This is a genomic window from Mesobacillus sp. LC4 (genome assembly GCF_053543455.1).
This window is the reverse complement of record NZ_JBGCUB010000001.1, coordinates 690,109-805,451: the sequence shown is the minus strand read 5'-3', so window position 1 is coordinate 805,451 and position 115,343 is coordinate 690,109. Positions and strand designations below refer to the sequence as shown.

The 115,343-nt window shown below is 41.5% G+C and carries 120 protein-coding genes, 2 pseudogenes and 1 other annotated feature (1 of these 123 running past the window's edge); of the genes and pseudogenes, 37 read left to right on the top strand and 85 right to left on the bottom strand.

Translation table 11 applies throughout. The features are described 5' to 3' along the window. The 4 genes from argS to AB5I83_RS04175 form a co-directional block, all read right to left on the bottom strand. A protein-coding gene (argS, locus tag AB5I83_RS04190) for an arginine--tRNA ligase (protein ID WP_448973032.1) crosses the window boundary here: on the bottom strand, positions 1 to 59 show its start. The gene continues 1,639 nt to the left of window position 1, outside the view; the window shows 59 of its 1,698 coding nt (coding positions 1-59); it begins with the start codon at positions 57 to 59; its stop codon lies off the left edge, out of view. 43 nt (positions 60 to 102) lie between these two features. Continuing rightward, positions 103 to 317: a binding site (T-box leader), on the bottom strand. A 39-nt stretch (positions 318 to 356) separates the two neighbouring features. Next, positions 357 to 833 carry a GNAT family N-acetyltransferase gene (locus tag AB5I83_RS04185; RefSeq protein WP_448973031.1) on the bottom strand — a complete coding sequence of 159 codons (477 nt, stop codon included), beginning with the start codon at positions 831 to 833 and terminating at the stop codon, positions 357 to 359. Between the two features lie 135 nt (positions 834 to 968). Beyond that, positions 969 to 1,238: an OsmC family protein gene (locus tag AB5I83_RS04180; protein ID WP_448973916.1), complete on the bottom strand. Its 270-nt coding sequence runs from the start codon at positions 1,236 to 1,238 to the stop codon at positions 969 to 971. After that, on the bottom strand, positions 1,239 to 1,439 hold the full coding sequence (locus AB5I83_RS04175; RefSeq protein WP_226641962.1) for a hypothetical protein: 201 nt from the start codon (positions 1,437 to 1,439) through the stop codon (positions 1,239 to 1,241). 203 nt (positions 1,440 to 1,642) lie between these two features. On the opposite strand from AB5I83_RS04175, the gene AB5I83_RS04170 reads away from it, so the two are divergent. Together AB5I83_RS04170 and AB5I83_RS04165 are read left to right on the top strand one after the other, a co-directional pair. Continuing rightward, on the top strand, positions 1,643 to 1,780 hold the full coding sequence (locus tag AB5I83_RS04170; protein WP_167832536.1) for a hypothetical protein: 138 nt from the start codon (positions 1,643 to 1,645) through the stop codon (positions 1,778 to 1,780). Positions 1,781 to 1,877: 97 nt separating this feature from the next. Further along, entirely contained in the window at positions 1,878 to 2,321 is a 444-nt protein-coding gene (locus AB5I83_RS04165) for a hypothetical protein (RefSeq protein WP_448973029.1), read from the top strand. A gap of 66 nt (positions 2,322 to 2,387) precedes the next feature. Here the strand turns inward: AB5I83_RS04165 and AB5I83_RS04160 are convergent, their stop codons facing one another. The 7 genes from AB5I83_RS04160 to AB5I83_RS04130 all read right to left on the bottom strand — a co-directional run bounded on the left by AB5I83_RS04160 (position 2,388) and on the right by AB5I83_RS04130 (position 6,145). Then, positions 2,388 to 2,993, bottom strand: a complete 606-nt coding sequence (locus AB5I83_RS04160; protein ID WP_448973027.1) for a LysE/ArgO family amino acid transporter — start codon at positions 2,991 to 2,993, stop codon at positions 2,388 to 2,390. Positions 2,994 to 3,111: 118 nt separating this feature from the next. Then, entirely contained in the window at positions 3,112 to 3,285 is a 174-nt protein-coding gene (locus tag AB5I83_RS04155; RefSeq protein ID WP_448973026.1) for a hypothetical protein, read from the bottom strand. Then, the gene (locus tag AB5I83_RS04150) at positions 3,285 to 3,647 is read right to left on the bottom strand and encodes an NUDIX domain-containing protein (RefSeq protein WP_448973025.1); all 363 of its coding nucleotides are present in this window, start codon (positions 3,645 to 3,647) and stop codon (positions 3,285 to 3,287) included. The genes AB5I83_RS04155 and AB5I83_RS04150 overlap by 1 nt, the downstream gene beginning before the upstream one ends. Before the next feature lie 82 nt (positions 3,648 to 3,729). Next, positions 3,730 to 4,113, bottom strand: coding sequence for an HIT family protein (locus tag AB5I83_RS04145; protein ID WP_448973023.1), 384 nt, complete (start codon positions 4,111 to 4,113; stop codon positions 3,730 to 3,732). 60 nt (positions 4,114 to 4,173) lie between these two features. Then, entirely contained in the window at positions 4,174 to 4,644 is a 471-nt protein-coding gene (locus tag AB5I83_RS04140; protein ID WP_448973021.1) for an NUDIX hydrolase, read from the bottom strand. Between the two features lie 8 nt (positions 4,645 to 4,652). Beyond that, a complete protein-coding gene (locus AB5I83_RS04135; protein WP_448973020.1) occupies positions 4,653 to 5,357 on the bottom strand; it encodes a class I SAM-dependent methyltransferase in 705 nt (234 codons plus the stop codon). Positions 5,358 to 5,548: 191 nt separating this feature from the next. Next, entirely contained in the window at positions 5,549 to 6,145 is a 597-nt protein-coding gene (locus tag AB5I83_RS04130) for a class I SAM-dependent methyltransferase (protein WP_448973018.1), read from the bottom strand. Positions 6,146 to 6,385: 240 nt separating this feature from the next. Between AB5I83_RS04130 and AB5I83_RS04125 the strand changes: the two genes are divergently transcribed. Next, complete coding sequence (locus AB5I83_RS04125) at positions 6,386 to 6,589, top strand: thioredoxin (protein WP_167832529.1); 204 nt, start codon at positions 6,386 to 6,388, stop codon at positions 6,587 to 6,589. A 28-nt stretch (positions 6,590 to 6,617) separates the two neighbouring features. Here the strand turns inward: AB5I83_RS04125 and AB5I83_RS04120 are convergent, their stop codons facing one another. Beyond that, positions 6,618 to 7,208 carry a hypothetical protein gene (locus AB5I83_RS04120; protein ID WP_448973016.1) on the bottom strand — a complete coding sequence of 197 codons (591 nt, stop codon included), beginning with the start codon at positions 7,206 to 7,208 and terminating at the stop codon, positions 6,618 to 6,620. Between the two features lie 255 nt (positions 7,209 to 7,463). Between AB5I83_RS04120 and AB5I83_RS04115 the strand changes: the two genes are divergently transcribed. Beyond that, positions 7,464 to 7,973: a DUF3231 family protein gene (locus tag AB5I83_RS04115; RefSeq protein WP_448973914.1), complete on the top strand. Its 510-nt coding sequence runs from the start codon at positions 7,464 to 7,466 to the stop codon at positions 7,971 to 7,973. Positions 7,974 to 8,919: 946 nt separating this feature from the next. Here the strand turns inward: AB5I83_RS04115 and selB are convergent. From selB to AB5I83_RS04080, 7 genes are all read right to left on the bottom strand, one after another. Beyond that, positions 8,920 to 10,776 carry a selenocysteine-specific translation elongation factor gene (gene selB, locus AB5I83_RS04110; protein WP_448973912.1) on the bottom strand — a complete coding sequence of 619 codons (1,857 nt, stop codon included), beginning with the start codon at positions 10,774 to 10,776 and terminating at the stop codon, positions 8,920 to 8,922. A 298-nt stretch (positions 10,777 to 11,074) separates the two neighbouring features. After that, positions 11,075 to 12,016 (bottom strand): formimidoylglutamase, encoded by a 942-nt coding sequence (gene hutG / locus AB5I83_RS04105; RefSeq protein WP_448973015.1) that lies wholly within the window; start codon positions 12,014 to 12,016, stop codon positions 11,075 to 11,077. Next, positions 11,985 to 13,274 carry an imidazolonepropionase gene (gene hutI / locus AB5I83_RS04100; protein WP_448973013.1) on the bottom strand — a complete coding sequence of 430 codons (1,290 nt, stop codon included), beginning with the start codon at positions 13,272 to 13,274 and terminating at the stop codon, positions 11,985 to 11,987. Before hutI ends, hutG begins: the two co-directional genes overlap by 32 nt. Before the next feature lie 71 nt (positions 13,275 to 13,345). Continuing rightward, positions 13,346 to 15,007 carry a urocanate hydratase gene (gene hutU, locus AB5I83_RS04095; RefSeq protein WP_448973011.1) on the bottom strand — a complete coding sequence of 554 codons (1,662 nt, stop codon included), beginning with the start codon at positions 15,005 to 15,007 and terminating at the stop codon, positions 13,346 to 13,348. Positions 15,008 to 15,037: 30 nt separating this feature from the next. Beyond that, entirely contained in the window at positions 15,038 to 16,558 is a 1,521-nt protein-coding gene (gene hutH / locus AB5I83_RS04090) for a histidine ammonia-lyase (protein WP_448973009.1), read from the bottom strand. A gap of 100 nt (positions 16,559 to 16,658) precedes the next feature. Then, positions 16,659 to 17,093, bottom strand: coding sequence for a hut operon transcriptional regulator HutP (hutP, locus tag AB5I83_RS04085; protein ID WP_167832522.1), 435 nt, complete (start codon positions 17,091 to 17,093; stop codon positions 16,659 to 16,661). 164 nt (positions 17,094 to 17,257) lie between these two features. Beyond that, on the bottom strand, positions 17,258 to 17,839 hold the full coding sequence (locus AB5I83_RS04080) for a branched-chain amino acid aminotransferase (RefSeq protein WP_448973007.1): 582 nt from the start codon (positions 17,837 to 17,839) through the stop codon (positions 17,258 to 17,260). Between the two features lie 195 nt (positions 17,840 to 18,034). Between AB5I83_RS04080 and AB5I83_RS04075 the strand changes: the two genes are divergently transcribed. Continuing rightward, on the top strand, positions 18,035 to 18,766 hold the full coding sequence (locus tag AB5I83_RS04075; RefSeq protein ID WP_448973005.1) for a CotY/CotZ family spore coat protein: 732 nt from the start codon (positions 18,035 to 18,037) through the stop codon (positions 18,764 to 18,766). Positions 18,767 to 19,012: 246 nt separating this feature from the next. After that, positions 19,013 to 19,846, top strand: a complete 834-nt coding sequence (locus tag AB5I83_RS04070) for a CsxC family protein (protein ID WP_448973003.1) — start codon at positions 19,013 to 19,015, stop codon at positions 19,844 to 19,846. Between the two features lie 43 nt (positions 19,847 to 19,889). Here the strand turns inward: AB5I83_RS04070 and AB5I83_RS04065 are convergent, their stop codons facing one another. The 3 genes from AB5I83_RS04065 to AB5I83_RS04055 all read right to left on the bottom strand — a co-directional run bounded on the left by AB5I83_RS04065 (position 19,890) and on the right by AB5I83_RS04055 (position 22,995). Next, positions 19,890 to 20,981: a hypothetical protein gene (locus tag AB5I83_RS04065; RefSeq protein WP_448973001.1), complete on the bottom strand. Its 1,092-nt coding sequence runs from the start codon at positions 20,979 to 20,981 to the stop codon at positions 19,890 to 19,892. Positions 20,982 to 21,168: 187 nt separating this feature from the next. Continuing rightward, positions 21,169 to 21,948, bottom strand: coding sequence for a CsxC family protein (locus tag AB5I83_RS04060; protein ID WP_448973000.1), 780 nt, complete (start codon positions 21,946 to 21,948; stop codon positions 21,169 to 21,171). Between the two features lie 297 nt (positions 21,949 to 22,245). After that, a complete protein-coding gene (locus tag AB5I83_RS04055; protein WP_448972998.1) occupies positions 22,246 to 22,995 on the bottom strand; it encodes a CsxC family protein in 750 nt (249 codons plus the stop codon). Positions 22,996 to 23,195: 200 nt separating this feature from the next. On the opposite strand from AB5I83_RS04055, the gene AB5I83_RS04050 reads away from it, so the two are divergent. Both AB5I83_RS04050 and AB5I83_RS04045 read left to right on the top strand, forming a co-directional pair. Further along, the gene (locus tag AB5I83_RS04050; protein ID WP_448972996.1) at positions 23,196 to 24,386 is read left to right on the top strand and encodes a ParM/StbA family protein; all 1,191 of its coding nucleotides are present in this window, start codon (positions 23,196 to 23,198) and stop codon (positions 24,384 to 24,386) included. A gap of 5 nt (positions 24,387 to 24,391) precedes the next feature. Beyond that, the gene (locus AB5I83_RS04045; RefSeq protein WP_167832514.1) at positions 24,392 to 24,766 is read left to right on the top strand and encodes a hypothetical protein; all 375 of its coding nucleotides are present in this window, start codon (positions 24,392 to 24,394) and stop codon (positions 24,764 to 24,766) included. Between the two features lie 81 nt (positions 24,767 to 24,847). Here the strand turns inward: AB5I83_RS04045 and glsA are convergent, their stop codons facing one another. The 9 genes from glsA to AB5I83_RS04000 form a co-directional block, all read right to left on the bottom strand. Beyond that, positions 24,848 to 25,774, bottom strand: coding sequence for a glutaminase A (glsA, locus tag AB5I83_RS04040; RefSeq protein ID WP_448972994.1), 927 nt, complete (start codon positions 25,772 to 25,774; stop codon positions 24,848 to 24,850). A gap of 92 nt (positions 25,775 to 25,866) precedes the next feature. After that, complete coding sequence (locus AB5I83_RS04035) at positions 25,867 to 27,543, bottom strand: ABC1 kinase family protein (protein WP_448972992.1); 1,677 nt, start codon at positions 27,541 to 27,543, stop codon at positions 25,867 to 25,869. Positions 27,544 to 27,557: 14 nt separating this feature from the next. Next, positions 27,558 to 27,941, bottom strand: a complete 384-nt coding sequence (locus AB5I83_RS04030; RefSeq protein WP_448972990.1) for a phasin family protein — start codon at positions 27,939 to 27,941, stop codon at positions 27,558 to 27,560. Between the two features lie 192 nt (positions 27,942 to 28,133). Continuing rightward, positions 28,134 to 29,399 (bottom strand): LysM peptidoglycan-binding domain-containing protein, encoded by a 1,266-nt coding sequence (locus tag AB5I83_RS04025; RefSeq protein ID WP_448972988.1) that lies wholly within the window; start codon positions 29,397 to 29,399, stop codon positions 28,134 to 28,136. Positions 29,400 to 29,512: 113 nt separating this feature from the next. Then, on the bottom strand, positions 29,513 to 32,089 hold the full coding sequence (locus AB5I83_RS04020) for a DEAD/DEAH box helicase (protein ID WP_448972986.1): 2,577 nt from the start codon (positions 32,087 to 32,089) through the stop codon (positions 29,513 to 29,515). A gap of 139 nt (positions 32,090 to 32,228) precedes the next feature. After that, positions 32,229 to 32,609, bottom strand: a complete 381-nt coding sequence (locus tag AB5I83_RS04015) for a hypothetical protein (protein ID WP_226641984.1) — start codon at positions 32,607 to 32,609, stop codon at positions 32,229 to 32,231. Between the two features lie 181 nt (positions 32,610 to 32,790). After that, a complete protein-coding gene (gene ppdK, locus AB5I83_RS04010) occupies positions 32,791 to 35,463 on the bottom strand; it encodes a pyruvate, phosphate dikinase (protein ID WP_448972985.1) in 2,673 nt (890 codons plus the stop codon). Continuing rightward, the gene (locus AB5I83_RS04005; RefSeq protein ID WP_448972983.1) at positions 35,463 to 36,281 is read right to left on the bottom strand and encodes a pyruvate, water dikinase regulatory protein; all 819 of its coding nucleotides are present in this window, start codon (positions 36,279 to 36,281) and stop codon (positions 35,463 to 35,465) included. Before AB5I83_RS04005 ends, ppdK begins: the two co-directional genes overlap by 1 nt. A 14-nt stretch (positions 36,282 to 36,295) precedes the next feature. Further along, the gene (locus tag AB5I83_RS04000; RefSeq protein ID WP_167832665.1) at positions 36,296 to 36,943 is read right to left on the bottom strand and encodes a helix-turn-helix transcriptional regulator; all 648 of its coding nucleotides are present in this window, start codon (positions 36,941 to 36,943) and stop codon (positions 36,296 to 36,298) included. Between the two features lie 1,217 nt (positions 36,944 to 38,160). Between AB5I83_RS04000 and AB5I83_RS03995 the strand changes: the two genes are divergently transcribed. Further along, entirely contained in the window at positions 38,161 to 38,367 is a 207-nt protein-coding gene (locus AB5I83_RS03995) for a hypothetical protein (protein WP_448972981.1), read from the top strand. A 309-nt stretch (positions 38,368 to 38,676) separates the two neighbouring features. Here the strand turns inward: AB5I83_RS03995 and AB5I83_RS03990 are convergent, their stop codons facing one another. Both AB5I83_RS03990 and pdxR read right to left on the bottom strand, forming a co-directional pair. Next, the gene (locus AB5I83_RS03990) at positions 38,677 to 39,432 is read right to left on the bottom strand and encodes an exodeoxyribonuclease III (RefSeq protein WP_448972979.1); all 756 of its coding nucleotides are present in this window, start codon (positions 39,430 to 39,432) and stop codon (positions 38,677 to 38,679) included. A 44-nt stretch (positions 39,433 to 39,476) separates the two neighbouring features. Then, positions 39,477 to 40,883, bottom strand: coding sequence for a MocR-like pyridoxine biosynthesis transcription factor PdxR (pdxR, locus tag AB5I83_RS03985; protein ID WP_448972977.1), 1,407 nt, complete (start codon positions 40,881 to 40,883; stop codon positions 39,477 to 39,479). 136 nt (positions 40,884 to 41,019) lie between these two features. Here pdxR and AB5I83_RS03980 point away from each other — a divergent pair, with 136 nt between their 5' ends. Next, positions 41,020 to 41,907, top strand: coding sequence for a DMT family transporter (locus AB5I83_RS03980; RefSeq protein WP_448972975.1), 888 nt, complete (start codon positions 41,020 to 41,022; stop codon positions 41,905 to 41,907). Here AB5I83_RS03980 and AB5I83_RS03975 read toward each other — a convergent pair. From AB5I83_RS03975 to AB5I83_RS03960, 4 genes are all read right to left on the bottom strand, one after another. Further along, entirely contained in the window at positions 41,890 to 43,278 is a 1,389-nt protein-coding gene (locus tag AB5I83_RS03975; RefSeq protein WP_448972973.1) for an FAD-binding domain-containing protein, read from the bottom strand. The genes AB5I83_RS03980 and AB5I83_RS03975 overlap by 18 nt on opposite strands. A 94-nt stretch (positions 43,279 to 43,372) precedes the next feature. Then, positions 43,373 to 44,245, bottom strand: coding sequence for a DUF3307 domain-containing protein (locus AB5I83_RS03970; protein ID WP_448972971.1), 873 nt, complete (start codon positions 44,243 to 44,245; stop codon positions 43,373 to 43,375). 21 nt (positions 44,246 to 44,266) lie between these two features. Further along, the gene (locus AB5I83_RS03965) at positions 44,267 to 45,013 is read right to left on the bottom strand and encodes a hypothetical protein (RefSeq protein WP_448972970.1); all 747 of its coding nucleotides are present in this window, start codon (positions 45,011 to 45,013) and stop codon (positions 44,267 to 44,269) included. A 204-nt stretch (positions 45,014 to 45,217) separates the two neighbouring features. Next, positions 45,218 to 45,655 (bottom strand): peptidylprolyl isomerase, encoded by a 438-nt coding sequence (locus AB5I83_RS03960; protein WP_167832499.1) that lies wholly within the window; start codon positions 45,653 to 45,655, stop codon positions 45,218 to 45,220. A 366-nt stretch (positions 45,656 to 46,021) separates the two neighbouring features. On the opposite strand from AB5I83_RS03960, the gene AB5I83_RS03955 reads away from it, so the two are divergent. Together AB5I83_RS03955 and AB5I83_RS03950 are read left to right on the top strand one after the other, a co-directional pair. After that, the gene (locus tag AB5I83_RS03955) at positions 46,022 to 46,513 is read left to right on the top strand and encodes a VanZ family protein (protein ID WP_448972968.1); all 492 of its coding nucleotides are present in this window, start codon (positions 46,022 to 46,024) and stop codon (positions 46,511 to 46,513) included. Further along, entirely contained in the window at positions 46,503 to 46,964 is a 462-nt protein-coding gene (locus tag AB5I83_RS03950) for a GNAT family N-acetyltransferase (protein WP_448972966.1), read from the top strand. Before AB5I83_RS03955 ends, AB5I83_RS03950 begins: the two co-directional genes overlap by 11 nt. Positions 46,965 to 47,316: 352 nt before the next feature. Here AB5I83_RS03950 and mug read toward each other — a convergent pair whose 3' ends face one another. The 6 genes from mug to AB5I83_RS03920 form a co-directional block, all read right to left on the bottom strand. Further along, positions 47,317 to 47,835: a G/U mismatch-specific DNA glycosylase gene (gene mug, locus AB5I83_RS03945; RefSeq protein ID WP_448972964.1), complete on the bottom strand. Its 519-nt coding sequence runs from the start codon at positions 47,833 to 47,835 to the stop codon at positions 47,317 to 47,319. Between the two features lie 39 nt (positions 47,836 to 47,874). Further along, positions 47,875 to 48,120 (bottom strand): hypothetical protein, encoded by a 246-nt coding sequence (locus AB5I83_RS03940; RefSeq protein WP_448972962.1) that lies wholly within the window; start codon positions 48,118 to 48,120, stop codon positions 47,875 to 47,877. 132 nt (positions 48,121 to 48,252) lie between these two features. Beyond that, on the bottom strand, positions 48,253 to 49,077 hold the full coding sequence (gene fdhD / locus AB5I83_RS03935; RefSeq protein WP_448972960.1) for a formate dehydrogenase accessory sulfurtransferase FdhD: 825 nt from the start codon (positions 49,075 to 49,077) through the stop codon (positions 48,253 to 48,255). Between the two features lie 123 nt (positions 49,078 to 49,200). Further along, on the bottom strand, positions 49,201 to 49,758 hold the full coding sequence (locus tag AB5I83_RS03930) for a DUF1641 domain-containing protein (protein ID WP_448972958.1): 558 nt from the start codon (positions 49,756 to 49,758) through the stop codon (positions 49,201 to 49,203). Further along, positions 49,751 to 52,708, bottom strand: a complete 2,958-nt coding sequence (gene fdhF / locus AB5I83_RS03925) for a formate dehydrogenase subunit alpha (protein WP_448972956.1) — start codon at positions 52,706 to 52,708, stop codon at positions 49,751 to 49,753. The genes AB5I83_RS03930 and fdhF (AB5I83_RS03925) overlap by 8 nt, the downstream gene beginning before the upstream one ends. Before the next feature lie 265 nt (positions 52,709 to 52,973). After that, positions 52,974 to 53,405 (bottom strand): hypothetical protein, encoded by a 432-nt coding sequence (locus AB5I83_RS03920; protein ID WP_448972954.1) that lies wholly within the window; start codon positions 53,403 to 53,405, stop codon positions 52,974 to 52,976. Positions 53,406 to 53,586: 181 nt separating this feature from the next. On the opposite strand from AB5I83_RS03920, the gene AB5I83_RS03915 reads away from it, so the two are divergent. Beyond that, on the top strand, positions 53,587 to 53,742 hold the full coding sequence (locus AB5I83_RS03915) for a hypothetical protein (protein WP_448972952.1): 156 nt from the start codon (positions 53,587 to 53,589) through the stop codon (positions 53,740 to 53,742). Positions 53,743 to 53,812: 70 nt separating this feature from the next. Here the strand turns inward: AB5I83_RS03915 and AB5I83_RS03910 are convergent, their stop codons facing one another. Together AB5I83_RS03910 and AB5I83_RS03905 are read right to left on the bottom strand one after the other, a co-directional pair. Beyond that, entirely contained in the window at positions 53,813 to 54,055 is a 243-nt protein-coding gene (locus AB5I83_RS03910) for a hypothetical protein (protein WP_167832490.1), read from the bottom strand. A 268-nt stretch (positions 54,056 to 54,323) separates the two neighbouring features. After that, on the bottom strand, positions 54,324 to 54,512 hold the full coding sequence (locus AB5I83_RS03905; RefSeq protein ID WP_448972950.1) for a hypothetical protein: 189 nt from the start codon (positions 54,510 to 54,512) through the stop codon (positions 54,324 to 54,326). A gap of 282 nt (positions 54,513 to 54,794) precedes the next feature. Between AB5I83_RS03905 and AB5I83_RS03900 the strand changes: the two genes are divergently transcribed. Next, the gene (locus tag AB5I83_RS03900; protein WP_448972949.1) at positions 54,795 to 55,043 is read left to right on the top strand and encodes a hypothetical protein; all 249 of its coding nucleotides are present in this window, start codon (positions 54,795 to 54,797) and stop codon (positions 55,041 to 55,043) included. A gap of 241 nt (positions 55,044 to 55,284) precedes the next feature. On the opposite strand, the gene AB5I83_RS03895 is transcribed toward AB5I83_RS03900, so the two are convergent. The 4 genes from AB5I83_RS03895 to AB5I83_RS03880 form a co-directional block, all read right to left on the bottom strand. Beyond that, the gene (locus tag AB5I83_RS03895; RefSeq protein ID WP_448972947.1) at positions 55,285 to 56,217 is read right to left on the bottom strand and encodes a c-type cytochrome; all 933 of its coding nucleotides are present in this window, start codon (positions 56,215 to 56,217) and stop codon (positions 55,285 to 55,287) included. 143 nt (positions 56,218 to 56,360) lie between these two features. Then, positions 56,361 to 56,789, bottom strand: coding sequence for a ferritin-like domain-containing protein (locus tag AB5I83_RS03890; RefSeq protein ID WP_448972945.1), 429 nt, complete (start codon positions 56,787 to 56,789; stop codon positions 56,361 to 56,363). A 64-nt stretch (positions 56,790 to 56,853) separates the two neighbouring features. Continuing rightward, the gene (locus tag AB5I83_RS03885) at positions 56,854 to 57,444 is read right to left on the bottom strand and encodes a class I SAM-dependent methyltransferase (RefSeq protein WP_448973910.1); all 591 of its coding nucleotides are present in this window, start codon (positions 57,442 to 57,444) and stop codon (positions 56,854 to 56,856) included. A 151-nt stretch (positions 57,445 to 57,595) separates the two neighbouring features. Continuing rightward, positions 57,596 to 58,729, bottom strand: coding sequence for a zinc-dependent alcohol dehydrogenase (locus AB5I83_RS03880; RefSeq protein ID WP_448972943.1), 1,134 nt, complete (start codon positions 58,727 to 58,729; stop codon positions 57,596 to 57,598). Between the two features lie 146 nt (positions 58,730 to 58,875). Between AB5I83_RS03880 and AB5I83_RS03875 the strand changes: the two genes are divergently transcribed. After that, positions 58,876 to 59,076, top strand: a complete 201-nt coding sequence (locus tag AB5I83_RS03875) for a hypothetical protein (RefSeq protein ID WP_448972941.1) — start codon at positions 58,876 to 58,878, stop codon at positions 59,074 to 59,076. Between the two features lie 3 nt (positions 59,077 to 59,079). Beyond that, positions 59,080 to 59,331 (top strand): sigma-G-dependent sporulation-specific acid-soluble spore protein CsgA, encoded by a 252-nt coding sequence (locus AB5I83_RS03870; RefSeq protein WP_448972940.1) that lies wholly within the window; start codon positions 59,080 to 59,082, stop codon positions 59,329 to 59,331. Positions 59,332 to 59,429: 98 nt separating this feature from the next. On the opposite strand, the gene AB5I83_RS03865 is transcribed toward AB5I83_RS03870, so the two are convergent. Both AB5I83_RS03865 and AB5I83_RS03860 read right to left on the bottom strand, forming a co-directional pair. Further along, complete coding sequence (locus AB5I83_RS03865; protein WP_280847148.1) at positions 59,430 to 60,290, bottom strand: YihY/virulence factor BrkB family protein; 861 nt, start codon at positions 60,288 to 60,290, stop codon at positions 59,430 to 59,432. Positions 60,291 to 60,636: 346 nt separating this feature from the next. Then, positions 60,637 to 61,392, bottom strand: a complete 756-nt coding sequence (locus AB5I83_RS03860) for a TraR/DksA C4-type zinc finger protein (RefSeq protein ID WP_226642007.1) — start codon at positions 61,390 to 61,392, stop codon at positions 60,637 to 60,639. Positions 61,393 to 61,543: 151 nt separating this feature from the next. Between AB5I83_RS03860 and AB5I83_RS03855 the strand changes: the two genes are divergently transcribed. After that, positions 61,544 to 62,323, top strand: coding sequence for a hypothetical protein (locus AB5I83_RS03855; protein WP_448972938.1), 780 nt, complete (start codon positions 61,544 to 61,546; stop codon positions 62,321 to 62,323). Between the two features lie 86 nt (positions 62,324 to 62,409). Here the strand turns inward: AB5I83_RS03855 and AB5I83_RS03850 are convergent, their stop codons facing one another. The 4 genes and pseudogenes from AB5I83_RS03850 to AB5I83_RS03835 form a co-directional block, all read right to left on the bottom strand. Then, positions 62,410 to 63,189 (bottom strand): LysM peptidoglycan-binding domain-containing protein, encoded by a 780-nt coding sequence (locus AB5I83_RS03850; RefSeq protein WP_448972936.1) that lies wholly within the window; start codon positions 63,187 to 63,189, stop codon positions 62,410 to 62,412. Positions 63,190 to 63,554: 365 nt separating this feature from the next. Beyond that, complete coding sequence (fdhF, locus tag AB5I83_RS03845; RefSeq protein WP_448973908.1) at positions 63,555 to 65,432, bottom strand: formate dehydrogenase subunit alpha; 1,878 nt, start codon at positions 65,430 to 65,432, stop codon at positions 63,555 to 63,557. Between the two features lie 24 nt (positions 65,433 to 65,456). Continuing rightward, a pseudogene (locus AB5I83_RS03840) lies at positions 65,457 to 65,615 on the bottom strand (hypothetical protein); the annotation flags it as partial. Positions 65,616 to 65,814: 199 nt separating this feature from the next. Then, the gene (locus AB5I83_RS03835) at positions 65,815 to 67,974 is read right to left on the bottom strand and encodes a PAS domain S-box protein (protein ID WP_448972934.1); all 2,160 of its coding nucleotides are present in this window, start codon (positions 67,972 to 67,974) and stop codon (positions 65,815 to 65,817) included. 338 nt (positions 67,975 to 68,312) lie between these two features. Here AB5I83_RS03835 and yhfH point away from each other — a divergent pair, with 338 nt between their 5' ends. Then, the gene (gene yhfH, locus AB5I83_RS03830) at positions 68,313 to 68,444 is read left to right on the top strand and encodes a protein YhfH (protein ID WP_167832475.1); all 132 of its coding nucleotides are present in this window, start codon (positions 68,313 to 68,315) and stop codon (positions 68,442 to 68,444) included. 380 nt (positions 68,445 to 68,824) lie between these two features. On the opposite strand, the gene AB5I83_RS03825 is transcribed toward yhfH, so the two are convergent. Then, complete coding sequence (locus tag AB5I83_RS03825) at positions 68,825 to 69,091, bottom strand: hypothetical protein (protein ID WP_448972933.1); 267 nt, start codon at positions 69,089 to 69,091, stop codon at positions 68,825 to 68,827. A 198-nt stretch (positions 69,092 to 69,289) separates the two neighbouring features. Between AB5I83_RS03825 and AB5I83_RS03820 the strand changes: the two genes are divergently transcribed. From AB5I83_RS03820 to AB5I83_RS03810, 3 genes are all read left to right on the top strand, one after another. Continuing rightward, a complete protein-coding gene (locus tag AB5I83_RS03820; protein ID WP_448972931.1) occupies positions 69,290 to 69,460 on the top strand; it encodes a hypothetical protein in 171 nt (56 codons plus the stop codon). Between the two features lie 97 nt (positions 69,461 to 69,557). Then, entirely contained in the window at positions 69,558 to 69,806 is a 249-nt protein-coding gene (locus AB5I83_RS03815) for a transcriptional regulator SplA domain-containing protein (RefSeq protein ID WP_167832472.1), read from the top strand. A gap of 337 nt (positions 69,807 to 70,143) precedes the next feature. After that, entirely contained in the window at positions 70,144 to 71,175 is a 1,032-nt protein-coding gene (locus AB5I83_RS03810) for a class I SAM-dependent methyltransferase (RefSeq protein ID WP_448972929.1), read from the top strand. Positions 71,176 to 71,206: 31 nt separating this feature from the next. Here the strand turns inward: AB5I83_RS03810 and AB5I83_RS03805 are convergent, their stop codons facing one another. The 3 genes from AB5I83_RS03805 to AB5I83_RS03795 form a co-directional block, all read right to left on the bottom strand. Then, positions 71,207 to 71,365, bottom strand: coding sequence for a hypothetical protein (locus AB5I83_RS03805; protein WP_448972927.1), 159 nt, complete (start codon positions 71,363 to 71,365; stop codon positions 71,207 to 71,209). Positions 71,366 to 71,385: 20 nt separating this feature from the next. Then, complete coding sequence (locus tag AB5I83_RS03800; RefSeq protein WP_167832471.1) at positions 71,386 to 71,589, bottom strand: YozQ family protein; 204 nt, start codon at positions 71,587 to 71,589, stop codon at positions 71,386 to 71,388. Between the two features lie 160 nt (positions 71,590 to 71,749). Next, positions 71,750 to 72,928 carry an MFS transporter gene (locus AB5I83_RS03795; RefSeq protein ID WP_448972925.1) on the bottom strand — a complete coding sequence of 393 codons (1,179 nt, stop codon included), beginning with the start codon at positions 72,926 to 72,928 and terminating at the stop codon, positions 71,750 to 71,752. Positions 72,929 to 73,131: 203 nt separating this feature from the next. On the opposite strand from AB5I83_RS03795, the gene AB5I83_RS03790 reads away from it, so the two are divergent. Further along, complete coding sequence (locus AB5I83_RS03790) at positions 73,132 to 73,302, top strand: XapX domain-containing protein (protein WP_102263141.1); 171 nt, start codon at positions 73,132 to 73,134, stop codon at positions 73,300 to 73,302. Positions 73,303 to 73,476: 174 nt separating this feature from the next. Here the strand turns inward: AB5I83_RS03790 and AB5I83_RS03785 are convergent, their stop codons facing one another. Then, entirely contained in the window at positions 73,477 to 74,301 is an 825-nt protein-coding gene (locus AB5I83_RS03785) for a formate/nitrite transporter family protein (protein ID WP_448973906.1), read from the bottom strand. 368 nt (positions 74,302 to 74,669) lie between these two features. Next, positions 74,670 to 76,598 (bottom strand): endonuclease MutS2, encoded by a 1,929-nt coding sequence (locus AB5I83_RS03780; RefSeq protein ID WP_448972924.1) that lies wholly within the window; start codon positions 76,596 to 76,598, stop codon positions 74,670 to 74,672. Positions 76,599 to 77,112: 514 nt separating this feature from the next. Between AB5I83_RS03780 and AB5I83_RS03775 the strand changes: the two genes are divergently transcribed. Beyond that, positions 77,113 to 77,775: a Crp/Fnr family transcriptional regulator gene (locus tag AB5I83_RS03775; RefSeq protein WP_448973904.1), complete on the top strand. Its 663-nt coding sequence runs from the start codon at positions 77,113 to 77,115 to the stop codon at positions 77,773 to 77,775. Between the two features lie 46 nt (positions 77,776 to 77,821). On the opposite strand, the gene AB5I83_RS03770 is transcribed toward AB5I83_RS03775, so the two are convergent. Beyond that, on the bottom strand, positions 77,822 to 78,469 hold the full coding sequence (locus AB5I83_RS03770; RefSeq protein WP_448973902.1) for an LrgB family protein: 648 nt from the start codon (positions 78,467 to 78,469) through the stop codon (positions 77,822 to 77,824). A gap of 13 nt (positions 78,470 to 78,482) precedes the next feature. Beyond that, entirely contained in the window at positions 78,483 to 78,881 is a 399-nt protein-coding gene (locus AB5I83_RS03765; RefSeq protein WP_448972922.1) for a CidA/LrgA family protein, read from the bottom strand. 189 nt (positions 78,882 to 79,070) lie between these two features. Here AB5I83_RS03765 and AB5I83_RS03760 point away from each other — a divergent pair, with 189 nt between their 5' ends. After that, the gene (locus AB5I83_RS03760; protein WP_448972920.1) at positions 79,071 to 79,670 is read left to right on the top strand and encodes an SCO family protein; all 600 of its coding nucleotides are present in this window, start codon (positions 79,071 to 79,073) and stop codon (positions 79,668 to 79,670) included. A gap of 123 nt (positions 79,671 to 79,793) precedes the next feature. On the opposite strand, the gene AB5I83_RS03755 is transcribed toward AB5I83_RS03760, so the two are convergent. Next, on the bottom strand, positions 79,794 to 79,931 hold the full coding sequence (locus AB5I83_RS03755) for a hypothetical protein (protein WP_167832465.1): 138 nt from the start codon (positions 79,929 to 79,931) through the stop codon (positions 79,794 to 79,796). A gap of 302 nt (positions 79,932 to 80,233) precedes the next feature. Between AB5I83_RS03755 and AB5I83_RS03750 the strand changes: the two genes are divergently transcribed. Then, positions 80,234 to 81,853: an ABC-F family ATP-binding cassette domain-containing protein gene (locus AB5I83_RS03750; protein ID WP_448972918.1), complete on the top strand. Its 1,620-nt coding sequence runs from the start codon at positions 80,234 to 80,236 to the stop codon at positions 81,851 to 81,853. Between the two features lie 49 nt (positions 81,854 to 81,902). Here the strand turns inward: AB5I83_RS03750 and AB5I83_RS03745 are convergent, their stop codons facing one another. Beyond that, positions 81,903 to 82,037, bottom strand: coding sequence for a YuzL family protein (locus AB5I83_RS03745; protein WP_226085147.1), 135 nt, complete (start codon positions 82,035 to 82,037; stop codon positions 81,903 to 81,905). A 95-nt stretch (positions 82,038 to 82,132) separates the two neighbouring features. Here AB5I83_RS03745 and AB5I83_RS03740 point away from each other — a divergent pair, with 95 nt between their 5' ends. From AB5I83_RS03740 to modB, 3 genes are all read left to right on the top strand, one after another. Further along, the gene (locus AB5I83_RS03740) at positions 82,133 to 82,384 is read left to right on the top strand and encodes a YkuS family protein (RefSeq protein WP_448972916.1); all 252 of its coding nucleotides are present in this window, start codon (positions 82,133 to 82,135) and stop codon (positions 82,382 to 82,384) included. A gap of 184 nt (positions 82,385 to 82,568) precedes the next feature. Beyond that, positions 82,569 to 83,342 carry a molybdate ABC transporter substrate-binding protein gene (gene modA, locus AB5I83_RS03735; RefSeq protein ID WP_448972914.1) on the top strand — a complete coding sequence of 258 codons (774 nt, stop codon included), beginning with the start codon at positions 82,569 to 82,571 and terminating at the stop codon, positions 83,340 to 83,342. Positions 83,343 to 83,348: 6 nt separating this feature from the next. Continuing rightward, positions 83,349 to 84,005, top strand: a complete 657-nt coding sequence (gene modB / locus AB5I83_RS03730) for a molybdate ABC transporter permease subunit (RefSeq protein ID WP_448972913.1) — start codon at positions 83,349 to 83,351, stop codon at positions 84,003 to 84,005. 142 nt (positions 84,006 to 84,147) lie between these two features. Here modB and AB5I83_RS03725 read toward each other — a convergent pair whose 3' ends face one another. The 4 genes from AB5I83_RS03725 to AB5I83_RS03710 form a co-directional block, all read right to left on the bottom strand. Next, positions 84,148 to 84,801: a DUF4352 domain-containing protein gene (locus AB5I83_RS03725; protein WP_448972911.1), complete on the bottom strand. Its 654-nt coding sequence runs from the start codon at positions 84,799 to 84,801 to the stop codon at positions 84,148 to 84,150. 64 nt (positions 84,802 to 84,865) lie between these two features. Then, positions 84,866 to 86,251: an alkaline phosphatase gene (locus tag AB5I83_RS03720; RefSeq protein WP_448972909.1), complete on the bottom strand. Its 1,386-nt coding sequence runs from the start codon at positions 86,249 to 86,251 to the stop codon at positions 84,866 to 84,868. A gap of 163 nt (positions 86,252 to 86,414) precedes the next feature. Then, entirely contained in the window at positions 86,415 to 87,587 is a 1,173-nt protein-coding gene (locus AB5I83_RS03715) for a D-alanyl-D-alanine carboxypeptidase family protein (RefSeq protein ID WP_448972907.1), read from the bottom strand. A 270-nt stretch (positions 87,588 to 87,857) separates the two neighbouring features. Then, positions 87,858 to 89,051 carry a DHH family phosphoesterase gene (locus tag AB5I83_RS03710; RefSeq protein WP_448972906.1) on the bottom strand — a complete coding sequence of 398 codons (1,194 nt, stop codon included), beginning with the start codon at positions 89,049 to 89,051 and terminating at the stop codon, positions 87,858 to 87,860. 142 nt (positions 89,052 to 89,193) lie between these two features. Here AB5I83_RS03710 and AB5I83_RS03705 point away from each other — a divergent pair, with 142 nt between their 5' ends. The 4 genes from AB5I83_RS03705 to AB5I83_RS03690 all read left to right on the top strand — a co-directional run bounded on the left by AB5I83_RS03705 (position 89,194) and on the right by AB5I83_RS03690 (position 93,827). Further along, on the top strand, positions 89,194 to 89,643 hold the full coding sequence (locus AB5I83_RS03705; RefSeq protein WP_448972904.1) for a hypothetical protein: 450 nt from the start codon (positions 89,194 to 89,196) through the stop codon (positions 89,641 to 89,643). A 318-nt stretch (positions 89,644 to 89,961) separates the two neighbouring features. Continuing rightward, positions 89,962 to 92,187 carry a formate C-acetyltransferase gene (pflB, locus tag AB5I83_RS03700; RefSeq protein ID WP_448972903.1) on the top strand — a complete coding sequence of 742 codons (2,226 nt, stop codon included), beginning with the start codon at positions 89,962 to 89,964 and terminating at the stop codon, positions 92,185 to 92,187. A gap of 76 nt (positions 92,188 to 92,263) precedes the next feature. Next, positions 92,264 to 93,004 (top strand): pyruvate formate-lyase-activating protein, encoded by a 741-nt coding sequence (gene pflA, locus AB5I83_RS03695; RefSeq protein ID WP_448972901.1) that lies wholly within the window; start codon positions 92,264 to 92,266, stop codon positions 93,002 to 93,004. Positions 93,005 to 93,095: 91 nt separating this feature from the next. Beyond that, positions 93,096 to 93,827: an urease accessory protein UreH domain-containing protein gene (locus AB5I83_RS03690; RefSeq protein WP_448972899.1), complete on the top strand. Its 732-nt coding sequence runs from the start codon at positions 93,096 to 93,098 to the stop codon at positions 93,825 to 93,827. Between the two features lie 23 nt (positions 93,828 to 93,850). On the opposite strand, the gene AB5I83_RS03685 is transcribed toward AB5I83_RS03690, so the two are convergent. Further along, complete coding sequence (locus tag AB5I83_RS03685) at positions 93,851 to 95,434, bottom strand: cation:proton antiporter (RefSeq protein ID WP_448972898.1); 1,584 nt, start codon at positions 95,432 to 95,434, stop codon at positions 93,851 to 93,853. 178 nt (positions 95,435 to 95,612) lie between these two features. Continuing rightward, the gene (locus AB5I83_RS03680; RefSeq protein WP_448972896.1) at positions 95,613 to 95,930 is read right to left on the bottom strand and encodes a hypothetical protein; all 318 of its coding nucleotides are present in this window, start codon (positions 95,928 to 95,930) and stop codon (positions 95,613 to 95,615) included. A 202-nt stretch (positions 95,931 to 96,132) separates the two neighbouring features. Here AB5I83_RS03680 and AB5I83_RS03675 point away from each other — a divergent pair, with 202 nt between their 5' ends. The 3 genes from AB5I83_RS03675 (at position 96,133) to abc-f (ending at position 99,324) form a co-directional block, all read left to right on the top strand. Beyond that, a complete protein-coding gene (locus AB5I83_RS03675; protein WP_448972894.1) occupies positions 96,133 to 96,420 on the top strand; it encodes a hypothetical protein in 288 nt (95 codons plus the stop codon). A 22-nt stretch (positions 96,421 to 96,442) separates the two neighbouring features. Then, positions 96,443 to 97,213 (top strand): membrane protein insertase YidC, encoded by a 771-nt coding sequence (gene yidC, locus AB5I83_RS03670; protein ID WP_448972893.1) that lies wholly within the window; start codon positions 96,443 to 96,445, stop codon positions 97,211 to 97,213. 389 nt (positions 97,214 to 97,602) lie between these two features. After that, on the top strand, positions 97,603 to 99,324 hold the full coding sequence (abc-f, locus tag AB5I83_RS03665) for a ribosomal protection-like ABC-F family protein (RefSeq protein ID WP_448972891.1): 1,722 nt from the start codon (positions 97,603 to 97,605) through the stop codon (positions 99,322 to 99,324). A gap of 93 nt (positions 99,325 to 99,417) precedes the next feature. Here abc-f and crcB (AB5I83_RS03660) read toward each other — a convergent pair whose 3' ends face one another. The 12 genes and pseudogenes from crcB (AB5I83_RS03660) to AB5I83_RS03605 form a co-directional block, all read right to left on the bottom strand. Next, a complete protein-coding gene (gene crcB, locus AB5I83_RS03660) occupies positions 99,418 to 99,768 on the bottom strand; it encodes a fluoride efflux transporter CrcB (RefSeq protein WP_448972889.1) in 351 nt (116 codons plus the stop codon). Further along, a complete protein-coding gene (crcB, locus tag AB5I83_RS03655; RefSeq protein WP_448972887.1) occupies positions 99,765 to 100,157 on the bottom strand; it encodes a fluoride efflux transporter CrcB in 393 nt (130 codons plus the stop codon). Before crcB (AB5I83_RS03655) ends, crcB (AB5I83_RS03660) begins: the two co-directional genes overlap by 4 nt. Before the next feature lie 28 nt (positions 100,158 to 100,185). Next, positions 100,186 to 100,764 (bottom strand): GNAT family N-acetyltransferase, encoded by a 579-nt coding sequence (locus tag AB5I83_RS03650; RefSeq protein ID WP_448972885.1) that lies wholly within the window; start codon positions 100,762 to 100,764, stop codon positions 100,186 to 100,188. 117 nt (positions 100,765 to 100,881) lie between these two features. Further along, entirely contained in the window at positions 100,882 to 101,088 is a 207-nt protein-coding gene (locus tag AB5I83_RS03645; protein WP_448972883.1) for a DUF6501 family protein, read from the bottom strand. A 68-nt stretch (positions 101,089 to 101,156) separates the two neighbouring features. After that, positions 101,157 to 101,360 carry a hypothetical protein gene (locus AB5I83_RS03640; protein WP_448972881.1) on the bottom strand — a complete coding sequence of 68 codons (204 nt, stop codon included), beginning with the start codon at positions 101,358 to 101,360 and terminating at the stop codon, positions 101,157 to 101,159. A gap of 105 nt (positions 101,361 to 101,465) precedes the next feature. Continuing rightward, positions 101,466 to 102,134: an SOS response-associated peptidase gene (locus AB5I83_RS03635; RefSeq protein WP_448972879.1), complete on the bottom strand. Its 669-nt coding sequence runs from the start codon at positions 102,132 to 102,134 to the stop codon at positions 101,466 to 101,468. 106 nt (positions 102,135 to 102,240) lie between these two features. Then, positions 102,241 to 102,510, bottom strand: a complete 270-nt coding sequence (locus AB5I83_RS03630; protein ID WP_448972877.1) for a hypothetical protein — start codon at positions 102,508 to 102,510, stop codon at positions 102,241 to 102,243. Positions 102,511 to 102,679: 169 nt separating this feature from the next. Beyond that, positions 102,680 to 103,773 (bottom strand): annotated as a pseudogene (locus tag AB5I83_RS03625) (threonine aldolase family protein). Next, complete coding sequence (locus tag AB5I83_RS03620; protein WP_448972875.1) at positions 103,766 to 104,335, bottom strand: N-acetyltransferase family protein; 570 nt, start codon at positions 104,333 to 104,335, stop codon at positions 103,766 to 103,768. Before AB5I83_RS03620 ends, AB5I83_RS03625 begins: the two are co-directional and overlap by 8 nt. A gap of 103 nt (positions 104,336 to 104,438) precedes the next feature. After that, on the bottom strand, positions 104,439 to 106,079 hold the full coding sequence (locus tag AB5I83_RS03615; protein WP_448973900.1) for an AMP-binding protein: 1,641 nt from the start codon (positions 106,077 to 106,079) through the stop codon (positions 104,439 to 104,441). 159 nt (positions 106,080 to 106,238) lie between these two features. Next, a complete protein-coding gene (locus AB5I83_RS03610) occupies positions 106,239 to 106,808 on the bottom strand; it encodes an NAD(P)/FAD-dependent oxidoreductase (RefSeq protein WP_448972873.1) in 570 nt (189 codons plus the stop codon). 363 nt (positions 106,809 to 107,171) lie between these two features. Beyond that, positions 107,172 to 108,305 (bottom strand): MBL fold metallo-hydrolase, encoded by a 1,134-nt coding sequence (locus AB5I83_RS03605; RefSeq protein ID WP_448972871.1) that lies wholly within the window; start codon positions 108,303 to 108,305, stop codon positions 107,172 to 107,174. A 326-nt stretch (positions 108,306 to 108,631) separates the two neighbouring features. Here AB5I83_RS03605 and sda point away from each other — a divergent pair, with 326 nt between their 5' ends. Beyond that, positions 108,632 to 108,766 carry a sporulation histidine kinase inhibitor Sda gene (gene sda, locus AB5I83_RS03600; RefSeq protein WP_226085172.1) on the top strand — a complete coding sequence of 45 codons (135 nt, stop codon included), beginning with the start codon at positions 108,632 to 108,634 and terminating at the stop codon, positions 108,764 to 108,766. 377 nt (positions 108,767 to 109,143) lie between these two features. After that, a complete protein-coding gene (locus tag AB5I83_RS03595) occupies positions 109,144 to 110,052 on the top strand; it encodes an NERD domain-containing protein (RefSeq protein WP_448972869.1) in 909 nt (302 codons plus the stop codon). Positions 110,053 to 110,977: 925 nt separating this feature from the next. On the opposite strand, the gene odhB is transcribed toward AB5I83_RS03595, so the two are convergent. Both odhB and sucA read right to left on the bottom strand, forming a co-directional pair. After that, positions 110,978 to 112,288 carry a 2-oxoglutarate dehydrogenase complex dihydrolipoyllysine-residue succinyltransferase gene (odhB, locus tag AB5I83_RS03590; protein WP_448972868.1) on the bottom strand — a complete coding sequence of 437 codons (1,311 nt, stop codon included), beginning with the start codon at positions 112,286 to 112,288 and terminating at the stop codon, positions 110,978 to 110,980. Further along, positions 112,275 to 115,133, bottom strand: a complete 2,859-nt coding sequence (gene sucA / locus AB5I83_RS03585; protein ID WP_448972866.1) for a 2-oxoglutarate dehydrogenase E1 component — start codon at positions 115,131 to 115,133, stop codon at positions 112,275 to 112,277. The genes odhB and sucA overlap by 14 nt, the downstream gene beginning before the upstream one ends. Positions 115,134 to 115,343: the final 210 nt, after the last annotated feature.

Sequence of the window (115,343 nt, the reverse complement as noted above, 5' to 3'; positions counted from 1 at the left end):
GGGAGAGCCCCTTCTAGCTCAGCGGCAAGCAACTCAGCATACAGTTTTACATAATCCATTAAATTACCCCCTTATATAAAATAAAAAAACTCCCGTCTCTAAATAAGAGACGAGAGTTTATCCCGCGGTACCACTCCAATTGTTCCGAGTTTCGGAACCTTCTTCCAATTGATAACGGGTAAATCCCGGCTATCCCTACTTAGTTTCAGGACAGCATCTCAAAAGTGCGCTTCATTATTCTGATGCACCAGGCTTCCACTGTCCCTGGCTCGCTGTAGCAAAGATAGAATAATTACTCTCTTTTTCATCGATTTGATATTTTTACCATTATAAACAACTCTTCAGACCTTTTGCAATCATTTTTTTGCATATAATCCGGTATTAAATTCTTGTATTGACCGATTGTGATCATCGAACTTTTCAATATAGTTTCCGCCAGTATAATCGCCAATCACTTTTCGCCAAAAGTTCCTTGCCGGCTCATTTTTCTCTACCTGAGTAATGCTCCAATTTCCAGGGAATAGGTCAAATAGCTTGTCCGCCGCTGCTTTCCCAAACCCTCTTCGGTAGAATTTCCTCATGATAAAAAACTCCAGGATAACATTGGGATCTCCACTTTCAACCATGGCAAAACCCGCCAGTTCTCCTTCATGCTTGATAAAAAAAGCATATAAATCGGCTTCATTCCAATACGGTTTTAAATCAAAGGGTGCAAAAAATCCAGATTGCTCAAGCTTGATATCCTGAAAGACAGTAAATTCGTAAATATAAAATTGTATTACATTTTGGAGTATTGCTTCATCCTCCTGTTTTACACGCACTAATTCAATCACATGGACTCCCCTTTTTCAAAAAGATATAAATAAGAATTCGAGGATAGAACTAAAAATCCTTTACATAATAAAAAATCCTCTTGTTTAAAAAGTGAAAATGAGCCCTCATCTTATTAGGATAAGGACTCATTTTTACTAGTATTCTTCGATTTCCCAAGTATGATTGAACTGAATACAGCCCTTTAATGTTTGTGCGACTGGACATCCCCGTTCGAAAACATTTAATGCTCTTTCGGCAGCTTCCCTATTTCCTGAAGGAACCTTCAATTCATAGTGGCAGTTGATTTTTGTAATTTTCAGGACTCCTTCAGGTGCTTCAATTGTTCCTTGGATGTTCGCTTTGACTTTATCAGGTGAAGATGGTATTTTACGCGCCTCCAGCGCGCCAGATAGGGTTCCAACCAGTCAGCCGCCTGCTGCAGCAACGATATGATCTAGTGTAGACGGATATTCTACCTCTGGATTCACACCATAGAACTGCTTTACACCACCATGTACCCCAAAAAGCAAAGGCTCACTAAAACCATCAATGTAAGCCTCCCTGATTTTATTGGGAGTATCTTTCTGGATTACTGTTATCTTCGTTAACGCGATTGGCTCGGACAATTAAACGACCCCCTCCTTGAATTTCTAACTCCACCATATTAGAAACTGTGCCATTTTTCAAATAATAACCTATTTCTTATAAAATAGGCAGCCCGTCTTTAAGATTCCATGATACAAGCTGATGCTCGTCCGTTATTTTTTCATAAGATGTTGTTGTAAGGTTCGAATCTTACCTATCTTCTATGAAGGAAGGGGGTGGAGAGATGTTAATCACTGCGATTGTCGTTCTTTTGCTGGCACTTGCTTTGGTAGTTGCCATTTTGTTGAACCAAGACGCACTTGCTGATGTCCTTTACACTTGCATCGGCGAAGTAATTGCTGTAGACAATGGTGCTGCTTAATCTCTGTAAGATTTGCGACCTACAGTTCCTTACAATCTCCCTGGCTATACCGGTATTAGCCGGGGAGATTCTATAATAAAAGAAAGGATGATAGTAGATGAATGAAAAAGATATAAAGCCACATATTGATTCTTTGAAAAAAGAGCCGTCATTAGATGGAATACTTAATTTCACCCAGGCGATTTTTAATCAGTTGCCAGAAGAAAATGACGATGAGGTTAGCCAGCCTCAGAAAAACCAACTTAATGCTGACAACCTTAATTCCCTAATGGCAGCTGTACAGGGAATTGTCAATCCAACTACTTTATCATTGCTATCCAAGACATTGAATAAATCAGACTCAAAAAAAGAAGACGCAAACACTACTAGCCTAGAAAATGAGACCGAAAAACTTTCTTATGAGAACGAACAACTTCCTGTGGAGTTGAACGAAGTAAAAGAGCAATTGAATGTAATGAAGTGCGAGCTAGCAGAAAACAATAAGCGGCTGCAAGAACTTGAATCAGAAGTTCAATATCTTCGACGTCGCAGAAGACAATAAGAAAAAAGAGTCCTTCATGATTTTTATGAAGAACTCTTTTTCTGGCCTCTTTTCAGTATCCTTAAGTTAAAAAGTCAACACCAAGTAAATGGCTGTCCCCCACATGATCAAAGCGGATATTTTATTCAAGATCATGTGAAAACTATTTAATTCCCCTAACCTTCCCACTTGCCGTCCAACATAAGCAAGAACGAAAAACCAGATCCAGGAAGTCAAAATACAGGCAACTGCAAAGGTGAATTTCGCTGGACCTGCATAATTCATTGAACTCGTTCCTATCACTCCGATTGTGTCCATGATTGCATGAGGATTAAGCAAAGAAACCGATGCGGCAAAGGTTATCTGTTTTTTCGGGGAAAAGGCTACTGCCTCCTCAGTTACATCAGTTGGCCTGCTTCTCCAAGTTAAATATCCCATATAGATTAAAAAAAGAATGCCGGCTGATAATAACAACGTACTTAACCAGGTAACCTTTAGAACCATAACTGATATACCGAGAACTGCAAGAGTGATTAAGACTGTATCACTGATTGAAGCTGTCAAAATCACTGGCAAAACTCTACTATATTGTTTGTGCATAGATCCCTGGTTAAAAACAAACACGTTTTGGACTCCTAACGGAAGAATCAGTCCAAAGGCGAGGATAAATCCATGAACTCCCGCAGCTAGCATAGTTCCTCTTCCCCTTTTTCTATCCAACTATATTTACTATTAATTCCACTCCACCCTACCAATCTTTTAAACAGCTCCTATATAACAGAAAAGGACTTAGGCCTAAGTCCTTTTCCAATTAATTCTTAAATATATTCTCTGAGATACTGAAAACAGCGAAACTGACAATAAACGCAAAAATGCCAGAGTGAATTTTATTTTCCCAATCAATCATATTATTCGCAAACGTTAGAACTGTAGCAATAAAAAAGCTTGCGATAAGTACCTGTTTTAAATTTAATTTTCTTTTCATTATAACTCCTTATGCTCTAACAGATGAATGTATTCTAATATTGCCAAATCAACCTGGTCAATGTGTACAGCTTCTTTAAGGTCCCAGAGTCTTATTTTAGACATTTCTTTGTTTTGTTGAAAGGGGCACAGAAAGGAAGTTGTCGAGTAGTATAATGGGTTGAACTTTTCGGCACCGTTAAGATGATTTTTTACCCTTGCCAGGCCAACAAATTTAAGATTCATGACGAATTGTCCAGTTTCTTCAAGAAGTTCTTCTAGAGCGCAATTCAAAGGTGTTTCATCATATTCTCTTTTTCCGGCCGGTAGTTCCCGTTGTTGCCTTAAGGTGTTGTATCCAATTAGATAGTTTCCTCTCACCATGAATGGCGTATGATCCTGCCAGCGGCTGATATTGCTCCATGTCCATTACGCTTATTTCAAGAATGTCTACTAACCAAAACCATTATTTTGTTTCGTGATCATGAAGCAACCTTCCTTGCTCGTCGCGTATCCTCGGACCAAAATGGACATGCCAGTGCAAATGCTTGTTGCTTTGATAAGTTCCAATGTTAGTAGATATTGTGCATGCTCCAAAGTCCTTATCAAGCATTGAGGCAACCCGCTTTACTATCTTGAGAACATCATTCAATATCTCCGTTTCCTCTTCCGATACTGTTAAAAATGATAAAATATGTTTCTTGGGAATGACAATGATATGTAGCTTATAATATGGCCGAGTATGATAAAATGCTAGAGACTGCTCCGTTTCAAACACCTTTTCCACAGGTGTTTTACCTGATAATACTTCATCACAATAGAAATCTTGCCATTTTTGTTCAACCGTCATTTGTACACTCCTGTATAAAATTTTTTCTACCGGGCGTTTTCAACATATATTCAGCTTCTCTTAACCACAGTCTATGGCGTTATGTTGAATATAATGTTGTATAAAATCAAGATAGCTTTTTTGCAAGTTTTTAGGCATTTGATGCAAATCGAAGAATTGCAAGTCGATTGACTCTAGTTCATCCAACACAATCTCACCACTATAATCCTTTGTTGAATAGACGGTAGTTACTGAGTAGAGTTCATCACCGTTTGCGACTTTTAAGTAATATTCTCCACCTGAAAACACGCCTTCTAACTTCAATTTTCCCAAGTCGAGTCCCGTTTCTTCCTTTACTTCCCTTCTTGCAGTTTCTTCAAGGCTCTCTCCTAATTCCATCAAACCGCCTGGAAGCCCCCATCCGCCATCACTTCGATGCTGGAGCAGTAATTGGCCTTCATCATTAAAAATAAGCACGACTGCTCCTGGTAAAATCAGTGGCCTGTGGCCTACCAGCTTTCTTAGCTCACGTATATATCCCAATGTGTTCACTCCATTATTTATTTTTTGAAAAGGGCAGCTAAAAGAGCAGATGTTCCGAATTTTCCGGTATCAGAGTTTAAATCTTTCATTTTCCGGATTTCAACTGCTGTGAATTCTTGAAAAATCCACTTAAGCTTTTCATCAGTGAAACCCAAACCGCCTCGCATGCTTTTACCTCTATACACTTCCCAATCGGAAATGTCCGCCCCGCCAAGCTCTCCTCCCTGTACAAAGCAGGTTAGAGCAAATGAACCTCCAGGCTTTAAAGCTCTCTGTACGAGATCAATATAACTCATTCTTCTATGCGGCGGGATATGGTGGAAACAGCCAGAATCATAGACAAGATCATAGGCTCCCTCTTCAATTTCGAAATCAAAAATATTACGTTGAACAAAATTCACTTTAACTTCTTGTTCTTTTGCCCTTTCTTTAGCCCATTCCAGACCTTCTGCAGATTGGTCGACGGCATCTACGTTAAAACCATTCCTGGCCAAATAAATGGCATTCCTCCCTGGTCCACAGCCTAATTCCAAGGCCTTTCCCGCTGTTATCCTGCCCTTTTCCATATATTCAACTAAATTCTCATCTGGATGGTTTTCAAAAAAAGGAATTTTTCTTTCCCGGTCAGAATAAAAATGATCCCAGTTAAACTCACTTTCTTCTTTCAGAAAGTAATCTAGCATTCTTAATAAGTCCTCATAGCTATTTATTGTTTCTTTCATAATCTACCTCCCTAGATTTCCCCCTGTTTACCCTTTCAAAAGTGAGATAAGGTACAGTTGACACTTGTTGATGTCTTGATTTGCCCTATCATTACTTCTTTGTATAAAATTCGACAAACCTATTGGAAAATCCTTGTAAATACGCAAAAAAGCGACCTTCTTTTAAGAAGATTCGCCTTATCAATCTTGCCTTATTTTTGGATTACAATCTGTATTACATGCCCAACGCCGGTATGTAATTGGCCTTCAACTCGCTCCTCTTCTCCATAGTAGAAATGTAATGTATTATATCCTTTCACCCACTGGAGCAGGTCCGATGGATCATAAAGCATTTCTTTTGTTTTTGGCCCGCCTGTTCCATATTTGACCTGGTCCTCTGAATATACTTCCAGCATGACAATGCCACCAGGTTTTACAGCAGATAAGAGTTTGTCAAATACTGTTTTTTGGTCCTGTTTGGAAAAATGGCCAAAAACCATTATGGCTGCGTCAAATTCCTCTACTTGTACCTGTTCTTGAATTAAATCCTTTTGTTTTGTCGAGATCTTGACTCCAAACCGTTGGGCCAGTGCTTCCGTCTTTTTTAGGCCATTAAGCGCATAGTCATAAGCTGTAACCTCATGACCTTGTCTCGCAAGGTAAACAGCATTCCTTCCTTCACCTTCAGCAAAGCATACAACTTTTTTGCCGTTCTCCAGCCTTGTTGATTGTTTTTTTATAAAAAGGTTTGGCTCTTCACCATACACATATTCTTCCGAACCAAAACGCTCATGCCATAGATTTCCCATACTCTCTCACTCCTTCCTGATTATTATACCCTTTACCCTTTTTTTAGTATGATTAAAGAACTGAAGGCTAACCTAATTTTTAATGGGTAAAAAAAGATAGGAGGTGGATTAATGATGAAAGAATTAATGTCGATGGACGAAGTAAAAAGCTTGATAAGCGATAATGAATTAAGCTTCATATATGTCTTGACTGACAGTTGAAGCGTCTGCCATGGATTGCTTCCTCAGGTTGAGGAAGTTATGGAGGACTTCCCTAAAATCAAAACAGGTTTGGTAAACGCAGGAAAGGTTGAAGAGATCGCTGGATTTCTTATGGCTTTTACCGTGCCAGTCCTCGTACTCTATGCAGATGGGCGAGAATATTTGAGGGAAGCCAGAATCGTACAAGTTGAGAAGTTGAGAGATGATATCAGCAAAATATACGAAGGATTTTTCGGAGAATGAGTGTAGAGCTTGGGATATACCAAGCTCCTTATCTTTCGTTAAAATTTAATTTTTTTTCATAAATCAATTTTCCAGTTGAAGTATACCCGGAGATTTTAGTCACAAGACTCTGTGCATTTTCGGTACCTGATTGATGGTACCAGAACTTCCTGCTATTGCGGGTTATGATTTTTGCAGGATACTTACCATTCTCTATCTCCAAAATGATCTCCGTAATTTCCGTTTGATGGATTTCACCAATGAACACGGTATTATATCTGTTGTTCCCCTCAAGAGAATAGTCTCCCAGCAACCATGTTGCCGCTCCAAATGATAGAGGATCAGGCTTTCCTTCAGGATGCCCAAACTCTGATCCCCCTCTGTATTGCCACCCTTTATCTGACTTAACTAAGTGAATGACGCCAAATCCATCAACTTGTTCATATAGAGAAAATGCATTTTGCCCCTTTATCTTTTCAGTAAAGATTATGCCATCGGTCTCGATCCCACTGTCCAACATTGCCTGTTCAATCGTTTTTTGGTTTGGTTCAGTGACATTTACCTGATCCTTAGTGCAACCTGCAAACAAAATGCTAGTTGTTAAAAAGAATGTTAAAACTTTTTCATTCAAAAATATCACCCTCTCCTCCTTTACTGTAACATACGTATTTCACTCAATGAATGATGGAATTTAGAGCCCATTAATTAGTTCAAAGTAACCATTATACATATAACTTCTTATTTCTGTTAGTAGTCCTTGCTTAATCGCGAATGTATTTATTTCCCAATTATAAGCAGGTATGATTATCACTTCAGAATGCAAAATAATCAATGGACCAACTTCCTTTCATAAGGGGCAAAAACAATGAATTTAGAAACGATAAGGAGTGCGATCATGGGAGTATTAAGCGGAAACCCCAAAGATGAACCTTTGCATTATGGTGAAGTATATGGAACATGGACTCATCTGTCAGTCAATCATGGATTGATTGCAGCATACCAGACGTTTATCAATCATATTGGTGATGAAGATTTAAAGAAACTTGTTCAAGAAGCTATTGAAGCAATGCAGGAAGAAAACAAACAGGTAGAAGTGTTGCTAAAATCAAATGGAATTGGTCTTCCTCCTGCACCCCCAGAACGCCCAGTTGCTCATCTGGAGGATATACCTCCAGGAGCAAAATTCAGTGACCCTGAAATTGCAGCTGCCGTTTCGAAGGATGTTGCTGAAGGGTTAGTCGCAGCCAGCACCATGATCGGTCAGGCAATCAGAGAAGATATAGGCTTAATGTATGGTCAATTCCATATGGCTAAAGCACAATTCGGTGCCAAGATGTTGAAATTGAATAAAACAAAAGGCTGGTTGATTCCTCCTCCTTTGCAAGTGAAATCTACTGAGAGTTAAATAATATTGTTATGTAAACTACAAGCGAGAAAAACAGCAGGCCAAATTATATGGTCTGCTGTTTTAAATTGGCTATTTATTGATCATCGTGATTTGCCCTGAAAATGTTCGGGCTCCCGAAATTCTTCGATTTTGTGCGCTATATACCCTGCTTCAGAAAAAACCTGATGATTTCCTTCTACTTTATCCGAAGTTAATCTTGGTTCAGACAGAATCACGCGGGGCTCCTTTAATTTTGTCCGAAGGTGACCTCTGTTCGGACAAAATCCTAGTGAATCCCTTCTACTTTGTCTGAAGTTGATCCGGGTTCAGACATAACCACGCGGGGCTCCTTTAATTTTGTCCGAAGTTGACCCTGGTTCAGACATAACCACGCGGAGCTCCTTTAATTTTGTCCGAAGTTGACCTCTGTTCGGACAAAATCCCAGTGAATCCTCCTACTTTGTCTGAAGTTGATCCAGGTTCAGACATAATCACCGGATCTCTTTCAATTTTGTCTGAAGTTGACCTCTGTTCGGACAAAATCCTGGTGAATCCCTTCTACTTTGTCTGAAGGTGACCCTGCTTGAGACATAATCATGCGGACCTCTATCAATTTTGTCTGAAGTTGACCTCTGTTCGGACAAAATCCTGGTAAATCCATTCTACTTTGTCCGAAGGTGACCCTGGTTCAGACATAACCACGCGGAGCTCCTTTAATTTTGTCCGAAGTTGACCTCTGTTCGGACAAAATCCCAGTGAATCCTTCTACTTTGTCTGAAGTTGATCCAGGTTCAGACAGAATCACGCAAATCTCCTTCAATTTTGTCCGAAGGTGACCGTGGTTCAGACAGAAACACGTGGATTTCCTTCAAATTTATCAAGGTTGACCATTGTTCGAACAAGATTTTCAAATGGTGAGTGGAAGAACCTGCTCCGTGTATATTAGAGGTGAAACCCCTTTGGATTATTTCCGCCAAACCCTTTTGTTTTCAACTCTTCGTGTATACCCCAGTGCATCGAGTCGCTCGAGAAAAGGAATCATGTATTTTCGCGATAACTCCACGGCTTCCTTTGCTTGGGGTACTTCAAACTCATCGCCAGTATGTTTTCTTAGCTTCTCCACTGCCTCAGCAAAATGAGCGCCATACCAGGCATATTGATCATCGAGCATGACAATCTCTCCTTGATCTTCAAGGAATCGTTTCAACTCAGCTGCAAGAGACTCAGGGATTCCGGCATTTTTTATATAATCATTCAGATATGCAACCTTCAGGCCATCCTTCTTGAGTTCGTCTAGCATATTCTCTGTTCGCTTCACCCAGTTGTTCGGAACGTGAGGAGCAAAGCTTACCAAAGAAATATACTGTTCTTTCCTGTTCAGCACCCCCTCGGTAATGGCGTGATCGATCACAAACTCAAGCAGGGTTTTTGAAAAAGATTTTTGCAAGGATTGAAGCAGTTCGGCCTTATTCATCCCGATTCGCATTGGGTTTTCAGCAAGGAAGTCTTCTAACCGGTCGCTGATCTCTTCTTCGATGACTTCGACAACCGATACTAGAGCGTATTCCTTATTGGAAATTTGGATGAACTGGTCATCTTTCAGATTGGCCAGAATTGCCCCTTCATCAAGAGCAGTCCGTTTGATTAGTTCTTCAATAGATAAACTTTTTGCTTCGTATAAAGAAGCATTTATTCGTTCAATTGGCGTTCCGGCCTTCTTTTTCTCAAGTTCTTCAATCGTCTGCTTGCCAAATCGGTATTTATTTCCGCGTGGGTCAATTACCCATCCGCCGCCAATCGTTTCCTGCGGACTTGGACGGCGGACGATGAACCGGTCTCCACGCTTCGTAACGATTTTTTCATCAAGACGGAGCTGACAAAGGACTTCTCCGTTGTCTTCTTTTAGTTCATTCCGGTCAAAAAAGACAATCCTCCCCATTACTTCAGCAGTCCCGATATGGCACTTAATAGGGGTTCTTTGTTTTACCAAATGCTCAAGATCCTCAACGACTCTGATTGCTACATCAATCGTATTCGTTACAATAAAGTGCTCGGATGACACAAGGACTTCGCCACGTTCAAGATCATCCCGCGAGACACCCGATAGATTGATGGCTGCCCTTTGACCTGCATAAGCCATCTTTGCTGGCTGATGATGAACTTGCAGCTGGCGAGCTCTGACCTCTAATCCGCTCGGCAGGATTTTTAATGACTGGCCCTCTTCAACCGTCCCTTCGTAAACAGTACCTCTCACAACGGTCCCTTGCCCCTTCACTGTAAATACCTGGTCAATCGGCAGGCGGAACGCTCCTTTGGCATCCCGCATTTCTTGCTCCTTCAGTGTTTCAATGACCATTTCTTTTAATTCCGGGATTCCTTTTTTTGATAGACTATCGACCAACATAAATGGAGCGTTCTCAAAAACTGTGCCATCAAGCTCGCTTAATATATCGTCTTTCACAAGCTCTATGAATTCCTCTTCTACTCTGTCGGTCTTTGTAATTGCGATAATACCAGAGCGGATTCCGAGAAACCCCAGAATATCAAGGTGCTCCCTCGTTTGCGGCATGACGCCTTCATCCGCAGCAACCACCAGAACGACGAGGTCGATCCCAGCAACTCCGGCAATCATCTGGCGGATAAAGCGCTCATGTCCTGGAACATCGACAACGGAAATTTGCAGTTCTTCATCCTCATATAATGGCGCAAAGCCAAGTTCAATTGAAATTTGGCGTTCTTTTTCTTCTTTCAGGCGGTCCGTATCGACATTCGTCAACGCTTTGGTCAGCGATGTTTTTCCATGGTCAATATGACCTGCCATCCCAATGGTAAAATACCTCTTGCTCAAATGCTTACACCCTCTTTAGATATGTATAAAATAACTCTAACTTTAAAAGCAAAATAGTTCAAGCAACGAAAATTAGACAATTAAAATACAATTATTTAAGGCTCGAAAAATGTTGAAGTCAAGACAATTGATACTGCTATCAATGCTGTTCAAATTCTGGTTTCACTGATCGCTAGGTTGTATATTTTCTACTAACTAAGCATCTTCAACACCTTTTCCTTAAAAAGATCAGCCTGCAGACAATGATTGGTCTGCAGGCTGATTAATTTTTTTAGTTGTACATAAAACGAAGCATGGCAGCAGCGGCCAGCCTGCTTGTCATATCCCGGAAGTCTTTTGATGGATCTATTTCCACGATATCCATCGCTTTTACTTTTTCATGGGAGGCAGCAGCTGAAATACTCGCAAGCAATTCCCTGCTGGTGATCCCACCCGGTCCAATAGCCGGGCACCCGGGCGCGAATGCCTGGTCGACGACGTCCATATCAACAGATAAGTATATTTTATCTACTAATTCAGACAGCCTTTCCAGTTCCTTTTTAATGATAGGAATGATCCCTGAAATCTCTATATCTTCCATTGTATAGACAGAAATCCCTTTTTCTTTTGTATATTCATGATATTCTTTCGCATTTGCATAATCACGAATCCCTATCTGGACAAGATGCGCACCCTTTAAATGTCCCCCTTCAATAAGGCTCCGGAATGGTGTGCCGTTTGTCCGTCCGCCATCATCAAGATTCCTGACATCATGATGTGCATCCCATTGGATAACTCCTATTTCCCCGTAGTGCTCCTTGAAGGCCCGAATGGAAGGATAGCTGACACCATGGTCTCCGCCAAGCATGATATACCTTTGGCAGGCATTCTTCTCAAGCATTTCCTTGACACTTACATAAAGTCTTTCAATGGATTCCTCCATCTCAGTTGGATGTGTTTGCACATCGCCAAAGTCAAGGATCTTTACATTCTCGTAATCTTTGGCTCTTTCTCCAGAAAAAGTTGAAAATGAGCTTAAGCTTGCCCTCATCGTTTTAGGCGCATCCGATGCCTGTGATAAAGAAATGGATGTTTTAGAGTATGGAAGACCGATTAAGCCGATATTGCCAGTTTCGCCCTCTGAATAAGGTATTACCCGTTCATTGACCTTCGTGACGAACCGGTCCTTGAAAACCGCTGGCTTACCTGGCTGAAGATAACTGAATTTCACCATAAGCGGTCCTTTCCCAAAGTTTATTACCAGAATGGTAGACACTTTGTGCATGATTTACACCAAAGTGATACGGGATATATTGATAATTAGGTACATCCCAGATGACGAAATCTGCAGAACGTCCTATTTCCAATGATCCTGCGTGAGACGCTCTTCCAATTGCATGGGCTGCATTTACCGTGGCTGCATTCCAAATTTCTTCTGCGGACATTTTCAGCTTTAATGCAGCGAGTGACATAATCATTTGAAGGTTTTCAGTCACACAGCTTCCGGGATTGAAATCTGTCGCCAAAGCCACTGCCGCACCCTCATCAATCATCTTTCTCGCACGGGCATAATGGTCCTTGCCAAGGTAAAACGTCGTTCCTGGCAACAGAACTGCTACTGTATCGCCTTCCGCGAGCTGTCTGATTCCTTCATCTGAGGCGGCAACCAGATGGTCAGCACTTGCCGCCCCTAATGATACGGCCATTTCCGTGCCTCCAAGCGGGTCAATTTCATCAGCATGGATTTTCAGACCAAACCCTTTTTCTTTTGCCTGTTGTAAAAACTTCCTTGACTGTTCGATTGTAAAAACACCTGTTTCACAAAAAATATCCACGAACTCTGCAAGTTCTTCTTCATTGATAACCTCGAACAACCTGGCCATTTCGTCCAGGAACTCATCCTCTTTCCCTTTGAATCCAGGCGGCACAGCGTGCGCACCAAGGAATGTTGAAACGACAGATATTGGGTACTTTTCCTTTAAACGTTTGACCACCCTCAGCTGCTTAAGTTCTGTATCAGCATCCAGACCATAGCCACTCTTTGCTTCCAAGGTTGTAACTCCGTAGGAAATCATTCTTTCAAGATGGAAAGAAGCCTTTTTATACAAATCTTCCTCTGTCGCTTTTTTAGTGGAACCTACCGTTGATAAAATCCCGCCCCCCTGAGCGAGGATTTCTAAATAAGGTACTCCAGCCTGCTTCAGTGAAAGTTCATGTTCTCGGGAACCGCCAAATACTAAATGTGTATGCGGATCAACAAGCCCTGGAGACACAACCTTACCCTCGGCATCAATTCTCTCGGTAGATTTAAGTGACCCTGCTTCAGCATCGCTGCCAATCCAGGCAATTTTCCCATCCTGTATTCCTATTGCTGCCTCTTCACTTATGTTGAGTTCTTTCATATCCTGCCCCTTCAACGGATAATCGGAAGCTTTGGGCAAAATGAGCTGACCTATATTGTGAACGATTACATCATATGTCAATATTCTCATCCTTTCTTTCAAAATTTTCCTAGAACAGAAGTGACAATGCTTCATTTTTATTTAACATTGCCTCCTCCAAATTAGGGAAGCATCGGGATGTCGACCCCTTTTTCTTTCGCTGTTTCGATCGCTTTTTCGTAGCCAGCGTCAGCGTGGCGGGCAACACCCATTCCAGGATCTGTAGTCAGGACCCTCCTAAGCCTCTCTTCAGCAAGGTCAGTACCGTCCGCCACCACGACCATTCCTGCGTGCAGGGAATATCCCATGCCTACGCCCCCGCCATGATGGACAGAGATCCATGAGCCGCCTGCAGCAACATTGACTAGTGCATTAAGAATCGCCCAGTCACCAACTGCATCACTGCCATCCTTCATTGCTTCTGTTTCACGATTGGGAGAAGCGACCGACCCGCTGTCTAAATGATCTCGACCAATGACAATCGGTGCTTTCAATTCACCTTTACGCACCAGTTCATTAATTGCCAATCCCATCTTCACTCGCTCACCATAGCCAAGCCAGCAAATTCTTGACGGCAGACCCTGAAATTCCACTTTTTCCTGTGCCATGTCAATCCAGCGCTGAAGTGCTTTATTTTCTGGAAAAAGCTCCTTGATCAGTTCGTCTGTCCGATGAATATCTGCTGGGTCTCCAGATAATGCAGCCCAACGGAAAGGCCCTTTACCTTCACAGAAAAGCGGTCTGATATAGGCAGGAACAAATCCAGGGAAATCGAACGCATGCTGCTCACCATGATCCTTGGCAACCTGGCGGATGTTATTGCCGTAATCAAATGTGACAGCACCTCTCCTCTGGTATTCAAGCATGGAAGCGACATGCTTTGCCATTGAGAAGGAAGATTGCTTTACATATTCTTCAGGATCTTCGTCACGAAGTTTGGAAGCTTCTTCCAAATTAAAACCAACCGGGATATACCCATTCAATGGATCATGAGCAGAAGTCTGGTCCGTTACAATATCCACCTTAAAATTCCTGGACAGTAATTCCAGATGGACCTCTGCAGCATTCCCGACCAGACCAATTGAGAGAGGTATTCCCTTATGCTTTGCTTCATTTGCCCAATCAATTGCCTCATCGATTGAATGGGTCATTTTGTCGCAATAACGAGTATCGATTCGCTTTTTGATCCGTTCTGGATCGATCTCCACAGCTAAGCAGACGCCATCATTCATCGTAACGGCTAGAGGCTGGGCTCCACCCATGCCGCCGAGCCCTGCAGTCAGCGTAATGGTGTTTCTAAGCGTTCCGTTGAAGTGCTGTCTCGCTACCTCTGCGAATGTTTCATATGTGCCCTGGAGGATTCCCTGGGAACCGATGTAAATCCAGCTTCCAGCAGTCATTTGTCCGTACATCATCAATCCTTTTTTATCTAATTCGTGAAAGTGATCCCAATTTGCCCATTTAGGTACCAAAACAGAGTTGGAAATTAACACTCTTGGTGCAGCCTCGTGCGTTTTGAATACAGCGACAGGTTTACCAGATTGAACGAGCATTGTTTCGTCATTTTCCAGCCTGCGCAGCGTTTCAACGATAGCGTCGAATGCCTCCCAATTACGTGCTGCTTTGCCAATTCCCCCGTAAACAACAAGATCCTCAGGCTTTTCAGCCACCTCTGGATCAAGATTGTTATAGAGCATCCTTAATGCTGCTTCTTGTTCCCATCCTTTACACTCCAGTTCAAGGCCCTTTTTTGCTTTAATATTGCGCTTTGCTTCAATTGCCATTTTTTCCACTCTCCTCAATTTTTTATAGTATTAAGCCAGACTCTCCTGCTGTTTTACAGCTGTCCACTGATGTCTATTTTTTTTTAGCCAGTCTCCAAGCCTCTCGATATCCTCAGAAAAAATCCGGTCCTCTGTGATGGATGGAACGATCTTTCTTACCTCTTGATAGAAGCTCCAGGTTTTAGGTGCCATTTTATCAACACCTCGATATTGGACTGCCTGAAGAGCACAGATACATTCAATTGCTAGTACACGCCTGACGTTTTGGATGATACTGTGTGCATGGCGGGCAGCAATGGTTCCCATGCTCACATGATCCTCCTGGTTGGCAGAGGATGGGATCGAATCTACACTTGCAGGATGAGCAAGGGTCTTATTTTCTGAAACGAGTGATGCTGCACTGTATTGCATGATCATCGCACCTGACTGAAGTCCAGGTTGCGGACTCAAGAAAGGCGGGAGGTCATTTAATTGCGGATTGACCAATCTTTCAATCCGTCTTTCAGAAATACTGGCAAATTCTGCAACAGCTATTTTCATAAAATCCATTGCAATCGCAATCGGCTGGCCATGGAAGTTCCCTCCCGAAATGACGGTTTCCCCCCCGTCAAAAATGAGCGGATTGTCTGTAGCTGCATTCATTTCAATCTCCAACTTTTCTTTTACATAGTCGAGCGCCTGCCATGATGCTCCATGCACTTGGGGAATGCATCTTAATGAGTACGCGTCCTGTACTCTTTTTTCACCTTGTCGTGTCGTCAGTTTGCTGCCTGCCAGTAAATCTCTCATGCGCTCCGCTACCTCTATTTGCTGTCTGTAACCGCGAGCTTCATGAATAGCAGGGTGGAATGCATCTATGACCCCTTCCAATCCTTCCATTGTTAGGGCAGCAATCCATTCTGATTGATGTGCCAGATCTTTTGCTTCGATCCAGTTCACCACACCCATTGCCGTCATTGCCTGCGTTCCATTAATCAGCGCCAGGCCTTCTTTAGCCTGTAAAACGATTGGCTCAAGACCTTCTTTTTTATATGCTTCTTCTGTCAGGCATACCCTTCCCTGATAGAAAACCTTCCCCTCGCCTAACAATACTAATGCCAGATGGGACAGCGGCGCTAAATCCCCCGACGCACCAAGGGATCCTTGCTGCGGGACAACCGGATGGATTCTGAGGTTGAGCAATTCTTTCAACCTTTCAGCAATAACCGGCCTGATCCCTGAAAAACCTTTAATCAACGCATTCAGCCTAAGTAAGATCATCGCACGTGAAACGACCTCGGGGAATGGCTCCCCTACGCCGCAGGCATGAGACCTGATCAGGTTTAACTGCAATGCATTGACATCTTGTTCATCAATGATGACATCACTGAATTTCCCGAATCCTGTATTGATTCCGTAGATCGTACGCTTGTCGGCTACGATTTTCTCTACCGCTTCCCTGCTCTCGGTAACCTTCTTCATGCTTTCTGGACTGATGGCGACTGCCTCGTCGAGATAGCAGACCTGCTTGATTTGCTTCAAAGTTAACGTTTCTCCCGTTAAAACAACCATACAAGTAACCTCCTGATCGGATAAAATAAAAAGGAGACGATAATGGCATACTTAACCATCATCGCCTCCTACTGACTAGTGGACTATAGGCAATGCAACTTTATATATGATTGATTCCTAAACCGACCGTTTCGTGTTCAGACCCTTTTACAGGAGCGCCAATCGTTCCATAAAACGCGACGGCAATCCATTCTCCTTCTTCTTCATCGGAAAAGGGTGTACCACGGACAACGGCAAATCGAAGGCCGACAGTACGGCTCATTTCACCAATGGACAGATGGCCCCGTGTCACCCCTTCCATGCCTTCCATGATTGCATGGTATAAAGCATGGGTTTCACGATACAAATTGGGATGTATGAGACCATGACGTTTGGCAGCTGTCTCCACTGCTGAAATAACTTTTTGCATATTCATCGAGCCTACTTTGCCAAGGCAATAGCTTACACCTTTAAGGGTATCCTGAAAAAAAGCCATTTCTTCTTCTGTGAATGACGCCAGCAGGATCGCTGTTTTCCCAATCGCTAATTTACTCATGACCGACCCCGTTTTCTGAATTTTACCTATTGACTAATAACTTATATTAATTTTATGGTTCCTAGCAGTGAATGTCAACAGATATGGGAAATTTTAGTATTCTAATATAGTAGTATGATACCATGTTAAAGCATTGAAAAAAGCGCCCATCAGGCGCTTTTCGGTTACCTATTCTCTATTGACTCTGCGAGACTAAAAAGAAAACCATAGATCAGATTATAAGCCTCTCCGATGGATAGATCCTCTATGTATCCTTTAAGTCCATTCAATGCGAAGTTCAGGCTCCATACTCCTTCATTGGCATCGAACATCAGGTCAAACCTGGACCCCTCTCCTTGCAGGTTTTCTTCGAGGAATTTCTTGATGTCAGCCTCATACTTCTTCTGAAGCTTCAGTCCAAGCATGACATCATATGTTCCGAACACATCATCTTTTTCAAAACTGACGGCATCGACTCCAATCAGTTCAAACCACCTGGATTCCAAGTACATGAATTCATTATTCCGTTCTTTGAAATAACCAATTGGCTGACTAAGAAAATGCGATGATTCTTCACCTAGGAACTCTTCAGTCTCTTTGTTGCCTCTCTCAATATAAGCATCCTTGAAACGGGCGCCGGGCTCAGATAATTTTACCTGGACACCATTAAGTAATCCTTGACGTTCTGCATATTCCTTTTCTTCATTATGTAATTCAACCGTACCCTTTTGAGATCCTATAAACTTCTCTATCTGTTTTTTCAACATTATGATGGCCTCCATAATCGTTTTGCTGATATTTATATTGAATGGAAAATAGGCAAATAGCAAATTTTCTAGTCCAGTTTCCCAAAAATTTCTTGAAGAATTTCTTTTGTATAGTCACATCCCCATACAAACCACTGCTTTTCCCCATATCTTGTAAGTATAACACCACTCTATAAGAAAGGAGAGGCACGTTTTATGAATTATTATTACAAAGATGATCATCGACCTGACTATGATTACGATCATAAAAAAGAAAAGTCCAGGGACCGCGATATGGGGAAACGCAAAAAATATGATGACCATAGGGATCGGGATGATCACAAGCATAGGGATTGGGATGATCATAAAAAATGGGATGATCATAAGGATTGGGAGAAGCAAAAAGATAAAGATAAGCATAAAGATTGGGATGATGACGATTGTGGCTGCCAAAAAGGCCACCATGATGATAAACACTCCGATCATTGTGTGTGCAAAAAGGTCAGGGACATTAATGATGCACAGCACAAAGTAAAGCATAAGAAAGATGGTTGTGATGTCAGCTGTGAAAGATCAATCAGAGAACTCTTAAATCAGTGCAAACAGTCGAACTACGATACAATCCCATTCAAATTATTATGCGGATGCAGCAAAGGCGACTGTGAGACCTTCGTGGGTACAGGCGTTGTTAAAATCAATGGATGCTTTTATGATATCAAGTCTAGTTTTTTCCGTGTAGTTGATTTTACTAAGGGTTCCAAATGCTGTGCGATCCTTGAGCTGCTCTGTCCGGAACGTTGTGAAGGGAAACAACATGGAATTGAAGGCTTCGTAAGAACGGGGGCTTGTTTTGAAGTCGATTTGAAAGATTTTGTCGGCATTACCTGCTTCCCTCCAGTAAAAGCGAAAAAAATGGATCCTAAGAAGCTATTATGCTCTGGACGCTGATTTCCTGAATAGTCACACAAAACAGCCACCCCACTTCTATGTGGGGTTCCATTTTGCCTCTAAAACTCAGCACTTGTCCCGAATCCTATTAACTCCACTTCCCTGACGTAAAAAATATGTGATTGCCCTCTATCATTCGTCTATTCATTTACTGTAGTACTGGCATATAAAATAGTAAGTCAAAAGAAAGGAGCAGACTTATACTGTTTCTTACTGCTTTTGATTAAAAAAAAAGGAGTGAAAGATATGAAGAGAAATACAGGTTGCAATTCAAACCATGGCTGCCCGCCACAGCTTTCATGCGATGAAGCAAAAACGCTTCGGGTTGAATGCGATAATGATTCTTACTATCCTTATGGCAATTACCTTAAGTATCCAGTTGCTGACATTGATGTCGCGCTAGCTGAAGTTGAGCTGCAAGTAGAAGTCGAAAGTGATATTAAACTCCCTACAGCAGCACGCGAGATCAAGCACATGCGCAGGAATGTATCGCTTACGCAATGTAAGGCAATCCGTTCAGCAATGGACTATGACAAGGTTAAACTCTATATATCCGGTGTTGTCCACAAGAATATCCAATATGTAGAGCAGTGCAGCGGTGTATTGAAGGACTACAGCGTCGATGTACCATTTACTTGCAGCCAGGCTGTCAAAGTCTACAATTACCCAGATTACGAAAACTTAAGCCAAAAGAACACCGTGTACGAAAGAAGATTCATCGACAAGAAAGGCCATGGTGCTGATAACTGTACTTCTGGTGCATTTACGTATGAGTACTATAATGAGCCGATTGACTGCAAACTGCTTGCATCTTTTGTCAATGACCTTGACCTTTACAAGGATTTTGACAACTGGGGCCGATTCAGCCGCATCACAGAAAAGATGGAAGTTGGCTTATTCTTCAAATTGATTCAGAAGCAGCAGGTTGACTTAGACCATTCCTATGGACACAAACATGAAGAAGAGTCATCTTCATCTTCATCATCATCCTATTTGGAATCAGGCGATAAAATTGTCCAACAGCAGCCCAAAAACATGAAGCACAGAATGGCTGAATTAATGAAACGCCATGATGGCTAATATTAATGCAAGGGTGCCTCGCTTGAGGCACCCTGTTTATATATTATTTTGAGAGTAACCTATTTAAATCCAAACATTGCTTTTGAAATAGATCTATTTTCATCTTTGCAGTGCCTTGGACCATCACTCTGCCATTATCAATGAATTGTTCATTCCAAACACAATGCAAATCTGATAGGCTAAACTCCACTTTTTCTACTAAACTCTCACGATACTCGCGAGTATATCCTTCTTCCATGCCAAGATTTGAAGTAAATAAATATTCCTTGCTGTTCTTGGAAGAAAGCTCGGGCTGATGGATCCATTTTACCGGAATGATTTTTTTCCACGGGATGTGAATCATAAGAGAGTGCATGGTCCCAGATTTATCAGTACAAGCATAATCGATATTCAACAGAAGTGTGCCTTTAGTGAATAAGCTCGCTGAAGGCAGCAATACCTCCGCATCAATCGAATGTAGTGAACATTCGACATTAGACACATCCGAAATAGGCCTTGCGAGTGTGAAAGTGTCAAAGATGTCAATTTCGAGCTCAACATCTGCCAGGTGCAATGGCAGCCTTACTTTCGTCAGTTCCGTCATTGAATTCTTTCCACTATATGCGGCTGTTGCTAATTTCATTGGTTTCGAGGACGATTCAGAGGATTCATAGGCAAGATCATTGGATTCATAGGCATGATCATCGGATTCATAGGCATGATCATCGGATCCATATTGATATTCAACTGATTCATCACGGTCTTCATAGTAAAAAGGTTCGTCTGCGGATTCATCTACAGCGAATAACTGACTTGCTTCTTCATCTGAAAGATTGCTGGATTCATCAAATAATATTCCACTAGAGGATTCCTCGTACTCTTCCTGAGTTTCCTCCTCTATATACTCGTCGCTTCCGCCAACAACCTCTAATAAGTCACTTGATTCTTCCTCGACTTCTTCTATTGTAAACTGTCTCCTTGAGGAAGGTTTTTCTTCGACACTTCGAATCACAGGAGGAGCGAGAATCAATGGCTTCCCTGAACTTTTTCCCTTAGGCCGGAATCCAGTTTCATAGAATTCTCGGGCTCGACTCTTATCGATTTCATCGAATACTTCACCCATTTCTGAGTCAACCTCTGATTCCTCACGACCCACTGAATGATTTCGCCAATTGCCCTGGAACAAATTCATCTCGTGAAATGTTCTATTTCTGTTTTCCATCTTCTATGGAAGGGTCTGCTTATATTGCAACCTATCCCTACCCTCCTTCTCTAAAGAGGTAAAAACATAAAGGGGCATATACTAATGTTGCCTAGTATAATACCCCGCTTTTTTCTGTTATTTACTCTGATTCATCATAGCAATCTGGATCATTTGTTGCTGAAGAAACGCGGATTTGTTGATTTTGAAGAACACGTACAGTAAAATCAATGACCATTTTCTCTTCTATTGTCTGGAAATATCCTTCATCGATCGGTGAAGATGTCGGAAGCGGCTGACGGTCAATCGCTTCATCCCATTCGATGATTTGGCTGGATACTAATTCACAGAATGGCAATTCATTATAATGTTGAGAGCTTTCCTGGTGGAATTGGCTCAAGTCACTTGTCAGCAATTCATCTTTTTCCGGGAATCCAGTTGACAAAGGTTTAGAGACGAAGAAATCAAATTCCTTCCTGTTATTCACTTGCGGCATGACAGGATGGGATAGGAAGTGCTTTACCTCTGTTACTACTTGGAAAGGAATGTCGACTGTATAAGAGTGCAGGTCAGAAGCTACTGATGAGGATGAAGAAGCTTCAATTTCCTGGCTCGGACTTGCATATTGGATGTTCTTCCTTACAAACCCTTTGATGAATAATTTATTCGTTGGCAATAGCAATCTGCATTGGGTCAGTTTGATCCTCTTTTTAATATCCTTAATCTCTAGCACCGGCTCTGGGAAATTAATCATTGTATCCAGATTCACGTGAAGAGTCAGCTCCGCCAGAACGACTGGAACTTTCGTTACGACCTTTCCTAGGCTTACATGTGGATGATGATGCTTTGGTGAGCATTCAAAGTGATCGGTTGAAGGCTTACACTCAAAATCAGGCTTTTTATTTTTATCTAGTTCAAACATACATGGCTCCTCCTTAAAACTCCTTAGAGTGAAGATGCTCTATCCTATGCGCTTCGACTTTTTGGGTCTAGGCGTATGCCCCTATGCCTTCTGAAATTTCAAGGCAGATACGCGGTATAAATCCTTTATTTATTTGTGATGTACTGGCCAAATACCTTCGCAAAAATTTTTTTGCCACTTTTTTTGCTCCTATTCTAATAGCGATAAGACATTGTCTTGAATATGTATAATAAAAATGGCGATGACAGCTGCCATCGCCATTTGTGGAATCTTATCTATCCTACTTAATAATTAGGGTTAGCCATTGCCATTAAGTGCAATTTGCTGGTTCTGGTAAACTCTTACACGGAATTGCAAGAATGTTTTTTCCACAATATTGTGGAATGTTCCTTCTTCGAATGGTCCATTATTAGGTAAAGGATATCGATCTACTGCTTCATCCCATTGAACAATGCTGCTTGATACCAGTTCACAAAATGGAATTTGATTGTAGAATTGAGTGCTTACCTGATGGAATTGTGATAGGTCGCTGGATAGCATCTGATCTTTTTCCGGATATCCATGGCCCAGGCTTTGTGCCCTGAAGAAGTCAAACTCTTCACGAGTGTTGGAAATCGGGAGAATTGGATCAGTCAAGAAATCAGTTACAACAGTTACACACTCAAACGGCACATCTACAGTCAACGAGCGCATTTCTGAAGATACACAGTCACTTTTAGCATGCGGACATGGCGTTGCATATTGGATATTTTTGCGGATGAAACCTTTAATAAATAGTGGGATTCCTGTAACAGGGTCTGATGTAGGACCTAGGAGCAATCTGCACTGGACGATTTTCACCCTTTTTTTGATATCCTTGATTTCAAGTACCGGATCTGGGAAATGAATGTCGGCAACTAGATGGTCTGTTATGGTTATATCTGCAAGAGTAACAGGAAGATTAGCAGATGGGAGCAATCCTGGGGTTGGGACGTTCACACATTCATTCCTGGACGCAGACTTGTTGACACTAACGCATCCACGCTTCCCTGTATGGTCATTAGTCATTATATTTCCTCCTTTTAATTTTCTTGTACAATTTATCCTATTCCTTCCAGATATTTTGGACTAGATGAATGCATCAGTACATATGCGGATTTTTCATACTTCTTGATTTTTTATGAATGTAATTCTTTCATTCCATAAAAATTAGGTACTTGCACAATTGAACATGCGTTTTGCATAGGATTCAAAAGGAGGAGGATAAAATGAACAATTATAATTATTTCGCTGTCGACATAGGGAACAGCTGGTATAAAGTCCTGGCCTCTGATCATGGAGAGCTCAGGGAATACCAAATGCCAAACGCCATCGCATTGTATGATGATGAGTTTTATGAAAAGCCCTATGACGAGGAAGATATCATTCTCGAGGAAAATTTGATCGTAGAGATAAAAAGCCCGGCGATCACAAACAAAAGAGAAATTTTTTATGCTGGGAAGGCTGCTGCCAAGCAAAGAAATGTCAGCCTGACCGCAAGCAATAACCAAAAAGCTGACGAAGACCGCACATATATCCTTCTGTTCGCCGCTGCAGCCTACCATGCTTCTGTCATAAATTCAACCGATATTGAATTGAACTATTGCATCGACCAATTAGCTGTATCTCTTCCAACCACACAATATAAGGAGAGAAAAGAGTTACTGAAGCAAAAGTTAATTGGCACCCATACCATTACTCTCCATAAGGTGCCGGGAATTCCTGAGCCAAAAGAACTGATTGTCAAACTCGAAATCAAGGATGTCATTGTCGGTGCCGAGGGAGCATGTGCCTATTTAGGTTTAATTCGGGACATTGACACATTGACAATTAAGGACGACGCCCTCGTGAAGGATTCCAAGAAAGGAATCATCATTGGTGACCTTGGCGGGGATTCAGTTGACTTTGTTGGAATCAAGAACAGCAAACCTGTTGCCTCAGTTGAAGGTGATCATTTTGGAATCAATCTGTTTTTGGATACGATCATAAAAAAGGTAAGCAAGAATGAATTATATACTTTTGATTCAAGGTCAGAGCTTGAAGAAAAGCTGTTTGCAGGGCAATCAGAATGGTATGTCGAACCCTTTGCCGGTGTCAGGAAAGACATCAGCAAGTATGTAATTCCCCAATTAAGAATCATGGCTATAAAGTATCTTGAGCACTTTGACCGTGCGAGAAGCAGTTCCAGCGAAATCAAAGGGGCATCCCGCTACATCGCCGTGGGCGGGGCAGCAAAATTGGCCCAAAAACAAATTCAGGAAGCTGCAGTAAGATGGGCTGATAAGGGGCGCCCGATTGAGCTGACTTTTCCGGAAAACCTGGAAAAACTGAACGTCTTCGGACTCATGATTTTAGCCAAAATGAACCAGCTTAAAAAACAACATGAGAATACCGAGGAACTAATTTCCATTGAAGGATGATCGGTATGTCAAACACCTATACGGATTACGTTAATAAAATCGCGATAACTGTCCCTGAACGATATATTGATGTCAAAACCGGTGAGTCTTATTCGGTTTCACAAAAAATCGTTGACCAGATCGAATACCATGCCGAAAACAGTTCGCTGGGTCATCTTGTTCTATCCGCTCTCCATCATTACCTTACGCCAAAACCCGTATTGAATGGAGGGTCTGCCGAAATCCTCCAGCAACTGGCTGACATACGATCGATGCTGGAAAATGGCAGCTATCTTATCCAGCCAACTGTTAAGGCTAGAACCATGAATGAACAAACAGATGCTGCAAAATTACTCAACATGAAAGAAGTTGAAGATATCCTTGAAGCATTCGGGGGCTAATATTGTTAAAAAAACAAGGACGGTACTCATGTACTCGTCCTTTACTTTTGGTTCCGACCAATTGATTCTTCCAAATCCGCATCAAAACATGCTCATATTATACTTGGCAGACATGCTTTCCAGCAGCTTGATTCCTCCAATGCTATTTCCCTTTTCGTCCAGGGCAGGCCCTAAAATGCCAATTCCAAACCGGTTTGGCACTGACCCCATAATCCCTCCAGATACCCCACTTTTAGCAGGAATCCCTACCCTGACTGCAAACTCTCCTGACGCGTTGTACATCCCGCATGTAACCATGAACGTTTTGCAAAGGCGTGCGACATGGGCCGGTATCAAACGGCGATTTGTTACCGGCTCCAAACCATCCATTGCGAACACGCATCCAATACGGGCAAGATCAAGACAGTCCATTTCGATTGCACATTGCTTCGTATAGACATGAAGCAATTCTTCGACATTCTCAGCAATCACCCCATGTTGCCTCAAAAAGTAGCATAAAGCTCTATTTAGATCAGAAGTTTCATATTCTGACTCTGCAACCTCCTGTGAATAACCAATTGAAGAATTTCCAGCCAGCTCCTGAATGAAAGAGAGGATCCGTTCGAATCGTTCCTCTGCGTCCTGCCCTTTGATCATATGTGTAACGGCTAATGCACCTGCGTTAATCATAGGATTCAACGGTTTCGAAGGGCTGAACTCCAGTTTGACAATTGAATTGAAGGGATCGCCAGTTGGTTCATAACCCACTTTGTTGAACACAGCTTCTTCCCCGTAATCAATCAGGGCAAGCGCAAGCGTCAACACTTTTGATACACTTTGCAATGTCAATTTTTGATGGATGTCTCCAGCAGAAACACAAGTTCCATCATCATGAAAAATCGCGACAGACAACTCTTCAGGATTCGCTTTCGCCAATGCAGGAATATAGTCTGCTACCTTTCCGCCCTCAGTGTACTTTTTTGCTTCATCTACCAGTTCGTTCAGTTCATCAGTCGTTCTGCAAGGCATAATAAACTCCTCCGAAAAAATTATTGAACACACCTATCGATTGACATAAAAAATAGGCAATGGGGTCGACATTGCCTATTCTAAAAGTCTTATCAAAAGCGACCCGACTTTAATATAGAATAAATAATCCATAAAAACATTCCAAATGCAATGATAAACCCTACTTCAATCGCAGGTACGCTTGTCAATATTGTATTATTGCCAAATGTTGCCCCGACAATTAGCCCTAGGACAACAATACTGAAAGCAAGCAGTGTCAAACCGAAGGAAACCTGGTTGCTGATTCTGTCAAACTTATGGAGAATCCGATTTATTTCCGATAAGCTTATTTCAAATTTCAGATCCCCCTTGGAAGCCTGATCTAGAACATTTTCAACTTGATTCGGAATATTGGAGAATGTATCCGTTAAGTCCTCCGCCTTATTCCAAAGACGTTTGCCCATTTTTATCGGATCATATCGCTCCCTCATGATCTGCTCTCCATAGGGCCTTGCCAGCTCAATCATGTCAAGACTTGGATCGATTTCAGAAATGATGCCCTCAATCGTCATCAGCGCTTTTCCCATCATCGTCATTTCCTTAGGTAGGATAATTCGATGTTCCTGAGCAGCCGCAAACAATTCCCTGACCGTAATTCCTAAGCTCAATCCCTCTTTTGATGACCTTTCAACCGTTTTCCTGATTCCATCTACCCGATCATAAAAATGCTGTTCATCAATGTCTGAAGGGACATAAGCCATTTTGAATATCGACCTGACGATTCGGTGGGTATCCTCTTGCATAATGCCCATCATCATCGAGGCAGTATCATGTCTTAACCTTGCTGACAGCCGGCCTACTTGTCCAAAATCTATGAATATCAGCTGTTGAGCTTCAGGATTATATAGGATATTGCCAGGATGTGGATCACCATGAAAAAAACCTTCCCTTAAAATTTGAGTTATGAATGCACTTACCAATAGATCGGCAATCCTTCGTCTTTCCTCACCTTGAATCATAGTCCTATTTAATTCGTTGAGTTTGATTCCTTCAACTTTTTCCATGGTCAGAATCTGTGGCGTCGAAAAGTCATGGAAAACGACAGGAATTTTGATAGAGTCGCAATCTTCAAACTGCATCTGTACCATATCCGTATTTCGTGCTTCTTCGGTATAATCGAGTTCCCTGCGAATAGACTCAGACAGCTCTTCTACCATGTCGGTAATATTGTAGTATTGAGCCCAATCATATCTCTGTTCGATCAATCTTGCTATATCCCTTAGAATTTCAAGGTCGGTATGGACAGTCTGGATAATGCCAGGCCGCTGGACCTTGACCATGACAGATTCCCCAGTTATCAGTACAGCTTCATGAACCTGTCCAATCGACGCGGCTGCAACGTAATTCTCGTTAAAGTTTTGGAACACATCCTCAACAGGCCTGCCAAATTCATGATGAAGTTTCCCCTTTATTTCATCAACTGGCACAGGGGGAACTTGATCTTGAAGCAATTCCAATTCCTTAACAATCTCTTCTGGTAGCATATCGCTCCTGATGCTTAGGAGCTGGCCGAGCTTTATAAAAGCTGGCCCCAATTCCTCCAGCATGCATCTCATACGGTAACCGGCTTCTTTTGTGTTTCCGCTCTTCACATCAGCAGCAATCCGATCCTTCAAAGAAAGGACATGGAAGAGCCCGACCTCTTCAAGCACATAGCCAAATCCGTACTTAACAAAGGCTGATGCGATCTCCCTGTATCTATTTAAACGTCTCAATCGGTCCGTCAACATTCCATCACCCGCTGCTAATCAATGTCTTTTGAAAATCCAGGAGGAACATTCTCCATTCCATTTTCAACCTGGTCAATATCTTTATTCAATCCGGTGTTTCGCAGTTGTGCAATTTCCTTTTGCAATACCACAAGCTGTGTCTTGACAGTGTCTAACTCTTCCCTTGTTGCGAATCCAAGATCTGATAGCTGCTTCCTCGCCATCTCTCTGAATTCTCCATTCCATTCCTCACTCTTCGATTCACCTTTTTTAAAAAAGTCGTCGAAGATCGTGTCAGCTTCAGCCTGAGTCATATTCCCCTTCTCCACCAGCCTCATGATGGTTTCATCTACTTTTTCCTTGCCGGCAACTGCAGCTCCCAGCCCGAGTAAAAAGCCGCTCTTCAAAAAATTATTCATTTCTTGTACCTCCTTTTATTTGAATCAATTTACTTATTAATACCCCAAAAAAGCAGACAATTACCCTATTAAGTAAAAAAGCACCTGTTTCAATTAGAAACAGATGCTTACTATGAATTATTAAATACCTGCTCACCCCACTCTACTCAGGCTTTGAATTTAGCTACAAGTTAGAAGGATTAGTGTAATAATTCATCGTTTGATGACATCCACCTTATCCAAGTAAGCCCAATTTTGAGGAGCCTTCAAACTAAGCTGCCAATATGTTGCGCCATAAAGCTCATATAAATCAATCAATCTATATTTTTCAACATAGCTCCGAATATCCTCAAACCAGACAATATGCTCTTCATCACCTTTCCAGTACCTGAACCATGGTGACCTGGCTGCAGGATCATACTGGATGACCGCACCGGTAGAAATAGCAAGATTCTGTGCGTCAAGTACGGAGAGAGCACGATATTGATTGGTCGAGACTACTTTATCATGACCATAAAGCGGGAGACCGATTTGCAACTTTTCACGAGGAATCAAGGTCAATGAATATCTTACTACGAGTGCGATCCACCATAAAGGAGAAACAGGATCAGGCGGACCTCCAGGATAACCGTAGTCAATTGTCATGACGGCCACAATGTCAGCAATCTCGCCAATTGATTGATAATCATAAGCTCCGATGATCGGATTGGTTGGGATATCTTCTGTCTTTGCATGGACGTTCACATGTAATATCAGGTTGCCCATGGCCTCTTTCAGTTCACGAAGGAAGCTATTGAAATCTTCTCTCTGAGGCGGAGGAATAAATTCCAAGTCCACACTTATGCCAGCATATCCTCTTTGGTTCGCTAAATTGACTAAACTGGCAACCAGGTTTCTGCGGTATATCGGTGATGCCAGGACATTGCCTGCCAGCTCTTTGCTGAAACCGGCCGAAGTAGTGTTTTGGATCAATAATAAGGGGATGATGTTCAATTCTCGGCTTCTGCGGACAATAGGTCCATCATCTCCTAAAACATAGGCATACCCTTCTTTTGTGAAGGAAAAAGCCGCAACAGCAATGAAAGTTAAATGAGGGGCCATTTTCTCCAAATCGGCTAGGAAGGTTGGGGAGGAGCCAGGTACGATAAATCCAAGAGTTGAGAACTGTGGTGGAACAGGTGAGGGAATATTGATGTTCTGGCCAATATACAAATTATTTGGATCCAGTCCCGGATTCGCATTCACGATGCTGGTGACACTCGTCCTGAACTGTAAAGAAATTCTCCACAATGTATCGCCAGCCTTAATTTTATAATAGCGAATAATAGGCTGCTGATCTGGAATATATAGTGCCAGCCCAGGAATGATTAAGCTGGTGGAAGGAAGTCCATTGACATCGGCAATACTTTGGATCGATACACCATATGTCCTGGCAATTGCCCAAAGGGTTTCGCCTGACCTAACTACGTGGACAGTCATCTGATCACACCTTTTTATTTTTTCCTTCTATAATCATATGGCGGTTGAGCTATTATATACTACCCTACCTAAAAGAAGCAGGGCTTCATTTTCGAAACCCTGCTTACAGATGACTATCTCCAGCGATCCCTGTTATCTGCCCTTTTCCTGTTCCTTGCTGAGTAGCAAGAGTCACAAATTTGATATGGGGAATCGACATGAATTCCCTTTCCACAATGCCTGCATTTCTTTTTGTAATTCTTGACTTCTGACTTTAGGAATTCATGGACATCGTCGCTTAACTCCGTACGAACCCTTTCCCAGTAAACAGCCTCTGTTTTCCTTCCGAGCTTATATAAAAACAACAGATGGAGGCCAATCGCTTTATAAGATAGCTCAAGCTCCTCCAGAGAAGAAGTTTTGACAGGCGGCTCGGGCAATTCTTCATCTGCGACAATTGCTTTGATCGTTTCGAGCCATTGTTCATTGAGGGCGGGTTCTCTGGACGAAAAAGGTAAATGAAGAAATCCATACAGCTCCATCATCGGCAGCCTGGCTTCGATTTCAGTATCCCTGACATACTCATACAACTCCCTTTCTTCCGAAAGTGAAGCTTTATTCGTCCCTTTAGGGCTCTCGAATTTATCCCATAGTTCAAAAAATACCGCAAGAGACCGGTGATATTTTTGGAATCTCTCAAAGATCCCCGAGGTGGGAGCAATCGAAAATGTTTCTACTGGTTTATCTTCTTTTTCAAGCAGCTTTGTCATCAAGCCTATATCTGAGGTAAAAGCAACCCGTCCGACATTGTAAATGCCCTTTCTGCCGGCACGGCCGGCTATTTGCTTTACTTCCTGGGAAGTCAACCTTCTGCGTCTCGTACCATCGAATTTTTCATTTTCCAAAAAGACGATTCTCCTGATCGGCAGATTCAGCCCCATTCCAATCGCGTCGGTTGCAACCACTACACTTGTTTCTCCCTTGATGAAACGCTCCATTTGCTTTTTCCTTGTTTCTGGCGGCATACTTCCATAAATCATACTCACCTGGCGGCCACTGTTCTGGAGTTTCGACGCATTTTCAAGCACCTGTTTTCTAGAAAAACAAACAAGAGCATCGCCTTTCTTGGTATACTTTAGGCTAAACTCTTTATTCTCAACCTGGAGCGGGATATCCCGGGTATATTCGTAAATCTCTGCCACTCCATCATCCAGCAGGTCCATCATCATGGACTTGATATTTTTGCTGCCGATGATGTGGACTTCTTCTGCATTTGCATTTGTAATGGCTTTGAACCAGGAAAATCCTCTATCCTTATCAGCGATCATCTGAGACTCATCAATGACGACTACTTCATAAAAGTCCTTTTCGTGGAACATTTCCACTGTGCAGGATATATGGTTGGCACCTTCCACAGGCTTTTCTTCTTCTCCCGTTTTAAGGGAACATGGAACACCCTCAGAGTTGAGTTTTTCAAAAACCTCAAGGGCAAGCAGACGAAGCGGAGCCAAATACAAACCAGTTCTTGCTTCCTTCATCCTTTCGAGAGCGTGATGGGTCTTACCTGTATTCGTTTCACCGATATGAAGTATATATCGGACATTTCTCCTCAGTGAAGGATTGTATTCACGGCCGAATATGTCCTCCAGCATGCGAGCTTCTTCTTCCCTTTTCCGCTCAAGCTCTGCCCGCTCTTCTTCTTTCCTGCGTATCCTCTCTCCAAGGTCACTTTCGTATATTGCTCGATGTTCCGTTACATCGAATTCTGTATCAGCCAGGTTCATTAAATCCGTTATATATTCTTCCTGCAGCTTGAAAAGAAAACCGTCTAAATAAACTTCAGTGAGGTCTTTAGTGATTCTTTTCACCTCTCCAGCTGAAAGTTTATCCTCGAACACTTCCTCATACTCGCTGAGCAGCTGCTGATTCAGACTCCCCAATATCTTTTCTGCAGCTATCTGGGTAAAATACTCTAAAACTTTTTTTTCGAAATGAAACTCATAGGTCTCATATTCAAAATAAAAACGCCCCCAGCTGGCTATTTGGTGAATCTGGCCTGTCAGTTCATCATAAAAGTCAGCCATGGTTCTATAATCGTCCAGATTGAAAGATCCAATCACAGTCAATCTTTCTTCCAGCATGTGTGTATCGATATCCTCAAACTTCTGATTCTCATTAAAAACCTTCCTTAATTCCTTTGCCATCATGTGCCTGATTTTTAGATAGGCTGATTCCTGGAAGTCACTTAAGACAGTTTGGGCAACCTGGTATATGTTTTCCTTAATGCCTGCCTTATGCTCAAGCAACCGGTCTTCCTCCACTTTTTTGAGGAACTTCTTTCTCGCGCTGTGATATTGCTCTTCCCAGCTTTGTTCATCAGTCTTGGTTTTTACCCATTCCTTGGTGTTGAAGGGCTCATAGTCCCTCATCTCATTTCTGAAAAGCTTATTGATCAGCTTTCGGTCCACACCTTCAACGACAAAACCACGTTCACTTAAAAAAGCCTTTTTATCACGCTTCGAGAAGTCGTTCGTGGATTTTGTCAGCCACACATTTAGCCAGATCTGGCTGATATAAGTACTTCTATTATCTAAATACTCCTTGAAATCAGGAAGGACTTCCTGTTCACCAAGGAATTTTTCGATATCATCCATTATTTTAGTTTTAGTATTCTCCACGGCCTGCTGGTGGATCATGTCAATTTGCTTCATAGCTGAACCCCTTAAAATATGTAAATTAATCAATAAAAAATCACGATAAGTGTCTCAAAAAACCAAAAAAAAGGGCCGCACAACCACTGTGCATGCCCTTCCATCTGATATGAACCTTAAAAACAGCGGAACGGCTTGACTAGGCGTTCTTCACTTTCAACTTTTGCATGACTTTGGTTTGTACCTTTTGGTCATCCTTAGTAAAACTTTTAGGCTTGATTGGTGACACGGGTTTAATTTTATCCACGTTCTCGACACTCAGGATTTCAAGGTAGAACGGACTGCTTTGTTTGTTGCCTTTTAAGTATCCCTTAAGTATTTTCATTTTTTCAGAGGTACCTGTAAAAGGCCCTTGATAATCCCATTCTATTTCATTTGCATATTTTGAATCCATTTTTTCCTTCAAAGCGAATGCTTCTGATAATGCATCCTCAGGTGTCATGAAATAGGATTGCGTTCTCCTCAATCCCTTTTTCTTGCTGCCATCGCCAGCTTTTGCCTGATAAAGTTTCACTAACATTTCCCTCATCCTCTCTGGTTTGGTCTCACGCCTTCTCATGGTAAGTGGAAACACCAGAAGACCCGAGGAATTGCGTATATAGGTTAGTATACCCTTTTTTCCATCAGTTACCTATTAATAAGGAAATAATCAAATTAAAATGAAAGGAGCGCGATATTGAAATCACGCTCCCCATTAAGGGTTATTTGGCTATAACAGCCTCTTTTTCGTTGTTTCTCTCGTGGCGGATTGTTGCCTGAGCAGCTGCCAGTCTCGCAAGCGGTACACGGTATGGTGAACAGCTTACGTAGTCAAGCCCAGCATTGTAGCAGAATTCAATCGAAGACTTTTCACCGCCATGCTCCCCGCAAATACCAGTCTTTAAGCCAGGCTTTGTCTTGCGGCCCAGTTCCACACCAGTCTCAACCAATTTGCCTACTCCTTCACGATCAAGTACTGCAAATGGGTTTTCAGGAAGTACTTTTTGTTCAATATAAGCCTGAAGGAACTTACCTTCTGCATCGTCGCGGCTGTAGCCGAATGTTGTTTGTGTCAGGTCATTCGTACCAAATGAGAAGAAGTCCGCTTCCTCAGCGATTTGGTCTGCAGTCAATGCTGCACGTGGAATTTCAATCATTGTTCCGACCGTGTATTCAAAATTCTTCCCGGTTTCTTCCTTGATGCTTTGCGCTGCCGCGTTCACAAGCTCACGCATTTCCTTCAATTCATTCACATGGCCAACTAACGGAATCATGATTTCAGGCTTTGCATCAATTCCTTTATCAGCTAAATTGGCTACAGCGTAGAAAATGGCTCTTGCCTGCATCTCATAAATTTCAGGGTGGATCATTCCAAGGCGGCAGCCACGGTGGCCTAGCATTGGATTGAATTCATCCAATTGTCTTACTTTCTTTAACAACGCTTCCTTTTCCTTTAGCTCTTTCGATTCAGGGTCAAGGATTTGCAGTTTCGTTATTTCAACTAAGAGTTCTTCTTTATCAGGCAAGAATTCATGTAAAGGAGGGTCGAGCAAACGAATGGTTACAGGCAATCCCTGCATCACTTCAAGGATGCCCTCAAAGTCTTCTCTCTGCATCGGCAATAGTTCATCCAATGCGGCGTTCCGTTCCTCAAACGTTTCGGCAAGAATCATCTTTTGGACAATTGGGACCCTTGCAGCGTCCATGAACATATGCTCCGTGCGGCAAAGTCCGATACCGCCCGCACCAAATTCCAGTGCCTTGGCAGAATCTTCAGGATTATCTGCATTGGCTCGAACGCCGATTTTCCGCTCTTCATCGGCCCATGAAAGAAGAAGCTGGAACTCCTCTGAAAGCTCAGGTTCAATCATTGGGATTTCACCAAGCATGATTTCACCGGTTCCACCGTCGATTGTAATAATATCACTATGCTTAACAATCACATCGCCAACACGAAATTGCTTTTCGTGCAAGTCGATCTTCATCGCTTCACAGCCGCAGATACAAGCCTTACCCATACCACGCGCTACTACAGCGGCGTGGCTTGTCATACCACCGCGGCTTGTGACGACCGCCTGGGCAGCAATGATTCCATGGATATCATCCGGAGTCGTTTCTGGCCTTACAAGAATGACTTTTTGACCTTCATTTGCAAGAAGTTCAGCCTCATCGGCATCGAACACGACTTTCCCAGTAGCGGCTCCTGGTGAAGCAGGCAGTCCTTTTGCCAGTTGGTTCCGCTCAAAATCTTCATCGATACGGCGGTGCAAAAGCTGATCGAGCTGTTCCGGATCCACACGAAGAAGGGCTGTCTTTTTATCAATGATCCCTTCATTTACAAGCTCTGTCGCAATACGGATAGCTGCTTGAGCAGTACGCTTCCCGGTCCGGGTCTGAAGGATGAACAATTCCCCGCGTTCAACGGTGAATTCGATATCCTGCATATCCTCATAATGCTGTTCGAGGCGATTGCAGGTTTCAACGAATTGCTGATAAACAGCAGGCATTTCATTTTTCAATGTTTGGATTGGCTGAGGTGTCCTAATGCCAGCCACGACATCTTCGCCTTGCGCATTGATTAAGTATTCGCCATACAGGATACTCTCACCTGTTGACGGGTCACGAGTAAAAGCAACACCAGTTCCGGAGTCATCCCCCATATTCCCGAATACCATGCTCTGGATATTAACAGCAGTCCCCAGATGTGAAGGAATTTTATTCAAACGGCGGTAGACAATCGCACGCTGATTATTCCAGGAATCAAACACAGCGTTGATGGAAAGGAATAGCTGTTCCTTAGGATCTTGAGGGAAAGGCTTTCTTGTATGTTTTGTAACGATATTTTTATAGCCTTGGATAACTTCTTTCCAATCTTCTGCAGTCATTTCTGGATCTGCTTTGTAGCCTTTCGCTTCCCTGGTTTCTTCCAGTAAGCGCTCGAAGAAAAAGACATCAACATCGAGGACGACATCACTGAACATCTGGATAAAACGGCGGTATGAGTCATAGGCAAAACGTGGATTGTTGGTTAGTTTCGCCATCCCCTCGACTGTCTCATCATTCATACCAAGGTTCAGAATCGTATCCATCATTCCAGGCATGGAAAATACTGCACCAGAACGAACTGATACCAGTAGTGGGTTCTCAGGATTCCCAAGCTTCTTGCCGGTTTTCGCTTCAAGCTCACCTAGAGCTTCAAGAACCTGCGCCTGTACTTCTGCAGGAATCGTCTTGCCAGCTTCATAATAGGCATTACATGCTTCCGTAGAAATCGTGAATCCAAAAGGTACAGGAAGCCCGATACGCGTCATTTCCGCCAGGTTCGCTCCCTTACCTCCCAGGATTTCTTTCATTCCGCTATTTCCTTCATTAAAAAGATAAACAAATTTAGACATCAGCCAAAACTCCTCTCACTTTTTAAAATATCGAGTATCAATCCTGCTGTTTCTTCAATCGCTTTATTGGAAACATTGATGACAGGGCAGCCAACACGTTTCATGATTTTTTCAGCATAATCAAGCTCTTCCAGGATTCGTTCATAGCTTGCATAATTTGCCCGAGCGCCCAGACCGAGCGCTTTCAGCCTTTCCGTCCTGATTTCGTTAAGCTTATCCGGCGAAATGATCAAACCTACACATTTGCTTCTAGGCACTTGAAACAATTCATCTGGCGGCTTAACTTCCGGAACGATCGGTACATTGGCCACCTTATAGCGTTTGTGGGCAAGATACATCGACAAAGGTGTTTTTGAAGTACGGGAAACGCCAACAAGTACGATATCCGCTCTCAAAATGCCCCGAGGGTCCCTGCCATCATCGTATTTGACGGCAAACTCAATCGCTTCAATTTTACGGAAATACTCATCATCCAGCTTGCGCATCATGCCTGGTCGATGGTTTGGCTCCTTATTGAACTTCTTTTCAAAGGCATTCATCAATGGATTGAGCAAATCAACCGCATAGACCCCTTCCTCCTGAGCCCTTTTATCAAGATAAGCCTTGAGTGCTGGAACAACGATGGTATAAGCGATAATGGAACGCCCCTGTTTCGCGACCATGATGACATCCTCAATGTCTTCCTCATCCTCGACGTATGAATTTCTTCTGATATCGACCTGTCCGCCATTAAACTGGGTGGCCACAGCCTTAACTACAAATTCCGCCGTTTCCCCGACTGAATCAGATACTACGTAAACAACTTCCTTCATATCCAAAATGCGCTCACTTCCTAGACAGATTTTTGCTCTGCTATTTCTAAATAAACCTTCGTAATGGTTGTTTTGGTTATTCGTCCGATGACTTCATATGAATCGGATTTATGCTTGAGTTCGCGGACGACAGGGAGAGAATCAATTCTGTTCGTCACAAGCTTCTTAGCAGCCTGGACAAGTGTTTCTTCAGGTTTCACCGTGATAATGTTTGGCATCCTTGTCATGATGACGCTTACAGGAAGATCCTCCAGATTCTTGTTCCCGATCGCAGCTCTCAGCAGGTCTTTCCTTGAGATGACCCCAGCAAGGCAGCCTTCCGAATCAACAGCATATAGCGTCCCAACATCCTCAAGGAACATCTGGACAATCGCATCATAAACAGAGGATGATTTCTGGACGACAATCGGATGGCCTTTATAGTCATTCACCTTGAGATTAAGAACTTCTGTAGGTTCAAACAGCCTCTCTTTTTCCTTATTGAAAAAATAACCCACTCTCGGCCTCGCCTCCAGGCTTCCTGCCATCGTCAGGATTGCCAGATCAGGCCGTAGAGTAGCCCGAGTCAATTTCAGCTTTTCAGCAATCTGCTCACCGGTAATCGGGCCATCCTCTTTAACAATTTGAACGATTTCTTCCTGCCGTTTTGTTAGTTTAATAGAACTCACCACCAACGTACCCCCAATAATTAATATGTAATTATTATCAAGGATTTTTATAATGTGTTATCCTTATTAACTTATAGTATATAACATTTAACCAAAAAGCAAAAGGAAAGGTTTTGATAATTCTTTGAATTTATTAAAATAGCAGAGTATCACACGATTTAATGGGGAGAATTTTTATTTTTTCAACTTAAATATGTCATACTGTTACTCAATGTTAGGTGGTTGAATATGGCGATGCTTTTGACAGCATTGGTGGAAATCGAGAAAAAGCGGGTCTGAACTTGAGACCACTTCGGACAGCTTTGATGGGAATCCACGGAAAGCTGTCTGAACTTGAGGCTGCTTCGGACAGCTTTGATGGGAATCCACGGAAAGTTGTCTGAACTTGAGGCTACTTCGGACAGCTTTGGAGGAAATCAGCGGGAAGCTGGCCGAACTTGAGGCTACTTCGGACAGCTTTGAAGGAGGTCCACGTAAAGTTGTCTGAACTTGAGGCTACTTCGGACAGCTTTGATGGGAATCCACGGAAAGCTGTCTGAACTTGAGGCTACTTCGGACAGCTTTGATGGGAATCCACGGAAAGCTGTCTGAACTTGAGGCTACTTCGGACAGCTTTACAGGAAATCAGCGGGAAGCTGTCTGAACTTAAGGCTACTTCAGACAGCTTTACAGTAAATCAGCGGGAAGCTGTCCGAACTTGAAGCTACTTCGGACAGCTTTGGAGGAAATCAGCGGGAAGCTGGCCGAACTTGAAGCTACTTCAGACAGCTTTGCAGCAAATCGTCGGGAAGCTGGCCGAACTTAAGCCTACTTCGGACAACTTTAGAGGAAATCAGCAGAAAGCTGGCCGAACTTGAAGCTACTTCGGACAGCTTTAGAGGAAATCAGCAGAAAGCTGGCCGAACTTGGGGCTACTTCGGACAGCTTTACAGGAAATCAGCGGGAAGCTGGCCGAACTTAAGGCTACTTCAGACAGCATTACAGGAAATCAGCGGGAAGCTGTCTGAACTTAAGGCTACTTCGAACAGCTTTGATGGGAATCCACGGAAAGCTGTCTGAACTTGAGGCTACTTCGGACAGCTTTGATGGTAAACCTCGGAAAGCTGTCTGAACTTGAGGCTGCTTCGGACAGCTTTGATGGGAATCCTCCTAAAGCTGGCTGAACTTAAGGCTACTTCGGACAGCTTTGATGGGAATCCACGGAAAGCTGTCTGAACTTGGGGCTACTTCGGACAGCTTTGATGGGAATCAACGGAAAGTTGTCTGAACTTGGGGCTACTTCGGACAGCTTTGATGGGAATCCGCGTAAAGCTGTCCGAACTTGGGGCTACTTCGGACAGCTTTACAGGAAATCAGGCGGGAAGCTGTCCGAACTTAAGGCTACTTCGGACAGCTTTGATGGGAATCCTACTAAAGCTGTCTGAACTTGAGACCACTTCGGACAGCTTTGATGGGAATCCACGGAAAGCTGTCTGAACTTGAGGCTACTTCGGACAGCTTTGATAGGAATTCTCCTAAAGCTGTCTGAACTTGAGACCACTTCGGACAGCTTTGATGGAAATCCACGGAAAGTTGTCTGACTTGGGGCTACTTCAGACAGCTTTGCAGGAAACCAGAAGAAAGCTGTCCGAACTTAAGACTGCTTCTGACAGCTTTGATGGAAATAAGCGTAAACCTGTCCAAACTTGTGATAAAAAAATCCCCTGAGCATTGCTCAGGGGATTCAATCATTTTTATAGACTTAGTTCAAGCGTGACTGGGCAGTGGTCACTCCCCATAACGAAACATTCTGCACCCGCTTCCTTGATTGCAGGTGCCAGTTTTTCAGAAACGATAAAATAATCGATACGCCATCCGATGTTCTTTTCTCTTACTTTATTCATATATGACCACCAAGTATAAACATCTTTTACTTCAGGATGCAGGTGGCGGAAGGAATCTACGAAGCCGCTGGCGAGAAGTTCGGTCATCTTCCCTCGCTCTTCGTCTGTAAAACCTGAGTTTCCCCTGTTCGGTTTTGGATTTTTCAAATCGATCTCATTATGGGCGACGTTTAAGTCACCGCAAAGGATTACGGGTTTAGTCTTCTCCAATTCCAACAAGTATTCCTTGAGCACATTCTCCCAGGATAAGCGGTAGCCAAGGCGCGCCAAATCCCTCTGGGAATTAGGAGTATACACATTTACAAGATAAAACTCTTCGAACTCCGCAGTTATGGCCCTGCCCTCATGGTCATGCTCAGCTGATCCGATGCCGTACCTCACTGAAAGTGGCTGTTTTTTCGAAAAAACAGCCGTTCCGGAATACCCCTTCTTTTCAGCGTAATTCCAGAGCTGATGATACCCTTCAAGTTCCAGGCTAATCTGGCCCTCCTGCAATTTCGTTTCCTGTATACAAAACAGGTCTGCGTCCGCCTCTTTGAAAAAATCCATAAACCCTTTCCGAACGCATGCCCTTATGCCATTAACATTCCAAGATACTAATTTCATTAAACATATTCTCCTTAGCTAAAACCTCATGTTCTTCTATTCTATCAGTCTTCGATTAGCGATTCTATTATGGCGATCCCCTTAATGAGATCCTTAACCGGTGCATTCGCAAAAGAAAGCCTGAAATGCTGCATTCTTTGGTTGGCATAAATTCTTCCGGGGTTGATTAACACTCCATTTGCAAGAGCTTTTCGGTATAAATCAGACAAGGATATATCCGGATGCATTTTGACCCATATGAAAAACCCACCTTCAGGCTTTTCCCATTCTGCATAATTGCCTAAGTGTTTTTCCAATGCTTCCAAGGCCGCATTTCTACGCACCTCCAACTGTTTCCTTACGTTTGCTAAATGCTTCTCATACAACCCGCTGGACAGCCATTCTGCGGCTGCTCGCTGAGATAATGAGCTTGATCCGTAGTCTGTCTGCATTTTCAGGTCTGCCAGCCGGTCGATAACTGCTTCCGGACCGGCAACCCATCCGATTCTCAATCCGGGATTCAGGCTCTTCGAAAGGCTGCCAAGATATAGTACATTTCCATGCCTGTCATGCGATTTAATGGGAGACGGCGGCGGAGAACCCATCCACAGATCGCCGTAAACATCGTCCTCAATGATGGGAAGCTGAGCTGTCTCTGCCAGTTTGAGCAACTCCTTCCTTCTGTTTACTCCCATTAGGGTACCAGTGGGATTATGAAAATTCGGATGGCAGTATAATACAGAGTCCTTGCTACGATGGGATTCCTTTATCATCTCTGGGATGATCCCCTCATGATCCATGGAGATCCCATGAAGTTTCATTCCAGCAGACTGGAAGGTGGACAAGGATTGTAAATAAGATGGATTCTCTAGAAAAACGGTGGATTCCTTTTCGAGTAATCCGATGGAAATGAGGTGCAATGCTTGTAAAGCACCGGATACGACTAAAATAGATGAAGCATCGACTTTAATTCCTTTTTGATTTAGGTGTTGAGTAATCGCTTTCCGAAGCTGCGGGTTTCCTTTCGGGTCTTCATAGCCAAACGGCTCCAGTTCCTGTCCAACTTTTGTTAAAACAGCCCTCATATCCTCCAGCGGGAATAAATCCTTTGATAATTCTCCTTTACTCAGCTGGATCAAACTCTCATCAGATTCTGCCAGATTTATAGCCTGGACCGTTGACAGGCTCGCCTGATGGGTGCCCCGCCCCACTTGTTCATTCCAATTGACTGGAGGGGCAGAACGCATGAGGGTCCAGGTATTATTTACGACTATAGTTCCCACCCCCAGCTTCCCCTCAACCAGCCCATCAGCAGCCAACTCATCCAGCGCAGTGACGACTGTACTTCTGTTCACGCCGAATTGTTTTGCAAGGTCACGCTGACTGGGCAGCCTGCTGCCAACTGGCCAATTCCCGTTTGTAATCTGTTCTTTTACAAAATTGATTATTACTTTATATTTTGGCTCTTTCATGAACCCTGCTCCATTCATAATTGGTTGGTTTTTAAAAAACCATATTGGTTGGATACATTTTATCAAGACCCCGTTATATTTGAAAGGCAAACCTGTCATACAGGGTTAAATTGGATGGTTTTATAGGGGGGATAACATGGAATCCAGGTTGGCTGCAGCACACTTGCTCGTTATTTTATTATGGGGATCAGCATTCGCAGGGATTCGGCATGGACTAGAAGGCTACTCTCCAGAACACTTGTCTTTCCTTCGGCTTATTATTGGGTCAGCGGCGCTTCTTTTCTACGCCTTATTAACAAAAATGAAGCTTCCAGAAAGAAAAGATTGCCCTGTTATATTCCTCTTCGGATTTCTGGGGTTTGCAGTCTATCAAACTGCATTGAATTTCGGTGAACAAACCGTCAGCGCCGGAGTCGCCAGCCTGCTTGTTTCTACTTCACCTGTTTTTATCGGATTATTTGGGAAAATGTTCTTCCAGGAGCGTACAGGGAAATGGTATTGGTCCGGCGCTTCGATTAGCATCCTTGGGATCATGTTCATTTCGATTGGATCAGGAGGAAGTTTAAATTTTGGCATCGGAGTACTTCTAATATTGATTGCTTCATTATCTGAATCACTTTATTTTGTGTTTCAAAAAAAATACTTAAGCAAGTATGGGGCTCTTCCTTTTACAGCCTATACGATATGGGCAGCCACCATATTCATGGGTTTCTTTGCTCCTGGGATTTTGGATGAAATGATTGAAGCCCCGATTGGAGCAACGATAAGTGCTATTTACCTCGGTCTTTTTCCTACGGTGGTTGCTTACTTTGCAATAGCCTATATCACCGCAAAATCCGGGGCCTCTGAAGCAGCAAGTTCTCTCTACCTTACTCCTGCTGCTTCTTTTATAATCGCTTGGGTCTGGTTGGGGGAAGTACCGGCGATCTTGACAATAGCAGGCGGTGTAATTACACTTATCGGAGTTTCCCTGACCTACTTCAAAGGGAGGGGCGAAATGGGAACTCTAGAAATCAAAGGATAGCTGCTCTGTTTCTCCTCCCTCTCCTTTTTTCCGGCCAGGCTTTCCTTTGCTTTTAATACTTTGATACTGAAGTCTTGCTTGTTTACATGTCTTTTTGACATCGACCATTGGTGCTTCGTAGCCAAGTCGGTAAAAAGCCGGATAAAGCCATGGTTCATGGATGTACTCCTCCGGCAGCCTGCTTAATTCAGGGATATATCGGCGAATGAACACTCCATCTGGGTCAAGCTCCTTGCCAACCTTTACAGGATCAATGATTTTCATCTTCCCTTTCATTTCCGCGTGCTGCTGGATATAGAAATCATGTACAGCTGGTTCGTAGTCTAGATACAATTCCGCCAAGGCATGGGATGGATTCTTTACATCCAGCAATAAAGTATTCGAAATAAAAGATGTTACCAAAGCACGCAGCGAGAAATTCATCCACCCTGTTTTTGTCAGACTCCTCATTGCGGCATCGATCATTGGAATCCCCGTTCTTCCCTGCAGCCATCGCTGGAACCACTCTTCATTCCAGTCCCTTTTGATTTCACTTATTGCATGCAATTCTTGTTCTGGGGACTCCATGCTGCAAATTTTGACCCTGGCGATAAGTTTTGATAAAAACTCTTCGTACTGTGTTTTCTCTTCCTCCACCTTACATGCCTGTAATTTCTCCTCTGTTCGTTGAAAAATAGTCCTGATCGATATATTCCCCCATGCTATATAAGCCGAAAGCCTCGAGGACGATAATGAGGACGGCAGCGGTTTTGTGTAGTTTTCGATGTACTTTGCAAATCTGTCTTCGAGGAATGAATCCAGTGTTTCTATTGCCTTCCATTCCCCCCCTTGCTGACCGAAGCGAATTTTCTCACCCTTTATCTTGAAGGTTTGAAGTTTTTTAAAATCAGTCAATAAAAAACCTGGTAACCGGGACGGAACATCAATATGGGCAGGAACTTCAGCCTGTGGTTCTTTTAAATAACCGACCAAACGATCATAAAATCGTTTTCCATGAACATTTACCAGCTCTGGACCATAACAAAACAAGCTTTGCTGATTCTGGTCAGCCCATTTTTTCACTTTATCGATAAACCAGCCGTCATTGTGGGCAAAAATATTGATAGAATGATATGATTCCAATAATCCTTCCAATACGATTTCCACATCATTAATTGCAGTAAAGAGCTTCCCGCCCTTTTCCTCAATCTCTTTCGACAGCTCCTCCAGACTTTCAACAACAAATTGCACATGACGGGCAGAAAGCGGTGTCTCATTCCATTGAGAAGGTTCAAATACATAAAGAGGCAATACTTCTCCCGCCGCAGTTGCTTCCGCCAATGGTTGATGGTCGGAAATACGCAAATCTTTATTGAAAAGGACGATGTTCATTGAAATCACTCCGCTATTTACTCTTTTGCACAGGCTCTAGTTTTTCTCAGTTCAGTTCTATAAAAGGACTATTCAGGGGGAAATAGTGAAACCTTTAATTTAATATTTCTCTTAAAAGGATTCCAAACATGATTCCCAGGAACATGGACGTCAAGGTACCAAGGAGAAAATACTCCGCCCAGTCACGATCATCCATCTGTTTGAAGCGGGCGATTGATTTTGCAGTAACAATGAAGGCGATGGCTGGATACGAACTATAGTACGTAAGCAAGATAACAAGAAGCCTTTCGATATAGCCTATCAGCTTCCCGCGTGACATATCGTGCTTATTGAAAATCATATAGCTGTATTGTTCTGACAGTCCTTGATCCCCTCTGTTCGTTTGTGGGTAGACCTGCTCCTTCAGTTCGTTTTTAAAGGTATATTTCCCTTCAAAGGTTAACAGCTGTCCAGGGAGAGAGCCAAGAAGGATTCGTATCATATGGCCACTCACACTTGTTCCCAATATTAAAATAATCACAATCACCAGCATTGTAGCAGAAGCGTCCAAATTCCGCCCTTCCTCAAACAAAAGCTTTATAAATCTATCAACATTAGAAACTAGCGATATATTATAAAATAACTGCATCGCAATTAGCAGCATGAAAAGATGCATCGCCTGGTCTACTATAAAAAACCACAGTTTACTCAAATGTTCACGAGACGTATACTGATCCACTAGCTGAATCTTAACCAAGTCGATGATCAAATGCGTCGCTGTTATGAATAGGACCGGCCAAAGTACAGTCATTACAAGATCATTTTGCTCGTAAAAAAAGAGCCAGCCTGCTGAAAGGACAGCCGTATTCACCAGAAAATGATGAAGTATATGCTTTCTAATATTTTTGAGCTTATCCTGTACCATACGATCCGTCTGAAGGTAAAAGTCGGCTATCAGATGAGCTATAATCAAACTTAATAAAAGCATGCCTTCTCCTTTCACCAGAATCTAAAGACTGAAAATATTCTGCACCTGGCTTTTTATATTTGTTCTAATACTTTCTTCGAGCAACTTTAATTGCTCATTTTGCATATCCGGAAAAAAATCACTCGCCTGCCTGCCATCCAAAACACTTACGATTGCATGGAAACTGCGGAGAATTTGCTCGCAGTGCCCTTTCTTAAAATGGCTGTAAACCGTTGGAGCTGAGCGATCGAGAAGCTGTGCCACAGTATTTTGTTTGCCATAAATAAGATAGAGCGAGCATACTAGCCGCTGTACATCAGTCTGTTCCATTCTTAGTACATTCTGCAGGCTAAGCATCCCATTTATTAATGTCTGCAAACCTGGCTCACTGTCGCGAATTTGAAAACAAAAGGTTCCCCTATTCTTCTGTTTTTTAAGTTGGTCATTCGCACTTCTCGCCTGCTTTGCCAATGGATGAATCCATTTTTCAATATCAATTTCCTCTACCTTCTTATCCAGCCCGCCATAGGCAAGGCCAAAATACGGAAGGTGTTTTTCATATTTCCAAATCGAACTGATATAAAAGGCTGTAATAAATGCTGTTGAGTATCCTTCAGCTAGAAGAATGAGCTCGTCCCCAGATCGGTGCTTAATCTTTATGGAACCTATTCCTTCATACCACTTATTTATATATGTCTCTAGCTGCCCTAAATAATTACTCAGCTTCTCGCCATAAGCTGCTGAGGAAGAATTCGTGATATCCATTATAAATACAGACACTGGCTCCATTGCTACTCCACCTAACAATTAAATTCGACTATTTAGTGTAATTTTATATAAATTAGATAGCATAGTCAAATTTATTAAACATTAGACTTATCATATTAACAAAACAATAAACCTTTCCTTGGATTCATTTTAACAAGAGCGTATGTTCGCTTCAATGGGTATATAAGTACAAAAAAAGAGCCATCAGGCTCTTTTTAAACGATCCTATTCTTCTGTTACAACAACCTTTTCCATAACGTCACCGTTTCTCATCGCTTTAGCCGCTTCCAAATTAGAAGTAACTTTACCGAATACAGTGTGCACTCCATTTAAGTGTGGCTGTGATTCATGTACGATGAAGAACTGGCTTCCACCTGTATCTTTACCTGCGTGCGCCATAGAAAGTGATCCAGGTACATGCTTGTGCGGGTTGCCTTCTGTTTCACATTTGATTGTGTAGCCGGGACCGCCAGTACCAGTTCCGTTTGGGCATCCTCCCTGGCTGACAAATCCAGGAATTACACGGTGGAAGTTCAATCCGTTATAGAAGCCTTCGTTAGCTAGCTTCTCAAAGTTCGCAACTGTACCAGGTGCTTCGTTCGGGTATAGTTCGAATTCGATTTTCTCACCATTTTGCATTTGTATGTATCCATTTTTAGCCATGTAAATCATCTCCTTGTGTTAAAATCATTGTTATCATACCACTATTACAAATAAAAATAAAAGTATCCACCTTCAAATTGTATTTTTCCAACATGATTGTGTTAAAATATAACTGCCTCTGCCGGACATTCGCTTGTTGCGGGACACTTAACCACTGTACGGACGGCAGGGGCCCTGCCTTGGCAGGATGACAAAATACATATTCTCATACCTTGCCTTGTGGCAAGGTTTTTATTTTAATTACTAATAGGTATTATTTTCTATTTAATTTATTGCCAGTTTGGGTAATTAATATCTGATATGACTTTTTTAGCTAATACCTATGTATCTCTTAAAATATCTTCGTGATCAATTCAAGGAGAAGTTATGCTAAACCTAATAGATATCAAACACAAGAAATGGATTTCAGCAATATCCTATACTTTATTCGTTTTGTACATTATCATTGCCGTCATTTTATTGTTTCTCAGCCCATATCGGCAAGCTGCGTATGAAATCAATTCTGCAGGCACCAACCCTTATAATATCATTCCATTCAAAACGATCACAGATTACATAAAAGCTTCTTCGCACATCAATCAAAATATCTGGATGTCCAACTTATTTGGCAATGTTCTTGCCTTTTTCCCGTTAGGAATCTTCCTTCCCTGGCTGTTTAAAAGGCTCATTGGTTTTTGGCGGGCGACTACTTCTGTTTTTCTGGCAACTTTAACTGTGGAGATTCTCCAGTTTGTCACGAGGGTTGGAAGTTTCGACATTGATGATATCATCCTGAACACAATAGGCGGTGCATTGGGGTATCTCTTAATCAAGATCATTTATTTATTTTTAATGAAGGGGAAAACACATGCACATTAGAATGTTAAAAGAAGGCGAACAGCCTCCCTGGAAACTGCTGCTCCTGGCTGATCCTTCTAAGGATTTAGTTTCAAGGTATTTAGATAAAGGAATGTGCTATGTTACGGAGTCAGAAAATGGTGGAACAATCGGTGTAATCCTGCTGGTCCCGGTTAGTAAACATACCATCGAAATCATGAATCTGGCAGTAGATGAATCTCACCAAGGCAAGGGGCTAGGTACCTTACTGCTTAAGCATGGGATTCAAACCGCAGCTGAGTACGGTTACGAAACGATTGAAATCGGTACAGGAAATTCAAGTATCAACCAACTGGCTCTCTACCAAAAAGTTGGCTTCAGAATCACGGGAATAGATCAGGATTTTTTTATTCGAAATTATGAACAACCTATATTTGAAAATGGTATTCAGTGCAGGGATATGATTCGATTGTCGATGCCCTTATCAGGATAAACAGGGTCACTTCAGGTTCGTAAAATTGTACACAAACCCAAGGATAATTAAGACTTTATTTATATTAATATAAAACACCGTTATGAGAGGTGGGTACTCGACATAACGGTGCGATTAGCTCCTAAATGTTGCCTTACGGATGTCGATCTCGCTGCATAAGGTTACGTTTAGCTCTTAAATGTACCCTTGTAGCAGTCGAATGACTCTCATAAGGATATGTTTAGCTCCTAAATGTGCCCTTACGGATGCCGATCTCGCTGCAAAAGTGTACACTCTACTTAATGTACCCTTATACAAAGTGAATTCACGGCATAAGGGTACATTTATGAACGCGCTTCTCCTCGCTCCTTATTCAACTGGATTTTAAACGATCCCTTAAGAGAGGGAGTTCTTTATAAATCCCCACTACTTCTTCCATTTTCATCCTAACGAGTCCGCTTGAGGATGGGGCGACGAAATCGACAGTGCCTTCCACAACGGATTCTTCCTGCTTTCCCCAAGGAAGATCTTTTTTGCCGCTATATTGCTGATAGACACCTTTCCCGACAAAACAAACGATTTTCGGCCTATATTTTTCGACTTTTTCCTTTAGCTCCTGCTTCCCCTGCTGGTATTCCTCTTTTGTAATTTCATCCGCTGCTTTAGTTGGCCGCGCAACAATGTTCGTCATTCCGTAACCTAAGTCAAGGAGCTTATAATCCTCCGAAGAGTCATACTTCCTTGGTGTGATGCCAGCTTCAAAAAGGATTTTCCAGAATCTATTGTTGGGGTTAGCGTAATGATGACCGGTTTCTGATGACCGGATACTGGGATTGAAACCGACAAAAATAACGTCTAGATCATCCCGTAAATGGTCAGTAATCGGATTCATATTCTCTACTCCTCTCCAATGTTGCCTATCTCTCTCGATTCACCAAAATCGGCGAGGCAGCTCATTATTCTTGCTTATATTCTTGAAAATTCTTAAGTGGAACAAAAACTCGTCATAAAACATGGTCTCGGCACTTTCAAATGAATAAGCGTCAGAAAAATGATCCAATAGTTCGACATCAATGTGATCTTCAAGGCCGCTCAGCCACATTTTATAGCCATGCTGCTCATAAACATCAGATAACCCCGCCCACTCGAACATATCTTGCATTTCTTTTTCACCCATTCTATCACTCCTTCTGCTATCACCTCCATTTTTCCATACTTTTACATACCTTATACAGCGTTCATACTCTCTCCCTTTTATTACTAGGAACTTTGAGTTTCCTATGCCCAACCTGATTTAAATAAGCCAGGCTTATTCAACCTGGCTTTCCTTGACACTATACTTCGCCTCTGCAACCCTTGCAGGGTGTGTATAAACATTTAGTGATCGATTCCTGATAAAGCCAATTGTCGTGATCCCCAGTTCCTCCGCCAGTTTTAGGGCAAGTTCAGTGGGAGCTGATTTGGACAATACAATCGGGCAGCCAATTTTAGCCACTTTCAATAAAATTTCTGAGGAAATCCGCCCACTGAAAACAATTACTTTATCACTTATCGAAATATCATTCTTGAGGCAATGCCCATAAATTTTATCGAGGGCATTATGTCGGCCGATATCCATCCGGGACACAATAGGACCAAACAAACTGCATAGAGAGGCATTATGTACTCCCCCTGTATTATGGAAAAGTTCAGCGGAATCCTGCATTTCTTCCATAAGCCTGAAACAATCTTCCACTTCGATTTCCGTCTCTACCTTTTGCAGTTTTTTTGCGGTCAATGCATCGGTCGCAAATACAAAGCCCGTCCTGCTTGCCCCGCAGCACGAAGTTAAGTAGCGCTTGCCCTGCAAGTTCTTATAAACCGGATTCATTTTTGATGTATTTACATGAACAAATCCTTCTTTTTCCTGAATCCATATATTTTCTATATCTGAATACTTCTTGATGATGCCTTCTGAAGCGAGGTATCCAATGACCATTTCTTCAATATAATCTGGAGTACAAACCATTGTAACAAATTCCTGACCATTGACTTTAATGGTAATAGAATATTCCGTTACGATGCTGTCTTCCAACATTTCGGCCTGGCCATCCCCAAAACGGAGGATTTTCCTTTTGACTTCGACTGGTTTCACAACAGCCATCCTCTCTTATTGAAGTTTTATACTTTACAGTAATCTCCTTTTATCCAAATAGCTGAATGACCAAACTAGAAAAAGCAGGCGAACAAGCTGGAATGCCTGCTGCCTGCATTAAGATCACTTATCTTCCAAAGTACCTTGCTGGCTCTGGTGGATATCCTGGTTTTCCGGTAGCTGAGTCGTTCTTTCTAGTCCCTCGGTATTTTCACCCATCCCTTTAAGGAACTCAAAAAGTAAGGATAGTGCACGATTGATTTCCGGGTCTTTCAAAGATCGGACAATATCAAAATATCCAAGTTTGTCATCATCCTCGCTATCCGTATATTCTGCTACTCTGGCAATGCCAGAATTTAATTTTAATAGCAGTGGTTCCAGCTGCTGTACATTGATCGTGCCGAGGACGCCCACCATCAGCAATAGGTTCTTGATTGTATTGGTAGCTTCAGGTTTGTCTGCCGCCTTAACTAGAACATTCAAGATTTTATCGCCTTCACTGAACAATCCATCCAACAGCGACAGTACTCCTCGCTGATTCATATGCTTGAGGATGTCCATGGACTGTAAAATTGCATCCTTGTTATCAAGCAAGGCAGTTTCGATTTCTTCCAGGTCACTCTGGCGTTTTTGTTCCTCTGTCATTTGCATACGATTGATGTTGGTGATTGCTTTAGCCATGCTGGGTACGCTCCTTTTTCACAAGATCTCCTGGAAAGATGTAATCTGGACGGGCCCACTTCTTTTCGACCTGGACGCCGATTTGCGGCTGTGGATTACCGTATCGGAAATTGTTCCTCGGCAAAGGATTGACTCCTTCAAATTGGAGTATTTCCATTTTTGCCTTCGTCTCCTTATAAGCTGGAGTATCGGTGTTTTTATCTCCATAGCTGCTTGTCAGGAGATTGATGGCTGCATCGCCCTGGTCGTTCATCGGCAAGTATACTTCCTTTCCTGCCACTCGGTCGGTGACAACACATCTGACCTTCAAATTGCCGTATGGTGATGTCAGTCTGACAAGTGTTCCATCTTTCAAGCCTCTTTCTTCAGCAAGTTCTGGCGACACTTCAAGGAAAGTCTCTGGAGTTTTCGATGTAATCCCTTCTGATTTATAAGTTAAGTTTCCTTCATGGAAATGCTCAAGCAAGCGGCCATTATTGACATGAATGTCATATTCCTCCCCATATTGGATAGGAATCGACCATTTCACAGGATAAAGACGTGCTTTCCCATCAGGGAACGGGAAGCCATCCAAATACAGTACAGGACTGTCAGTTCCATCCTGCTGAACAGGCCATTGAAGGCTCTTGTACCCTTCAAGGCGTTCATACGTCACACCAGAGTATATCGGCATTAGGCTTGCTGCCTCGGCCATGATTTCAGAAGGATGCTCATAAGTCCAGCCTGCCCCAAGGCGGTTAGCGACCTCAATCAGAATCTGCCAATCAGGTTTTGATTCTCCAACCGGGTCGAATACCTGGTACAAACGCTGAATCCTGCGCTCGGTATTCGTAAACGTTCCCTCTTTTTCAAAGCTTGGGCTTGCTGGTAAAACTACGTCTGCAAATTGTGCGGTTCTGGAAAAGAACACATCTTGGACAACAAAGAAGTCGAGTTTTTCATAGCCGGCCTGGACGTGATTGATATTGGAATCCACAAGGCCCATCTCCTCACCCTTGATGTAAAGGGCTTTGAGAGTTTCATTATGCATTCCTTCAACCATGTCATGATTATTGATCCCTGGTTCAGCAGGCAGCTTGGTTCCCCAAGCGTGTTCAAACTTCATGCGCGCCTCTTCATCGTTTACCTTTTGGTAGCCTGGCAGCGAGTCCGGGCTGCTGCCAAAATCGCCTGCGCCCTGGACATTGTTATGTCCACGCAGTGGGTATGCCCCCGTTCCTGGACGGCCGTAATTTCCGGTAATAAGCAATAGGTTCGAAATCGCTGTACTGGTGTCGCTCCCGCCAATATGCTGTGTAACTCCCATTGCCCATAATGCACAAACGCTTTTAGCTTTATGAATACTCTCAGCAATCTCGATCAGTGTGTCTTTAGAAAGACCTGTAGTTTTTTCTGCATATTCCAAAGTGAAACCTTCAAGACTGTTAACGTATTCTGTAAGTCCATTGACTTTATTGTTCAGGAATTCTTCATCTGCCCAACCCTGGTCGATAATATATTTTGTCACAGCTGAAATCCAGACAAGGTCACTGCCTGCCTTAGGACGAATAAACAAGTCTGCTCGGTCAGCCATTTCATGCTCTCGCAAGTCCGCAACAATAAGCTTTTGTCCATTCAGCTTCTGTGCCCGTTTAACCTTTGTTGCCAGTACCGGATGGGCCTCTGCTGTATTCGATCCAACGATGATGACCAAATCAGCCATCGCGATATCTGTAATCGATCCAGCATCGCCTCCATGTCCAACTGTCCTGAATAATCCTACAGTAGCAGGCGTTTGGCAATACCTGGAACAATTATCTACATTGTTTGTGCCAATTACAGACCTGGCCAGCTTTTGCATTAAATAGGATTCTTCATTCGTACATTTAGACGATGTTATGAAGCCTAAAGAGTCAGGACCAAACTCATTCTTGATCTCTGTGAATTTACTGGAGATGAGGTCCAATGCTTCTTCCCATTCCGCTTCCCTGAAGCTATCTCCTTCACGAATCAAAGGCTTTGTCAGGCGCTCTTCACTGTTAACGAAATCCCATCCGAATTTGCCTTTTATACATGTAGAAATTCCGTTCGCTGGAGCTTCCACCTGTGGTTCGACCTTCAGGATTTCTCGGTCCTTTGTCCAAACATCAAAACTGCAGCCTACTCCACAGTAAGTGCAAACAGTCTTCGTTTTCTTGATCCTGGATTCACGCATGGCAGCTTCCATATCCGAAATCGCCAGGATGGAACCGTAACCTGTCTCGACATTCTTGGTAATCTCAATCATCGGCCGCAAAGTTTCTTTTGCGATTCCTGTCAAAAAGCCGGCTTCTCCTTCCATTCCTTTTTCCATCATTGCATTACAAGGACATACCGTAGAACAATGACCGCAAGAAACACATGAGGATTCGTTGATTGGTACATCATTATCCCATATGACACGCGGACGTTCACGATCCCAATCGATTCTCAGCGTCTCGGTTACCTGTACATCCTGACAGGCTTCCACACATCTCCCGCACAAAATACATTGATCCGGGTCATAACGGTAAAAAGGGTTTGATTCATCTTTCTCATAAGGCTTTTGATCAAATGGAATGCTCTGGTGATTGATTTTCATTTCTTTTACCGTGTTATGTACCTCACACATCCCATTATTGTAGTCACAGACAGTACAATACAGTTCATGATTAAACAAAATCTTGTCCATCGCCATTGTTTGTGCTTTCTTAACATCTGGCGCCACAGTGTCGATGGTATCTCCATCCTTCATGATTGTCGAACAAGACCTGACCATTTCTCCGTTCACTTCTACAATACAGGTATCACACGTCTCAATTGGGCCAAGGCTTGGATGATAGCATACACTTGGCACTTCGATGGAGCTATCTGAAAGGTATTGCAGAATGGTTTGATTTTCTTTAGCCGCCACGTCAGCACCGTTAATTGTTACATTTATTTTGCCAGACAAGACCTCATCTTCCTTTCTATGTAGAAATTGCTCTCTTTCTCACTACCCAATCCATAGATGACTTTAACCACATTCAAGAGAGTTTTTGAAAAAGGGTTTGAAATTGAACCGACAAGTTATTAAAGATTTCTCCTATAAAAATAATTTTTCTTCTTCAGGATTTGGCCTGAATTTGTGTGTCATTCGCTTTTTGTTCCTGTGAATATTCTCAAGATGATAAAAAAACAAAAGCCCTACCGTTTAAGGTAAGGCTTTGTGATTATTCCTATAAAAAGCGGCAGGCATCATTTCCAGCTTCATCTGAGGAAAGGATATACAACGACTTTCCGTTCATTGATTTTTCTTTCGTAAAACCAAAACTCTCTAGTTCATCGTAATCTCCCACAACGACGATTGCTGGAGCAAATAGCAATGCCTGCAGATGGAAAAGAGAAACATCAATCACTTCAGTTAGTGAATCTCTACATTCGAGTCTCTCCAGGACAGCAATCCTGCCACGGATTCCGAGGCTTTCAAAAGCATTTCCAATCCCCTCAGCCAAGATTTCAGAAATGACCGATGCAGAACTGATGATATCATTCCAATTCTCATCAAAAACATAAGCATGCCAAGAAGGTTGTCCATTATCCAATAGAAATTCAATTTTTAGAAATTGCTGGTCATGATCGAATTGATAAACCGATTTCACTCTATACACGCTTCCCTCCATTAGTGAAGTAGAGATAGTTTCCCACTTTAAGCAAAAGTTAATGAATAGATTTTGCATGATTTAAAACCGTTAGTAAATACTTACAAAGATGTTTTCCGAGGCATGAATTTTTTCTTTTGAGGGAAAAAGTAATATACAAAATACCAAATAGTTGCAGGAGGATGAGAAAATGGATCAAAAACAAAAGAACCCTAAAGATTTCAATGAGGAAAATGAACAACACAGTATGGTTTGCAATGACCAGTTATTTTTTCAGGAATTAAAAATTGCTGCTGAAGAGGCTGAAAGAGACCGCATCGATACAGACCCAGATAAAGCGAAATAAAAAAGAGAAAGGCAAAATCGCCTTTCTCTTCCTATTGCAGTTAGTCACACAAGCATTTACGCAAAGTTCTTTAACTAATGAATCGGTCTCTTTCCGCTGCATCTTCTTCCCGCTGGGCTTCCCGTTCCTCGTACCAAAATTTAATATGGGTTAAGATTGAGAAAACAAGGAAAAAGTTCATAGACCAGACACTTACAAACGGGGCCATCCCTCCGAACTCAATCGTCTCATACTGTTTTAAAACCATCACAATATATGACTCAATGAACACAAGGACAAAGCCGGCTACACCTGCAATTGCCATTCGCATCATAATCAATAACCACCTTATCGTATTATCAGATTATTTAAATAATACGATTTATTATCGATTAGCGCAACTGTTTTGTTCACTAATTCGCCATAATTGCACATTGACAATTTGACATAGTACTTTTTACCCACAAGCCGAATGCACGCTTGATTACTTTCTCCATCAAATTAGAGTATGATCTAAACTCTATTCCGAAGTACCAGTGAAAAAATCACCGGAAAAGGATATTAGATAAGTGCCCGTAAATATTTTGGATTCAAGGGGAGCCTTATCTATTTAATTTCTTTTGCTTTTGCATGATTTCAAACGACTTTTCGATAATATCTGTCAAAACATCGCCTTTATATATTCTGCCGATTTTTGTATTTTCCTGATAATATTCGACAATCTCATCAAGCTTATCTGATGTTTCCTTTGACACTCTTACATTTAATTGAATTCTCTGGGCTTCATTCATGGAATTGATTTCCCTCCAAATCCTGCTGCTTCTAAACAAAAATATAATTCATCACACTGCTAGCAGTTTGATATTATGTAGATATATGTCGCTAACCAACGAACCTTATTTTAACATAATCTATCATCTTACAACACTATGTCGTAATAAATACCGGTTTCCCTTTATTCTTTTAGGGTATTGGATATGGAGAATGGATTGATCTGTACTATTCGCAAAATGGATGAAATAGAAGCGTCAAATCTTGCCCCCTATTAATTCCGAGAGACATGGAGACATTCTATGAAGCTTACACATTGGTCGTACACAAAGAGATATAATATCAAGGGTCAATTTGATATTTTCCCTAACTCGGTTGTGATATTCCGTCAAATTAAGGATTACTACTTTGTCTATACCGTTAATTGGTCATTAAGTGATCCGGTTGTCTCGAAATCTGATTTACAGGAAATGGAAAGGTTGCTAAATTCAGAACTCGGTACCATTGAAAGCTACTGCCAGAGGAAATTCTTAAGGAACGATTCCGAATGATTTAACTTATTTAAAATTAACCATTTACATTTAAATTCATTTCATTTCCCTTAAGACAGAGGGAATTTGATACAGTCATCCCTTTATCAAAAAAAGATTGGATCCTGCTATGTCCAATGGTCAGCATTGTTCTCAAAAGTGTTTATGTCTCACACAAGCTAGGTTACCTTGCTGTTTATAATGGGGGAATTATAAAATGGACCAGCACCTGTAAATTTACAGGTGCTGGTTCTTTCGTTCATTAATTTTTTATCGTGAGCATTGCTTCCCAATCAATTGTACCGTTTTTAACTTGCTCACGTTTTTCCTTATTCATGATGTCTGCCGGCCTTCCGCCTTTAGGCCAGTCACCTTCATGGCCTTCGAATTCAGGTCGATCATGGGAAAGAATATAGGCGGCCAAATCGATCGCTTGCTGGTCAGTTAACGTTCCACCCTGTCCTTTGGGCATATTCTTCTGAACGTAACCTGCCATTTTTGTCAGTCTTGACATTCCTGCACCGTCATTGAATGAATTTTCTCCCCAAACTGCTGGTCCTGTATTCGTTCCAGTACCCGATCCATCAGCAGCATGACAGCTGGCACATGATTGTGCGTATAGCTTTTCACCATCTTCAACACTTGGAACTGGGTATTGCTTAGGTTCTTTAGGCGCCCTCCAAGGAAGGTCCGCACCAGCCGGTACACCTTCTGACATGTATTGCAGGTAAGCGATCATTGCACGCATTTCCTTGCTGTCAGTAGGGAGCATTTTTCCATTCATGCTGCGGATCATACATCCATTGATCCGGTCTTCAAGGGTGTAAACCTCGCCTTCACGCGGCCTGTAATCTGGATAGACTGCAGAAAGTCCAATCATCGGTGCTTCTTCTTTCACCGTGCCTCCATTTGCATGACAGCTGGCACAAGAAAGGTTATTGCCGACGTATTCGTCGGCTACAGTATTTGTTTCCATTACTAGCTCATGTCCATACTTAATGCTTTCACCAAGAGGACCATCAGGTACGTCCTCCATGCTTGGCGGGTTGAATTCAATTTCCTTGCTTGTACTCTCAGTTTTTTGCTGAGGCGCACTTGCTGATTCAGCTGGTCCAAGGTCCTGGCTAATTTTCCAGCCAACAAATAATGATCCAATGATTAAAAATCCAATGATAATTGCGAGACTATTTTTCATCTTTTTTCCTCCTTATGTAGAAATATGCTAATCACTTTTCCTATACCCATTCTAGTATAGGTAACACCGTTGTTTTCACATTAAATATGTAGAAATAGTGAAAACTATAAAAATAGAAAAAAGGAGCTGGATTTCTCCAACTCCTACTTTTCTTTTCCGATATAATAGAGGAACCACACAGCGTGGTTTTGTTCATCAAAAGCTGCACGCCTGAACACTTCTTTTATGACTGGGTCAGTAGCGTCATCTGCTATTTCGTGATAAAAATCAGTCGTTTTTTGCTCATCCTTGAAAGATGATTCTAGTCCTTGCCTATACGTCTCACTGCATTTTTCGGTCATCTGCAGCTGTGGCTGCTTCCCTGTTAATGTTGTATACATTTGTGTAAATTGACGCAAGTGCCTTTTCTCATCATCAAGTATTTCTTTGATTTGGTCCCTCTGTTCTGCATCAGGAGCAAGCCCAGCTAGCTTTTCATAGCATCTTGTTGCACTGTATTCACCATTAATAGCTTTTATCAGGTCACGAATAAGCTTTTGGTTCTGTCTGTAATGGTCATAATAAGGATACATGTCAAACCTCCCCAAACTATTTTTATTAGTCTATGGAGAGGATAAAAAGGTGTGCCTGGTCAGCTTATTCTGGATTCACTCCCTCGTATTCAACAAAAATACCTTTAAGGTACTTCTTTTCTTTCACCATCTCGATACCAGATTCCTTCATATAGTTCCCTGTATCCCTGTTCAAATGGCACCCATCACACAGCCTTTTCCACGCAGGAGTAAGGATATCCTGAAGGAAAGCAAGCGATTTCGATTCCGTTCTTACATGCTCAAAAAGGACGATTTTCCCGCCTTTTTTACACACTCTTCTCACTTCCTTAAATACCTTATCCGGCTCGCTTACAGAACATAGGACAAGTGTGGCTACAACAATATCAAACTCCCCATCCTTAAATGGAAGGGTTTCTGCACTCCCTTGATGGAATTCGACAGGTAGTTCAAATTCTTTCGCTCTGCCTTTTGCCTGTTTAAGCATATAGGGATTTGGCTCCAATGAAACTAGCCTTTCCACCTTTTCCTTTGAATAATAAGGGAAATTCGCTCCTGTTCCTGCGCCAATTTCCAGTATATTTCCCTCTAATCCAGAAACAATTTTTTTACGGACCCTCACAATCCATTTCTTCTCGAGAGGTCCCATAAGTTGATCATAAAAAGAAGCAAACATTTTTCCCAATATCCGTACTCCTAACTATCCCTTTTTCTCCATTATAATAAAGAAGGTCCTGGAAAAGCTATTGCTAATCCAGGACCTCACTATTGTTCCAAGGTTATCAATTACCCTTCTCGTTGTTATTGGCTGTTCACTCCAAAGTACTTTAAGGCTTCAAAACTACCTTGATACAGTTGTCTTTTCGCTCATTGAACATCTCATATCCTTTTGCTGCATCCTCTAGCGGAATCTTATGGGTGATAATATCAGTCGGGTCAAATTCTCCGTTCGTGACCATATCGAATAGTTTCGGCATGTAGTGAATTACCGGAGCCTGTCCCATTTTCATTGTGATATTGCGTTCGAAGAATCTTCCAAGCGGGAACATATTGTATCGTAATCCATAAACACCCGTTATTTGAAGAGTTCCAAATTTCCTTATTGCTGTATGGGCTATTTCAAGAGCAGAGAGTGTTCCTCCCTGAAGCTTCAATTTTTGTTCTACCTTTTCCACTACAGACTTTTTTCCATCCATTCCTACACAATCAATCACGACATCCGCTCCGCCGTCCGTCAAGTTTTGCAGGAATTGTCCTGGATCATCTTCCTGGGTAAAATCAAAGATCTCAACATTGTTGGTTTTTTTAGCATGCATAAGCCTGTAGTCGAGGTGATCGACAGCGATGACTCTTTTTGCCCCTTTCATCCAAGCGAATTTCTGAGTCATCAATCCAATCGGCCCGCTGCCGAGCACAATTACCGTATCCCCTTTTTTTACACCTGCGTGCTCTACACTCCACCATGCCGTAGGGATGACATCAGAGAGAAACAGGAGCGACTCATCTTCTAGCTCACATGATTCAGGAACCACAAAAGATGTAAAATCAGCGTAGGGCACTTTTAAATATTCTGCCTGTCCACCCGGATGATTACCATATTGCTCTGTATAACCAAAATAGCCCCCCGTATCCTTGTAATCATTGGTGTTATCACACTGGCTTTCCATCTGATTCTGGCAATAAAAGCACTCACCACAAGAAACGTTGAAAGGAATGACCACTCGATCCCCTTTTTTCAACTTTTTCACTCCAGGACCCACTTCTTCTACTATTCCCATCGGTTCATGTCCGATGATATAGCCTGGACTTAATGGCATATTACCTTGATAAAGATGAAGGTCCGATCCGCAAATTGCCGTTGAAGTAATTTTCACAATCATATCTTGTTCATGTTCAATCTTTGGTGCTTCTACATTTTTAACTTGAACGTCCTTAGAACCTTGATAAGTAACTGCTTTCATACATTCGCCACCCCATTCCTATTATGTGCATTTTATGTTTCCCTGGAAGGAACAATAGAAAACACATATGGAAGATTTTCCAATAATTAGCTTTGCACATAAATTACTCTTTAATAAAGCAACTTATAGTATGGAGGTGTTACAAAATGGAGCCTAAAAAGCCCGGAAATAAAAGACTGCCTGACTTCAAGGAAATGACAGACAGAGTAATCGCAGAGCCCGCAATAGGGCCACAGCTAGTAATCAAAACAAATCTGGATCCCAGTGATGCAACCGAGGAAAATCCATACTTCAAAAATGAACAAATGACTGATTCTGAACAATTCAAAGAGTATTTCAAGGAGTAGACAATGGAAAAAACACAGGCTTATTTACGCGAAATCATATCCAACTATACAGAGACCTATCCACTTAGCAAGAAAATTTACAATCGATTAGAAAAAGGCGATTATCCGTCTGAAGGTGACTTTGTCAAAGATCTAACCGCCGAAGAAATCGAATTTTTGAATAAAATTCTCCCTGATGCAATCGAATATGCAAGAAACGAAGTCGATGAAATACGCGCACAGCAATTAAATGAAGTTTACGAATTACTCTATTGAACAGTTGAAAGAATACTTTCCACCTTTTTTCCGTTAAAAGGATAAAAAAAACAGCAGAAAACTGCTGTTTTTTCTATTACTCTTTACACAAATCCAATTTAAGCATTGACTGATTCTGCATGCTCTTCAACTTGCTCTTCACCTGTCTTGTCCCTATGGTAAATAGCATTGATCTCACCACCAAGAACAAGAGCGAGTCCCGTCAAAAACAGCCAGAGCATCAAGACGATGACACCACCGATACTTCCATATGTGGCTGAATAGTTCCCGAAATTACTGACGTAAAAGGAAAATCCTAGAGAAATCAGCTGCCAGACAATTGTCGCGAATATAGCTCCGGGAATGACATGCTTGAAAGGATAATGTTTATTTGGTGCTAATCGATATAATCCTGCTAATACCGCAGACATTACGACAATCGCGATAATCCACCTTACAATGTTGAACACAATATCATATGGCTCTGGAATTTGGATGATCGATTCTACTGTATCCAATATTACTTTTCCAAAGACAGGCAAGAGGAGTGCAACGACAAACGCCAGGATTAGACCGAATGTCAGCATGATTGATATCAGTCTTGCCTTAATGAATGATCTCGTTTCCTCAACATCAAACGCAATATTCATCGCTCTAATGAAAGCGTTCATCCCATTGGATGCAGACCATATCGTCCCAATGATACCAAATGTAAGCAGACCGCCATTTCGTTCGCTAACTAATTTGACAACATTATCTCTTAATAATTCAGCTGACTGTGAAGGCAATAAGGAATTCACGACATTCATTGCTTTCTGGGGGTCGATATTCAAATAAGGCACGATTGCAATCAATAGAATCAGTAATGGGAACAATGCCAGCATATAATAGTACGCCTGTTGGGCAGCAAGGCCTGTAGCTCGGTCTTTTTTCAGTTCTCCCATTAAACTCTTGCCATAATACTTAAGTTTATTTTTCAATTAAGATTCACCTCTCATAGACAATTCAGTATGCTTGTCTTTTCCCTTTCATGAGAGGTTTTAATCCTGACAAAATATCCAAAAGATGTTCAAGAACAATAAGCGCAAGCGCCTTGTCCAGCCCCGACAAGCGCTGGAGGGCCTGACAGTAAAGTCGTTCTTTGACTTCATTGACAGGACCGAAGCGTCTCGAGGGGCTAGGCGCTGGAGCTGGATTAAGATACCCTATAGAGTAACCCGCACAAAATACTTTTATAATTTCCTATACATTAAAAAAAGACCATTTCTGGTCTTTTTTAATCTTTTCGAAAAATCTGTTGCTTGCCAACATCTATTTTCCAGAGAACTATTTATCGTCCTCTACATATGGGTCATGTTCATAAGCAGGCAGGTCGCCAAATGTTGTCATGATTCCCTCTTCATCCAGTTCGCTTTCGTATTTCTCGTGCTGCTTATTCGGATATACGGTCACTTCCTTGCCTGTTATATCGTTGCCAATGAAATTTTCAAAGTCTTCAACATATCCTACATTTTCTTCAGATTCAATATAGGTGTCATTATAGTGAGCCTGAGGCGTCATAAAATCAGATGGTGTTTCCGAAGTTCCCCAGCTTGAAACCTCTTGCCATGCATCTTCTGCATCATAGGCAACATTTTCATCCTTGTTATCCAAATCAAATTTTCCAAAAGGAGGCATTAGCACACCTTCTTCTATTGGCCGGTTATGGGAAACGGTCCGGTCTGGAGTATGTTCTACACAAAATGTCGTCTCTGGTACTGCCTGAAGTCGTTCATACGGAATCTCTCGCCCACAGGTCTCGCATCTGCCATATGTTCCTTTTTCAATGGCCTGGACAGCTTTCTCTATACTTTGGATTTGGTATTCAATATGATCATTCAGTGCGATATCTTTCTCCCGTTCATATAGCTCAGTTCCCTCATCACCTGGATGGTTATCATAACTTGAAAGCTCGCCAGTTGACTCATGTGCATGGCCGCTTCTTAGGTCAAAATGGTCATTCCCGTCAAGATGGGACTCAAGATCTTGTTTATTTTTGAGAAGCTCTGCCTTGAATGCCGACAGTTGCCCTTTTGTTAGCATAACAGCTGCTCCTTTCTGTAGTGCAGTTTTTATTAGCTTGCTGCATTCTGCTGCATTTAATAAAAGGTAATAAGTGTTATCTTTTGAGCAGGTACCACATTTTCAGTAGAAGTCATACTATATATGACAACTTATTATAGGAGTGATGCCTATGCCTTTATTTGTAAATGGATTGATGTCACCACAGGTTTATAGCAACAATGGTGAAATCACTGAAAAGAACAACCAGGAGAAGTACCGTCTCAATTATTTACAAGAAATTCTAAATGAGCAGCAAAAGCTGAATGATGAATTGACAGATAACGTTACAAAATTTGATCGTTCCCTGGAGCAAAACAGAAAAGAACATACTACTCAATTTCAGAAAATGGTTTCCTTATTGGCAAAACAGGAGGACTTTTCAGAGAAAGTCATGGAAAATATCTCAGAACAAAAGGAATCCACAACTGTAATCGATGATAAGCTGGTTAAACTCGAAAAAATGCACGACGAATTCTATAAGGAACTTGAGAATCGTGAACTGACAAGCGAGGCTATTTTAAACCAACTTGCCTATCAACAATCCATGATTCAGGAACTGAACCGTAAGCTTTTGGAATATGAAGATGTGACTGAAGCTTTAGTACTTCAGGCTCAAAAACAGGAAGAATTGCATGATATGCTTGCAAAACATGCAGATTTGCAAGGAATCTTCCATGAAACGATCATGGAGCGGCTCGGAAAACAGGATGCTGCAGGAGAAACAATGAATGAACAACTTTACGAAATTAAGACCTCTATTTCACAAAAAGCGAACATTATCCTTGAAAAAATCGAAGAACAATACTCCAGATTCACACAGTTTTTCTTAAGTCTTATCATGCCCAATATCACTCAAAAGAAAGTTATCAATGGAAAAACGTTTAAAACTAAAGCAAAACAGGAAAAATAAAAAAACTACACCTCCAATTGTTAAGTATCTCTAACAATTGGGGTGCAGTTTAAATTTACATTTGCATTTACATTTTCAAAAAGTCTTTAGTCCACAATCGTTACTTTCACTTGTTTTCTTCCCCACTGAAGTGCTCCACTTTGAGTTGGGATAAAGACATCGATTCGATTTCCTTTAATAGCTCCGCCAATGTCTTCAGCTGTAGCATAGCCATAGCCTTCAACATATACTTTAGATCCTAAAGGAATGACAGTTGGATCAACGGCAATTACTTTTGCATCAGGGTTAGCTTTCAAATTCACACCTGTCTTGGTAATTCCTGAGCACCCCGCGCAATTTGCTGTGTAAGCCGTTGCTTCAACAGTCATTTGCTTTGATGACGCTGCAGGCTTTGTTGCAGCAGGTTTTGCTTTTACCTGGCTTGCCGGTGCGGCTGCAGTTGTATTTGTAGCTGCCGGTGTTGCAGCAGGCTTCGCATCGTTCGTTTTCTCAACCTTCATTTCAGCTGGCATATTTGTATAAACAGCCAGGCTCATTCCTGGATGGATAAGGTCAGAGGATAATTTATTCCAATCTTTAAGATCATTTACTGTAACACCATAAGCCTTTGCAATACTCCAAAGCGTATCGCCTTTTCTGACTTGTGCATATTTAATAGGTGAAACTTCTAGTAAGTCGTTTGGATGAATGATATCACTTTTTAAGTTATTCCATTTTTTAAGTGATTCTACTGTTACGTCGTATTCCTTAGAAATACCCCAAAGTGTATCCCCCTTATGTACGACGATTTCCTCTGCCTGTGCTTGTGTTCCGGCAGCTCCAGAAATTGCCGCTGCTGCAACCAAAGATAATAATGACTTTTTCATTTGTTTGCCTCCCATCGGCTAATTTTTATCACGTGAATTATCGTAACATAGAATTTCGGTACAAAAAGAACAAGCATATTTAAATTGGATTACGAGAATAACAGAATTATAACGAGAACATGTCATATTAACTGAATATTCGGTTAAAATAAAACTTTCGTAGGAATAATTTCTAGTTAGTTTGAAAATTATTCTATTGTTTTCTTGAAAAACCATATTTTTCTTATATACTTCGAGTTCATAAATTAAAAGAAGTTGTTGTTCATGACTATAAACTTACCCATAAATTATGATCGGACTGAGAGTTTCTCTGAACATTAAAAAAGCTAAAATCCTTCATAAAGGATTTTAGCTTTTTACCTTTCCTATACGATTGTTTCAATCTTTACGGCACATGCCTTAAATTCTGCAGTACCTGAAATTGGATCATACTCATTCAGTGTTAGTACATTCGTCGGTACCTCGGACCAGTGGAAACTCATGAAAACGAGACCTGGCACAACCTGCTCCGTTATTTTCGCCTTAACTTCAAGAGTACCGCGACGTGAACTTACTTTTACGAGATCTCCATCATTTATACCTAGTCGGGTCGCATCTTCCGGATGGACATCCAGGGTTTCTTCAGTTTGCTTGATTTTCACCCCTGCTGCATAATGCCTGGTTTGGGTATGAGTATTATATGACTCATACCTCCTTCCAGTCGTCAGGGTGAAAGGGTATTGTTCATCCGGCTGTTCTAATGGTGGCGTAAAATCGACTGGCACAAAACTAGAACGCTTCTCATTTTCTTTTTCGGCGTGGAATCTTTCATGAAGTACTTTCGTGCCTGGATGATTCTCATCTGGGCAAGGATAATGAATTCCATACTCTTTTTCAAGGCGTGCGTATGAGATGCCCCCGTACATCTCCCAGGCAAGTGCTCTTACTTCATTCCAAATCTCTTCACTAGAACTATATTCCATATGATAGCCCATTCTAGTCGATAGTTCACACAATATCTCCCAATCTTCTTTCACACCAGGCTGGGCAGCAACCGCCGTGCGTACACGCTGAACCCTCCTGTCTGTATTGGTGTATGTCCCGTCAACTTCGCCCCATGACTTGGCAGGCAGCACAACATCTGCCATCTCGGCTGTTTCTGTCATGAAAATATCCTGGACGATAAGTAAATCAAGCTTTTCTAATAAGCTTCTCGTATGGTTCATATGAACATCTGCTACTAGCGGATTTTCCCCTATGCAATACAAGGCCTTAATATCACCCGATTCAATTTTATCGAAAGTCCTTGTCTGGGTATCACCAACTTTTTTGCTGATTTCCATATTCCATGCTTTCTCGAAACGTGTACGGTATTCGTCATGCAGTAAGCTGACTGCACCTGTAAGCTGGTTCGGCAAGCATCCCATGTCTCCGGCACCCTGGACATTATTCTGTCCTCTTAAAGGCATGATGCCCGCCCCTCTTTTGCCAATTTGGCCAGTAAGCAGAGCAAGATTGGCGATATCGAATACATTGTTCACTCCACAGTGATGTTCTGTAATACCAAGTGTGTAGGCGATCATAGCCTTGTTGGAATTTGCATACAGACGGGCAATTTCCACGATATCTTCTGCCGCCAAACCGGTGATTTCCGCTGAATATTCTGGTGTATAGCGCTCGACCTTCGACTGCAAAATATCAAAATCCTCAGTATGTCTGCCGATGAATCCCTGGTCATACAGCTTTTCTTTTATGATAATTCGAATCATGGCGTTAATCAGTGCAATATCTGTCCCTACATTAATTTGCAAGTGTTTATGGGCAGACTTGACCATGTCAATTTTTCTTGGGTCTATGACAATGATCTTAAGACCGCCCTTGGCAGCCTTTTTCATTCTATTACCTATGATTGGATGTGCTTCGGTTGTGTTGGAACCCATAAGCAAAAGCACTTCTGCTTCATCTATATCTTCCAATGTATTAGTCGGGAAACCGCTTCCAAAAACAGTCGCCAGACCGGCGACACTTGGAGCGTGTCAGGTTCGGTTACAACCATCAATATTATTACTACCGATAGTAGTCCTCATGAACTTTTGTGTAATATAATTTGATTCATTGGTAGTACGTGCGCATGCAAACATTGAAATGGAGTCCGGTCCAAAATCGGTTTTAATACCAGTTAATCGACTTGAAATGTAGTTATAAGCTTCTTCCCAGGTAGCCTTTACCAACTCTCCTGCTTTCCTGATCATCGGTGTGTTCAATCTTTTTTGAGCATGGACATATTGATAGCCAAAGGCACCCTTTACACAGGTTTGCCCTTTATTTACAGGTGCCTCCTTGTCTCCCCTGATTTTCACTATCCTGTTATTTTCTACATCCAATATTAAACCGCAGCCTGTTCCACAATAACCACAGACCGTCTTGACCTGGCTAATCGATGACATAGCTTCCCCTCCGGTATATATTTTAATAAATCCCTTAATTTCATAGTAGTCTAAATTTTCATTGGGATGTAAAAAAATCATCAAAATCTTTGTCATATTTGCAACATTTTATCGACAAAAATTGATACCGAAAGTGAAGATGGAAAAAAAGCAATACAAAAAAGGCAGGATCACTCCTGCCTCATTTTAGTTATTTACATTATGCAGTTTTTGCCGGAAGCATAATCCTAAAAGTAGTTCCTTTGTTTTGCTCGCTTTCAATATAGACCTTACCATTGTGGCTTTCGATAATCTTGAAGCTGACCATCAGGCCGAGTCCATTTCCATTTTTCTTGGTTGTATAAAACGGTTCACCAATTTTCTTCAGTGTTTCCGGCGGAATTCCAACACCTGTATCTTTGATGGAAATTATGACATTGTCATTTTGTATTTCGGTTCTGACTGTTAAATCTCCGCCATCGGGCATTGCTTCAATTCCATTTTTAATGAAATTCAAGAATACTTGCTTCAGACGGTTTTCATCACACTCAATCTGGATGATTTCCTCAGTAACATCAAAATCCAGTTTGACATTTCTTTTCCTAGCTTCGAATTTTAACATTGATACTACATTTTGGACAATCGGAATGATATTTTGCTCCTCAAGCTCGACAGCCTTTGGCTTGGCAAGAACCATGAATTCCTCGACAATGTTATTGACTCTATCAATTTCGTCAAGAATGATTTCAATAAACTCCTGGCGTTGTGGCTCTGTTTCATCTAGCTGCAGGAATTCAGCATATCCTTTCATCGATGTCAGCGGGTTTCTGATTTCATGGGCAACACCAGCAGCCAGCTGTCCGACAGCGGCAAGTTTATCCTGGCGGTGGAGCATTTCTTCTGACTTTTTCTTCTCTGTGATATCATTTCGAATTGCAAGGTACTGATACGGTTTGCCATTTTCATTAAGAAAAGGAACAATCGTAGTAGCCACCCAGTAATAAGACCCATCCTTCGCCCTGTTGCGAATATCCCCTTTCCAAACCTGTCCAGTACCAATGGTTTTCCAAAGATTCTTAAAGAACTCCTTTGAATGCAATCCAGAATTCAATATGCTATGATCTCTACCAATCAATTCTTCCCTGCTGTACTTGGAAATTTCACAGAATTTATCATTCACACTTTTGATAATGCCCTTCTCATCGGTAAAAGCAACGATGGATGATTGATCAAGCGCAAAATTAATATCACTGACTTCTTTCAGTGTTTCTTTCAGGCTCGCCTCAGCCTGCTTCCTTAGTGTAATATCAGAACGAATCGAGACATATTGATATGGCCTTCCTTTACTATTCAAAAAGGGAACAATTGTCGTATCTACCCAATAATAAGAACCATCCTTCTTCTTATTGCGGATTTCTCCCTTCCAAACCTCACCGGAGCCAATCGTTTTCCACATTTCCTTGAAAAATTCCTTTGTATGAAGACCAGAATTCAAAATCGAGTGATTCTGACCTAAAAGTTCACCCTCACTGTAACCTGAGATCTCAATGAACTTTTCATTAACATAAGTAATATTGCCTTTAGGGTCAGTTATTGCAACAATCGCTGATGAGTTTAGAGCATCGGTTATATCTTTCAAGTTCGTATCAGTAACTGCCAGCCTTTTGCTGATTAATGCACTTGAACCGATCAACCCAGCAAGAATGAGTACAGAAATAAAAACAATTAGATAGCTGATTAACGACTCTGGGATTCCCGTCTGTTCGACGATACCGTTCTTCATATTAATAGAAGATGCTCTTGTGAGAAGAAAATGACCTTCAGCAATAGCAGCTGTTACGAAAAGAGCACTTAGCGGTTTAATCCACCCATGGTCTCCTTGAGCAAAACCCTTCGAAAAAAACAGCATCCAAAAGGAAAAGTAGAATGACACGAATACAAGTATAAGAGCAATCAGTAAGATCGATGGTTCATAACTGAAATCGAACCTCATTGAGTACATTCCCAGGATATGGACAACAAGGACTGCCAGCATCATGAACAGGCTTCCAGCGATTAAATTGCTCTTCTTCACCGTCTTGCCCGTCATAGTATAAAAGGCCATCGCTGTAAAAGAAATAACAAGGATAATCGATAATACGGTGATTGGAATTCGATATGAAACAGTGCCATTGATATTCATGGCAAGCATACCAAAGAAGTTCATAACCCAAATCCCAATACCAAGTGAAAATGTCCCACCCAGAAACAAGAACCTCTTATTACGGTCTGAAGATTTAATAAGACTAAACAAATCAAGAGCTGTATATGATGACATCACTGTCAGTAAAATAGCTGCAAGCAATAGTATTGGATTGAAGGATAATTCCGGATTATCCATTTAGGCATCATTCCCCATTTAAAGTTTCATTTCGATTGTATGTTAAAACGGAAAAGAATAAAAGGGGTTATTAAATATAATGTAATAAATTTGTCACTTTTATCTATTGACTTCAAATAAATATGGTAATTATTAGGTCTTTAAACTGTTGTTTTCGAACATAAAAAAAACTCCTTCCTTGCCTTTAAAAAATTGATACCCCAAATAAACCATACGAACAAACACCTATTTTTAAATTTTTTCAAAAAAAGGCTACACAAATATTCTAATAATGTTTATACTGTACTATAACAGGTTAAATAAATATAAATTGTACTATAAAAGGAGGAGTTTTAAGAATGATGAGTCCGGTGGAATTTTTTCGTAACTTGCCAAAAAAGGTGTGCCCTGAATGTGGTGAAGGAATGCAGGAGCAAGCAGAATCATATTTAATGGAATGTGACCGCTGCCTATCGAAAAAAGAAGAGTAAACTAACAAGGCACCTTTCTTGTGAAAGGTGCCTTTTCCAGTCTAGTCGTGAAATAAAATATCTTTGTAATAAAAAAAAGAAGCTCATATGCGAGCTTCTTTCTTAACATCTTAGGAGACCCAACCAGCACCAGCCCAAAACTTTTTTGGAACTATTGAGTTGTATGATCCTCTTACTATAGCCGATGTGTGCTTGTTCCGCATAAAAGGTGCCACTTTAAAAGGGTTCACTTTTATATTGACGACCTTTACAAACACATTTTTCGGTATAATCACCGAGAGACTCATTATTCGCTTTTGTGTTAGCCGTTTCTTCAATTTTGTCATGCATCCCAACTAGCCACTCGCTCTGAATGGAAGCCGCTTTCAGGAACGATGACCCTACACCTGAACTTTGTTGATTTCCTTTAAAATCGGTACCTTCCAAGTATCAATTAATTCCCTTGATACTCTTTTGGTAAGAAGCTTATTTCCAGCGTACAATTCTTTAGTAGGCTGAACGTCTGCTTTTTCCCTTTTGAATACTTCGATTGGAAGAACAACATCATTCTGGTTAACTTGCGAATAGGTATTGATCCCTGCAGCTGGTGATGCTGACTCTTTGAAGATGAACTTGCAACACTTTAGGAATAACCAATTTTCGTTCACTACGGAACGAACACATATGGTTGAGCCTCCTAAGATGTTAATTACTTTCTTTCTACACTTTTATTATACCACCACACCAGGATGTAAACCCTTACATTTGTGACGAATTAGTGTCTTTTCCGATATTTTCGGGTTAAATAAATTGGCCGTATATCCTTTATCTCAATACAAAAACTAGTCTTATCAGGGGGTGAAATCATGGACGCTGAAAAAGATGATTTGAAAAGAGAAAAGGATTCACTCAGTTCAACATATACTCCAAACCAACGATATGTGCCCGGCGGATCAGTTGATGAGCATCGCGATTTTGAAGCAGGAAATATCATTCTAACGGGTGATGAAATAAAACAGCAAAATGAAAATTTATAGGGTCCTCTTCACTTACCATTTATGGCTATGAAAAATACTTTGGAAAAATCCCGTGTAAAAGTCTATACACTTAAACTCTGCGAAAAGGGGTATTCAAATGGATCTAATCGACCCGAAAAACTTGAAGTTTGGTGATGAAGTATTCGTCATTTACCGTAACCCGCATGTACCATCTGTATCAAACATAAAAGCTGGCGAAATTGTCCAGCACCCGAAAGACCCTAATGCGTTCGCTCTATTTTTGAATGAGACCCTCCATGTACTTGAAGATGATGATGCTCTCTTCGCCACACAAGACGCCGCGGAAAAAGCTTATTCTGAAGCAACGGATCATTATCATTCTTAGGTGTTGCTTATATTTTTCAAGGTTTTGACAGCTTTTCACAAGGGTAAAAATAGTTACGCAAGCCAATTCTTTATAGGAGGGATGAAGATGAGGGTGATAAAAGCATCTTCTAGGCTCGTCATTGGCTCTGCACTCGAAGGAGGATTTGTGTATTTAAAGAAAGGCACCCTGACCCCCAAAAAAGTGATACGACGCGGAAAGCTTTAAATGTAAATCCTCTTTCCAAAAAGCACATCCATTAATGGGTGTGCTTTTTTGTAATTTTCAGCTAATATAAAGGGTTTTATTCACCTTGACACGAATTAAGTAAGCAATAAAAGGATTTGGGGTGATGTGTTTGCTTCAATTAGGGATGGAACCTGACATTCAGCCAAATGAAACCCGCTTGCAGCCTTCGTACAGAATGGACCTTAGGAATTTCACCGATAAGGAATACAATAAGTTTGTTAAATTGAATACCGTCAATGATTGGAGTCAGTTGCGCTGGAAAGATACAGGAAGACCATATGAGGTTACTTCCTTTGCGCAGGAAAAAAAGGATTGGGAAGAGCAACATCAACAAACTCTGCCAGCTAACGTATCATGGCAATTGTTCAATAAATCTTTCCACGAATGGTTCGTCAAGGATGTTCCTGCTGAAATGGACATTTCGAAACGAAATTTCATGAAAAGCCTGAGAAATTTCAAACTCGTTGAAACAAAGTCTGCACTAGGTGAAATGATCAGAATACATCTGTGGAATTACGCCCACCGGATTGAGGACGGAATCTGGGACCCAAGGGGCAAACGCGCTTTATTCGAAGGATTGGATTTAATTAAACCAAGAATCCTTTTCCTCGGAGCTGCTGAAGGATATGAGGCAATGCAGCTTAGTGCTATGTATCCTGGCGGCGACATCGTGTTTGTGGATTATGACCCATTCTGTAAGGATACAAGGTTCAAGGATTTTCCTGATACCTACCCATTCCTTGGGAGCAATCCTTCTACAGGAGGAAATAAAGTCTACCATAAAAATGATTTTGAGACTGAGTACATTGTAGAGGATATTCGCAACCTTCCTTTTGGCCATGAATTTGACATCGTCCTCAGTGTCGGGTTGCTTGAGCACTTTCCGGATGCTTTAAAAAGCGAAGTCGTGGATTGGCATAAGAAGTTCCTAAAAACTGGCGGATATATCATCATGACAACACCGAGAGCGCAATTAAAATCCAAGCTGTATTATGAAATAATGGCAGATGTCATGAATCATACTTACCGAGAACTGATGACCGTCGAGCAAATGGGACTCTATTTATACGAAAATGGATTGGAGATCCTGAAACATGGTTATATCAAGGTCCATAACGGGATTGTGGCCCGACCAAGATAAAAACAGGCCCTTTTAAAAGGGCCTGCAATTTTTATAGATCCGATCTCTTGACCGGTTCTTCTTCGTTATTTGTCTGATTGCCAGTACTTGAAGTATAGCCTACTCGATAGACAAAGTCCTTCTTTTGCTTTAATGCATCCGGCATTTTGTATTGATCTCGATTCCCCTGGAACTCACCTTTATTAGACACTTGGACCCCTCACTTCCTGCTTACTGATAACCTCTGTTGTTCAATTCATCTTCGGCACCGGACGAGCGCTCGATTTTCCCGCCGATTTGCCCTTCTACATAGCTGTCGCTAGCCTGCTCATGTGTCATAGCAAGCCCATTCGAAAGTTCGTCATTTTTTTGATAATCCGATGTATCATACATACGGCCTGCAAGTTCGGTATTTTTACCCTTATTCTCTCTCATTAAAAAGTCCCTCCTTTCGTACTCCAATTATTTTTTGATATAAATACTGAAAGCATACTTCAGTTTTTTATACTATTGAAAGAAATAACAAAACCTGCCCTTCCATATTGGAGGGGCAGGGGTTTGGGAATACTTCATGAAAAAAGTGGACTGAAAGATCTTAGTTTGTCGCAATCTGTTTTGAATGACTTCTTTTTTCATCCTTTATTAACCATACTGTCAGCAAAACTCCCATTAAGGTCAGTGCAGCAAAAAATAAATACACTCCATAAATACTGAATTCCTCAAAAACGATGCCGCCGAAGAACGTGAAAAACCAATTGCCTAGACCGTTACCGATTGCAGAGTATATCGTCACTGCTGTAGCCGTAATATGCAGTGGAGTAATATCACGGATATACTGCAAACCTGCAGGAATGAACAATCCAAGTGAAAATCCCTGTATTACAGCTGATGCATAGACAAGGGAAAGTGATGGCTCTGTAAAATAAAAAATCCACCTCACTAATGAAACTATCGCTGCAATCAAGGCGACCTGCAGCAGTCCTATCCTACGAATCCAGCTTCCAGCAACCCTCATGAAGGGAATCTCCGATAACACCGCAATAAGAAAGGCAAGCCCAATTCCTGTATAAGTACCTCCCCTGTCTTCCACAAACAGGCTGAAGTAAAAGTTATTGGCTAAATTCGGGCCAAAAATCATGAATGTTACTCCTAGAAAAATAAGAAACTTCTTCATCTGTATTAATTCCTTCATGCCTGCGAATAGTCCTGTTGGCCGGCCTGTAGGTTCCTTTGGCATTTTCATTGAAATGGCTGCCGATATCAATAAGGTCAGGAAGAAAGCATAGAAAATTACTTGAGGGTTCCACTCGGACAATCGGCCCATCGCAAAAACCGCCAATCCAAAACCAAGTGAACCAAACAAGCGGACATTTCCATAATTGACTCCCATTTTACTTGTGTATTTCAGGGAAATACTATCTGATAAAGGAATGATAGCACTTTGGAACATCGCCAGAGTCGTTGCGATAATCATGAACAACACAAAGCCATCTAAGAAAATATAACCCAGAGCGGCAACCCCTGTTACCAAGGTCGTTAAAGTAAGCAGCGCATTATGTGAATTTTTCATGTCTGCGAGCATTCCCCAGAAAGGCTGGAAGAAAATCATAATTACCGGACCAATCGACAGGATCAAGCCGATCTGATATCCATTCAAGTTTTCAACTTCACTTAAATAAACACTTAATAAAGGAAATAAGCTGCCTATTCCAAAGAAAACAAAAAGATAAAATCCTTGCAAGGTAAAGATATTGTGCTTAACGTGCTTGTCCATTTAAATCCTCCGTACACGAGTTATAGAGTTATATCTTACCACTATTTTACTATAAGAATAGATCATTTCGTTTTATGCAAAATAAAGAATAAATAAAGCGTTTTCATTTTATCTTACTCATGTTAAAATAATGTTGCTAAGTGATCAGACGTCTGTTCACTATATCATTCATTAACCATCTTGCCATAAGAGGCGGTGAAAACATGAAAGAAATCATTTTAAGCTTAGTTGCAGGTTTAATCGTAGGGATTCTTTTTAAATTCCTGAAGCTACCTCTTCCAGCACCTCCAGTTCTAGCAGGAGTGCTCGGAATCGTGGGAGTTTATTTAGGTGGGGTTGTTGGAGAATGGATTTTAAATTCCTTTAAAGGTTGATAGGACCGCTTATGCAAATGGCTCTATCCTTACATCTCATTTAGAAATTGTTTAATACAATAACAGCCTGAATGGAGAGCATTTCGGGTATCAGATGCATCTGCATGAGTAGGTAAGTTTTGAATACAAAAAAAAATCCACGGAAATCCGCGGATTTTTTTGTTCCATACTTTTTTATGCATTTTGACCATACACTGATCGAGCTGCTGTTTGATTCTCCTCGTTTGCAGCCCCTTTGGCATTCAGGTATACATAAAGAGTACCGACAAAGAATCCACCACCTATTATATTTCCCAGTGTTACAGGCACCAGATTATACACGCTGCCGACCAAGCTTATTGTTTCAGGATGCGGCACGAAAAGTGCTACCGAAAAGAGTACCATGTTTGCCACACTGTGCTCGAACCCTGACACCACAAATGCAAACACCAAAAGCATTGTGACTCCTATTTTTGCTCCATCTCCTTTAATATTGAATGGAACCCAAACAGCAAGGCAAACCAGCCAATTACAAAGAATTGCACGAAAGAACAGTTGATATGCAGGTGTGTTCATTTTCATACTCACGGTTTCCATCATATATTGAGATTTTTCCGGGGATATAAAGAGTCCTGATAGCATAATAAGAATTCCAAAGAAGAATGCTCCTAGTAAATTTCCTGAATAACATACAATCCAGTTTTCAATGGTATCCTTCCAAGTCGTTGCCTTCTTCAAAGAACTGATCGTCAACATCATTGTATTGCTTGTGAACAATTCTCCCTCGCCATACAAAATCAAAACCAGCGCCAATCCGAAAAAAATCGAACTTGCGATAGGTGTTGCAGCTGAATGAGCATCAGAAAAATATTCACCCAACCTGTAAGAGACTATAATGCCGAAGCCGATATATACACCAGCTAGCGCCGCACGCAAGAGGTACTTACCCTTTGATTCCAGGAGATATTTTTTCTTTTTTAACGCAGTGGTGATCGCTATTTCCATTGGCTTTTCGCTCATTGTTAAGACTCCTCTATTTGTGAATAAAATCACATTTTTGACTGTTAGATTAATCTTAAACCTCAAATCTGGGTTTGTTAATAGATAACCCCATGAACTGTTTATGTCCATTTTCGAAGCGTTTACATTCGCTTGACTAAGCGTTTTTTTAAAGGACTTGCATATACCTAGATAATTCATAGGGGAAATCCCTCAAGAGATCACTTTGAATTTCGAAAAAGAGAGGGACCCCCACAACCAACCAAAGGATTGATTAAATATATACCCAGAAACGGGCTTAAAACAAAAAGAGGCGACTTTGGAGTTGAATTCATTCAACCTTTTGAGTCAGCCTCTCCTTGCAGAACTAAAACTTGAACTAGATTCTATCAAGAATCTTCTCGTATGATACTTTCTTCAATATGTTTTTTGCCCATCCTATTCAACAGCTTTCGATGTTCTTTAGATTCAAATATAATACTGAAATCATAGTCCTCCGGATAGAGCTCAGAAGCAGGCAGATTCAGTTTGAGCCGTTTATAATTCACTTCGATCTTGCGCTCCCGGATCTGGACTAGATAATTCCCCTTACTGTCCGGGCCCTTGAAAATCACTCCCAATTCCCCTGTACTCAATACATGCACACTATCACCCATCTCAAACACTTTGACTGGCTTCTTCGAGACTTTGGATGACTTCTGTCTTTTGTGCCTGTTTGCTGTGATTTGTTGTTCTCTTTCTTTCAATGCAGCAGGGTCATCCTCAAATAAAGATGTATAATCTTGCTCTGTTTTATAGGTTATATGATGGGCCCGTTCCAGCAACTTTGGATGTATGCCTAATTTCAGCGCAATCGCGAAGGCCTGGCTTTCCCCGCCTTTTCCGATGCGCAGGCGGTACGTAGGCTTAAGTGTTTCCAGATTAAATTCCATTGAACCATTCATGAAATCCTCATGATGATCCGCGAAGTCTTTAATCTCGCTGTAATGAGTTGTGGCAAAAATAGTTGCCCCTTTATTATTCAAGTTCTCAAGGATGGCTGTTGCAAGACCCATTCCTTCTCCAGGGTCGGTCCCTGAGCCCAGTTCATCAAGAAGCACAAGCGTCTTGTCATTGGCTTCCTTCAGGATTTCTATAATATTGACAATCCGTGAACTAAAAGTGCTCAGGTTTTGCTCAATGCTTTGCCCGTCTCCAATATCGACTAGCACTTTATGAAAAATTCCCGCCGCACTCTCCGCCCCTACAGGCAAAAGCAATCCGCTTTGCGCCATTAATATCAGTAGTCCTGCTGTCTTAATTGATACGGTTTTACCACCAGTATTTGGTCCGGTAATGACGAGCGCATGATAATCTGTTCCGATTTCAATATTTAACGGCACCACTTTTTCTCCAAGCAGCGGATGGCGTGCTTCATTAAATACAATGACTGGGTCGTCATGGATTTCAACTTTTTTCGCATCAATAGACCTGCAATATTTCGCTTTTGCAAACAGGCAATCATAATGAACCATTGTCTCTATGGCCATCCGGATTTCCTTCTCTTTTCCCTCTGCCAGACCAGTCAAGTGGAAGAGGACTTTTTCCACTTCTGCCTGTTCTTCTAAAAAGAGCCACTCCATCTGATCCTGGAAATAGCCAATTTCCTCTGGTTCCACAAAAAGAGTTGAACCTGAGGCTGAAGTGTCAAGAACCGAACCTTTTACCTTCCCTCGATATTCCTTTTTTACAGGAACGACATACCTGCCGTTTCTTTGGCTGATGACAGCTTCTTGAAGGTATGGTTTTATTTTTGCAGATTTCAACAGCTGGTTAAGCTTCTCTTTCAAACGTTCTTCCTGGATGCCAATTTGTTTTCGAACTTTCAATAATTCCTTTGATGCATAATCATCAATTCGGCCGTTCCTGATACACCTTTGTATCTCTGCAGCAAGTTCTGGAAGCTCCTCAATCCCATAGACATAAGCAGATACTCTCGGAGCAGCAAACTCCTTATCCTTCATGAAACGGCGGATCTTATTGCAGGTTTCCAGGAAGGAAAGCAGCAGCACCAGTTGTTCTGTCCGAAGCGGGACTCCTTTATTAAATCCTTTAAGAATCGTTTCCATCCCATCAAGACCATGGATTGGTACACTGGAACTAATCTGCAGGATTTCGATTGCTTCATAAACTTCCTCTTGCCACGATTCAATCTGCTTCTGATTCGTCGACGGCTGCATTTCCCGTGTTTTCACACGACCTGATTCTGTCAAGGCAAAGCCAGCTATCTGTTCCTTGATTTTATCGTAACCAAGAACCGTAAAAGTTTGTTCGTTCAATTTAATTTACCTCCTTAGAATATAAAAAAGCCGCTATGGAACAAGTCCACAGCGGCTTAAAAATGCCTAGCAGTCATTACTGCAGGCAAACCTCTCCATAAGAAAAAGCTGTGTACAAGGACACAGCTTATGCTCACGGATATCAAGCATGCTTTACTATGTTCATTGTTCTTAACATTCAATCCAGCGCATAATCAAATAAACCTATCTCAGGCCTATAAAAAATCCGGATTGACCGTATGAAATTAACGGTTAGTTAAGAACGACACCTAACATAAAACATACTCCCTAACAAATAAAATATTTCTTCTACATTAGATTACTTCCTTTACCCTCATTTAGTCAACCACATTTATCCAATTAAAATAAAAAACCACATGTCCTAGATAGATTGTTCACATTTTCTCTATTGACCTCTTGTTTATATTTCATTTTAAATTAGGTATAAACAACGAACGAAAAAGGTGGAGATTGTGTGGCCAGCCAAGAGAATCCAAATAACTTAACTTATGAGATGAGTGAATTAATAAGAGCATCGGAAAGGATCGTCAAGATCAAGAAAGGTACTTTTTTATTCCGCGAGGGGCAGGAAGCCAAGGAAATGTATGTTATTCTGTCCGGCAAGGTACAAATCTCAAAAATGAACGCCGAGGGGAAAGAATTGTATCTAAGATTATGTAAACACAACGATATTGTAGGTGAGCTAACCCTATTTACAGCCGGTCCACGATATTTATTCAATGCACGAGTGGTTGAAGATGGTGAAGCAGCAGCTGTAAATATCGAAAATCTGGAACAAACCTTGTTCAATAACAGCCAGCTCGCTTACCAATTTCTTAAGTGGATGAATGACCATATACGAAAAACGATCACTAAATTCCGCGACCTTGTCTTGAACGGAAAAAAAGGAGCTCTGTTTTCTACACTCATAAGGCTAAGCAATAGTTATGGCACGGAAAAACAGGACGGCATCCACATCAATGTACCAATCACGAACCAGGATTTAGCAAACTACTGCGGAACCGCCAGAGAAAGCGTCAGCCGCATGCTCGGGGAACTCCGAGATCAAGGAATCATCTCCATACACAAAAAAAGAATCATCATTCATAACCTGGACTACTTAAAACAACAAATCGACTGTGAAAATTGTCCGATCGAGTATTGTAATATCGAATGAATACGAAAAAGGAAACCAGTGAAGGTTTCCTTTTTCATACTCTTCTTTACAAGAACACCGGGAGAATAATAGGCAGGAACAAAGAAGTGATTATTGCAGCCATTCCCATTGCTGCTCCTGACACTGCGCCCTGCAGTTCTCCTTCTCTCGCGGCTTCTGCTGTACCAATTCCATGAGCGATGGTACCGATTGCCAACCCTCTAGAAAAAGGGTCGTGAATTTTCATCGAGTTCATAAGAAATGGGCCAATCATTGCCCCGAGCATGCCTGTAATCATGACGAACGCAGCAACCAAAATCGAATCTGCCCCGATGATCCTGGCAACCTCGGAAGCTACAGGTATTGTGATAGACTTGATGGTCAAAGAAACTAGAATTAAATCCGATAAGTTAAGCAAATACGCTATGAACACAGCTGAGAGTATGGTCGAGACGATTCCTGCTATAAGACCGGACAGAGCGGGAACTGCGTAGGCAGAGATAATTTTCCTCTGGCGATATAATGGTACCGCTAGAGCTACAGTAGCCGGCCCAAGAAAATAGGTCATAATCGCACTTGCTGGTTCATATTCCTTATAAGATATATCCAGCAAGAGCAAAACGGTTATGACAATCACCGTGCTCAAGAATACCGGGGAAGTTAAGGGGGAAGGATATTTGCCTGCAGCCTTCCTGGCGAAAAGGTACGCAAGCAGGGTTATGATAATACTAAAGATCGTGAGCAGAGTCTCCAGTTTCCTTCCCCTCCTTCCGCTTTATCAGCAAATTGGAAGTGCCTCCCGCAAACACCATTCCTACAATAGCACTCAACACTAAAATAACCGCAAGTTGGATCCCATTTTGTGCAATCATTCCGCCTAGAGTCATTAATCCAACTGAAACCGGCACAAAAAAGAATGATAGGTGCTTAACAAGAAAATCCGCTGCGCCCTCAAACCATTCAAGCCGGACTACCCTCGTCCATAACAGCAGGAAAAGAAGGATCATACCCAAGACATTGCCTGGAATTCGCAGGTTTAATAATTCAACAATATAAAAACCAGCTTTATTAATCAGGATCAACCCTATGATTTGTAAAGTAAATTTAAGTATTATATCAGCTTTCAAGTTTCAGTCCCCTTTTTATTCCCCTAGACATTGAAAATGTTTTTACAATTCATTATAAATCTCATTTGTTATATTTCAAGAATATTCACTTAACATTTTCTTGAAAAAGACTCATTAAACATAGTTCACACAATGTCCATATGATTTTCCTGTTTTTTTTTATATCTTTATTAGGGGGAGGATTGTGTAATGAAAAAAATTTATCTTATCAGTTCACTTATTGTATTAATTGGTATTACATCAGGAATATCATTCTTTCTTATACGGGATGCCAATGCGCAGATTCCAGAGGACATCACACTCGTAACCATGGATGAAGAGAACTATACTTTTGGAGAAGAAAAAGAAACCATCAAGCTTGTGGAATTCATTTATACCCATTGTCCGGATATCTGCCCAACGACAACCCAAAAGATGAACCTTCTGAGAAAAGACTTAATAAATGAAGGTGTTTACGGTAAGGATGTTCAATTTGTAACTATTACAATTGATCCATATCGAGATACCCCTGAAGTCCTCAGGAAGTATATGGACAATTTCGGACTCGAAAATGACGGAAATTGGATTTTCTTGACTGGTGATCAGGCGGACACATTAGCAGAACAACAGAAAATTAAGCAAGTTGCCGATACATTCCAATTCCAATATCGGGATCCAGGTAACGGCTTCTACGTCCACAGTACATTCACTTATCTGATTGATGAAAACAATAAATTCATAAAGAAATTCCCTATGGGGGAAGATTTCAATAAAGATGAAGTTTTCGAAGAAATAATGGATGAATTATAAAGGATAGACGACAAAAAAAGCGGCAGAAAGCCGCTTTTTTTGTCGTCTAATTACGTTCCTGAGCTTACTTATCATTTTAACTGTAAATCAAGAAAACTATATAATGATAAGCCTGTCTATCTCTTAATGTGAATTCACTGTTGTAGGATGTTTCTCCGTTTTTTTCAGGGAGAAAAATTCTGATTTTGGCTTAGTGAAGCTGACTTTTATCCCTGATTCTTTTAGGCGGTTAACAAAATCAACCAGCTGCTTTTTAGCCATTTTCAAAAACTCCTTTTACCATCATTGTCTAGTTTTATTTTACATGAAAAATATGAAATATGTGTGAAAATGAGCAAAAAAATTGACACCGGCAATCAAAAAAATCATTAATTTCCCAATAGACACTTCTCGGACATTGTGTTAACCCATAACGAACGAACTTAGCAATTACTACTCTCGCCTTTTCCCATTTTGTTCCCTTTAGAAACACCAATACACAAAAAAATGTTTCATACATTCGCTCATAGCATTTAAACATGTTATAATCTTTGGGATATATATTATTGGAGGCTACTAAATAAATGATTACAGTTCAAAATGTAGGCTTGAGATATGGTGACCGCAAGCTGTTTGAAGACGTTAATATTAAATTCACTCCGGGAAATTGCTATGGCCTGATTGGTGCTAATGGCGCCGGCAAATCAACTTTCCTTAAAATTTTATCGGGTGAAATCGAAGCGCAAACAGGCAATGTATCGATGACCCCTGGTGAGCGGATGGCAGTATTGAAGCAGAACCACTTTGAATATGAAGAAGTGGAAGTGTTGAAAGTCGTCATCATGGGACATGCCCGTTTATATGAGGTCATGCAGGAAAAAGACGCGATTTACATGAAGGCTGACTTCACTGATGAAGACGGTATGAAGGCCGCTGAGCTTGAAGGTGAGTTTGCTGAGCTTAATGGTTGGGAAGCAGAATCCGAAGCAGCGATCCTTCTTAAAGGCTTAGGAATTGGCGAGGAACTGCATGATAAGAAAATGGCTGATATCGGCGGCGGAGAAAAAGTGAAAGTCCTTCTTGCTCAGGCACTATTCGGCAAGCCGGATGTTCTCCTTCTTGACGAACCTACCAACCACCTTGATATCGCTGCGATCCAATGGCTGGAAGAATTCTTGATCAATTTCGAGAACACAGTTATTGTCGTATCCCACGACCGTCACTTCTTGAATAAAGTTTGTACCCATATTGCTGACCTGGACTTCGGAAAAATCCAGCTTTATGTGGGGAACTATGATTTCTGGTATGAATCAAGCCAGCTGGCATTGAAAATGCAGTCGGATACAAACCGCAAAAAAGAAGAGAAAATTAAAGAGTTACAAGCGTTCATCGCGCGTTTTAGTGCAAACGCATCTAAATCCAAGCAGGCTACTTCCCGGAAGAAACTGCTTGATAAAATCTCTTTGGATGATATCAAACCATCATCCCGTAAATATCCTTACGTTGCTTTTACCCCAGATCGCGAAATCGGAAACGACCTATTGAGAGTTGATGGAATTTCCAAAACCATTGACGGCGTAAAGGTCTTGGATAATATCAGCTTCATTATGAATAAAGATGACAAGATCGCGCTTGTTGGAAAGAATGAAATCGCGATTACGACATTGTTCAAAATCCTTACTGGGGAAATGGAAGCGGACAGCGGGACTTACAAATGGGGTGTAACGACCTCCCAGGCTTATTTCCCTAAAGACAACTCTGAATTCTTTGAAGGATGCGATTTGACACTGGTGGACTGGCTCCGTCAATTCTCTCCGAAGGATGACAGCGAAAGCTTCCTCCGTGGATTCCTTGGACGTATGCTGTTCTCTGGTGAAGAAGTTCTGAAGAAAGCAAGTGTCCTTTCCGGAGGAGAAAAAGTTCGTTGCATGCTGTCAAAAATGATGCTATCAGGTGCAAACGTCCTTCTTTTGGATGAGCCTACGAACCATCTGGATCTTGAATCCATTACCGCTTTGAACAACGGAATGATTAACTTCAAAGGTTCAATGGTTTTCTCGTCTCATGACCACCAATTCGTCCAGACTGTAGCGAACAGAATCATGGAAATCACTCCATCTGGGTTGGTCGACAAACAGGTGACTTATGACGAATACCTTGAAAATGAAGAGCTTCAGAAGCAAATTGCTGAAATGTATAGCTAAACCCCAAAAACCCTCGGATGGCCTCCGGGGGTTTTTGCTATCTGAAGGATTAGCCTCTTTTCTGCTTCTTTCTTGAGGAATCAGCTGCTCTGCTACCTGTCTCGCTTGCCGTCGTTCCCTGCCCTTCCACCTGGCTTGAATTCAGCCCGATTGTTGATGGATCCTTTTTTCGCTTATTTGACATGCCCTGCACCTCCTTTGTCTGCATTTATATTGTGAAGCTCAGAGAATAATTTATTCTTGCCGCGGACAACTTATATGAGTGAGGAGGTGTTATTGATGGCAAGAGTAGGTGTAGAACAATCTCTTACAAACATTTCAGAAGCGTTGCGTGAAAGAGGACATGATGTCGTCGAATTGCGCTCAGAAGCTGATTCTCAAGGCTGTGACTGCTGTGTTGTAACAGGTATAGACTCAAACGTCATGGGGATGCAGGATGTTTCAACACAAGGATCAGTCATTGAGGCAAACGGGCTTTCCGCAGAAGAGGTTTGCAGGCAAATAGATCAAAAAACTGGACAGAGTCGTTAATCGTTGCAAAACTGCCAATCTTCTGGCAGTTTTTTCTTTTCCCCTATAATCTTTTCTCCTCCCTTTTATCATGATATTTTCACCAACTTGTGATATTTTCTCTATGTAGGATCCATCTAATTTCGATATAATCAGTTATATCTATTGTATATGTTTAAAAAGGACGTTTGAAAGGATGTAAGGATTGAAAAAAATACATATTATTCTTTTCACCGCCCTAGCTCTCTTCATTTCGGGCTGTGCAGGTGACCGTGCAACAAACCAAACGGAATTGACCGTCTCTGCCGCTGCAAGCCTCCGTGAAGTAATGGAAGAGACGGGGCAACTGTATATGAAACAAAATCCAGGAATTAAAATAGTGTATAATTTTGGCGGATCAGGTTCCCTCGCGCAACAAATCTCCCAGGGTGCTCCTGTAGATTTGTTTATCTCCGCAGCTGAGGATAAATTTGATAACTTATATTCCAAAAAGCTTTTACATCAAGAACATAGCGTAAGGCTTCTTAGAAACGAACTTGTATTGATCACGCAAAAAGATAGCAAAGACATCATGTCAGCAGAATCTTTAACGAACGACAACATTGAGAGGATTGCTATTGGCACTCCTGAATCTGTGCCTGCTGGCATGTATGGGAAACAAGCATTGCTTTCATTGCAATTATGGGATGAACTTGAGGAAAAAATCATTCCTGCTAAGGATGTTCGCCAGGTTCTTTCCTATGTTGAAACAGGCAATGTCGATGCTGGGTTTGTTTATAAAACAGACGCACTGATTTCCGATAAAATAAGAATGATCCCTTTGAATGGGAAAGTACTTCACGACCCTATTGTATATCCGGTTGGGGTAGTAGCTGGAACTGAGCACCTGAGTGAGTCTATTGATTTTTTCGATTTCCTAAAAGGTCAACAAGCAATGAAAGTTTTCAAAAAATATGGCTTTAAAGCAGCATTGGAATGATTTTTTATGAGCAGTGATTTCTGGAGTCCGGTTAAACTTTCCCTTGAGATTGCTTCTGTGTCGGTAGTGATTGTGTTTTTATTCGGTATATTTGCTGCAAGGTTTATGGCAAGGAGGCGTTTCATTGGTAAAACAGCTGTAGAGACGCTGTTAACATTGCCTTTAGTACTTCCTCCCACTGTAGTGGGATTTCTGTTGATTGTTATCTTCGGCATTAATAGTCCAATAGGAAGACTAATTGAACATGTTTTCGGCAGTCCCCTTATTTTTAGCTGGTGGGCAGCTGTTATTGCCGCATCTGTCGTTGCCTTTCCCTTGATGTATCAATCAGCCAAGACTGGTTTTCTGTCAATAGATCCTGGCGCGGAGGAAGCTGCAAGAGTAGATGGAGCAAATGAGTGGAAGGTTTTTTTATATGTTACTCTCCCCCTTTCAGCAAAAACATTAATCACCGGACTTATTTTAAGTTTCGCCAGAGCCCTCGGGGAATTTGGGGCAACCCTTATGTTTGCCGGCAATTTGCCTGGAAAGACCCAGACCGCCCCAACTGCAATCTATGTGGCACTTGAGTCAGGCAACATGCAGTCGGCCTGGCTATGGGTCATTGCCATGGTGGGAATATCATTCATCATGCTTCTTTCTACTTCATTATTAAAACAATAGCTGCAGATAGCTTTCCCAACATTTCACGTGTATTAAAAAAGCCATGATTCCTCATGGCTTTCTGCATTCTATTAGACTATTGAATGAACTTAGCTTCAAGATATGAATCCAAGCCGAGACCTTTTTAAAAACGATCAATCTTTTATTCAAGGTTTACAACGAGATTGATCGGTTCCCCGATTTTCTCTTTATCCTTATCAACCAGGTCTCCTGAGAGAATTTCCACTTTATCAAGGTTCTCAAGCTCTTCCACGATAAATCCAAGATTCCCTTGCTTCTTTTGTCGTGCTAAAATTTCACCATGTAGTTCCTCAAGGTAAAAATCATCTTCCCATGTCTTATGAATTGTATCATTGATATTCACCATTGCCACCGGCCCAAAGTGATAACTTTCGGCGGAATTATTCTTTACTTCTACGCCAATTTTAACAAAATCAAATTCTTCATCATGGGTATATGGATGGTAGAAATCAATCAGACTGTAATCAGGAATAAAGTGCAGCAACTTTACCTCTTTGACTGTATATTCTATTCCGTCCAGTTTAAAGGTTTTATTGACTTTTTTTACTGACTTAAGGGTTAATTCACCTTTTTCGTCTGTAATAGAATCGCCTGCTTTTTCAAGATTCCTGTCATCCGTCACTTGCGGATTAGGTACATAAACATCTGTATTTTTATTAGTTGGTTTATCCACGACGATTTCAGCAATTTTACTCTCCTTGTTTGACTCGGCCTCGGCAAATGAACAGCCTGTCAGCATTGAAACAGCCATCATTATTTGCAGGTATTTTTTCATTTTAGAACTCCCTTTTTAGAAAACTTCCCGCAGATCCAAGGGTTCTGCGGGAGTGGTTAATCCATTATTTCCTCTTGCCATTTGCTAGAATGTCAAAAATGTTTTTCGCATTGTCAGTATTGTCAATTTGTCCATAGAATCGCTCTTTACCAGGACCGAATGCATATACAGGGACGTCTTCACCAGTGTGCCCGCCAGTTGTCCAGCCAGTATTTGACCGTGTATCAAAAATCTTTTCAATAGCATTGTCAATGTCCGCTTTTTTACCTGAAGCAGCATCTTTAACAGATTGAATTTCTTCAGCTGTCAATGCAGGCAGATCTTGAGATTCAAAATCGATATATTTCTTTAATGTTTCCTCTACACTAGCGCCGTTTGCAATTTCAGAAGCCATGAAATCAGGAGTGCGTTTTGCAGCCTTGATCGGTGCACCGAACCAGTTGTAGATGCCGTTAGCGCCAATTGAGTATCCGCCAGTTGAGTGGTCCGCAGTCGCAACTACTAACGTATGTTTGTCCTTCTTTGCGAATTCGATAGCTGCTTTGTAAGCTTTCTCGAAATCTTCCATTTCACTCATGGCAGCGACAATATCATTGTCATGACCCGCCCAGTCAACCTGGCTGCCTTCTACCATCAGGAAGAAGCCATCCTTGTCTTTGTTCAAACGCTGAATTGCTGATTTCGTCATTTCCTCAAGAGATGGAGTTTCTTCACTGCGATCGATCATCTTGTCCATACCGCCAGGTGCAAAAAGTCCAAGTACCTTTTCGTTTGTGTTATTGAGTAAGTCCTGCTTGTTCGTTACATAGCTATAACCATCTTTCTGGAAATCTACTGCAAGATTTCTGTCTGCACGTTCAAAGTTGCTTAGCCCCCCGCCCAGCATGACATCGATTTTGTGCTCACCATTTACCAATTCATCAAAGTAATCATCAGCAATGCCATTCATGTTCTTGCGGGTTTTATCGTGCGCCCCAAAAGATGCAGGAGTTGCATGTGTAATCTCGGAAGTCGCTACAAGACCTGTTGCCTTTCCATTTTCTTTGGCAGCTTCAAGAACGGTCTTTACTTCAGAGCCGTCATTGTCAACCGCAATTGCATTGTTATATGTTTTGATTCCTGCAGACATTGCTGTTGCTGCGGAAGCGGAATCAGTTACATTTTGTTCAGGATCTTCTGGATAAGTCATTTGATTGCCAACAAGATATTTATCAAATTCAGTTTTTTCAGCTTCAGGTGTATTCGGGTTATCCTTTAAGTAGCGGTATGCAGAAGTATATGAAACTCCCATTCCGTCACCGACTAGGAAAATGACATTTTTAATCTCTGCAGAATGATCTTTTTTATCATTTTTAGCCTCAGCGTTGAACGCTCCCACTATACTGCCGAACGCTACAGTTGATAGAACAGCGAGCGGAAGAATCTTCTTTTTAAAGTTAGCTTTAATCATTTTAAGACCTCCAGATAAGTTATTTACTACGCTCTCTACTATAATGGGACTCTATTAATCTCTTATTAACACACTGTAAAAATACTTTAATTCCTTGTAAAGCCTCTTTACAATCATATATTTTACTTTTCAGGGACCAGGCCGAAAAAAAAAGCAGGCTTAATCACCTGCTTCTAAGTCTTCTGTTCTTTTTTTGTTTACGGTTGATTGCCCACACCCCAGCTGCAGCCACAAATACCAATGCTCCCAATATAGTATTGACAGAAAGCAATCCACTTTGATCAGGCTTTGGCGGGTCCTCCTTCTTTACCTCAGGTTTTTTTTCAATCAAAGGTTTAAGTTCAATGGATTGGATGATATCCCCATCCTTATCCTCAATCTTAAGATTCCCTTCTTTGTCAACCACTCGCTTGCCATTTTCAATTGGTTCAGTCAAAAGGAGGTCCTCACTACCTTTGAATTTAAGTTTTCCACTTACGAAGGTTTCCCCTGACTTAATTTGAGAGGATTTAAAACTAGCGAAACCATAGTCGAATAGCTTGACAGTATCTTCATAAATTTTTCGTTTGTAATCCGATTTCAGCAATATGGCCGTCAATTTCAACATGCCGTTATCAGCCGTGGTGGCAAGGGTTTGCTTTGATTGATCCACAAAACCTGTCTTCCCACCAGTGACAGCATCATAAGGTATTTCACCTTTAAGCATGCGATGATGGGAAAGGATTGTTGTATCCCATGATTCTCCATCCCATTCCAGTTCTTTAGTGCCGAATATTTCTCTAAAATCTGAATTATTCATGGCATAGTTTAAGATCGTCCCGAGGTCTTTGGCTGTTGTATAATGATTCTCATCGAATAAACCATGCGGATTCACAAAATGGGTGTCTTCTACACCCGTATTGGTCTCTAGAAACTCATTTATGTTCTTTGAGTACCTATCCAATGAACCGTCCAAATGCATCGCGATCGCCAATGCAGCATCATTTCCTGAATTTATGAGCATACCTTGAACCAGTTTCCTTAATGGTACTTGTTCTCCTGGATTGAGATACACCCTTGTTCCATCGATATTCTCAATCTCCTTACTAACAACGACTAACTCATCAAGATCACCTGTTTCAATTGCATATATGGCCGTAGCAATCTTTGTCAGACTCGCAGGGTACATTCTTGCTTCTTCATTTTTCCCAAATAAAATCGCACCAGATTGAGTGTCCATTAAAACAGCAGCTTCAGAAGTCAAATCAGGAGCATCTTCGCCTTCTGCTGCTACTAAATCTACAGAAGTATACATGATAATTAACAACAACATAAATAGACCAAAAGCGTTCTTCATCCTACCACATCCAGTGTCCAATTCTCTTCACCTATTTTAACAGAATCCTGTCGAAAGATGTCTACTGTTATTGTTTTTTAATCAAACTGGAATAATCTGAAAAAAATGTAAACTTCAAACGAATCTTTTTAAGTTGATTCATAATAAGCACAAAATCCAAACTATTTCCATCCAGCTTTTCACAAAAACAGGCCACCAATAAATTTCATTGGTGACCCACATTCAAATAACTCCTTACAATTTACAATGATTTTGATAACCTAGCCCGCTTCAATTCCTTCCATTAAAAACGATATTTTCCAAATAGGAAATATAAACTTCATCCCTTGCTAGAGCTGCGCCGTACTCTCTTTTCAAAAAGCGGTCAGCTGATTCAAAACTGTCGAAAGGCCCATGCCGCTCTTTACTTTCTAACTGAACAAAATGACTGGTTCCATCGGTATAAATCAAGAACAATTCCCGGTCACGATTTTCATACAGGCAGCCCTTTTTCGAATTCTTTAAGTTATAAGTATTTCTAAATGCATCCTGCTTGATCGGATCCAACGGAAAAGCTTGTTCAATATAGCGGTTATAGGCTTCCTTATTCATTGAACAACCAGAAGCTTTGGCATGTCCACCCCCGCCAAATTCTCCTGCCACAGCCGAAACATCTACATCATCATGGACCGTTCTAAAGCTTATTTTCTTACCACCCAAATTCAAAATTGCGATATAATCCAAATGTGGATATTCCTTTCCAAGCTCGTTCCCTAATTCTGAGTGATAGGATTCTGCGTGCACAACTCCGCCATATAAGCCATCTGATTCGATTTGGATGATTTCCCGTTTTTTCCTCCTTATATATCGTTCGATTTTATCTTCTTCCATCTCCAGAAGTTTCTTTTCAAAGTCATCGTAATCAAATGTATCTCCAGATATTAGACGAGGGATCATCCGTTCTTCAAATTCTTCGATCGATACCATAAAAAACAGGTCGTTCAAATTCTTAGCTTTAAAGTTCTTCAGAATATCCCAGTCCCAGGTATCATATTGTCTGACAAGCTCAACAAACTCATCAAGCACTCCATTTTTGAGCAAATGGTTTTCTTGAACTAAGTAGTCATATACAAGTGATGCCGCACTCGTCAGTTTCCCGGATTCATCCTCTACTTTTACGTTCCCCCAGCTATATTCATTGAAATGCAATGCCGTTTTATGATGGTCAATCAGTTTTGCCTTTCCCCCATCACTGACGAACTGATTTATTTTTTCAGTCACATCATGGTTGACAGATAAATCGGTTATGTACAAGTGGTCTTCCTTTTTCATGCGGTCATTCATTCTCTCAAAATATTTCTCCACCTGAAAATTAAGCCCTGAAACAGAGTTATAACGAATATCAGCCTTTTCACCGAATGCAAGCCTGAAAAGGATTCCGCAGGCTACTCCATCTAAATCATTATGCGTAAATAAACGGTACATACTTTCCTCCTTAGTTTGTATCTAATCTATAGTTTGTTGTTGCCCTGTTAATCTATACAATCGATATTCAAAAAAAAATTAGACAAGTTCAGCAAGGGGACGAGCATAGATATTTAAAGAGGATAATAAGGAGGTGAAAACAATGCATTTCTTTGTGTTTAAAAGGAGAACATTATACTTTATTGCACTAATCGCTTTTATTGCCATCATCGGATCTATTTGGTTGAGCTTGAAGCCGGATGCCACCCCGGCAATAGGCGGGCAGAATGAGCAGATCCGGGAAATCCACTTGGTGACCGGTGAGTTTAAATCATCCACCGATGATGGTAAAGAAATCGAGGCATACCGATGGGACCCTGGTACAATTTTCATCGAGAAAGATGAAAAGGTTTCTTTGAAAATACTGGGAGTCAACGGAAAGGAACACCCCTTCATTATTGAAGGAACTGATATTAAAGGTGTAGTAAAAAAAGGGAAAGAAACAGTAGTGCCCTTACAATTTGATAAAGAAGGAACGTACAGGCTGATCTGCCTCACACACCCTTCAGCAGAACATAATGGGCCAATGATCGCCTATATTGTCGTCGATTAAGCTTTGTGAAGAACAGGATATTTCATCCTGTTTTTTCTTTTGCCGGAAATGACACAAAACATACATAACACTATAAACATAGTGCGAAATTTCCTGATAGAATTAAATATATAAAGGTATTCTTATATAACAGATCTCAAATTATTTAATCCAATTATAATACAGATTTTTATCCCACCTGATTTATTTAACCGAAATACAGATAAATCATGCATTGTTCATATTTTCACAAATATGTCACACTCAAACTGTTATATCCGTAGTATGATAAAAGTGTGGTAACTGTTATATAAACATCTATTTTAGAGGTGAACTCAAATGGAACAATGGAAAGGCTTTAAAAATGGTGCTTGGCAGGAAGAAATCAATGTTCGTGACTTTATCCTAAGGAACTTCTCTGAATATACTGGTGATTCAGGCTTCCTTGAAAGGGCAACTGAAGAAACACTTCAATTATGGCAGCAAGTAATGGAATTAACAAAGCAGGAACGTGACAATGGCGGTGTCCTTGATATGGATACCAAGGTAGTATCCACGATCACCTCCCATGGACCAGGATATCTTGATAAGGCAAAAGAAAAGGTTGTAGGCTTCCAGACAGATCAGCCTTTCAAGCGCTCTATGCAGCCATTCGGCGGCATTCGCATGGCTAAGGCTGCTTGTGAAGCATATGGTTTTGAATTGGATAAAGAAGTCGAGAAAATCTTTACCGACTTCCGTAAAACCCATAACCAGGGCGTATTCGATGTTTATACAAAGGAAATGCTTCAGGCTCGTAAAGCCGGAATCATTACTGGCTTGCCAGATGCTTATGGCCGCGGCCGCATCATTGGTGACTATCGTCGTGTAGCTCTTTATGGTGTTGACTTTTTGATGGAGCAAAAGAAGAAAGACCATGGAATGACCAGCAATGTCATGACCGAGGACACCATGCGCCTGAGAGAGGAAATTTCTGAGCAATACCGTTCATTGAATGAATTGAAGCAGCTTGCAGAGAGCTATGGTTACGATATTTCCAAGCCAGCATCTAATGCAACGGAAGCTTTCCAATGGGTATATTTCGCATACCTTGCAGCAATCAAAGAACAGAATGGCGCAGCAATGAGCCTCGGGCGCGTGGCAACATTCCTTGACATCTATATCGAACGCGACCTTCAAAATGGCACACTTACTGAAAAAGAAGCACAGGAAATCGTTGACCACTTTGTCATGAAACTTCGCCTGGTGAAATTCGCACGTACACCTGATTACAATGAATTATTCAGCGGTGACCCTACCTGGGTAACTGAATCAATCGGCGGTATGGCACATAACGGGCAATCACTTGTTACGAAGAACTCTTTCCGTTTCCTTCATACACTTGATAATCTCGGCCCTGCACCAGAACCAAACTTGACAGTGCTATGGTCACCTGCCCTGCCTGAGAATTTCAAGAAGTATTGTGCTGAGATGTCCATCAAAACGAGTTCGATCCAGTATGAAAATGACGATTTGATGCGCTGTGAATATGGCGACGACTACGGTATTGCATGCTGCGTGTCAGCGATGGAAATCGGAAAGCAGATGCAATTCTTCGGAGCACGCGCAAACCTGGCAAAAGCATTGCTATATGCAATTAATGGCGGTGTTGACGAAAAGCTTAAGGTTCAAGTGGCTCCAGCGTTTAGCCCGATCACTTCCGATGTGCTCGACTACAAAGAAGTCATGGAAAAATTCGATAATGTAATGGAATGGCTTGCTGGCCTTTACATCAATACGCTTAATGTCATTCACTATATGCATGATAAATACAGCTATGAAAGAATCGAAATGGCATTGCATGACACTGAAGTCCTTCGCACGATGGCTACAGGTATTGCTGGTTTAAGCGTAGTTGCAGATTCATTGAGCGCAATCAAGAATGCGAAGGTAAAAGTAATCCGTGACGAAAACGGCATTGCCGTTGATTTTGAAACTGAAGGCGACTTCCCTAAGTATGGAAACAATGATGATCGTGTTGACAGCATCGCGGTTGAACTAGTGAAAAACTTCATGACAAAACTGCGCAAGCATCCAACATATCGCAATTCTGTGCATACAATGTCAATCTTAACGATTACTTCAAACGTCGTATATGGCAAAAAGACTGGCAATACACCAGATGGACGCCGCGCTGGCGAACCATTCGCTCCAGGTGCTAACCCAATGCACGGCCGTGATACTAAAGGAACCCTTGCCTCCCTATCATCTGTAGCAAAACTGCCATACAGCTATGCAATGGACGGCATTTCAAATACATTCTCCATCGTCCCAAAGGCGCTTGGAAAAGATGAAGACAGCCGGACAAATAACCTTGTATCCATCCTTGATGGCTATGCGATCAAAGAAGGACATCACTTAAACGTCAATGTCTTCAACAGAGAAACTCTGTTGAACGCTATGGAGCACCCTGAAGAGTATCCACAGCTGACAATCCGCGTTTCTGGATACGCAGTTAACTTCATCAAGCTTACACGTGAGCAGCAGCTAGATGTCATTAACCGGACATTCCATGAAACAATGTAAATAAATTTTGTGTACAGAAACAGGAGTTCTCTTCCCTGTGAGGGAAACTCCTGTTTTAAAGAAAGGAGAAATCATCATGATCGGAAACATTCATTCAATTGAAACCTTTGGAACCGTAGACGGACCTGGGATTCGCTATGTCATCTTTACACAGGGGTGCCTCCTGCGCTGTCAATTTTGCCATAACGCAGACACCTGGGAAATTGGCACGGGCAAACAGATGTCTGTTTCCGAGATCATCGATGATTTAAAAGCCTACCTGCCTTTCATTGAAGCATCAGGGGGCGGCATCACAGTTAGCGGTGGTGAACCGCTATTACAGATTCCGTTCATCACGGAACTCTTCAAGGAGTGCAAAAAGCTCGGAGTACACACTACCATTGATTCTTCTGGTGGTTGTTACTCAACTGCTCCCCTTTTTCAGGAGCAGCTGGCAGAGCTTTTAAATTATACTGACCTGATCCTATTAGATTTAAAACATATCAATCGAAAAAAACATATCAAACTGACAGGTATGGCAAATGATCATATATTGGATTTTGCTCGCTTTTTATCTGATCATCAAGTACCTATCTGGATCCGTCATGTCCTTGTCCCAGGCATCACCAATGAGATAGAGGACCTCTCCAAATTAGGTGAGTTTATTGGCACACTGGAAAATGTTCAGAAACTTGAAGTTTTGCCATATCATAAGCTTGGTGTTTATAAATGGGAAGCATTAGGCCTCGAGTATCCACTTAAAGATGTCGAACCTCCATCAGAAGATGAAGCGGAGAATGCATATAAACTATTGACGGCCCATATATCTGTTCATTAACAGCAGGATTTGTCCCTGCTGTTTTTTTCTGCATACTATTTTGATATTTTTTTAGTATCATAGAGCTAATTGGTTATAGTGGAGGAGTTTTATGTATCAATTGTTTTCTGAAATCAGCAGCTGGTTGAGCAGCCCTTTTTTTACACTTGTGAATCAGACGGAACAAATCCCCATATTGGCTAGCTTCCTGTTAGGGCTTGTCGGCGCACTTGCCCCATGCCAGCTGACAGGAAATATTGGTGCTATTACCTACTATGGCAATAGGAGCCTGCAATCAAAAAGCCAGTGGGTCGAGATTTTCTTTTTCCTGCTTGGTAAAATTTTGGTCTTTACACTTCTGGGCCTTGCAGTCTGGCTGGTTGGACAGAGCTTCCAGCAAGTTTTGCCAGAATTTTTCACCTGGTTCCGTAAATTGATGGGTCCCCTTTTCATCCTGATTGGCCTGTCATTACTTGGACTTTTCGCATTTAATTGGATGAACACCTTGACTTCAGTTCTGCCACAGTGGAAAGGAAGCGGAAAAACAGGCTCGTTTTTAATGGGGGTAAGCTTTTCCATCGCATTCTGCCCTACAATGTTTTCCTTATTCTTCTTTACTCTGATGCCGATCGTCCTGAATACAACATACGGAGCTGTGCTTCCATCCGTATTTGCTATTGGCACTTCCATCCCGCTGATCATCTTTGCGGCAATCATATCCTACATCGGCCTGAACGGAGCATTGATGAAGAAAGGCCGCAAATTCGGCATGGCCGTACAAAAGACAACCGGGTTCATTTTGATCTTTGTAGGCACCTTGGATACCATTACTTACTGGGGTTAGAAAAAAAGAAGGCCGACAGCTTGTCAGCCTTCTTTGTCATGGGAAAGTTCCACTATAGATTCCGTTAGTTTCCTGCGTTCTGTTTCAGCTGTTTCTGAAGATATGATTTCTTCTTTTGATAGCTTATCAACTGCTTCGTGCTCAGCGTAAAATATAACCTTCCGTAAAGTCTCATATTGCATTTCCTTTAATTCGGGTTTCCTGCGGTATAATTCATCCAATTCAGCAATTGTTATTTCCATTTTTTGCTGATACTTACTTACATATTCATCTGTGACCGTTTTTGTAAGATAGAACTTCCCTTTTGCATCATTTATTTCTTTGAGTGCACTTTCATACCTATGGAGTTGTGAAAGAAGCAATTCATATTCCCCATATTCCTCCTCTTTTTTGTTTATTCCCAAAAAGGAAATAAGAGGCTTGATCGTTAAGCCCTGTACTACAAGCGAAAACAGAACGACACTGAAAGCCAATATCAAGAGATCTTCCCTGCCATCAAAATTTCTTGGAAGACTCAATACAAGTGCAATGGAGAGTGAGCCCTTCAGTCCTCCCCAGTTCAAGATATGCTTCCACCTTACACTGAAATCCTTAATGAATGACATGCTTGTATAAACTGCCGCACTACGGGCAACAAGGACAACGAAAATGGCTAAGACGATCATACCCCATTTCTCAGTCATATCAATTCTTGTAATTTCGAGCCCAATCATTAAAAAGACAATTGAGTTGGCCAACAATGCTGCAACATCCCAAAAATTATTAATGTTCAATTTTGTTGTCGGGCTCATTCCTATTTTCGAGCCAAAATTCCCAAAGATAAGGGCTGCGACAACAACAGCAATAACACCGGAAGCGTGCAAGCTTTCAGCTATCAGGAAGGAGCCATAAAACAAGAGAATACTAAAAATGATTTCCAAAGGATAATCATCAAAATACTTGGTTAAAACAGAAAATCCATATCCTAAAGCTCCTCCTACAATCACGCCAAGAGAAATGACCCTTATGAAATCCCATAACCCCATGCCAAGACCTGACCATCCTGCATCCAGGTAAGATATCAAAGAAAAGGCAGAAATTTTGAAAAGGACTACTGCCAGTCCATCATTGAACAAGCTTTCCCCTTCAATTACCACTGAAAGCCTCTTTTTAACCCCTACACTTTTAAAAATGGATAATACACTGACGGGATCAGTTGCACTCATCAATGCTCCAAAAACAAAAGCAGCTGGAAGTGATAGACCTAAAAAGAAGTGGGCTGTGAACCCTATGATCAGGAATGACAATAAAGTTCCTCCAAATGCCAGAGCCAGTATCGGTTTCTTATTTTCCTTTAAATGTGAAAATGGAAGCTTTAAGGCTGCTTCCCCGAGAAGAGCGGGGAGAAAGAGAGTAATGATGACAAAATTAAATATTTCCCCTTCGGTAATGAACATTTTTAGAGGCTCAAGCAATGGAATATTAAGCAAACCTATTAATGCGCCGACTATCACAAGTGCTATGGGATAGGGCTGTCTTACCTTCTTGGCTATTGCAGTAATCCCGGCAGCAATCAATACTAAAAAGAATCCAGTTTCAAAAATATGATGTAAATTAACTTCTTCCAATTATTCCACTCCAATCCCTTTACGAATTCATGCTTTTCCCTATTCTAAAAAACGTTTTGGTTTTACCATGCTTTTTTCAAGAAAAAACAAAACTAGTTCATCCAATTCTTTTTTCCTCTTTGCCATTATTGACATATTTAAAGCGAAATATAAAAAAGCCATGAAATAGTCCATGGCTTTATGCTATATTCATATTTTCCTTATAACCTGGTTCACAGTTGATGCACACTGCTTCGTCGTAATCATCGGTGTTGACATCTTCCGGGTTATATTCGACAGCACATAATGAGCATTCTACCATTTCTTCCTCTACGTATTCTGCTGCTTCTGGAATTCCATCATTGACCTGGAGTTCTCCCACCCAAACCCCACTTATGGTAGACATTTCGTTTTCTATATATTCATTTGCTGCTTCTTCGGTTTCCCATACTCCGTGATCCCAGAGCATCTCATCAGCATCTCCTGAATTGACCATTAATCCATATACTTTTTTCATAATCGCTACCCCTTTCGAATAGGCGCTGTTTTTATTGAAGATTTGTTCTATATACTTAACCTCTTTTCTCCCATTTAAAACCCGCCCAATATTTACAATGTCTGGGAAACGAAACTTTTCATTTCCTTTAATCGTATATTGATAATAGGCCATTGTTCAAATATACTTGATTAATGAGTCAAAAAATGAAAGAGGTGATGGCATGCTACTTGAATTATATGCACAATCCGTGGATGCAACAGCGGTTTATAGTGTTTATTTGACCTTGTTAATAAGCATGTCGATGTCCGCACTGTGGATGTTCAGTAACCCTTCATTTATAGACTCGTATATTTTACAAATCAAATTGAAGTCATCTGATTATGATGCAGCTTTTAAAAACAAAGCTGACCTCATCACAAGATTTCAACTGCGAATCCTTAAACGAATAAGAATAAAGATTGATCCCGGTGATGAAGACAGCCATTTTTCTCCTTTAGTGAATGACTAAGCTATAATTTAGGAGGAGAAAAATGAAAAAGCTTTACACCATGATTTTTGTTCTATCTATACCAATTCTATTAACTGGCTGCCAGGCTATGACCAGTGAAGGTTCCTTTTTCCAGACAACATTTATTAATCCCTTCACTTGGCTGATTCAGCTTTTTGCAGGTCTGACCGGTGGAAGTTACGGGCTCGCAATCATCATGATCACCTTGTTGATCAGACTGGTATTAATGCCGCTAATGTTAAAACAATATAAAAACCAGCAGAACATGAAAGAAAAAATGGAAATCGTGAAGCCAGAAATGGATGAAATCCAGAAGAAACTAAAAGGAACCAAAGATCCTGCTGAGCAGCGGAAGCTACAACAGGAAATGATGGGCCTCTATCAAAAGCATGGGGTGAATCCACTTTCAGTTGGATGTCTGCCAATGCTGATCCAGATGCCGATCTTAATGGGTCTTTATTATGCAATTAGAGGTTCTGCTGAAATTGCCAGCCATTCATTCCTTTGGTTTAACCTGGGACATTCGGATGTATGGATTACCGCAGCAGCTGGCGTGATCTATTTCCTTCAGTCTAAGGTAAGCATGATGAACATGACCGTAGAACAGCAGAAGCAAATGAAGATCATGGGGATGCTGTCACCGATCATGATTGTCATGTTCTCGCTGAACGCCCCCTCTGCCCTTCCGCTTTACTGGACGATCGGGGGAATTTTCCTTATTATCCAAACATTATTGGCGAGAAAAATTTATCAAACAAAAGATACTTCTGTAAAAGTTGAACAACAAGTGTAAGTAATCCGCCTGGCATTCAGCCAGGCTTTTTTTGTGGAATATTATGGTTGACACAAAATATTCCATCAAGTTATACTGTGAATTAATGATATTCGAAGGGAATGGTAAAGAGCCGATGAAATACTAATCTTATTTTCTGCCCGATTTTTCAAATATGAAAAAACGTGTTGCCCGGAAATAGGATTAGTCTGCCCTTTAAGCCATTCCAAGTCGATTTATAGCCTGATGTAAGCATATTGCCTTTTGGCACTCCTATGCTTGTTTTTTGGCGCATGAATCAATTGTGATTGCCATTGCAGAACCTTCCGGGAAAACACCTGGGAGGTTTTTTTGATGGAGAAAATACTCACCTTCATTCACTAGTCACAAAACGAAAGGTGGAATTCTTTATGACAATCATGAAAATAAGAGGTATTGAAAAGAGCTTTAATGAGAAGCAAATACTGAAAAATGCTGAATTGGATATAAAAAAAGACAGCCGAATTGGCCTTGTGGGCAACAATGGTGCTGGTAAGACAACTTTAGCAAACATCATAAATGCTAGTCTAACCCCTGACAAAGGAATGGTCGACACTTTTAACAGAAGCTTGAATATCGGTTATCTAAAACAATCAACAGAATATGCCATTCATGAATTGGAGGATCGCTATTCTCTTATGGAAGGGAATCTCTTTCAGCTTTCAAGCCAGTTAGGACTTAATAAGGAAATTGATTTGGCAAATACTGATTGGGATAAGTTAAGCGGCGGAGAAAAGCTGAAAATATCACTCGCGGCTGTATGGGCAAGCAGGCCCGAACTTGTTATATTGGATGAGCCGACAAACCACTTGGACTTGCAGGGTGTAGAATGGCTGATCGACGAATTGAATAATTTCAAAGGGGCCGTTGTCATCATTTCACATGATCGATATTTCCTCGACCGAACCGTTACAGAAATAATCGAAATTGAGGATGGTTTGACTAGCTTATTTAAAGGTAATTACACTTCTTATCGCAAGGAAAAAGAAAGACTGTATGAAATCCAGCTTCATCAATACGAAATTCAGCAAAAACATAAGCAACAAATTGAACAGCAAATGGCTAATCTTAAAAACTGGTCAGAAAAAGCCCACAGGGATTCCACGAAACAAGGTTCTCCTTCTGAAAGAAGGCAAATCGGCTATAAGGAATACCATCGGATGAAGGCAAAGAAGATGGATAATCAAATAAAGTCGAAGATGAAACGGTTGAATCAGGAGCTTGAAAAAAATGAGGTAAAACAACCCAAGGAAGAGGCGGAGGTCCGTTTCGAATTTAAGGATGGCCGAAAGAAAGGGAAACGTATTTTAGAAGCTCGCGACCTGTCAAAGTCCTTCGGCACCCGCTGTTTGTTTAAAGATAGCCATTTTTACATGAACCACGGGGAAAGAATGGCCCTTTTAGGCAAAAACGGCAGCGGGAAATCTACTCTGGTAAAAATATTGCTAGGTGAAGAAAAAACAACATCCGGTGAGGTTTGGGTCAGTGGGACATTAAAAATCGGGTACCTTAGCCAGGATGTATCAGACCTCCCACAAGATAAAACGGCACTTGAGTACACTGGACTTTCAGACAGAGAAATTATTGGCAGAGCGAGGACTATTTTTGCCAATATGGGGCTCCCAGAAGAAAAGCTTATCGTACCATTAAGCCACCTGAGTCTTGGTGAGCGGACGAGAGTGAAGCTTGTGATGATGCTGTTGGCTGAAATCGATTTGCTGATCCTGGACGAACCGACGAATCACCTCGACCTTGCCAGCAGGGAAAGTCTTGAAAAAACATTATTGAATTTCCATGGTTCGATCCTGGTAGTCTCCCATGATGTTTATTTTCAAGAGAAAATCAGTGACAGAATATTAGTGATCGATAACGGAAAGATCAGCAGAAAAGAATTCGGCATGAAAGAGTTGAACAGCCAAAGTTCTTTGCCTAAACCAGACGGTAAGGACAAAGCAGAGCAATTGATGGTACTGCAAAATGAAATCAACGCCATAATTGGCAGGCTGTCTTTCATGACAAGGGATGAACCTGGATATGAGCAACTCGATAAGGACCTATCAGAGCTTTTGAAGAAGAAAAAAGAATTAAAATAATAACCAATGAAAAAACACCAGAATGCACTGCACTTAAATTGTTAGACATATCACTAACCATGAGGGTGCAGTTCAAGTTGGTGTTTTTCGTTTCTATAATAGATTGCCTATATATAACCCTGCTGCTGCACTGATGAGACCGCCGATATAAGTACTGAGCACATAGACCATGGCCGGCTTACTTTGTTTGTTGTTCATTAATTTCACTAAGTCAACATTCAGAGTTGAAAAAGTGGTGAACGATCCCATAAAGCCTGTGGCAGCAAAAAGATAAAGGTTCGCATTGATTCCTTCACTGACAATCCACCCGAGCAAAAAAGACCCAAGAAGGTTCACAGTAAGTGTGGCTGTCGGCAAAACTGATTTAGGTATTACTTTTTGAACCCAGAACCTTGAGAGGGCTCCTGCCATCCCGCCTAAGGCTACAATTAAAAACCCATTCACTTTGTTGCACCCTCCCTGCCACGTTCTGCACCAAGTTTATAGCCTGCTGTCGCAAGAAGCAGGCCCCCAACGGCACTGAGAAGCACATAGAATACTGCAAATCCTATACTGCCTTTCTCAATCATTATCATGGTTTCTAAACTGAAGGTTGAAAAAGTGGTGAATGACCCTGTCAGCCCCGTACCTATAGTTGCCATCAGCACAGGGTTCCATTTACTTCTTTCAACGATGCGGGCCGTAAACCAACCTAAGAATAACGAGCCAGCAAAATTGACGATCAGCGTTCCCATAGGAAACCCATTATTAAAAATATTATTTGTACTTAGACTGACCAAGTATCGCAAAAGGCTGCCTAACATTCCCCCAAGCCCAACTCCTAAATATACCAAAGAAATAACCTTCCTTTTGCTCCTGATTTCACTTCATTTTTTCCTGTAACCCTCTTTTAATCTCTGGCCATTCTTCTTTCAGAATGCTAAAAACAACGGTATCCCTTACATAACCATCAGCGATGATTCGATGCTTGCGGAGCACCCCTTCTCTTACGGCACCTATACGAGCAATAGCAGCCTGGGAGCGTACATTCCTGGAGTCAGTACAAAACTGCACCCTATTTAATCCCATTGTTTCAAAAACATACTGGAGCAAAAGAAACTTTGATTCAGTATTTATCCTTGTTCTCCAATATTCCGGGCTGTACCACGTCCAGCCGATTTCAAGTGATTTATGAACTTCTGAAATATCCATGAACCTTGTGCTTCCAACTATTTTACCCGTTTTCTTATCAATAACGGTAAATGGAAGTTGGGTTCCTTTCTCCCTCTCTGCTATTGCCGATCCAATGATTTTTTTCATTTCGGCTTTATTTCTGACCTTCGAAGCTGTAAATTCCCATATTGACTGATTATGACCAGCATCCCACAAACCATCAAGATGATTGGTTTCCATCGGCAACAGCTTCACAGTTTTCCCTTCGAGAATGATTTTTTCATCCATCTTCCCATCTCCCTGTTTGGTCGTTTTTTCATTAATCATACCACCAAGGAATATATTCTGGGAATTCCTACTATGAACGAAAAAGCAGGCGGCACATTTTCAGTGCAGCCTGCTAACTCATTTTACCTCTTCAAAATAATCTTTGTAATATCCGCCAACCTTGCCTGAATTATCAACTATGAAATAAAATTCCTCAGTCTCGTTTTTGACATCATATACCTTTCCTGATGTCAGCTTGTCATTTACAATGTATTTCTTTGCATCTGTGTGAACGCATTTCAGTTTCTTCATTGTTTCGCGCTCATGCCAGTTGGAGTGAATCATCTTCTGCACTTCCTTTAAATAAGTTTCTATACTACAGTATAAAGAAAAGATGATCCATTAGGCAACAGTTAGCTGGCATTCGCTTCTTCCCCTGCTATTTTCAGACCACGCACTTCTGATTGATCAAATGTCATTGTTTCACCAGTAATTACATTTTTCAAAGTTATATAGCAAATATCACATATTACATCTTTTCGAATATATTGTAAAAAAGAAAAACGTTCATTCTTGTAAATCAGCTCGTAAAATCCTGTTTTAGTAAAACCATTCATGTGAACCCCTCTTTCCAGGATGTTTTTCATCTTGGTGTTTGGCTGTGTCTTTCTATACCACCATCAAGACTTGTATTAAACATCGAAGAGTGTAAGAGTGTTTTTTTACAAGCTGTTTATTGGAGCAATTAAGTCCTTACCTTCATTTTTGGCCGAATTTAATCTGGTCGAAACTGGGTAAACTTCCATGAAGCCAGCCTCATAGGGAACCAAAAGCTTTTTAAGTTCTTCAGTTTGATAAACAGAAGAATCAAGCCACAGATCAATCTTGTCTTCAGGAAGAATCACAGGCATTCTGTCATGAACTTTTTCAGTGACTTCATTTGGACTGGTCGTGATAATCGTACAGGAAGTAATCTCCTTCCCGTCCTTACTCCAATTTTCCCACAGCCCTGCTAAAGCAAAAGGTTTTTTATTTTTCATCCCAAAACGGTATGGCTGCTTCTGTTTCCCTTCTTTTTTCCATTCATAAAAACCATCAGTAAGGATCAGGCAACGTCTTTGTTTAAGAGCATGCTTAAAGCTCGCTTTTTCATTCACTGTCTCGGCACGTGCATTGATCATTTTATAGCCTATTTTTTCATCCTCTGCCCAGAAGGGAATCAATCCCCACCTCATCCTGGTACCTATTCTTCGTTCTCCATGATCGATCACTGTCAAGATGTCCTGTCCAGGAGCGATATTGTACCTGGCATCAAGGTCATCCGGGAAATCGAATTGAAATTGTTCTTTTAAGGAACCAATATCCTCAAACAATGAAAACCTTCCGCACATTATCGTTCCTCCATTCTTTGTTTTTTACTATACTTCCCGTCCTGTAACGGATGTAACATCTTCTCTTGGAAAAAAATAAGCCAGGCTTTCATGAGCCAGGCTTAATCTATATCTTTTCTGCATTCAAATTCTTTTTTATTTTTTCCCTAAGAGCAATATTCGCTGCAACTAGGAATGGTATGATCGATGCAATCGTAAACCCTAGTGCATAACCCGATATACTTTCATTTAAAACTCTATCGTTAATGCTGAACCCTAAAAAGGTTATTCCGATTCCATCCCCATCCACATGGTCAATGACCGACCAAAGCTCAATTCCTTTATAAAGGAATAGTACGCTTATAGTCGATAGCATTAAAACCCAAAGCCATTTCATAAGACCATACCCCCATTATCCCAAAACCCGATAGGTTCAGGTATATACACTATATTATAGGGAGTTATGATATTAATTAATATAATGCCAGAGCAGTTGTAACAAAATGTTCAAAATGCCGTTCTAAATTTCGTCAATAGTGTCTTAAATATTTGCTAATTTTAAAAAATCATGATGGAAATTTATTCATCATCCATTCGTCAAGCTTTTGAAAGGCTCTTTTCACTTCATCTTTGGGAACTTTCTCATAACGATCACCAACACTTACTTCAAAATAACATGAAGATTCTCCTGTTGCCCTTAGATGATTGACAAACCCCACTCCTGTTTTGCGCATTACTTCTATTAAGCCTGTTTCGATTTCCTCTTTGGAATGTGGGAAATGCACATGAAACATGTTCGAAACAGGAACTTCGGGCAGAGTATATACGGTATGGCATGAATTATAGAAGTCCGCCAGTTCCTTTGCATTCTCATAATACAACGGCATTTTGTGTGATTTCTGATTGAAGTAATAATCTGCTGAAATAATATATGGGTAAAGGCTAATCAAATCTCCACCATATCGCCTTTTCCATACCTTTGATTTAGCGATAAATTTTCCTCACCCACAAGGATTGCACCTGCAATCCCCCCTATTCCCTTGTAAAAAGAGAGATAGACACTGTCAAATAGTTCGCAAACTTCCGAAGCCGTTTTCTTATAATAAGGCAAGACCTCCAGGAGCCTGGCTCCGTCAAGATGCAGCCTAATACCTTTCTTTCGGCAATACTTTGATATATCTTCAAGAGTTTCATAGCTTGGAAGCTGCCCGCCGATTTCTCTTTGCGGCAATTCAAGCAATAGACAAGCAACCGACTCCTCCATGGATACTACATCTTTAAGCTCGATGACACGGGTTTCATCTGCTATGAGGATCGTTTTGATATTATGTAATTCCTTTAGTCCGTCTTCCTCGTGGATTTCCAGGTGACTTAACGGATGATAGGCTACTTGTGGCAATCCTTTCTCATCACACCAAATACGTAATGCGATCTGTTGTGCCATCGTTCCACTCGGAAAGAAAACAGCCTTCTCCTTGCCGAGGAACGCAGCCATCTTGTCCTGAAAATCCCCGATTACTTTTCCTTCTCCGTAAAGATCACTATCAAGCTGCCCATCGACTTTTTCAAATGCATCCTTTAATACCTGGACATTTCGTGAGCCATTGCCGGTCAACTGATAGGTTGATTGATTAAAAGCTTCCTGTAAAGTTTTATTCATTGCTAACCCCCTCATCAACATTATTTATGCGCCCCATAACAATCATATTATAATATTTCCCATCAGATAGAAGCTTGTCATCCTTCAAGAGGCCTTCCACTTCAAAGCCTAACTTTTCATAAAGCTTCTTGGCATTTTCGTTCGATTCCATCACATACAAAGTCATTTTTTTTATTCCATTCTCGTCTGCCCATGAAATCGATTCCTGTAAAAGGTTTTTGCCGATACCATATCCCCAGAATTCTTTTAAAACACCTACCCCGAATTCAACCTTATGCCTGAATCTCTTCAGTTCAGTTCCAGCGCATCTTGAAAAGCCGATAAGCCTTCCATCAGTTTCAGCCACCAAAAATAGGTTTCTGTCACTCTCCGAATCCGCTTTTATGAGTGCTTGAAAGCCTTGCGGATCAATGAATGCCTCTCCTGGTTCACGGTCAAGATTTTCAGTTTCACCATCAATTTTCAGCCTTAACTCAGATAATGACTCCGCATCTGTTTCGACCGCAGAACGAATGATGTAATGCAAGTCCTTGATTTTAAAACTCTTTTCACTAATCAGCATTGTATGACCTCCCAGATATACCTAAGCTTCATTTTAGACATTTTGAACCATACTGTATAGTTAAAAAGGAAAAGGATGGAATCCCTCGATTCCATCCTCTCTTTTATACATTCTTCAACTCTTCCACAGCTTCCAACGCCTGCTCTTTCAACTTGAACTTCTGAATTTTACCTGATGCGGTCATTGGATAGCTATCCGTGAATTCGATATATCTTGGGATTTTGTGTTTTGAAATTTTACCCTTGCAATATTCTTTGATTTCTTCCGCTGTGGCAGCTTCTCCATCCTTTAAAATGATCCAAGCCATGACTTCCTCGCCATACACGCTGTCTGGGATGCCTACTACCTGGACATCAAGGACTTTCGGATGTCTGTACAGGAATTCTTCGATTTCACGCGGATAAATGTTTTCCCCGCCCCTGATGATCATATCTTTTAATCTGCCCGTTACTCGGCAATAGCCGTTTTCATCCATGACTGCCAGATCTCCTGTATGAAGCCAGCCTTCGCCATCTATTGCTTCCCTTGTTGCGTCAGGATTTTTATAATACCCATCCATCACATGATAACCGCGAGTGCATAGTTCACCCTGAACTCCTCTTGGAACTTCCTCCATCGTGCCTGGCTTGACAATCTTTACCTCAACCTCAGGAAGGGCTTTACCTACTGTTTCCACCCTCAATTCCAGTGGATCATTCGTCCTGGTTTGTGTGATAACCGGAGAGGATTCTGTTTGGCCGTATGCAATTGTAATTTCTGTAGCGCCCATTTTCTCATTGACCGCTTTCATTACTTCAATTGGGCAATTCGATCCAGCCATGATGCCGGTTCTCAAGGAGGACAAATCGTATTTTCCGAAATCCGGATCATTCAGCTCAGCGATGAACATAGTTGGCACTCCGTGAAGCGCAGTGCACTTTTCTTTTTCGACAGTCTCAAGAACTGCTTTTGGACTGAACTCCTGGACCGGTACCATTGTAGCACCTACAGTGGCACAAGCGAGCGTCCCCATTACACAGCCGAAGCAATGGAAAAATGGGACGGGGATACACAATCTATCTTGATCCGTAAGCTTCATTGCTGATGCAACATTATATGCGTTATTGACAATATTGCTGTGAGTCAGCATCACTCCCTTAGGAAATCCTGTCGTACCTGAAGTATACTGCATATTAATGACATCGCTCTGCTTCAAAGTGGCCATTTGCTCGTCGAGTTCTTCCTCTGTCACATCACCAGCCATATCCAGGATATCCTGCCAGCTGTACGTGCCCGGGAAACGCTTTTCTCCCATTACAATCACATTTTTCAAGTATGGCAGAGTGCTGCTTTCAAGCTTACCTGGCTCACTCGTTTTCAACTCCGGAACAATCTCGTAGACCATGTCAATATAAGAAGCATCCTTAAATTGCTCCATCAATATGATTGTCGTAGAATCCGACTGTTTTAATAGATACTCCAATTCGGCCGTTCGGTAATTTGTATTGACCGTCACAAGGACTGCCCCCATCTTTCCAGTGGCAAACTGGGACACTACCCATTCCGGCGTATTAGAGGACCAGGCAGCAATGTGCTCACCTTTCTTCACACCCAGTTTCATCAAACCTCTAGCAGCTTTGCGGCACAGTATGTTGAACTCCTTGTAATTCATCCTCAAGTCACGGTCCGCATAAACAACTGCTTCGTGCTCCGGATACTTTTTAGCTTGGACCTCCAATAACTCACCTACAGTGTATGGCAGCAGATTCTCCATTCAACTAACCTCCTAAATAAGTTAAATTATGTAAGCGTTTACTCTTAACTATAACACTCTAGTTTGAATATTCAATATTTTTAAAATACATTCCTTCCTTTTTACTAAAAAATATAATAAAAAAGCAGGGAACACTCCCCGCTTTCACCATTACTTATCATGCCACATATAAGTTTTTCCTGTTTCCTTTGACACAATTGAAATGCCGATTGAAGCGCCATGACCTGCGGCAATGACAGATTGACTTGAAAGACCCGCTAATAAGCTGGTGATATAAAGGTTTTGGAGTTTCGTGGTTCCATCGTGATTCATTCCCAAAACCTTTTTAATTTTCCCGCTAGGTACCTTTTCATTTACCGCTAACTCGAAGCCAAGCTTTTCTAGCAATGAAGTTTGAAGGTTCGTGGCAATAACCACATACTTTGCAGCCAATTCTTTTCCGTCTGTCATAATGACTGAATAGCCGTCCTCATTTTGGTCGATAGATTCCACTGTACCCTCGTACCATTCAGCCCCCGAAGCAAGTGCTTGTTCCTTCAAATTCTCCAGGAGTTCTGAACCGGTAATTTCTTTTACTCCAGGATAATTAAATAACTTTGAAACTTGTTTGATCTGGGATTTCCCTGAATCAATGACTGCCGTCGACAACCCGCCCTGGGAAGTGTAAATTGCAGCTGATCCTCCTGAAATCCCGCCTCCAATTACTAGTACATCCAGCATGCTAAATTTCCCTCCTGAATCTGTAAAAGAGCATATGTATCCTCCCTTTAATTACAGGGAGGTTATGTTTAGAACAACTTAGAAATCAAATAAATGACTCCTGCCAGGAGCCATACGTACGTGGCCGGTCATATAGGGGGAAAACCAGAGAATTTCCCTTTTTCCTCCTCAGCTGTACGGTTTGGACCAATGCCTCAGGATCCGCCTGCACAGTGGTTCGCTCTATTTTTTTCTTCTTCCAAAATTCTCACCTCACAAGCATTCCTCAGACTTAAAAAGAGGAAAGCGGTGCTTTCCTCTTTTAATTTGGCTCTTTTCGTAACATACGAAATCGATAATAAAAGCTAAAATAGCTTTGTATTTTTAATGTGTGTGATGTACTGCGCATCGGTTAGGACCGATTTCCAGCTCCATTGCTTCTTCTGCAGTCACTTCTTTTACGCCGCGGTTGATCGCAACGATATCTTCAAAGTTTGGTGGTGTCTCACTTGATGCGGATTGTGCTACATGGTCGACGAACTCTTCAATTGTTTTGCCAGCCATGATTTCGTTTTGCTTACGGATCAAACCTAACTGGCTTCCAATGAAACCTTCCGCGTTCACTTCGTCATCAAAGGCAGCATAGTGTCCTGGCAATACAATAACGTCATCCGCTATTTGCGAAACCTTTCTATAAACTGTATCATACAGGTCTTTTGCCCACTCAGCAGCCTTTCCGCCAAGGTCTGGACGGCCAAGACCATTTACAAAAATAGTATCGCCTGAGAAAAGAAGTTTATTATTCACAAAGAAAGAAACACTTCCCGGGGTATGCCCAGGTGTCTTAACGGCCAAAACTTCAAGTGTGATGTTTTCAAATTCAATTTTATCATGCTGCTCAAGCGCTTCAAAGTCAAATACCGCGCCTTCACTCTTCATTAGGTAATACTTCGCACCTGTTACTTCCGCCAGTTCCTTGCCGCCGGAAAGGTGATCAGCATGAAGGTGAGAATCCACGATGTGCGTGATTTTGACATTTTCGTTTTTAGCAATGTCAGTATAACGGTTCGTGAACCTGGATGGATCCACAACTAGCGCCTCGTTTTCAGATAGAACCATGTAAGAAAGGCAGCCTTTGCCAACGCGGATGAATTGAAGGACTTTGATTTTTTCATCCTTGTAAACCTCTACAGGATAAAGGTATTCGCTCCACGATTTCATTCCGCCAGAAAGATAAGACACGTCAAATCCAGCATCAGAAAGCATTTCAGCAACCATTACAGAAGATCCTTCCTTGGCACAAATCACCACGATGTCTTTATCCTTAGGAAGCTGATCAACCACTTCATCCACACCATCAATCAAATCAAAATAAGGGATGTTCAGATAGTCAATATTTTCCCCTTCAACCTTCCAGTCTTCAAAATCCTTTACATTCCTTACGTCAAAAATAAAAAACTCTTTTTTGTTTACTACCCAATCATTTAACTTTTCAGCAGTAATAGCTTGCATACCCATTTATAATTCCTCCCGTTGATAAAATGATTATGTTGAGCATCAAATCCCCACCAGATACCCTTATGGGTATATATTATATTTTTCAAAAGTAAAATGCAAGCTTTTTTTGTTAAATAATGTGGCTATGGTGGTTTTGATAAGGTTCCACTGATAAAAGACTAAAATATTCGTCCTTTCGAGGTTAAAGACCCCTTCCAAAACAAGAAAAAATTTCTAATAAAAATTCTTCATAATGGGTTTTCAAATCCTTAATAAACCTTTACAATGAATGAAACTATACAATATAGTTTGAAAATTCAATCCATTCTTACCGAGGAGGAATGCAAATGAAAATTATGAGCAATGAACAGTTGGTGGTCTCGTATCGTGATGCATTAAAGTCGGAAAATGATAAAGAATGGGCAAAAATACTTAAAACAGAAATCTCCAAAAGAGGACTCAAACCATTTAAGAACCGTTGATGATGAGCTGGAACAACTGGGAACAAAGCCGCTTGCTGCCAGATTGGCAGTTGAGCGGTTTTTTTGTTCCTTCGTAAAATGATCAACCAACTTGCTGTGACATTTGCGGTTGAGCGGAATTTTTGGCTACTTACAAAAAATAACCCACTTTGCTGCAATATTTGCGCCTGAGCGGATTTTTGGTTACTTCGAGAAAAATACCCCCACTTTGCTACAACATTTGCGGCTAAGCGGATTTTTGGTTACTTCGAAAAAAATACCCACTTTGCTGCAACAGGTCCGGCTAAGCGGATTTATTTTTAAAAAAAGTTAACAAAAAATTCACAAAACTAATTCTAAGTATAGATTAAAATTAGCTTATAGAAAGGAAGTGGACCATGCTACTAAAAGCACGCACTGAGCCAATGGAATTAATCGCATTACGGCATTTAAACAACAGAATGGAATTATCATCGCAGGATAAGTTCCAGCTATGGACTATGGAAAAGGGTTTTACTGGAGAAGTGCTCTTTGACCAGATGACCGAAAACCTCGCGGAAGAAAGGTATATTATCGACGATCTCCTTCTTAAGGTGAATAATTCTTATTTCCAGCTGGATAAAGTGATCATTGCACAAGATGCAGTTTATCTTATCGACATCAAATATCACCAAGGTGATTACTATCTCGAAGGGGAAAAATTATATTCAATCCATAGTGGAAGAGAGTACAAAAACCCCGTTATTCAATTGAAACGAAGTGAAACCCTGTTCCGGCAGCTGCTGCAAAACCTCAAGATGAATCATCTAGTCCGTGCCACCGTCGTCTTCAACAACCCTGAATTTACCCTCTACCAGGCCCCATTGGACCAACCTATCATTTTACCAACACAAATTAATCGGTTCCTAATAGATTTGAATAACACTCCCTCCAAATTGGATGAAAGCCACAAGAAACTCGCCCAAACATTGCTTTCACTGCACCAGGTCAAAAATCCAATTTCCAATCTGCCTGTCTATCAATATGAACAACTAGAAAAGGGAATGCATTGCCGTGCATGTGGGTCCTTGAATACCGAAATAAATCAATACGACCTGATTTGCGGAAAGTGCGGCACACACGAAAGAATCGAAAAAGCAGTCGTGCGGCACATAGAGGAAATCAAAGTGCTGTTTCCAGAAAAGAAGATCACCACACAAACCGTTTTTGAGTGGTGTAATAGGAAGGTTAGTAGGAGGACGTTTTTGAGGGTGTTGAAGAAGAATTATGTTTTAGTTGGAAAAACTAGCGATAGTTATTTTGAGTAAGCTAGTCTATTAAGGGGTTTTGTCTGTTAAACCTGTCGGTCGCTTATTATGGAATAGTGGTCGTACAGGTTTTCTTTTTACTGCTCAACTAAATGTTCCCTTCTTTGACAGCTTTTCCTCTTTTACCGCTAAATCTGTCTTAAGTTGAGCCCTCTTCTGACAGCTTTTCCTCTTTTCACGGCAAACCTGTCTTAAGTTGGGCCTTCTTTTGACAGCTTTTCTTCTTTTACCGCTAAACCTGTCTTAAGTTGAGCTCTCTTCTGACAGCTTTTCCCCTTTTCGCGGCAAACCTGTCTTAAGTTGGGCCTTCTTTTGACAGCTTTTTTTCTTTTCCCCCTAAACCTGTCTTAAGTTGGGCTTTCTTTTGACAGCTTTTCCTCTTTTCGCGGCAAACCTGTCTTAAGTTGGGCTTCCTTTTGACAGCTTTTCTTCTTTTCCCCCTAAACCTGTCTTAAGTTGGGCTTTCTTTTGACAGCTTTTCCTCTTTTCGCGGCAAACCTGTCTTAAGTTGGGCTTCCTTTTGACAGCTTTTCTTCTTTTCCCCCTAAACCTGTCTTAAGTTGGGCTTTCTTTTGACAGCTTTTCTTCTTTTCTCGCTAAACCTGTCTTAAGTTGGGTTTTCTTTTGACAGCTTTTCCCCTTTTTACGGCAAACCTGTCTTAAGTTGGGCTTTCTTTTGACAGCTTTTCCTCTTTTCGCGGCAAACCTGTCTTAAGTTGGGCTTCCTTTTGACAGCTTTTCCTCTTTTCTCGGCAAACCTGTCTTAAGTTGGGCTTCCTTTTGACAGCTTTTCTGCTTTTCCCGCTAAACATGTCTTAAGTTGGGCTTTCTCTTGACAGCTTTGGGTCACACACCCATACACTCCGTTTTCCTAACCATACAAAATAAGCACTGCCGATTAAAACTCCGGCAGTGCTGTTAATCTTTATCCCTGTAACAACAATGATTCTGGGTCTTCCATCAATTCTTTGATTCGTTTGAGGAAGGTAACGGCTTCTTTTCCGTCGACAATTCTGTGGTCGTAGGATAATGCGATATACATCATCGGTCTGTTTTCCATTCGTTCTTTATCAATCGCTACGGGGCGCAGCTGGATGGTGTGCATACCCAGGATACCCACCTGAGGACCATTGATGATTGGTGTTGATAGCAATGATCCAAAGACGCCTCCGTTTGTGATTGTGAAACTGCCTCCTTGAAGGTCCTTCAAGGATAGTTTGTTGGTGCGGGCCTTTTCAGCCAATTCGTTTATGTCATTTTCAATTTCGGCGAAGTTTTTTCTGTCTGCATCCCTGATAACTGGAACTACAAGTCCTTCATCCGCAGCGACAGCGACTCCAATGTCATAAAACTTCTTGAGCACAATTTCGTCTCCCTGGATTTCAGCATTCAGGTAAGGAGTTTTCTTCAATGCTGCTACAACCGCTTTTGTGAAGAAGGACATAAAGCCTAAACGAACATCATTCTCTTCATAGAAACGATCTTTCCATTTTTTCCTTAATTCCATAACGGCTGTCATATCGACTTCATTGAAAGTCGTAAGCATCGCCGCTGTCTGTTGGACTTCAACCAGCCTGTTGGCAATCGTCTGACGTCTGCGTGACATTTTAATACGCTCAACCCGGCCGTCATCATTTGAGTTTCCGGCAGGAGCAGCCTTTGGCGCAGCCGTTTTTTCAGCAGCAGGTTTTTGAGTTGTTTTCTCACCGGCTGGCTTTTGAGTTTCTGGAGTATATGACTCCACATCCTGTTTTCGGACTCGGCCAAGCGGATCCTGAGAGATTACCTTGTTCAAGTCGATGCCTTTTTCCCTGGCCAGCTTTCTTGCAGCAGGTGACGCAATGATTCGATCCGCTCCTCCCTCAGCAGCAGTCGGCTCATCAGATGCGCTGGTTTCAGCGGCTCCAGCGCTTCCAGAACCTCCTGCAGTCTCATCCGGCGACTCGGCTTCTCTACCTGCGTTAGCTTCTGCAGAACCGTTCCCTGCATTAGCTCCACCTTGTTGATCGCCAACTATTGCGATGGCTTCCCCTACCTTCACTGTATCTCCTTCTTCTGCGAGTAGCTCAGTCAGTACTCCATCATAGTCCGAGATGATTTCAACATTTACTTTATCTGTCTCCAGTTCAACGACGTATTCGCCTTTCGCCACTTGATCACCCTTTTTTTTCAGCCACTGGGCGATCGTTCCTTCTGTGATTGATTCGGCCAATTCAGGAACTTTAATCTCTGCCATTTCCATTTCCTCCTCCATTTGTCCTTGTCAGTGCATCATTTACGATTCTTGCCTGCTCCAACTTGTGGATGTTTGGATCTCCCTCTGCAGGGCTTGAACGTCTTCTTCTGCCAATATAGGAAGATTCCAGCCCATTCGGTGCTGCTTCATTGATTCTCGGCTCAACAAATGTCCATGCACCCATATTCTTTGGTTCTTCCTGAACCCAGACGATTTCTTTTAGATTAGGATAACGACCTAACATCTCTTTTAATCGTTCAAGCGGGAATGGATAGATTTCCTCGATTCTCAATACATGCAGCCATCCATGCTCTTCTGGTTGAATTTTTTCAGCGATATCTATGCTCACTTTTCCGGTGCAAAGTACTACGCGTTCCACTTTTTCCGGCTGGCCTCCAAGTCCTGGCTGCTCAATGATCGGCTTGAAGCTGCCTTCTGCCAATTGCTGTGGATCCGCCGCGACCGTAGGATTTCTCAGTAGGCTCTTAGGTGTCATCAACACGAGCGGTCGTACAGCTTCCTGTTTTAAAATCGCCGCCTGTCTTCTTAGGATATGGAAATATTGCGCCGCAGAAGAAAGGTTTGCTACTGTCCAGTTATTTTCGGCTGCGAGCGTTAAAAATCTTTCCACTCTTCCGCTAGAATGTTCTGGTCCCTGTCCTTCGTAACCGTGAGGCAAGAGCATGACGAGACCTGATTTTTGTCCCCACTTCGCTCTCCCAGCCGCTACAAATTGATCGAACAATACCTGGGCAGCGTTCGCGAAATCACCATACTGTGCTTCCCAAAGGACTAAGGTCTCTGGGGCGAACACATTGTACCCATATTCAAAGCCTACTACCGCAGCTTCAGAAAGCGGGCTGTTATGAATCGAGAATGATGCTTTCGCCTCAGGCAACACATGGAGAGGTGAAAATTGCTTACCGGTCTCACTGTCATGTAGTACCAGATTTCTCTGGGCGAAGGTTCCTCTCTCAGAATCCTGTCCAGTCAGTCTGACCGGCGTGCCATCCTTTATTATGGAAGCATATGCTAAAGTTTCAGCCAGTCCCCAGTCGATTTTGCCGTTATCAGAAAATGCATCCTTTCTTCTTTGCAGGATTTTTTCCAGCTTATTGAAGACATTGAACCCTTCTGGCCAGTCAAGTAGATCACTATTTATTTTCTTTAATACTTCGATTGGCACCCCAGTTTCGATTTGCGGAATTCCCATTTCCACTACTTCCGGTATTTCAGGTTCGTTCTTAACTTCTTTTTCCTTATTAGGAACCTTTTCGTAGGCTTCTGTCAGTCTGCTTGAGACTCTTTCCTCAATCTGAGTCCGTGTCTCTTCTGACATAGAACCTTGGTCTACAAGCATATTTCCATAGATTTTCTTCACAGTCGGATGATTGTGGACCAGCACATACATTTCTGGATTCGTTGTCATTGGTTCATCCATTTCGTTATGGCCAAAACGTCGGTACCCAATTAGGTCAATCAAGAAATCCTTACCGAAGGTCTTTCTGTACTCAAATGCGAGCCTAGCAGCCATCAAGCATGCCTCTGGGTCATCGGCATTGACATGGATAATCGGAATTTCATATCCTTTCGCCAGGTCACTGGCATAACGAGTGGACCGTGAATCCATTGATTCAGTTGTGAAGCCGATTGTATTGTTTGCGATGACATGGATCGTTCCACCTGTTTTATATCCATGTAGACGACTCAAGTTTAACGTTTCAGCTACGATTCCCTGTCCCGGGAATGCAGCATCCCCATGGATCAGGATAGCCATTGCTTTAACCGGATCATATTTCGCATATCCTGGTTCATTCCTGTCATCCTGGGCAGCACGGGTAAATCCTTCTACCACTGCACCGGCAAATTCCAGGTGGCTAGGGTTATTAGCCAAGGTCAATCTCGCATTGGCAGTAGTATCCGACTTGATTTTCCGGTCAAGTCCAAGGTGATATTTCACATCACCCGTCCAGCCGAAGTTTATCCCGATAGAACCTTCTGAGGGTACAAGTTCTTTGTTTGGTGCATGCTGGAATTCAGCAAAAATCATTTCATACGGTTTGCCTAGAACATGGGCAAGGACGTTGAGCCTCCCCCTGTGGGCCATTCCAATGTTAATCGTTTCGACACCATTATTCACCGCACCAGCAATGACTTCATCAAGAAGCGGTACCATTGTATCCAGGCCTTCAATCGAAAACCTCTTTTGGCCGACAAAAGTTCTGTGCAGATACTTTTCAAAGTTCTCGACCTCTGTAAGACGTTCATACAAACTGATCTTTCTTTTTTTATCCACTTTAGGGATCAATTCACCTGTCTCAACCTTTTGCCTTAGCCACTCTTTTTCAGACATTTCATTTACGTGTTCAAATTCATAGGCGATCGTATCTGAGTAGACCTTTTTTAGAAATTGAAAAGCCTCTTTTCCATTCCTTATAGAAGAAGGGGCGCTTGGGCATACGAGGTCGACCGGAATATCATTCAAATCGGCGTCAGTCAATCCCCATTTCTCATAGTCCTCAAGCTGAGAATCCTTGCTGCCACCTTGCAATGGATAAATATTCGCAGATAAATGGCCGTAGGACCGAATATAGTCAGCATATCTTAATGCAGCTGCGATTTTCGCCGGAGATCCTGCTGGTTTACCTGCAGCTGCTTCTGATCCATTCCGAATTTCAGATTCGTCAATTTGAAGATTGGAGTTCTGTTCAAAATACTCCCTGATGTCAGCATCAACGGAATCTGGATCTTGAAGGAACATCTCATATAACTCTTCGACATACCCCTGATTTGGCCCATGAAATCCTGGCCATTTTGCCTTGCTTCCCGAAACTGGCTTTTTCACAAAAAAACCCCCTTGCCAATTCTAATAATCACTAATTATCTGTTACCCTGTCGTGCTCATTTTTAACTGTCAATTCAAAGAATAATATTATAATTCAGATATCAAACGTTTACATTAATATATTAACATGATATTTTCTTTTAACCAAAGGTTTTGACTATCAATATAGTGTTAATTCCTTCACAACATTTATTATTTCAATAAAATTCT

Coding starts and splice junctions, on each gene's coding strand:
- ppdK (WP_448972985.1), bottom strand. CDS start 35,463: ATGTCTAAATTTGTTTATCTTTTTAATGAAGGAAATAGCGGAATGAAA.
- AB5I83_RS04145 (WP_448973023.1), bottom strand. CDS start 4,113: ATGACGGTTGAACAAAAATGGCAAGATTTCTATTGTGATGAAGTATTA.
- AB5I83_RS03785 (WP_448973906.1), bottom strand. CDS start 74,301: ATGAGCGAAAAGCCAATGGAAATAGCGATCACCACTGCGTTAAAAAAG.
- AB5I83_RS03980 (WP_448972975.1), top strand. CDS start 41,020: ATGGAATCCAGGTTGGCTGCAGCACACTTGCTCGTTATTTTATTATGG.
- AB5I83_RS04060 (WP_448973000.1), bottom strand. CDS start 21,948: ATGTTTGAACTAGATAAAAATAAAAAGCCTGATTTTGAGTGTAAGCCT.
- AB5I83_RS03775 (WP_448973904.1), top strand. CDS start 77,113: ATGAGTGAATTAATAAGAGCATCGGAAAGGATCGTCAAGATCAAGAAA.
- AB5I83_RS04030 (WP_448972990.1), bottom strand. CDS start 27,941: ATGAATAATTTTTTGAAGAGCGGCTTTTTACTCGGGCTGGGAGCTGCA.
- abc-f (WP_448972891.1), top strand. CDS start 97,603: ATGACAATCATGAAAATAAGAGGTATTGAAAAGAGCTTTAATGAGAAG.
- AB5I83_RS03610 (WP_448972873.1), bottom strand. CDS start 106,808: ATGCTGGATGTACTAGTAATTGGAGGCGGGATTTCAGGAGGATCAGCT.
- AB5I83_RS03885 (WP_448973910.1), bottom strand. CDS start 57,444: ATGTTTGCTTCTTTTTATGATCAACTTATGGGACCTCTCGAGAAGAAA.
- AB5I83_RS03715 (WP_448972907.1), bottom strand. CDS start 87,587: ATGAAGAACGCTTTTGGTCTATTTATGTTGTTGTTAATTATCATGTAT.
- AB5I83_RS04115 (WP_448973914.1), top strand. CDS start 7,464: ATGGGAGTATTAAGCGGAAACCCCAAAGATGAACCTTTGCATTATGGT.
- AB5I83_RS03760 (WP_448972920.1), top strand. CDS start 79,071: ATGAAAAAAATTTATCTTATCAGTTCACTTATTGTATTAATTGGTATT.
- AB5I83_RS04015 (WP_226641984.1), bottom strand. CDS start 32,609: ATGTTAGTGAAACTTTATCAGGCAAAAGCTGGCGATGGCAGCAAGAAA.
- AB5I83_RS03835 (WP_448972934.1), bottom strand. CDS start 67,974: ATGGATAATCCGGAATTATCCTTCAATCCAATACTATTGCTTGCAGCT.
- selB (WP_448973912.1), bottom strand. CDS start 10,776: ATGGCAGGTCATATTGACCATGGAAAAACATCGCTGACCAAAGCGTTG.
- AB5I83_RS03820 (WP_448972931.1), top strand. CDS start 69,290: ATGGACGCTGAAAAAGATGATTTGAAAAGAGAAAAGGATTCACTCAGT.
- AB5I83_RS03620 (WP_448972875.1), bottom strand. CDS start 104,335: ATGCTGATTAGTGAAAAGAGTTTTAAAATCAAGGACTTGCATTACATC.
- hutH (WP_448973009.1), bottom strand. CDS start 16,558: ATGGTTGTTTTAACGGGAGAAACGTTAACTTTGAAGCAAATCAAGCAG.
- AB5I83_RS04080 (WP_448973007.1), bottom strand. CDS start 17,839: ATGTTGAAAAAACAGATAGAGAAGTTTATAGGATCTCAAAAGGGTACG.
- AB5I83_RS03930 (WP_448972958.1), bottom strand. CDS start 49,758: ATGGCTAAAGCAATCACCAACATCAATCGTATGCAAATGACAGAGGAA.
- AB5I83_RS04055 (WP_448972998.1), bottom strand. CDS start 22,995: ATGACTAATGACCATACAGGGAAGCGTGGATGCGTTAGTGTCAACAAG.
- AB5I83_RS04050 (WP_448972996.1), top strand. CDS start 23,196: ATGAACAATTATAATTATTTCGCTGTCGACATAGGGAACAGCTGGTAT.
- AB5I83_RS03595 (WP_448972869.1), top strand. CDS start 109,144: ATGCTACTAAAAGCACGCACTGAGCCAATGGAATTAATCGCATTACGG.
- AB5I83_RS03690 (WP_448972899.1), top strand. CDS start 93,096: ATGTATCAATTGTTTTCTGAAATCAGCAGCTGGTTGAGCAGCCCTTTT.
- mug (WP_448972964.1), bottom strand. CDS start 47,835: ATGAATCCGATTACTGACCATTTACGGGATGATCTAGACGTTATTTTT.
- hutU (WP_448973011.1), bottom strand. CDS start 15,007: ATGGCAATTGAAGCAAAGCGCAATATTAAAGCAAAAAAGGGCCTTGAA.
- AB5I83_RS03750 (WP_448972918.1), top strand. CDS start 80,234: ATGATTACAGTTCAAAATGTAGGCTTGAGATATGGTGACCGCAAGCTG.
- AB5I83_RS03640 (WP_448972881.1), bottom strand. CDS start 101,360: ATGAATGGTTTTACTAAAACAGGATTTTACGAGCTGATTTACAAGAAT.
- AB5I83_RS03895 (WP_448972947.1), bottom strand. CDS start 56,217: ATGAAAAATAGTCTCGCAATTATCATTGGATTTTTAATCATTGGATCA.
- glsA (WP_448972994.1), bottom strand. CDS start 25,774: ATGCCTTGCAGAACGACTGATGAACTGAACGAACTGGTAGATGAAGCA.
- hutI (WP_448973013.1), bottom strand. CDS start 13,274: ATGAGAATATTGACATATGATGTAATCGTTCACAATATAGGTCAGCTC.
- AB5I83_RS03860 (WP_226642007.1), bottom strand. CDS start 61,392: ATGCTAACAAAAGGGCAACTGTCGGCATTCAAGGCAGAGCTTCTCAAA.
- AB5I83_RS03875 (WP_448972941.1), top strand. CDS start 58,876: ATGGAGCCTAAAAAGCCCGGAAATAAAAGACTGCCTGACTTCAAGGAA.
- AB5I83_RS03650 (WP_448972885.1), bottom strand. CDS start 100,764: ATGGATGAAAAAATCATTCTCGAAGGGAAAACTGTGAAGCTGTTGCCG.
- AB5I83_RS03725 (WP_448972911.1), bottom strand. CDS start 84,801: ATGAAAAAATACCTGCAAATAATGATGGCTGTTTCAATGCTGACAGGC.
- AB5I83_RS03850 (WP_448972936.1), bottom strand. CDS start 63,189: ATGAAAAAGTCATTATTATCTTTGGTTGCAGCAGCGGCAATTTCTGGA.
- AB5I83_RS03965 (WP_448972970.1), bottom strand. CDS start 45,013: ATGGAGCCAGTGTCTGTATTTATAATGGATATCACGAATTCTTCCTCA.
- AB5I83_RS03675 (WP_448972894.1), top strand. CDS start 96,133: ATGCTACTTGAATTATATGCACAATCCGTGGATGCAACAGCGGTTTAT.
- sda (WP_226085172.1), top strand. CDS start 108,632: ATGAAAATTATGAGCAATGAACAGTTGGTGGTCTCGTATCGTGATGCA.
- AB5I83_RS03605 (WP_448972871.1), bottom strand. CDS start 108,305: ATGGGTATGCAAGCTATTACTGCTGAAAAGTTAAATGATTGGGTAGTA.
- AB5I83_RS03855 (WP_448972938.1), top strand. CDS start 61,544: ATGCCTTTATTTGTAAATGGATTGATGTCACCACAGGTTTATAGCAAC.
- AB5I83_RS03635 (WP_448972879.1), bottom strand. CDS start 102,134: ATGTGCGGAAGGTTTTCATTGTTTGAGGATATTGGTTCCTTAAAAGAA.
- AB5I83_RS03755 (WP_167832465.1), bottom strand. CDS start 79,931: ATGGCTAAAAAGCAGCTGGTTGATTTTGTTAACCGCCTAAAAGAATCA.
- hutG (WP_448973015.1), bottom strand. CDS start 12,016: ATGGTGAAATTCAGTTATCTTCAGCCAGGTAAGCCAGCGGTTTTCAAG.
- AB5I83_RS03815 (WP_167832472.1), top strand. CDS start 69,558: ATGGATCTAATCGACCCGAAAAACTTGAAGTTTGGTGATGAAGTATTC.
- pdxR (WP_448972977.1), bottom strand. CDS start 40,883: ATGAAAGAGCCAAAATATAAAGTAATAATCAATTTTGTAAAAGAACAG.
- AB5I83_RS03950 (WP_448972966.1), top strand. CDS start 46,503: ATGCACATTAGAATGTTAAAAGAAGGCGAACAGCCTCCCTGGAAACTG.
- AB5I83_RS03905 (WP_448972950.1), bottom strand. CDS start 54,512: ATGAATGAAGCCCAGAGAATTCAATTAAATGTAAGAGTGTCAAAGGAA.
- AB5I83_RS04025 (WP_448972988.1), bottom strand. CDS start 29,399: ATGACTGTCCACGTAGTTAGGTCAGGCGAAACCCTTTGGGCAATTGCC.
- AB5I83_RS03745 (WP_226085147.1), bottom strand. CDS start 82,037: ATGTCAAATAAGCGAAAAAAGGATCCATCAACAATCGGGCTGAATTCA.
- AB5I83_RS03940 (WP_448972962.1), bottom strand. CDS start 48,120: ATGGGTGAAAAAGAAATGCAAGATATGTTCGAGTGGGCGGGGTTATCT.
- AB5I83_RS03720 (WP_448972909.1), bottom strand. CDS start 86,251: ATGATTAAAGCTAACTTTAAAAAGAAGATTCTTCCGCTCGCTGTTCTA.
- AB5I83_RS04130 (WP_448973018.1), bottom strand. CDS start 6,145: ATGGGAAATCTATGGCATGAGCGTTTTGGTTCGGAAGAATATGTGTAT.
- AB5I83_RS03630 (WP_448972877.1), bottom strand. CDS start 102,510: ATGAAATGGCTTTGGGTTTTAATGCTATCGACTATAAGCGTACTATTC.
- AB5I83_RS03990 (WP_448972979.1), bottom strand. CDS start 39,432: ATGAAATTAGTATCTTGGAATGTTAATGGCATAAGGGCATGCGTTCGG.
- AB5I83_RS04035 (WP_448972992.1), bottom strand. CDS start 27,543: ATGTTGACGGACCGATTGAGACGTTTAAATAGATACAGGGAGATCGCA.
- AB5I83_RS04170 (WP_167832536.1), top strand. CDS start 1,643: ATGTTAATCACTGCGATTGTCGTTCTTTTGCTGGCACTTGCTTTGGTA.
- AB5I83_RS03645 (WP_448972883.1), bottom strand. CDS start 101,088: ATGATTCACTCCAACTGGCATGAGCGCGAAACAATGAAGAAACTGAAA.
- AB5I83_RS03800 (WP_167832471.1), bottom strand. CDS start 71,589: ATGAGAGAGAATAAGGGTAAAAATACCGAACTTGCAGGCCGTATGTAT.
- yidC (WP_448972893.1), top strand. CDS start 96,443: ATGAAAAAGCTTTACACCATGATTTTTGTTCTATCTATACCAATTCTA.
- pflB (WP_448972903.1), top strand. CDS start 89,962: ATGGAACAATGGAAAGGCTTTAAAAATGGTGCTTGGCAGGAAGAAATC.
- AB5I83_RS03705 (WP_448972904.1), top strand. CDS start 89,194: ATGCATTTCTTTGTGTTTAAAAGGAGAACATTATACTTTATTGCACTA.
- AB5I83_RS04135 (WP_448973020.1), bottom strand. CDS start 5,357: ATGAAAGAAACAATAAATAGCTATGAGGACTTATTAAGAATGCTAGAT.
- AB5I83_RS04125 (WP_167832529.1), top strand. CDS start 6,386: ATGGAGGACTTCCCTAAAATCAAAACAGGTTTGGTAAACGCAGGAAAG.
- hutP (WP_167832522.1), bottom strand. CDS start 17,093: ATGAGTAAATTAGCGATTGGGAAAACAGCGATCCTGCTGGCGTCATTC.
- AB5I83_RS03710 (WP_448972906.1), bottom strand. CDS start 89,051: ATGTACCGTTTATTTACGCATAATGATTTAGATGGAGTAGCCTGCGGA.
- AB5I83_RS03790 (WP_102263141.1), top strand. CDS start 73,132: ATGAAAGAAATCATTTTAAGCTTAGTTGCAGGTTTAATCGTAGGGATT.
- AB5I83_RS03960 (WP_167832499.1), bottom strand. CDS start 45,655: ATGGCTAAAAATGGATACATACAAATGCAAAATGGTGAGAAAATCGAA.
- AB5I83_RS03870 (WP_448972940.1), top strand. CDS start 59,080: ATGGAAAAAACACAGGCTTATTTACGCGAAATCATATCCAACTATACA.
- AB5I83_RS03795 (WP_448972925.1), bottom strand. CDS start 72,928: ATGGACAAGCACGTTAAGCACAATATCTTTACCTTGCAAGGATTTTAT.
- AB5I83_RS03915 (WP_448972952.1), top strand. CDS start 53,587: ATGGATCAAAAACAAAAGAACCCTAAAGATTTCAATGAGGAAAATGAA.
- yhfH (WP_167832475.1), top strand. CDS start 68,313: ATGATGAGTCCGGTGGAATTTTTTCGTAACTTGCCAAAAAAGGTGTGC.
- AB5I83_RS04045 (WP_167832514.1), top strand. CDS start 24,392: ATGTCAAACACCTATACGGATTACGTTAATAAAATCGCGATAACTGTC.
- AB5I83_RS03970 (WP_448972971.1), bottom strand. CDS start 44,245: ATGCTTTTATTAAGTTTGATTATAGCTCATCTGATAGCCGACTTTTAC.
- AB5I83_RS04165 (WP_448973029.1), top strand. CDS start 1,878: ATGAATGAAAAAGATATAAAGCCACATATTGATTCTTTGAAAAAAGAG.
- odhB (WP_448972868.1), bottom strand. CDS start 112,288: ATGGCAGAGATTAAAGTTCCTGAATTGGCCGAATCAATCACAGAAGGA.
- AB5I83_RS03680 (WP_448972896.1), bottom strand. CDS start 95,930: ATGAAAAAAGTATATGGATTAATGGTCAATTCAGGAGATGCTGATGAG.
- AB5I83_RS04150 (WP_448973025.1), bottom strand. CDS start 3,647: ATGGTGAGAGGAAACTATCTAATTGGATACAACACCTTAAGGCAACAA.
- AB5I83_RS03890 (WP_448972945.1), bottom strand. CDS start 56,789: ATGTATCCTTATTATGACCATTACAGACAGAACCAAAAGCTTATTCGT.
- AB5I83_RS03910 (WP_167832490.1), bottom strand. CDS start 54,055: ATGATGCGAATGGCAATTGCAGGTGTAGCCGGCTTTGTCCTTGTGTTC.
- modB (WP_448972913.1), top strand. CDS start 83,349: ATGAGCAGTGATTTCTGGAGTCCGGTTAAACTTTCCCTTGAGATTGCT.
- AB5I83_RS03975 (WP_448972973.1), bottom strand. CDS start 43,278: ATGAACATCGTCCTTTTCAATAAAGATTTGCGTATTTCCGACCATCAA.
- pflA (WP_448972901.1), top strand. CDS start 92,264: ATGATCGGAAACATTCATTCAATTGAAACCTTTGGAACCGTAGACGGA.
- AB5I83_RS03900 (WP_448972949.1), top strand. CDS start 54,795: ATGAAGCTTACACATTGGTCGTACACAAAGAGATATAATATCAAGGGT.
- AB5I83_RS04020 (WP_448972986.1), bottom strand. CDS start 32,089: ATGAAGCAAATTGACATGATCCACCAGCAGGCCGTGGAGAATACTAAA.
- AB5I83_RS04160 (WP_448973027.1), bottom strand. CDS start 2,993: ATGCTAGCTGCGGGAGTTCATGGATTTATCCTCGCCTTTGGACTGATT.
- AB5I83_RS03880 (WP_448972943.1), bottom strand. CDS start 58,729: ATGAAAGCAGTTACTTATCAAGGTTCTAAGGACGTTCAAGTTAAAAAT.
- AB5I83_RS04155 (WP_448973026.1), bottom strand. CDS start 3,285: ATGAAAAGAAAATTAAATTTAAAACAGGTACTTATCGCAAGCTTTTTT.
- AB5I83_RS03740 (WP_448972916.1), top strand. CDS start 82,133: ATGGCAAGAGTAGGTGTAGAACAATCTCTTACAAACATTTCAGAAGCG.
- AB5I83_RS04070 (WP_448973003.1), top strand. CDS start 19,013: ATGAAGAGAAATACAGGTTGCAATTCAAACCATGGCTGCCCGCCACAG.
- AB5I83_RS04075 (WP_448973005.1), top strand. CDS start 18,035: ATGAATTATTATTACAAAGATGATCATCGACCTGACTATGATTACGAT.
- AB5I83_RS03955 (WP_448972968.1), top strand. CDS start 46,022: ATGCTAAACCTAATAGATATCAAACACAAGAAATGGATTTCAGCAATA.